This window comes from Streptomyces sp. NPDC058758 (assembly GCF_042746075.1).
Lineage (GTDB): Bacteria > Actinomycetota > Actinomycetes > Streptomycetales > Streptomycetaceae > Streptomyces.
The window spans coordinates 1-84,439 of the sequence record NZ_JBHYPS010000036.1 but is presented as its reverse complement, the minus strand read 5'-3'; the positions used below and the strand labels follow the sequence as shown (position 1 = coordinate 84,439).

The 84,439-nt window shown below is 72.8% G+C and carries 65 protein-coding genes and 2 tRNA genes; 43 read left to right on the top strand and 24 right to left on the bottom strand.

The genetic code is table 11. The features are described 5' to 3' along the window. Positions 1 to 117 precede the first annotated feature (117 nt). The 7 genes from ACFW6A_RS31220 to ACFW6A_RS31190 form a co-directional block, all read right to left on the bottom strand. Positions 118 to 1,098 (bottom strand): N-acetylglucosamine kinase, encoded by a 981-nt coding sequence (locus tag ACFW6A_RS31220; protein WP_386644562.1) that lies wholly within the window; start codon positions 1,096 to 1,098, stop codon positions 118 to 120. Further along, positions 1,089 to 2,354, bottom strand: a complete 1,266-nt coding sequence (locus ACFW6A_RS31215; protein ID WP_351842938.1) for a 6-phospho-beta-glucosidase — start codon at positions 2,352 to 2,354, stop codon at positions 1,089 to 1,091. Before ACFW6A_RS31215 ends, ACFW6A_RS31220 begins: the two co-directional genes overlap by 10 nt. Positions 2,355 to 2,361: 7 nt before the next feature. Continuing rightward, complete coding sequence (locus ACFW6A_RS31210) at positions 2,362 to 3,234, bottom strand: carbohydrate ABC transporter permease (protein ID WP_351842940.1); 873 nt, start codon at positions 3,232 to 3,234, stop codon at positions 2,362 to 2,364. Positions 3,235 to 3,237: 3 nt separating this feature from the next. Next, entirely contained in the window at positions 3,238 to 4,248 is a 1,011-nt protein-coding gene (locus ACFW6A_RS31205; protein ID WP_386483982.1) for a carbohydrate ABC transporter permease, read from the bottom strand. A 16-nt stretch (positions 4,249 to 4,264) separates the two neighbouring features. After that, the gene (locus ACFW6A_RS31200) at positions 4,265 to 5,611 is read right to left on the bottom strand and encodes an ABC transporter substrate-binding protein (RefSeq protein WP_351842942.1); all 1,347 of its coding nucleotides are present in this window, start codon (positions 5,609 to 5,611) and stop codon (positions 4,265 to 4,267) included. A gap of 61 nt (positions 5,612 to 5,672) precedes the next feature. Continuing rightward, positions 5,673 to 6,881, bottom strand: a complete 1,209-nt coding sequence (locus ACFW6A_RS31195) for an ROK family transcriptional regulator (RefSeq protein ID WP_351842944.1) — start codon at positions 6,879 to 6,881, stop codon at positions 5,673 to 5,675. 211 nt (positions 6,882 to 7,092) lie between these two features. After that, on the bottom strand, positions 7,093 to 8,175 hold the full coding sequence (locus ACFW6A_RS31190) for a mechanosensitive ion channel family protein (protein WP_386644558.1): 1,083 nt from the start codon (positions 8,173 to 8,175) through the stop codon (positions 7,093 to 7,095). Between the two features lie 240 nt (positions 8,176 to 8,415). Here ACFW6A_RS31190 and ACFW6A_RS31185 point away from each other — a divergent pair, with 240 nt between their 5' ends. Beyond that, positions 8,416 to 8,979, top strand: coding sequence for an HNH endonuclease (locus ACFW6A_RS31185; protein WP_043230089.1), 564 nt, complete (start codon positions 8,416 to 8,418; stop codon positions 8,977 to 8,979). A 60-nt stretch (positions 8,980 to 9,039) separates the two neighbouring features. On the opposite strand, the gene ACFW6A_RS31180 is transcribed toward ACFW6A_RS31185, so the two are convergent. Next, positions 9,040 to 12,276, bottom strand: a complete 3,237-nt coding sequence (locus tag ACFW6A_RS31180) for a beta-N-acetylglucosaminidase domain-containing protein (RefSeq protein ID WP_386644571.1) — start codon at positions 12,274 to 12,276, stop codon at positions 9,040 to 9,042. Positions 12,277 to 12,620: 344 nt separating this feature from the next. Between ACFW6A_RS31180 and ACFW6A_RS31175 the strand changes: the two genes are divergently transcribed. The 3 genes from ACFW6A_RS31175 to ACFW6A_RS31165 are packed head-to-tail and all read left to right on the top strand — an operon-like array spanning position 12,621 to position 15,200. Continuing rightward, on the top strand, positions 12,621 to 12,863 hold the full coding sequence (locus tag ACFW6A_RS31175) for a hypothetical protein (protein WP_386644568.1): 243 nt from the start codon (positions 12,621 to 12,623) through the stop codon (positions 12,861 to 12,863). 1 nt (position 12,864) lies between these two features. Further along, positions 12,865 to 14,952 carry a 4-alpha-glucanotransferase gene (gene malQ, locus ACFW6A_RS31170; protein ID WP_351842948.1) on the top strand — a complete coding sequence of 696 codons (2,088 nt, stop codon included), beginning with the start codon at positions 12,865 to 12,867 and terminating at the stop codon, positions 14,950 to 14,952. Between the two features lie 20 nt (positions 14,953 to 14,972). Beyond that, positions 14,973 to 15,200 (top strand): hypothetical protein, encoded by a 228-nt coding sequence (locus tag ACFW6A_RS31165; RefSeq protein WP_351842950.1) that lies wholly within the window; start codon positions 14,973 to 14,975, stop codon positions 15,198 to 15,200. A gap of 132 nt (positions 15,201 to 15,332) precedes the next feature. Here ACFW6A_RS31165 and ACFW6A_RS31160 read toward each other — a convergent pair whose 3' ends face one another. Continuing rightward, positions 15,333 to 15,839 (bottom strand): MarR family transcriptional regulator, encoded by a 507-nt coding sequence (locus ACFW6A_RS31160; RefSeq protein WP_351842952.1) that lies wholly within the window; start codon positions 15,837 to 15,839, stop codon positions 15,333 to 15,335. Positions 15,840 to 15,977: 138 nt separating this feature from the next. Between ACFW6A_RS31160 and ACFW6A_RS31155 the strand changes: the two genes are divergently transcribed. Genes ACFW6A_RS31155 through alc form a run of 4 tightly spaced genes read left to right on the top strand, consistent with a single transcriptional unit; the run spans position 15,978 to position 19,993 of the window. Next, the gene (locus ACFW6A_RS31155; RefSeq protein ID WP_351842954.1) at positions 15,978 to 16,925 is read left to right on the top strand and encodes an EamA family transporter; all 948 of its coding nucleotides are present in this window, start codon (positions 15,978 to 15,980) and stop codon (positions 16,923 to 16,925) included. 5 nt (positions 16,926 to 16,930) lie between these two features. Then, a complete protein-coding gene (locus ACFW6A_RS31150; protein WP_351842956.1) occupies positions 16,931 to 17,860 on the top strand; it encodes a DMT family transporter in 930 nt (309 codons plus the stop codon). Between the two features lie 23 nt (positions 17,861 to 17,883). Continuing rightward, positions 17,884 to 18,810: a LysR family transcriptional regulator gene (locus tag ACFW6A_RS31145; RefSeq protein WP_351842958.1), complete on the top strand. Its 927-nt coding sequence runs from the start codon at positions 17,884 to 17,886 to the stop codon at positions 18,808 to 18,810. 58 nt (positions 18,811 to 18,868) lie between these two features. After that, the gene (gene alc / locus ACFW6A_RS31140) at positions 18,869 to 19,993 is read left to right on the top strand and encodes an allantoicase (RefSeq protein WP_351842960.1); all 1,125 of its coding nucleotides are present in this window, start codon (positions 18,869 to 18,871) and stop codon (positions 19,991 to 19,993) included. An 87-nt stretch (positions 19,994 to 20,080) separates the two neighbouring features. Here the strand turns inward: alc and pepN (ACFW6A_RS31135) are convergent, their stop codons facing one another. Together pepN (ACFW6A_RS31135) and ACFW6A_RS31130 are read right to left on the bottom strand one after the other, a co-directional pair. Next, positions 20,081 to 22,657: an aminopeptidase N gene (gene pepN / locus ACFW6A_RS31135; protein WP_351842962.1), complete on the bottom strand. Its 2,577-nt coding sequence runs from the start codon at positions 22,655 to 22,657 to the stop codon at positions 20,081 to 20,083. 141 nt (positions 22,658 to 22,798) lie between these two features. Further along, positions 22,799 to 23,815, bottom strand: a complete 1,017-nt coding sequence (locus tag ACFW6A_RS31130) for an aspartate-semialdehyde dehydrogenase (protein ID WP_351842964.1) — start codon at positions 23,813 to 23,815, stop codon at positions 22,799 to 22,801. 174 nt (positions 23,816 to 23,989) lie between these two features. On the opposite strand from ACFW6A_RS31130, the gene ACFW6A_RS31125 reads away from it, so the two are divergent. After that, a complete protein-coding gene (locus tag ACFW6A_RS31125) occupies positions 23,990 to 24,463 on the top strand; it encodes a sigma-70 family RNA polymerase sigma factor (RefSeq protein WP_386476443.1) in 474 nt (157 codons plus the stop codon). Next, complete coding sequence (locus ACFW6A_RS31120) at positions 24,464 to 25,348, top strand: hypothetical protein (protein ID WP_386644552.1); 885 nt, start codon at positions 24,464 to 24,466, stop codon at positions 25,346 to 25,348. It abuts the gene before it with no gap. Between the two features lie 60 nt (positions 25,349 to 25,408). On the opposite strand, the gene ACFW6A_RS31115 is transcribed toward ACFW6A_RS31120, so the two are convergent. Together ACFW6A_RS31115 and ACFW6A_RS31110 are read right to left on the bottom strand one after the other, a co-directional pair. Continuing rightward, on the bottom strand, positions 25,409 to 28,726 hold the full coding sequence (locus ACFW6A_RS31115) for a S8 family serine peptidase (protein ID WP_351842968.1): 3,318 nt from the start codon (positions 28,724 to 28,726) through the stop codon (positions 25,409 to 25,411). Positions 28,727 to 28,921: 195 nt separating this feature from the next. After that, a complete protein-coding gene (locus ACFW6A_RS31110) occupies positions 28,922 to 29,464 on the bottom strand; it encodes a CGNR zinc finger domain-containing protein (RefSeq protein ID WP_386476417.1) in 543 nt (180 codons plus the stop codon). A 135-nt stretch (positions 29,465 to 29,599) separates the two neighbouring features. On the opposite strand from ACFW6A_RS31110, the gene ACFW6A_RS31105 reads away from it, so the two are divergent. The 5 genes from ACFW6A_RS31105 (at position 29,600) to ACFW6A_RS31085 (ending at position 33,391) form a co-directional block, all read left to right on the top strand. Next, entirely contained in the window at positions 29,600 to 30,055 is a 456-nt protein-coding gene (locus tag ACFW6A_RS31105; protein ID WP_351842972.1) for a VOC family protein, read from the top strand. Positions 30,056 to 30,108: 53 nt separating this feature from the next. Then, positions 30,109 to 30,993: a pyridoxamine 5'-phosphate oxidase family protein gene (locus tag ACFW6A_RS31100; RefSeq protein ID WP_351842974.1), complete on the top strand. Its 885-nt coding sequence runs from the start codon at positions 30,109 to 30,111 to the stop codon at positions 30,991 to 30,993. A 60-nt stretch (positions 30,994 to 31,053) separates the two neighbouring features. Beyond that, the gene (locus ACFW6A_RS31095; RefSeq protein ID WP_351842976.1) at positions 31,054 to 31,611 is read left to right on the top strand and encodes an HPP family protein; all 558 of its coding nucleotides are present in this window, start codon (positions 31,054 to 31,056) and stop codon (positions 31,609 to 31,611) included. Between the two features lie 44 nt (positions 31,612 to 31,655). Then, entirely contained in the window at positions 31,656 to 32,123 is a 468-nt protein-coding gene (locus tag ACFW6A_RS31090; RefSeq protein ID WP_351842978.1) for an NUDIX hydrolase, read from the top strand. A 107-nt stretch (positions 32,124 to 32,230) separates the two neighbouring features. After that, positions 32,231 to 33,391, top strand: coding sequence for a serine hydrolase domain-containing protein (locus tag ACFW6A_RS31085; protein ID WP_386644547.1), 1,161 nt, complete (start codon positions 32,231 to 32,233; stop codon positions 33,389 to 33,391). Between the two features lies 1 nt (position 33,392). Here the strand turns inward: ACFW6A_RS31085 and ACFW6A_RS31080 are convergent, their stop codons facing one another. Both ACFW6A_RS31080 and pepN (ACFW6A_RS31075) read right to left on the bottom strand, forming a co-directional pair. Then, complete coding sequence (locus tag ACFW6A_RS31080; RefSeq protein WP_386644544.1) at positions 33,393 to 34,400, bottom strand: hypothetical protein; 1,008 nt, start codon at positions 34,398 to 34,400, stop codon at positions 33,393 to 33,395. Positions 34,401 to 34,569: 169 nt separating this feature from the next. Next, entirely contained in the window at positions 34,570 to 37,116 is a 2,547-nt protein-coding gene (gene pepN, locus ACFW6A_RS31075) for an aminopeptidase N (protein ID WP_386644541.1), read from the bottom strand. Positions 37,117 to 37,258: 142 nt separating this feature from the next. Here pepN (ACFW6A_RS31075) and ACFW6A_RS31070 point away from each other — a divergent pair, with 142 nt between their 5' ends. Further along, positions 37,259 to 37,894, top strand: a complete 636-nt coding sequence (locus ACFW6A_RS31070; protein ID WP_351842986.1) for a DsbA family protein — start codon at positions 37,259 to 37,261, stop codon at positions 37,892 to 37,894. Positions 37,895 to 38,016: 122 nt separating this feature from the next. On the opposite strand, the gene ACFW6A_RS31065 is transcribed toward ACFW6A_RS31070, so the two are convergent. From ACFW6A_RS31065 to ACFW6A_RS31055, 3 genes are all read right to left on the bottom strand, one after another. Continuing rightward, entirely contained in the window at positions 38,017 to 38,664 is a 648-nt protein-coding gene (locus tag ACFW6A_RS31065) for a superoxide dismutase (RefSeq protein ID WP_043221589.1), read from the bottom strand. A 176-nt stretch (positions 38,665 to 38,840) separates the two neighbouring features. Further along, a complete protein-coding gene (locus ACFW6A_RS31060; protein WP_351842989.1) occupies positions 38,841 to 40,268 on the bottom strand; it encodes an amino acid permease in 1,428 nt (475 codons plus the stop codon). 116 nt (positions 40,269 to 40,384) lie between these two features. Beyond that, complete coding sequence (locus ACFW6A_RS31055) at positions 40,385 to 41,809, bottom strand: amino acid permease (protein ID WP_351842991.1); 1,425 nt, start codon at positions 41,807 to 41,809, stop codon at positions 40,385 to 40,387. A 273-nt stretch (positions 41,810 to 42,082) separates the two neighbouring features. On the opposite strand from ACFW6A_RS31055, the gene ACFW6A_RS31050 reads away from it, so the two are divergent. Continuing rightward, on the top strand, positions 42,083 to 42,676 hold the full coding sequence (locus ACFW6A_RS31050) for a biotin transporter BioY (RefSeq protein ID WP_351842993.1): 594 nt from the start codon (positions 42,083 to 42,085) through the stop codon (positions 42,674 to 42,676). 61 nt (positions 42,677 to 42,737) lie between these two features. Here the strand turns inward: ACFW6A_RS31050 and ACFW6A_RS31045 are convergent, their stop codons facing one another. Then, positions 42,738 to 44,177 carry an amino acid permease gene (locus tag ACFW6A_RS31045; protein ID WP_386476395.1) on the bottom strand — a complete coding sequence of 480 codons (1,440 nt, stop codon included), beginning with the start codon at positions 44,175 to 44,177 and terminating at the stop codon, positions 42,738 to 42,740. A gap of 218 nt (positions 44,178 to 44,395) precedes the next feature. Here ACFW6A_RS31045 and ACFW6A_RS31040 point away from each other — a divergent pair, with 218 nt between their 5' ends. Continuing rightward, entirely contained in the window at positions 44,396 to 44,890 is a 495-nt protein-coding gene (locus tag ACFW6A_RS31040) for a ribose-5-phosphate isomerase (RefSeq protein WP_351842997.1), read from the top strand. Further along, complete coding sequence (locus ACFW6A_RS31035; protein ID WP_386644536.1) at positions 44,890 to 45,696, top strand: Fpg/Nei family DNA glycosylase; 807 nt, start codon at positions 44,890 to 44,892, stop codon at positions 45,694 to 45,696. Before ACFW6A_RS31040 ends, ACFW6A_RS31035 begins: the two co-directional genes overlap by 1 nt. Positions 45,697 to 45,865: 169 nt before the next feature. Here the strand turns inward: ACFW6A_RS31035 and ACFW6A_RS31030 are convergent, their stop codons facing one another. After that, positions 45,866 to 47,095 (bottom strand): GNAT family N-acetyltransferase, encoded by a 1,230-nt coding sequence (locus ACFW6A_RS31030; protein ID WP_386644533.1) that lies wholly within the window; start codon positions 47,093 to 47,095, stop codon positions 45,866 to 45,868. Between the two features lie 106 nt (positions 47,096 to 47,201). On the opposite strand from ACFW6A_RS31030, the gene ACFW6A_RS31025 reads away from it, so the two are divergent. Together ACFW6A_RS31025 and ACFW6A_RS31020 are read left to right on the top strand one after the other, a co-directional pair. Then, complete coding sequence (locus ACFW6A_RS31025) at positions 47,202 to 48,344, top strand: PP2C family protein-serine/threonine phosphatase (RefSeq protein ID WP_351843003.1); 1,143 nt, start codon at positions 47,202 to 47,204, stop codon at positions 48,342 to 48,344. A 138-nt stretch (positions 48,345 to 48,482) separates the two neighbouring features. Then, positions 48,483 to 48,677 carry a hypothetical protein gene (locus ACFW6A_RS31020; protein ID WP_351107208.1) on the top strand — a complete coding sequence of 65 codons (195 nt, stop codon included), beginning with the start codon at positions 48,483 to 48,485 and terminating at the stop codon, positions 48,675 to 48,677. 80 nt (positions 48,678 to 48,757) lie between these two features. On the opposite strand, the gene ACFW6A_RS31015 is transcribed toward ACFW6A_RS31020, so the two are convergent. Next, positions 48,758 to 48,828, bottom strand: a tRNA-Gly gene (locus tag ACFW6A_RS31015). 132 nt (positions 48,829 to 48,960) lie between these two features. Between ACFW6A_RS31015 and ACFW6A_RS31010 the strand changes: the two genes are divergently transcribed. The 5 genes from ACFW6A_RS31010 to clpX all read left to right on the top strand — a co-directional run bounded on the left by ACFW6A_RS31010 (position 48,961) and on the right by clpX (position 53,657). Beyond that, positions 48,961 to 49,037, top strand: a tRNA-Pro gene (locus ACFW6A_RS31010). 185 nt (positions 49,038 to 49,222) lie between these two features. Further along, the gene (tig, locus tag ACFW6A_RS31005) at positions 49,223 to 50,608 is read left to right on the top strand and encodes a trigger factor (RefSeq protein ID WP_351843006.1); all 1,386 of its coding nucleotides are present in this window, start codon (positions 49,223 to 49,225) and stop codon (positions 50,606 to 50,608) included. Between the two features lie 263 nt (positions 50,609 to 50,871). Then, the gene (locus tag ACFW6A_RS31000) at positions 50,872 to 51,489 is read left to right on the top strand and encodes an ATP-dependent Clp protease proteolytic subunit (RefSeq protein WP_043221565.1); all 618 of its coding nucleotides are present in this window, start codon (positions 50,872 to 50,874) and stop codon (positions 51,487 to 51,489) included. Between the two features lie 65 nt (positions 51,490 to 51,554). Further along, positions 51,555 to 52,217, top strand: a complete 663-nt coding sequence (locus ACFW6A_RS30995) for an ATP-dependent Clp protease proteolytic subunit (protein WP_043221639.1) — start codon at positions 51,555 to 51,557, stop codon at positions 52,215 to 52,217. A gap of 156 nt (positions 52,218 to 52,373) precedes the next feature. After that, the gene (gene clpX / locus ACFW6A_RS30990) at positions 52,374 to 53,657 is read left to right on the top strand and encodes an ATP-dependent Clp protease ATP-binding subunit ClpX (RefSeq protein WP_030494070.1); all 1,284 of its coding nucleotides are present in this window, start codon (positions 52,374 to 52,376) and stop codon (positions 53,655 to 53,657) included. A gap of 71 nt (positions 53,658 to 53,728) precedes the next feature. On the opposite strand, the gene ACFW6A_RS30985 is transcribed toward clpX, so the two are convergent. Next, complete coding sequence (locus tag ACFW6A_RS30985) at positions 53,729 to 54,667, bottom strand: hypothetical protein (RefSeq protein WP_351843009.1); 939 nt, start codon at positions 54,665 to 54,667, stop codon at positions 53,729 to 53,731. A 138-nt stretch (positions 54,668 to 54,805) separates the two neighbouring features. On the opposite strand from ACFW6A_RS30985, the gene ACFW6A_RS30980 reads away from it, so the two are divergent. Beyond that, entirely contained in the window at positions 54,806 to 57,427 is a 2,622-nt protein-coding gene (locus tag ACFW6A_RS30980) for a valine--tRNA ligase (RefSeq protein ID WP_386476384.1), read from the top strand. 60 nt (positions 57,428 to 57,487) lie between these two features. Here ACFW6A_RS30980 and ACFW6A_RS30975 read toward each other — a convergent pair whose 3' ends face one another. Beyond that, positions 57,488 to 57,970, bottom strand: coding sequence for a nuclear transport factor 2 family protein (locus tag ACFW6A_RS30975; protein ID WP_351843013.1), 483 nt, complete (start codon positions 57,968 to 57,970; stop codon positions 57,488 to 57,490). Positions 57,971 to 58,211: 241 nt separating this feature from the next. Between ACFW6A_RS30975 and ACFW6A_RS30970 the strand changes: the two genes are divergently transcribed. After that, on the top strand, positions 58,212 to 59,330 hold the full coding sequence (locus ACFW6A_RS30970; RefSeq protein WP_386644565.1) for a sensor histidine kinase: 1,119 nt from the start codon (positions 58,212 to 58,214) through the stop codon (positions 59,328 to 59,330). A 49-nt stretch (positions 59,331 to 59,379) separates the two neighbouring features. Here ACFW6A_RS30970 and ACFW6A_RS30965 read toward each other — a convergent pair whose 3' ends face one another. Continuing rightward, positions 59,380 to 60,402: a rod shape-determining protein gene (locus tag ACFW6A_RS30965; protein ID WP_386476380.1), complete on the bottom strand. Its 1,023-nt coding sequence runs from the start codon at positions 60,400 to 60,402 to the stop codon at positions 59,380 to 59,382. A 65-nt stretch (positions 60,403 to 60,467) separates the two neighbouring features. On the opposite strand from ACFW6A_RS30965, the gene ACFW6A_RS30960 reads away from it, so the two are divergent. The 15 genes from ACFW6A_RS30960 (at position 60,468) to ACFW6A_RS30890 (ending at position 84,296) form a co-directional block, all read left to right on the top strand. Then, the gene (locus ACFW6A_RS30960; protein ID WP_351843017.1) at positions 60,468 to 62,036 is read left to right on the top strand and encodes a folylpolyglutamate synthase/dihydrofolate synthase family protein; all 1,569 of its coding nucleotides are present in this window, start codon (positions 60,468 to 60,470) and stop codon (positions 62,034 to 62,036) included. A gap of 6 nt (positions 62,037 to 62,042) precedes the next feature. Then, entirely contained in the window at positions 62,043 to 62,411 is a 369-nt protein-coding gene (locus tag ACFW6A_RS30955; protein WP_351843019.1) for a DUF4233 domain-containing protein, read from the top strand. A 64-nt stretch (positions 62,412 to 62,475) separates the two neighbouring features. Continuing rightward, positions 62,476 to 62,889 carry a nucleoside-diphosphate kinase gene (gene ndk / locus ACFW6A_RS30950; RefSeq protein WP_351107245.1) on the top strand — a complete coding sequence of 138 codons (414 nt, stop codon included), beginning with the start codon at positions 62,476 to 62,478 and terminating at the stop codon, positions 62,887 to 62,889. Between the two features lie 238 nt (positions 62,890 to 63,127). Beyond that, a complete protein-coding gene (locus tag ACFW6A_RS30945; RefSeq protein ID WP_019886273.1) occupies positions 63,128 to 64,147 on the top strand; it encodes a rod shape-determining protein in 1,020 nt (339 codons plus the stop codon). A gap of 76 nt (positions 64,148 to 64,223) precedes the next feature. Beyond that, positions 64,224 to 65,297 (top strand): rod shape-determining protein MreC, encoded by a 1,074-nt coding sequence (gene mreC / locus ACFW6A_RS30940; protein WP_351843022.1) that lies wholly within the window; start codon positions 64,224 to 64,226, stop codon positions 65,295 to 65,297. Continuing rightward, positions 65,294 to 65,962, top strand: a complete 669-nt coding sequence (mreD, locus tag ACFW6A_RS30935) for a rod shape-determining protein MreD (protein ID WP_351843024.1) — start codon at positions 65,294 to 65,296, stop codon at positions 65,960 to 65,962. The genes mreC and mreD overlap by 4 nt, the downstream gene beginning before the upstream one ends. A 19-nt stretch (positions 65,963 to 65,981) precedes the next feature. Then, a complete protein-coding gene (mrdA, locus tag ACFW6A_RS30930) occupies positions 65,982 to 68,168 on the top strand; it encodes a penicillin-binding protein 2 (protein WP_351843026.1) in 2,187 nt (728 codons plus the stop codon). A 4-nt stretch (positions 68,169 to 68,172) separates the two neighbouring features. Then, positions 68,173 to 69,372, top strand: coding sequence for a rod shape-determining protein RodA (rodA, locus tag ACFW6A_RS30925; RefSeq protein WP_351843028.1), 1,200 nt, complete (start codon positions 68,173 to 68,175; stop codon positions 69,370 to 69,372). Positions 69,373 to 69,415: 43 nt separating this feature from the next. Beyond that, the gene (locus tag ACFW6A_RS30920; protein WP_386644528.1) at positions 69,416 to 70,963 is read left to right on the top strand and encodes a CHAD domain-containing protein; all 1,548 of its coding nucleotides are present in this window, start codon (positions 69,416 to 69,418) and stop codon (positions 70,961 to 70,963) included. A 52-nt stretch (positions 70,964 to 71,015) separates the two neighbouring features. Then, positions 71,016 to 72,944 carry a TIGR03960 family B12-binding radical SAM protein gene (locus ACFW6A_RS30915; RefSeq protein WP_351843032.1) on the top strand — a complete coding sequence of 643 codons (1,929 nt, stop codon included), beginning with the start codon at positions 71,016 to 71,018 and terminating at the stop codon, positions 72,942 to 72,944. Positions 72,945 to 73,014: 70 nt separating this feature from the next. Beyond that, complete coding sequence (locus ACFW6A_RS30910; RefSeq protein ID WP_386644525.1) at positions 73,015 to 73,650, top strand: hypothetical protein; 636 nt, start codon at positions 73,015 to 73,017, stop codon at positions 73,648 to 73,650. 242 nt (positions 73,651 to 73,892) lie between these two features. Then, a complete protein-coding gene (locus ACFW6A_RS30905) occupies positions 73,893 to 74,684 on the top strand; it encodes a TIGR03936 family radical SAM-associated protein (protein ID WP_351843036.1) in 792 nt (263 codons plus the stop codon). 232 nt (positions 74,685 to 74,916) lie between these two features. Next, entirely contained in the window at positions 74,917 to 78,750 is a 3,834-nt protein-coding gene (locus ACFW6A_RS30900; RefSeq protein ID WP_386644522.1) for a ribonuclease E/G, read from the top strand. Positions 78,751 to 79,146: 396 nt separating this feature from the next. Further along, the gene (locus ACFW6A_RS30895; protein WP_386644519.1) at positions 79,147 to 80,706 is read left to right on the top strand and encodes an integrin alpha; all 1,560 of its coding nucleotides are present in this window, start codon (positions 79,147 to 79,149) and stop codon (positions 80,704 to 80,706) included. Further along, positions 80,706 to 84,296: a LamG domain-containing protein gene (locus ACFW6A_RS30890; protein ID WP_386644516.1), complete on the top strand. Its 3,591-nt coding sequence runs from the start codon at positions 80,706 to 80,708 to the stop codon at positions 84,294 to 84,296. The genes ACFW6A_RS30895 and ACFW6A_RS30890 overlap by 1 nt, the downstream gene beginning before the upstream one ends. The last annotated feature ends 143 nt before the right edge of the window (positions 84,297 to 84,439 follow it).

Below are 84,439 nucleotides of genomic sequence, written 5' to 3'. Positions count from 1 at the left end.
CGGCCTCCCCCCCTAATCCGCGGTACCCCGCGTTTGGGTTGGGTCGGGGGGATCTTTCTTCGGGGCTAATTGGGGGGGGGGGCCCCCCGGGGCGGGCGCCCCCCCACCGACGGGACGTCAGGCCGCGTAGTGCTCCCGCAGCCTCCGCGCCGCCTCCGCGTCCGCCCTCCGCTCGTCCAGGGCGAGCAGCCCCGCGCCCAGCACCGGGGGCGCCGTCACGAAGCGGACGTCCGCCTTCGGTGCCCGCTCGGCGAGGAGTGCGCGGATCCGGTCCTCCAACTGCGGGTGCCGGGCCGCCAGGACGCTGCCGCCGAGGACCACCGGCGCCTCCTCGTCGAGGAGTCCGAGCCGGCGCAGCGCCACCGTCGACAGCGCCACGACCTCCTCGGCCATCCGGTGCACCAGGGACAGCGCGACCGGGTCGCCCTCCGCCGCCACCCGGAACAGCACCGGCGTCAGCTCGTGCCGCCGGGCGTGCGGGATCCGGCCCAGGTGGACGGCCTCGATCAGCGCGTACATCGTGTCCAGGCCGAAGTGCGCGGGCAGCGCGCGGGCCAGCTCCGTCGGCTCGCCCCGGCCGTCCTCCGCGCGGGCCGCGAACCACATGGCCTCGTCGGAGAGGCCGCCGCCCCCGCCCCAGTCCCCGGAGATCTTCCCGATCGCCGGGAAGCGGGCGGTCCGCCCGTCCGGGGTCATGCCCACGCAGTTGACGCCCGCGCCGCAGACCACGGCCACCCCGCGCGGTTCGTCGATCCCGGCCCGCAGTATGGCGAAGGTGTCGTTGTGGACCCGTACCGAACGGCTCCACCCGCGCGCCAGGAGCTCCCGCTCCAGCTCCAGCTCCTCGACCGGCAGGTCGGCGTTGGCGAGGCAGGCGGTGACGTGGGCGAAGGCGGGGTCCCCCGGACCGCCCGCCGCCCGCCAGGCCCGGTCCACGATCTCCGCCAGCCCGTCGACGGCCGCGGCCACCCCCACCAGCGGCGGCTGGAAGCCGCCCCCGCGCGCCGTTCCCAGCACCGTGCCGTCCGGCGCGAGGACCGCCACGTCGGTCTTGCTGTTGCCCGCGTCGACCGCGAGCAGCCCCCCGTTCACGCCCACGCGAGGTGCTCCCGGTTGTGCGCGATCAGCCGGTCGGCGAGCTGCTCGGCGTAGGCGTACTGCCCGACCAGCGGGTGGGCGAGCAGCGCCTTGAAGACCCGCTCCCGGCCGCCGCGCAGGGCCGCGTCGAGCGCCAGGTCCTCGTAGGCCGTGACGTTCGCGATCAGCCCGGCGTACAGCGGGTCGACCGGTGCCACGGGCAGCGGCACCGCCCCGCCCGTGCCCACCGCCGCCTGCGTCTCGATGACGGCGTCGTCCGGCAGGAAGGGCAGCGTGCCGTTGTTGTACGTGTTGACCACCTGGTGCGGCGAGCCCCCGCCCGCCAGCAGCGAGGCCGCCAGGTCCACCGCCGCCTCCGAGTAGAAGGCGCCGCCGCGCTTCCCGAGCAGCGCGGGCTTCTCGTCGAGCGCCGGGTCGCCGTACATCTCCAGGAGTTCCTTCTCCATGGCGGCGACCTCGGCGGCCCGCGAGGGCTTGGTGCGCAGCTCCTCCACGACCTCGTCGTGCGCGTAGAAGTAGCGCAGGTAGTAGGAGGGGACGACGCCGAGCCGGTCCACCACCGGGCGCGGCAGGCGCAGGTCGGCGGCGATGGCGTCGCCGTGCTCGGCGAGCAGCCGCGGCAGCACGTCCTCGCCGTCCGGGCCGCCGAGCCGGACGCCGGTCTCCCAGGTGAGGTGGTTGAGGCCGACGTGGTCGAGGTGGACCTCGGCCGGGGTCACGTCGAGGAGCTTCGCGAACTTCCGCTGGAAGCCGATGGCGACGTTGCACAGGCCGACGGCCTTGTGCCCGGCGTTCAGCAGGGCGCGGGTGACGATGCCGACGGGGTTGGTGAAGTCGATGATCCAGGCGTCGGGGTTGGTGCGCCGGACCCGGTCGGCGATGTCGAGGACGACGGGGACCGTGCGCAGCGCCTTGGCGAGGCCGCCGGCGCCGGTGGTCTCCTGGCCGACGCAGCCGCACTCCAGCGGCCAGGTCTCGTCCTGGTTCCGGGCGGCCTGGCCGCCGACGCGGAGCTGGAGGAGGACGGCGTCGGCGCCCTCGACGGCGGCGTCGAGGTCGGTCGTGGTGGTGATCCGTCCGTCGTGCGCCTGCTTGGCGAAGATCCGGCGGGCGAGCCCGCCGACGAGGTCGAGGCGGTCGGCGGCCGGGTCGACGAGGACGAGTTCGGTGAGGGGCAGGGTGTCGCGCAGCCGCGCGAATCCGTCGATCAGTTCGGGGGTGTAGGTCGATCCGCCCCCCACGACAGCGAGCTTCATTCTCGTATCAGCCCTTCACTCCGGTCAGGGTGACTCCCTCGACGAACGCCTTCTGCGCGAAGAAGAACACGAGGATCACGGGGGCCATGACCAGTACGGTCGCGGCCATGGTCAGGTTCCAGTCGGTGTGGTGCGCGCCCTTGAAGGACTCCAGGCCGTAACTGAGCGTCCAGGCGGCCGGGTTCTCGGAGGCGTAGATCTGCGGCCCGAAGTAGTCGTTCCAGCAGTAGAAGAACTGGAAGAGGGCGACGGCGGCGACGGCCGGCTTCGCCATCGGCAGCACGACCCGCAGCAGGATGCGCAGTTCGCCGCAGCCGTCGATCCGGGCCGCCTCGACGTACTCGTCGGGGATGGTGAGGAGGAACTGCCGCAGCAGGAAGATCGCGAAGGCGTCGCCGAAGGCCATCGGGACGATCAGCGGCCACAGCGAGCCGGAGAGGTCCATCTGCTGGGCCCAGAACAGGTACATGGGGATGATCACGACCTGCGGCGGCAGCATCATCATCGAGATCACCAGCAGCAGCGACAGGTGCCGGCCGCGGAAGCGGAACTTGGCGAGCGCGTACGCGACGGGCAGCGACGACACCACGACGAGGACGGTGCCGAGCCCGGCGTACAGCAGGGAGTTCTTCCACCAGGTCAGGAAGCCCTCGGTCTCGAAGACCTTGAGGTAGTTCCCGAAGTGCCAGGAGTCCGGCGTGAGGTCGCGGGTCAGCGCCTGCTGGTCGCTCATCAGCGAGGTGAGGACGACGAAGACGAACGGCAGCACGAAGAAGAGGGCCGCGGCGATCCCGAGCGCGTGCACGGCGATCCAGTGCAGCAGGGCCGTCCGGCGGGCCCGCCTCGCGGCGGTGCCGGTCGCGGGGGCGGTGAGGGTCATGGTTCAGTCACCCGAGCCGATCAGGCCGCCGCGCCGGCGCATGAGCAGCGCGGTGAAGGCCATGGAGAAGGCGAAGAGCACGAGCGCCACCACACAGGCCGCGCCGTAGTTGAACTGGCTGAAGCCGAGGCTGTAGACGAGCTGCGGCAGGGTCAGCGTGGAGTCGTCCGGATAGCCGGGGACGAAGGTGACGCCGGAGCCGCCCATCACGCCGGAGGCGACCTTCGAGGCCACGATCGGCTGGGTGTAGTACTGCATCGCGCCGATGATCCCGGTGACCACCGCGAAGAGGATGATCGGCGAGATGTTCGGCAGCGTGATGTGCCGGAACCGCTGCCGCGCGTTCGCGCCGTCCAGCTCGGCGGCCTCGTACTGCTCCTTGGGCACGTCGAGCAGGGCGGCCATGAAGATGACCATGAGGTCGCCGATGCCCCACACGGCGAGGAGGGTCAGCGCCGGCTTGGCCCAGGCCGGGTCGGTGAACCAGGCGGGGGCGGGCAGGCCGATGGCCTCCAGGAGCGTGTTGACCGGCCCGGTGCCGGGGTTGAGCAGGAAGACGAAGGCGAGCGTCGCCGCCACCGGCGGGGCCAGGAAGGGCAGGTAGAAGAGGGTCCGGAAGATCCCGGCCCCCGTCTTGATCTTGGTGATGAGCATGCCGATGCCGAGTCCGAAGACGACCCGGCAGCTCACCATGACGACGCAGAGCCAGAGGGTGTTCCGCAGGGCGGGCCAGAACTGCGGGAAGGACGTGAGGACGTACTCCCAGTTGTCCAGGCCGCGCCACTCGGGCGCGTTGAGCCCGTCGTACTTCATCAGCGAGAAGTAGACGGTCGAGACCAGCGGGTAGACGAAGAAGAAGCCGAAGCCGATCAGCCAGGGCGACATGAAGGCCAGGGTCCGCAGGGCGTTGCTCCGGCGCCTCGACCGCAGGGTGTTGCGCCGGGCGGCGGAGGAGCCGGGGCCGGAGGCGGCCGGGGAGGCCGCCTCCTTCGCGGGCAGGGTGTCCGTGCTCATGGGCGGGGTCCGGCCGTCACTTCGCCGCGGCGATGTCGCGGTCGATCTGGGCGGCGGTGTCGGCGAGCCCCTTCTTCAGGTCGGTGACCTGGCCCTTCTCGTACTGCTGGGCGAACTTCTGGAGGGTGTCCTGGTACGCGGAGCCGTTCACCGCGCCGTCCGAGGTGGTGGACTTCGGGTGCCGGGCGATGTCGAGGAAGGTCGTGAAGCGGGCGTCGAACTTCAGGCCGGGGGACTTGAGGGCGTCGAGGGTGGAGGGGACGTTGCCGATGGCGTTGGCGAAGTCCACCACCGCCTCGGTGTCCGTGGTCATGTACTTGACCAGCTCCCAGGCGGCGTTCTGCTTCTTCGACTGCGGGGCGATGCCCATGATCGTGCCGGAGAGGTAGCCCTTGCCGTACTCGGCGACCTCGTCGTCGGCGACGGGCAGCGGCGCGACGCCGACCTCGAAGGGCACCTTGGCGTCCTTGATGAAGTTCAGCCGCCACTCGCCGTCCAGCTGCATGGCGACCTGGCCGGTGTGGAAGGGGTGCTTGGCGCCCCACTCGTCACCGAAGGTGGTGCGGTACTTGTCCAGCTTCTGGAAGCCGCCGAGCGCGTCCACCAGCGACTTCTGGTACGTCATCATCTCGGCGAACGCCGGGTCCGACGCGGCCGTCGACTTCCCGTCCTTGTCGAAGTAGCCGCCGTGGCTCCACTGCGACATGTAGTGCGAGACGACCGTCTCGTAGCCGAGGTAGTTCGGCATGAAGCCGAGCTGCTCGAAGGAGTCGCCCTTGGTCTTCGTCAGCGCCTTGGCGGCCTTCGTGAACTCGGACCAGGTCTTCGGCGGCGCCTCGGGGTCGAGCCCGGCCTTCCGGAAGGCGTCCTTGTTGTAGTAGAGCCCGTACGCGTCGGAGAGCAGCGGCAGCGTGCAGCGCTTGCCCTCGAACTGGGTGTAGTCCTGGAGGACCTTCGGGAAGATCTTGTCGAGGTCCAGCTTGTCCTTCTCGACGAAGGGCTTGAGGTCGGCGAGCGCGCCCGTGTGGCAGAACTTGCCGACGTTGGCCGTGGTGAAGGACGCCACCACGTCCGGGCCGTTGGAGCCGCCCGCGCGCAGCGCCTGGCCGAGCTTGTCGTCGTTGATGTTGCCGACGACCTTCACCTTGATGTTCGGGTGGGCCTTGGTGAAGCGGGCGACGTTGTCCTCGATCGCCTTGACCTCGGCCGGGGCCGACCAGCCGTGCCAGAAGGTGATCGTGGTCTCGGCCTTGGGGTCGTCGCTCGCCTTGTTGCCGGCGGAGCCGGTACAGGCGCCGGCGAGGAGGGCGAGGGAGGCGGTGGCGGCGAGCGCGGCGGCTGCTCTGCGCGGGCGTGCGGACATGGCGGGGTCTCCCTGGAGGGCGGAGGACGGAGGGGGAAGGAGGAAGGAGCCTGGTACGAGGTCAGCGCGAGGTGTCGAAGACCTCGTCGCGGGTGGTGGCGAGGGCGCTCTCCAGCGCCCCGCGCAGCACGGGACCGCGGGGGACGGCGGTCAGGACGAGCCGCGGCCGGGAGGCCGCGAGGTCGGCCAGCTCGGCCTGGACGCGGGCCCGCAGCGGTTCGCCGCCGGCGACGAGGACGTCTCCGGACAGCACGATCAGTTCGGGGTCGAGGACGGCGGTGAGGGAGGCGAGTCCGGTGGCGAGCCGCTCGGCGTACCGGTCGAGCAGCTCCGCGTGCGGCCCCTCGTCGGGGGTCTCGGCGGCCCGGGCGAGCAGCCCGGTCGCCACCGGCACGTAGGGGTGGTCGGGGGTGTCGATGCCGGCCTCGCGGGCGAGCCGGGGCACGGACTGGACGCCGGCGAGCTCCTGGAAGCCGCCGGAGTTGGCCTTGGCGACCTGGCGGACCAGCGGCGTGCCGGGGACCGGCAGGAAGCCGACCTCGCCGGCGCCGCCGGTGAAGCCCCGGTGCAGCCGGCCGCCGAGCACGAGGGCGGCGCCGAGGCCCTCCTCGTTCCACAGCAGGACGAAGTCCTCGTGGCCGCGGGCGGCGCCGACGGCCCGCTCGGCGACGGCCACCAGGTTGACGTCGTTCTCGTACTCGAAGGGCATGGGCAGGACCGCGGCCAGCTCCTCCAGGAGGGTGGGGGAGTGCCAGCCGGGCAGGTGGGAGGCGTACCGCAGCCGTCCGGTGGCCGGGTCGAAGGCGCCGGGGGTGCCGATGACGAGGCGCCGGACGCCGGCCCGGGTGAGCCCGGCGGCCTTGACCGCCCCGTCGAGGGCGTCGGTGACCTGACGGACCACGCCTTCGCCGGTGCGCCCTCCGGTGCGGAGCTCGTACGCGCCGACGACGGCGCCGGTGATGTCGGCGACGGCGGCGCGGATGCGGTGCTGGTTGACGTCGAGCCCGGCGGCGTGGCCGGCGTGCGGGTTCAGCGCGTACAGCTGGGCGCTGGGGCCGGGCCGGCCCTCGGTGGTGCCGGTGGCGCGGACCAGGCCGGCGGCTTCGAGACGGGCGAGGAGCTGGGAGGCGGTCGGCTTGGAGAGGCCGGTGAGCTTGCCGATCCGGGTCCGCGAAAGGGTGCCGTGCTCCAGGAGGAGGTCGAGCGCGGCGCGGTCGTTCATGGCCCGCAGGACGCGCGGGGTGCCAGGGGTTCCCTGGATGCCTGCCATGACGTGCGCACCTGCCCTTCGACGCTGGGAGGCCCCTTCTGACGCCCGGCGGCGCCCGCTCCCCCCACCACACTGTTAGGAAAGTTTCCTATCCGGTGGGAGGACGGTAGGACGCCCGCCACCGGGCCGTCAATACCCGTGAACGCGAGACGCCCCCGGCGGCAACCGAAGCGTTGCCGGCGGGGGCGTCGGGGCCCGGGGGAGGGACGGGTCAGGGCTTGGAGAGGTCCGTCCGCGGCAGCGGGGTGGCCGCCGCCGACTGGGGCGAGGCCGCGTTCGAGAAGACCGAGGGGGCGGCCATGCCCGCCGTGGGGTCGGCCGCCGCCTCCTCCGCCTGCGCGGGGAGCCCGCCGACGATCCGGATGCCGGCCTCGTCCAGGCCCCGCTTGATCCGCCAGCGCAGCTCGCGCTCCACGCCCAGCTTCTTGCCCGGCATCGTCTTCGCCGAGACCCGGACCGTCATCGAGTCGAGGAGCACCTCGGTCAGGCCGAGCACCTCCACCGGACCCCACAGCCGCTCGTTCCACGGCTCGGCCTCGGCCATCGACTCGCCCGCCGCCGCGATCACTGCCTGCACCTTGTCCAGGTCCTCCGTCGGCCGGACCGTCACGTCCACCGCCGCCGTAGCCCAGCCCTGGCTGAGGTTCCCTATCCGCTTGATCTCGCCGTTGCGGACGTACCAGATCTCGCCGTCGACCCCGCGCAGCTTCGTCACGCGCAGCCCCACCTCGACGACCTCGCCGGAGGCCACGCCCGCGTCGACCGAGTCGCCGACGCCGTACTGGTCCTCCAGGATCATGAAGACGCCGGAGAGGAAGTCCGTCACCAGGTTCCGCGCGCCGAAGCCGATCGCCACACCGGCCACACCGGCCGAGGCGAGCAGCGGCGCCAGATCGATGTCGAAGGCGCCCAGCACCATCAGCCCGGCGGTGCCCAGGATCAGGAACGACGCCACCGAGCGCAGCACCGAGCCGATCGCCTCGGACCGCTGCCGCCTGCGCTCCGCGTTGACGAGCAGCCCGCCGAGCGCCGTCCCCTCCACCGCCTGGGCGGAGCGGTTCATCCGCTCGATCAGCTTCGTCAGGGCGCGGCGGACGGCCCACCGCAGCATCAGGGCGACGATCACGATCAGCAGGATGCGCAGACCGGTGTTGAGCCAGGTGGACCAGTTCTCCTCCACCCAGCTCGCCGCGTTGGTGGCCTTCTCCGCCGCCTCGTCCAGAGACACCGGGATGGGCTCGGGTTCGGTGGCGGCCGCCAGGACGGACCAGGACACGGGACAACCTCCAGGCATCGCGTACGCAGGCCATCCACCCTAACGGGGCATCGGACGTGCACCCGTTGCCCTGTTCGAGGGAGAGACCGACCTCACCCGGGCACATACCCGGAAGACATGCCGGTGTGGTCGAGAACACGTCCGCCGCGTGTCCCGCGATCGCGGGAACGTGGTGGCGCTCCGGCCGGGCATGAGGAGAGACTGAGAGCAGTTCGTCCCGGCGCGAGCCACGCGCCGCCGGCGTCATAGGAGGCATCCGTGCCGCATGTCCTGGTCCTCAACGCGTCGTACGAGCCCCTGGGCGTCGTACCGCTCCGCCGCGCACTCGTCCTCGTTCTGGAGAACAAGGCCCTCTGCATCGAGGAGTCCGGCGCCTTCCTGCACAGCGAGCATCAGATCGTCCCCGCGCCCAGCGTGGTACGGCTGAAGCGCTTCGTGCGGGTCCCCTACCGGGGGCCCGTTCCCTTGACCCGCAGGGCCCTCTTCGCGCGCGACGGCGGGCGCTGCATGTACTGCGGGGGAGTGGCGACCAGCGTCGACCACGTCATCCCGCGCAGCCGGGGAGGGACGCACGCCTGGGAGAACGTGGTCGCGGCCTGCCGCCGCTGCAACCACCTCAAGGCCGACAAGCACCTGCGGGAGATCGGCTGGCGGCTGCGCCACCAACCCGCGCCGCCGACCGGCCTGGCCTGGCGGATCATCGGGACCGGACACCGGGACCCACGTTGGCTGCCCTACCTCACGCCGTACGGCGCCGAGGACGCGATGGCCCGGATCGACTCCGTCGCCGACACCCCCGCGGGGGCGTTGACGACCGGCTGAGACCCGGGCCTTCCGCGTTCCCGGGCCGGCCAGGGCGGGGTACGGAGGCGAGGGCGCCGCTCAGGGGGCGACGCCCTCCTCCGGCGCGTCCTCCTCCGGCGCCCCGGCCTCCGGCGCGACCGTCCCCGGCGCGACCGTCCCCGGCGTGCCGGAGACCGGCGCGTCCGCCCCCGGCGTGTCGGCCTTCGGCGCGTCCGTCCCCGGCCGCTCCGTCTCCGGCCGTTCCTTCTCCGGCCGGTCCCGGGGCACCACCGCGTACGTCTCCACCGACCAGAGCGAGTAGCCGTACGGGGTCGCCCGCTTCTCGCCCTGCACCCGCAGGAAGCGGGTGTCCGCCGCGTCCATCCGCACCGACTCCCTGCCGCCGCGCCCGTCCGGCACGGTCGCCGCGGTCCGCCAGTTCCGGCCGTCGGCCGAGACCTGCACCCGGTAGCGGGAGGCGTACGCGTCCTGCCAGTGCAGCACCACCTGCCCTATCCGGGCCGGTTCGGCAAGCTCCAGCTGGAACCAGGCCCCGTCCTCCGCCGGCGAGGACCAGCGGGTCGCCGGATCGCCGTCCACCGCCAGCGCGGCCGGGAAGTCCGCCGTCTCGTCGCCGGAGGAGGAGGCCGTCGCCGTCCGGGCCAGGTCCGGGCCGCCGGTGCGCGGGAAGACCCGCACCGTCAGCACCCGCTCCCCGCCCGCGAAGGACACCGGCACCCGGTACTCCCCGGACGGCGTGTCCGCCGCCGCCGACACCTCCATCGGCACCGTCGTCGTACCGCCGCGCTCCACCGCGGCCTCCTCCGGCAGCCGCACGGCGATCCCCTTCGGCGCCCGCGCCGTCAGCGGGCCCCGCACCTCGGCCGCCCGCCGCCCCGTCAGCTCCAGGTCCACCCGGCCCGCCGGGCCGCCGGCCTCCAGCTCCGCCGAGGTCCGGGACAGCTCCAGGCCGGCCTTCGGCCCGTCCGCGAACCACGGCACCAGCGACCGCACGTCGGGCGCCGGGCCCCCGCCGTCCCACACGATCCGCAGCGCCTCGGCGCGCAGCCCCTTCAGCTCGGTCTGCGTCCAGCCCGAGGAGTCCAGCGGCCCCAGAGGCCGCCAGCCCTCGCCCGCCACGTACGCCTCCACGCGCGCGTGCGCGGCCTTCCCGGCGGCGGCCTCCCCCGGGGCCTTCCCGGTCAGCACCGTCACCGACTCCACCGGCCGCGCGCGGTCCAGCTTCACCGTGTACGAGCCGGCGGCCCGGTCCACCGCGCGCTCCGGGTCCCGGTCGGTGCCCGTCCAGGCCGCCGCCTCCTTCGCCGCCCGGTCCAGGAACGGGTCGAGGACCCCGTCGCCGACCGTCGCCCCGCTCGCCGCGATCCGCGGCCGCAGCGGCTCCAGGCGCAGCTGCGCCTGCCAGGCCGCGGGCCCGTCCCCGCGCGCCTGCGCGAGGAGCATGTCGACGGCCGCCTCGCCCGCCGCCCCGTACCGCGCCAGCTGTTCCAGCCAGGGCCCGGCCTCGGCGCGCAGGGCGCCGTCCGCCGTGCCGGCCAGCCGCTCCGGCGCCTCCCGCATCACGGTGAAGGCGGCCCGCAGCTCGGCGCCCGCCTTCTCCCGCGCGGCCGCCGGGCCCGCGGCCCGGGCCGACCAGAAGGCGCTCATCAGCGGCTTCAGACCGGCCGATTCGGCGTCCGGGGCGAGGATCGAGGAGGCCGCGTTCCCCGCCAGGGCGCCCAGCGCCGCCCGCGCGGCCGGCTCGGGGCCCGCGAGGTCGGCGACGGCCGCCCGCCAGGACTCCCCGGGCCGGTAGCCGCGCGGGTTCCAGGCGAAGTCGGCGGTGGTGAAGAGCGGGATCCGGGAGGCGGCCGGTTGCTCCATCGCGTGCGCCAGATAGGCGGCGGAACCCGCCGCCACCGCCGGCTCCCTGCCCCGGGCGGGCCCCAGGAAGAGCCGGTCCTGCGCGTAGTCGTTCACCGGGTAGTTGTCCATGGTGACCAGCGGGCGCTGCCCCAGGGCCGCCCGCACCCCGGCCAGTTCGGTGCCGGTGATGGTGCGCGGCACCACCCCGACGCCCGTCCACGCCACCCGCACGCGCGGGTCCAGGGCCTGCGCGAGCGCCGAGCGGTACTCGCTGGTGCCCTCCTGGTAGTACTCCGTCGGCAGCACCGTCAGCGGCTCGGCGTCCGGCCGGCGCTCGGCCAGGTGCCGGGCGACCGTGTTCGCCACGCGCGCGTGCGCCCGGGCCGCGCCCGCCGCGTCCCGCCCGAAGGCGTCGGCGTCCTCGTCGCAGGTCCACTCGCCGTACCCGGCGTCGGGGAACTGGAGCTGGAAGGAGCGGAAGCCGAGCTCCGCCATCGCGTCCAGCTTCCGCGTCAGCGCCGCCACGTCCGCGTCCGAGGACAGGCACATCGACTGGGCGGGCGCCACCGCCCAGCCCAGCGTCACGTGCCGGGCCCGGGCCCGCTCGGCCAGCGCGCGGAACCCGGCCCGCTGCGCCTCCGGGTAGGGCTCGCGCCACTGCGCCGCCCGGTACGGGTCGTCACCCGGCGCGTACAGGTAGCGGTTCTGCTTGGTGCGGCCCAGGAAGTCGACCATCGCCAGGCGCTGCTCCGTCGTCCACGGCGTGCCGTAGAAGCCCTCCGCGAGCCCCCGCTCGGCGGTGCCCGGCCAGTCCCGGACGACGACGCCCGGCACCTCGCCGCCGACGCCGCCGGGACCCTCGCCGAGGAGCTGCCGGAGCGTCTGCACGGCGTGGAAGAGCCCGTCCTCGCCGACCCCGTCCAGCACCACGGTGTCCCGCCCGCCGAAGCGGCCGGTGGCCAGCCGGTAGCCGCCGCGCGGCAGATCGGCCCGCTCGGCCACCCCGAAGGACGCCAGCGCCTCCCGCGCCGCCTCCCCGGAGGGGCCCGAGACCCGGACCACGGGGCCGTCGCCCGGCAGCCCCTCGCGCACGCTCCGCACCCCGGCCTCGGCGAGCAGTTCCCGCAGCGCCGCGAGGGCGTACGGATCGGCGTCCCCGTCCGCGACCAGGGTGACCCGCTCGCCGAGCCGCACGGCCGGTCCGGCGGCCGTCAGCGACTGCGGCCGGGGCCACACGGAGGGCACCGGCGGGGCCACCCGCGGGGATCCGGTCCGGGGCGCGGGCACCGCCGGGCGCGCGGCGGGCCCGGCGGGGGCCTTCGCGGGCGCCGGGGGAGAGGCGGCCGGGCCGGACGCGGTCACGGGGAGCGGGACGGCGCCCGCCGAGCCGGGCACGGCCCCGCCCAGGAGTCCGCCGATGACGGCGGCGGCGACCGCGGTCGCCGTACGCGGTCCGCGTCCCGGACGCACGGGGGTCACGGGGTCTCCCTTCGCCGGGGCCGGGACCCGCCGATTCGTCAGGGACGGGCCCCGCCCGGCCGGTTGGTCACGAGCGGGTTACGAGCCCACCACCCGTCGCACGCAGGTGTCAATCCGCCGGGGCGAAGTGTCGGCTTTGCCCGGTGAACCACCGGCGAGCTGTCGCCCTTTCGTCACGTTCCCCCGGTAAAAGGGGCAAAGGGAGGTGTGGTGGGTAGGGCTACCACGCGTCGCACCCACGGCCGGGCGGCCACCCGCCGCCCGGCCGGCCACCACGTCGAGACGAGACCCGGGAGACCCCCGTGACCACGACCGCCCGCCACCTCTCCGGACGGATACGGATCCCACGTCAGGCCGCCCCCGGCGGCGCCCCGCCGGAGGCCGGACCGGCACCCGCCGACGCCGCGCCGCTCACCAGCGAGCCGCCGTGCGCCGACCTCGCGCCGCTGACCAGCGAGCCCCCGCTCGCCGGCGCCGCGCCCCTCACCAGCGAGCCGCCCCTCACCGGCGCCGCCCCCCTCACCAGCGAGCCCACCGCCCCCGGAAGCCGGTGCGGCACGGAGTCCCCCGGAGTGTGAAGTGACCCTGGCCCGCCTCGCCGCCCGTCACGGCGTCGCCACCGCGTTCAGCCCGTCCGAGGGCGTCACCGTGCCCGTGCCCGAGGCCACCGTGGTCGCGGTGCTCGGCGCCCTCGGGGTGGACGCGACCACCCCGGAGGCGGTCGCCGCCTCCCTCGGCGCGGCGGAGCGGGCCGACCGGGAGCGCCTGCTCCCGCCCACCCTGGTCCGGCACACCGGCGGCGACCCGGTGCGCCCGCCGGACGGGCTGCCCGGCGGGACCCTGCTCCGCGTCACCACCGAGACCGGCGAGGTCCGCACCGGCGACGACTGGGAGCGGCTGCCGCTCGGCGTGCACACCGTGGACGCCGAGGCGCCCGACGGCCGCACCGCCCGCGCCACCCTGATCGTCGCCCCCGCGCGCGTCCCGGCCCCGGACGCGCGCGCGTACGGCCTGCTCGTGCAGCTCTACTCGCTGCTCTCCGAACGCTCCTGGGGCATGGGCGACCTCGGCGACCTGCGGGAGCTCGTCTCCTGGGCGGGCCGCGCGCACGGCGCCGGCTTCGTCCAGGTCAACCCGCTGCACGCGGGCGTGCCCGGGGCGCCCTCCGACCCCTCGCCGTACCGCCCCTCCTCCCGGCGCTTCCCCGACCCCGTCCACCTGCGGATCGAGCGGATCCCCGAGTACGCCCACCTGGACCCCGGCCGGCGCGAGGAGCTGGACCGGATCCTCGCCTCCGCCGCCGAGCTCCGCGAGAGCGTCCTGGCCAAGGGCACCACGATCGACCGGGACGCCGTCTGGGCGCTCAAGCTCCGCGCCCTGGAGCTCCTCGCCGCGGTCGAGCCCGGCCCCGGCCGGCGCGCCGAGTACCACGACTTCCTCGCCGAGCGCGGACGCGCCCTGGAGGATCACGCCACCTACCAGGCGCTGGCCGAACTCCACGGCCCCCACTGGCGCTCCTGGCCCGCGCCGCTGCGCACCCCCGACGGCGCCGCGGCGGCCGTCCGCGCCGACGCGGCGCTGGCCGCCCGGGTCGACTTCCACTGCCGTCTCGCCTGGCTGACGGACCGGCAGCTCGGCGAGGCCGCAGAGGCGGCGCGGGAGGCCGGGATGGCGGTCGGGCTCGTCCACGACCTGGCCGTCGGCGTGCACCCCGAGGGCTCCGACGTCTGGGCCCGGCAGGGCGACTTCGCCGCCGGGATGTCGGTCGGCGCCCCGCCCGACGCCTTCAACTCCCGGGGCCAGGACTGGGGCCTGCCGCCGTGGCGCCCCGACGCCCTCGCCGCCGCCGGGTACGCCCCGTACCGCGGTCTGCTGCGCGAACTCCTGCGGCACGCGGGCGCGCTGCGCATCGACCACGTGATGGGCCTGTTCCGGCTCTGGTGGGTGCCGGAGGGCCGGGAGCCCACCGAGGGCACCTACGTCCGGTACGACGCCGAGGCGATGCTGGCCGTCCTCGTCCTGGAGGCGCACCGGGCCGGCGCCCTCGTCGTCGGCGAGGACCTGGGCACCGTCGAGCCGGGCGTCCGCGAGGCGCTCGCCGCGCGCGGGGTGTTCGGCACCTCCGTGCTCTGGTTCGAGCGGGACTGGGACGGCGGCGGCGCACCGCTGCCGCCCGAGGCGTGGCGGGCCGACTGCGTGGCCACCGTCACCACCCACGACCTGCCCCCCACCGCCGCCCGGCTCTCCGGCGACCACGTGGTGCTGCGGCACCGGCTGGGGCTGCTCGCCGGCGACCTGGCGCGCGAGCGGGCCGCCGACGCGGCGGAGACGGAGGAGTGGCGGGGCGTCCTCCAGCGGCTCGGGCTGCTCCCGGAGGGGCCGGGCGGCGAGGAGGCCGAGATCCGGGCCCTGCACCGCTTCCTGGCCCGCACGCCGGCCCGCATGGTGGGGGTCTGGCTGCCGGACCTGGTGGGGGACCGCCGGCCGCAGAACCTGCCGGGCACCTGGGACGAGTACCCCAACTGGCGGCTGCCGGTCGCGGGCCCCGACGGGCAGCCGCTCACCCTGGAGCGGATCGCCGCCTCGCCCCGCGCGCACGCCCTGCTGCGGACCGCCGCCGAGGGGGTCGGAGCCCGTACGGCACCCCCGGGCGCGCGGGCCGTTTAGGTGTTCGCTACTTTTGCACCGTGGACAAGAAGAACGCCCTGCGCGCCGGCGCCGTCGCGGCCGGTACGACGCTGATGATGCTGCTCATGTCGTCCCCCGCGCTCGCGCTGACCCGCGACGACGGCGACGACCCGGCCCCCAAGCTGGAGGTCATCGAGACCCTCGGCCTGTTCGTTGCCGCCCCGCTGGTGCTGTTCCTGGTCATCGCCGGTCTGGTGATGGTCCTCGACAAGTCCAAGAAGGCGTGACCCGCGGGAGGCCTCACCGCCTCCCGGAAGCGTAGTCCGAGGGCGCCGCCCGGCCACACCGGCCGTGCGGCGCCCTCGCGCGTCCGCGCGCGGACGCCCGGCGGGCCGGAGGGCGGGCCGCGCCCCCGCCCGTCACGCCGTGGTCGCGAGCAGCTTCCGCAGGAGCCCGGCCAGCTGCTTCGCCTCCTCCTCGGTCAGCGCCGACTCCAGGGCCTCGCGCTGCCGTTCCAGGCCCGCGCCGACCGCCTGGTCCACCAGCTCCCTGCCGCGCTCGGTGAGCGTGACGCGCAGTCCGCGCCGGTCGTTCGGGTCGGGGCTGCGGGTGAGCAGTCCGGCCTTCTCCAGCTTGTCCAGCCGGCCGGTCATCCCGCCGGTGGTGATCATCAGGGTGGCGGTCAGTTCGCGCGGCGAGAGCGTGTAGGGCGCCCCCGACCGGCGCAGGGTCCCCAGGACGTCGAACTCCCCGAGCGCCAGGCCGTGGGGCGCGTACGCCTTGTCCACCTTGCCGCGCATGGCGGCGGCCAGCCGGTAGATCCTCCCGAAGACCTCCATGGGGAGCGTCTCCAGATCGGGGCGTACCGCCGCCCACTGATCGATGATCGCGTCGACGGGGTCGTGTGCGGGGGGCTGCGTCTTCATGTGCCCAGTGTTCCGTCCCCGCCCACGCGATGGCAAAAAAGCCACTTGCAAGTAAGTAGCTTAGTGCTAAGTTAATTACCAGCAAGCCAGTCGTGCTCCGGGCCGCCGGAGCCGCACCACTCCCGGGGGAGTCCTGCCATGTCCCGCAAGGCCGCCGTCGTCGCGCTCACCGCCCTCGCCCCGATCTCCTGGGGCTCCACCTACTTCGTCACCACCGAGTTCCTGCCGCCCGACCGGCCCCTCTTCACCGGCCTCCTGCGGGCCCTGCCGGCCGGCCTGCTGCTCCTCGCGCTGACCCGCAAGCTCCCGAGCGGCGCCTGGTGGTGGAAGTCGGCCGCCCTCGGCGCCCTCAACATCGGGGCCTTCTTCCCGCTGCTCTTCCTCGCCGCCTACCGGCTCCCCGGCGGCGTCGCCGCCGTCGTCGGCTCCGTCGGACCGCTCTTCGTCGTCGGCCTGGCCGCCCTCCTCCTCGGCGAGAAGCCCGCCGCGCGGACCCTGCTCACCGCCGTCGCCGCCGCCTTCGGCGTCAGCCTCGTCGTCCTCCGGGCCGGGGCCGCCTTCGACGCGGTCGGCGTGGGCGCCGGGCTCCTCTCCGCCCTCTCGATGTCCGCCGGCGTCGTCCTCACCAAGCGCTGGGGCCGCCCCGAAGGCGTCGGCGCCCTCGCCCTCACCGGCTGGCAGCTCACCGCCGGCGGCCTGGTCATCCTCCCGATCGCCTTCCTCGTCGAGGGCGCCCCGCCCGCCCTCACCGGCACCCACCTCGCCGGCTACGCCTACCTCGCCCTCGGCAACACCGCGATCTCCTACTTCCTCTGGTTCCGCGGCATCGAGCGGCTGAGCGCCTCCTCGGTCACCCTCCTCGGCCCGCTCTCCCCGATCACCGCCGCCGTCATCGGCTGGGCCGCCCTCGGCCAGGCCCTCGGCCCGGTGCAGGTGCTCGGCATGGTGATCGCCTTCGGCGCCACCCTGGCGGGCCAGCTGGCCCCCGCGAAGCCCGCGCCCGCCACCACCGAACCGTTCGATTCCTCTGAAAAGAACGGTCAGGAAGTTTCGATGGACCTGGAGCTTTCCGGGGTGCGACGGTAGGCCGCATGCCCCTCACGAGGACCCGCCACGCGACCGCACCCGAAGAACCAGGCCGGAGACCGGCGCCCGCCAGGGGCACCGGTCCCGGTCTGCTCCTCGCCCTCCTCGCCACCGTCGTCTGGTCCGGCAGCTTCGTCGCCACCCGCGACATGGCCGACTCCGTCCCGCCCGTCCAGGCGGTCTTCTGGCGCTGGGTCATCGCCCTCCTCGCCGTCGCCCCCTTCGCCGTCCGCCCGCTCCTGCGGCAGCGCGCCCTCCTCCGCGCGCACCTCGGATTCACCGCCCTGGCCTCGCTGTTCGGCGTCGCCCTCTACAACACCCTGGTCCACCAGGCCGGCCTGACCACCTCCGCCACCAACATGGGCATGATCATGGCCGCCTCCCCCGTGATCATGGCGCTCTACGCCCGGCTCGGCGGCGAACGGCTCGGCGCCCGCCGCCTCCTCGGCACGGCGGTCGCCGTCCTCGGCGTCCTCCTCCTCGTCGGCAGGGGCTCCCTCACGATCGACCTCGCCGCCGGCGACCTGTGGATGTTCGCCGCCGCCCTCTCCTTCGCCTCCTACAGCGCCCTCCTCAAGCGCCGCCCGGCCGAGATCGACGGACTCGCCTTCCTCTGCGCCACCTTCGTGCTCGGCACGCTCATGCTCGCCCCCGCCTACGCCCTCTCCCTCGCCCTCCAGGGCGGCTTCCCCGCCACCCCCGCCACCGTCGGCCCGCTGCTCTACGTCGGCGTCCTCTCCTCCGCCGTCGCCTTCTTCTGCTGGAACAAGGCGATCTCCCTGATCGGAGCGGCCCGCGCCGGAGTCGTCTACTACCTCCAGCCGGTCTGCGTCGCCCTGCTGTCGTACGCCCTCCTCGGCGAGCGCCTCGGCCTCGCCGGCGGCGCCTGCATGGCCCTGATCCTCGGCGGAGTGGCACTGAGCTCCGCCCGCTGACGCGCGCCGGATAGGTTGCGCCCATGACCGAGTGGGACATCAAGAAGCTGCACATCCTGCGCACCCTGCGCGACCGGGGCACCGTCACCGCCACCGCCCAGGCCCTGCTCATGACCCCCTCGGCCGTCTCCCAGCAGCTCACCAACCTCGCCCGCCAGCTCGGCGTGCCGCTCCTGGAGGCCCACGGGCGGCGCGTCCGGCTCACCGACGCCGCCCACCTCGTCCTGCGCCACGCCGAGGCCGTCTTCGCCCAGCTGGAGCGCGCCGACGCCGAACTCGACGGCTATCTGCGCGGCGAGGCCGGCCAGGTCCGCGTCGCGGCCTTCTCGACCTCCGTCCCCGCCCTCCTCGTCCCCGCCGTACGGCGGCTCCGCACCGCCCACCCCGGGCTCGGCGTCCGCATCCGGGAGGCCGAGGCGGGGGAGGCGTACGAACTGCTCGGCGCCGGCGAGGTCGACCTCGCCCTCTCGCTCGCCGCCCACGCGCCCACCGCGCGCGACCCGCAGTTCAGCCGGCTGCCGCTGCTCGCCGACCCCCTCGACGTCGCCCTGCCCGCCGGCCACCCGCTCGCCGGCGCCCCCGGCCTGCGCCTCGCCGACCTCGCCGCCGAGCCCTGGATCTTCGGTGGCTCGGGGCCCTGGTCCGAGATCACCACCGCCGCCTGCGAGGCCGCCGGCTTCGTGCCCGAACAGGCCCACAGCGCCTCCGGCTGGACGGCGATCCTCGCCATGGTCGAGGCGGGCCTCGGCATCGCCCTCGTGCCCCGGATGGCCGCCGCGGACCGCAGGAGCGGCGCCGGCGTCGTCATGCGGGTCCTCTCCGCCGACCAGCCCCGCCGCCACGTCGTCGCGGCCGTCCGGCGCGGCGCCGAGGAGGCCCCGGCCCCGGCCCGGGTCCTCGCGGCGCTCCGGCAGGTCGCCGTGGAGCGCGAGAGCGTTCAGCGGAGCTGAAAAGACCTGTCGAAAACATTCGATGGACCGCCGGCTTCCGGCGCGGGACAGTCGGACCATGACCGCCATCGAGGACACCCAGGACCCGCACGCCAACGACGCCGCCCCGTACGCCGGGGGCGACCCGTACGCCGACTACCGCACCGGCGACTTCCCCTTCACCGAGCTGGTCGACCTCGCCGACCGCCGCCTCGGCGCCGGCGTCGTCGCGGCCAACGACGAGTTCTTCGCCGAGCGCGAGAACCTGCTCGTCCGCGAGCGGGCCGTCTTCGACCCGGAGCACTTCGGCCACAAGGGCAAGATCATGGACGGCTGGGAGACCCGCCGCCGCCGCGGCGCCGACGCCGACAACGTCTTCCCCGCCCCCGAGGACCACGACTGGGCGATCGTCCGCCTCGGCGCCCCCGGCGTCATCAGGGGCCTGATCGTCGACACCGCCCACTTCCGCGGCAACTACCCGCAGAAGGTCAGCGTCCAGGCCACCGCCGTCGAGGGCAGCCCGAGCCCCGAGGAGCTGCTCGACGCCACGTGGGAGGAGCTCGTCCCGCCCACCCCCGTCCGCGGCCACGCCGCCAACGGCTTCGCGATCGACAGCGACCGCCGCTGGACCCACGTCCGCCTCTGCCAGCACCCGGACGGCGGCGTCGCCCGCCTCCGCGTCCACGGCGAGGTGCTGCCCGACCCCGAGTGGCTGGACCTCCTCGGCACGATCGACCTGCTCTCCGTCCTCAACGGCGGGTCGTACGAGGACGCCTCCGACAAGTTCTACTCCTCGCCGACCCAGATCATCCTGCCCGGCACCTCCCGCAAGATGGACGACGGCTGGGAGAACCGCCGCCGCCGCGTCCGCGGCACCAACGACTGGGTCCGCTTCCGCCTCCCCGCCCAGGGCGCCGTCCGCGCCGTCGAGATCGACACCGCCTACCTCAAGGGCAACTCGGCCGGCTGGATCGCCCTCCAGGGCCGCAACGGCGAGTCCGGCGAGTGGTTCGAGATCGTCCCGCGCACCCGCCTCCAGCCCGACACCCTGCACCGCTTCAAGCTCCCCGCCCAGGCGGTCGTCACCCACGTGCGCCTCGACGCCTTCCCCGACGGCGGCGTCGCCCGCATGCGCCTGCACGGCTCCCTGACCGAGGAGGGCGCCGCCGACCTGCGCGCCCGCTTCGACCGCGCGAGCCGCTGACCCCCCCCGGCGGGGCCGGCCCCCGGGCACGGCGAAGGGGCGCCCCCACGGGGGAGGACGCCCCTTCGCCCTGCCTTCCGGCGGTGGTTACCCCGCCGCCGCGTCCGCCGCGCGGGCCCTCAGCGCCCGCTCGACACCGGCGCGCGACTCCGTGACCAGGCGCCGCAGCGCCGGCACCGGGTCGTTCGCCGCGATCCACGCGTCCGTCGCGTCCAGCGTCTCCTGCGAGACCTGGAGCGTCGGGTAGAGACCGACCACGATCTGCTGGATCATCTCGTGGCTGCGGGTCTCCGACACGCGCTTGATCGACGCGAAGTACTTCTCCGTGTACGGCGCGAGCAGCTCGCGCTGGTCGGCCTGGACGAAGCCGCCGATCACCGCCTCCTGCACCGCGTTGGCCAGCTTGTCGTCCTCGACGACCGAGGCCCAGGCCTCCGCCTTCGCGGCCTCGGTCGGGCGGGCCGCGCGGGCCGTGGCGGCGTGCCGCTCACCGGCGGCCGTACGGTCCCGCTCCAGCTCCGCGGCGATCTCCGGCTCGTCGAAGACGCCGGTCGCGGCGAGCCGCTGCACGAACGCCCAGCGCAGCTCGGCGTCGACGGCGAGGCCCTCGATCGTCTCGCGGCCCTCCAGGAGCGCGGCGAGCAGGTCGAGCTGCTGCGGCGTCCGGGCGGTGGCGGCGAAGGCCCGCGCCCACGCCAGCTGGTGGTCGCTCGCCGGCGCGGCCGCCTTGAGGTGGGTCAGCGCCGCCTCGGTCCAGCGGGTCAGGCCCGCGTCGCGCCACTCCGGCGCCGCGTACAGCTCCAGCGCCGCCTTCACCTGGCCCTGGAGGGACTGCACCACGCCGATGTCCGACTCCTTGGCGATGCCGGACAGCACCAGCTCCAGGTAGTCGCGGGTGGCCAGCTCGCCGTCCCGGGTCATGTCCCAGGCCGACGCCCAGCACAGCGCGCGCGGCAGCGACTCGGCGAAGTCGCCGAGGTGCGCGGTCACGTTCCGCAGCGACACCTCGTCGAGGCGGACCTTGGCGTACGACAGGTCGTCGTCGTTCAGCAGCACGACCGCCGGACGGGCCTTGCCGACCAGCGCCGGCACCTCGGTCAGCCCGGCCGCCTCGATGTCCAGCTCCAGGCGCTCGGTGCGGACCAGCTTGCCGGCCGCGTCGAGGTCGTAGAAGCCGATCGCGATGCGGTGCGGGCGGAGCACGGCCTCGCCCTTGGCGCCGGCGGGGAGCGCCGGGGCCTCCTGGCGCACCGCGAAGGCGGTGATCGAGCCGTTCTCGTCGGTCTCGATCTCCGGGCGCAGCACGTTGATGCCGGCCGTCTCCAGCCACGCCTTCGACCAGGTCTTCAGGTCGCGGCCGGAGGTCTCCTCCAGCGCGCCCAGCAGGTCGCTCAGACGGGTGTTGCCGAAGGCGTGGCGCTGGAAGTACGCCTGCACGCCCTTGAAGAACTCGTCCTGGCCGACGTAGGCGACGAGCTGCTTGAGGACCGAGGCGCCCTTGGCGTACGTGATGCCGTCGAAGTTGACGAGCACGTCCTCCAGGTCGTTGATCTCGGCCATGATCGGGTGCGTCGACGGCAGCTGGTCCTGGCGGTAGGCCCAGGTCTTCTCCGCGTTGGCGAAGGTGGTCCAGGCGTTCGGCCAGCGGGTGCCCGCCACGGACGCCTGGCAGGCGACCGAGGTGTAGGTGGCGAACGACTCGTTCAGCCACAGGTCGTTCCACCACTCCATGGTCACCAGGTCGCCGAACCACATGTGGGCCAGCTCGTGGAGGATGGTCTCGGCGCGGCGCTCGTAGGCCGCGTCCGTCACCTTCGAGCGGAAGACGTACTGGTCGCGGATGGTGACCGCGCCCGCGTTCTCCATCGCGCCCGCGTTGAACTCCGGCACGAACAGCTGGTCGTACTTGGCGAACGGGTAGGCGTAGGCGAACTTCTCCTGGAACCAGTCGAAGCCCTGCCGGGTCACGTCGAAGATGTGGTCCGCGTCCAGGAACTCGGCCAGCGAGGGGCGGCAGTAGATGCCCAGCGGCACGACCTGCCCGTCCGGGCCCTCGTACGACGAGTGCACCGCGTGGTACGGGCCGACGATCAGGGCCGTGATGTACGAGGAGATCCGCGGGGTCGGCTCGAAGGCCCACACCCCGTCCTTCGGCTCCGGGGTCGGCGAGTTGGAGATGACGCTCCAGCCCTCCGGCGCCTTCACCGTGAACCGGAAGGTCGCCTTGAGGTCCGGCTGCTCGAAGGAGGCGAAGACGCGGCGCGCGTCCGGCACCTCGAACTGCGTGTACAGGTAGGCCTGGCCGTCGACCGGGTCGACGAAGCGGTGCAGGCCCTCACCGGTGTTGGTGTACGCGCAGTCCGCGACCACGCGCAGTTCGTTGCGGCCCTGCTTCAGGTGCGGCAGGGCGATCCGCGAGTCGCGGAAGACGGCGGCCACGTCCAGCGCGTGGCCGTTGAGCACGGCCTCGTGGACGGCGGGGGCGACGAGGTCGATGAAGGTCTCGGCGCCCGCCTCGGCGGAATCGAAGCGGACGGTGGTGACGGACCGGTAGGTGCCGCCCTCCTGCGCACCCGTGAGGTCCAGTTCGACCTCGTACGCGTCCACGGTCAGCAGCGCCGCCCGCGCTTCCGCCTCTTCACGGGTCAGGTTCGTACCAGGCACCCGGTCAACTCCTCGGTTTCGTGACGTTTGGGCCATCCTTCCACGGGGTGAGTCGCGGGCGCATCGCGCATTTCCCAGGGCGAACACGCGAGGGGCGGCCACCCACCCGGGTGGCCGCCCCTCGGCGCGTACGGTCCGGCGTCAGCCCTTGAGCTCGGCCGCCACCAGCTCCGCGATCTGCACCGCGTTCAGCGCGGCGCCCTTGCGGAGGTTGTCGTTGGAGAGGAAGAGCGCCAGGCCGTTGTCCACCGTCTCGTCGACGCGGATGCGGCCCACGTACGAGGCGTCCTTGCCGGCCGCCTGGAGCGGGGTCGGGATCTCGGACAGCTCGACGCCCTCGGCGTCCTTCAGCAGCTCGTAGGCGCGCTCGACGCTGATCGGGCGGTCGAAGCGGACGTTCACCTGGAGCGAGTGGCCGGAGAAGACCGGGACGCGGACGCAGGTGCCCGAGACCTTCAGCTCCGGGATCTCCAGGATCTTGCGGGACTCGTGGCGGAGCTTCTGCTCCTCGTCGGTCTCGAAGGAGCCGTCGTCCACGATCGAGCCGGCCAGCGGGACCACGTTGAAGGCGATCGGACGCTTGTAGACGGCGGGCTCGGGGAACGCGACGGCCTCGCCGTCGAAGGCCAGCTGGTCGGCCTGCTCGGCGACGGCGCACGCCTGGGTGCGCAGCTCGGCGACGCCGGCCACGCCCGAGCCGGAGACGGCCTGGTAGGTGGTGGCGACCAGCGCGGTGAGGCCGGCCTCCTGGTGGAGCGGCTTGAGGACCGGCATGGCGGCCATCGTGGTGCAGTTCGGGTTGGCGATGATGCCCTTGGGGCGGTCCTTGACCGCGTGCGGGTTGACCTCGGAGACGACGAGGGGGACCTCGGGGTCGCGGCGCCAGGCGGAGGAGTTGTCGATCACGACGGCGCCCTGGGAGGCGACCTTCTCGGCGAGGGCCTTGGAGGTGGCGCCGCCGGCGGAGAAGAGCACGATGTCCAGGCCGGTGTAGTCGGCGGTCGAGGCGTCCTCGACGGTGACGCCGTCCACGACCGTGCCGGCGGACCGGGCGGAGGCGAAGAGCCGCAGCTCGTCGACCGGGAAGTTCCGCTCGGCCAGGATCTTGCGCATGACTGTGCCGACCTGACCGGTGGCTCCGACGATTCCGACCTTCACGGGGACTCCTCCGTACGTGTGTGCAGGTGCTGCCGCCCTCCATGATGCGTGCCGCCTGCCGCTTCTTGTCCAATCCATTGTCCGAGGGGCGGGATGTGCGACCGGGACGAACGTTCCGGGGCCCCGCCGCGTCGAAGGGGGGACCGGACGAGGAAAGGGGGCGGGGTGGAGCAGATGGACGCGGCGCTGGTGGACCGGGTGCGGGCGGTCCTCGCGCTGGGCGGGGTGCCGTACGCGGAGCTCCAGGACGGGGTACAGCAGGTGGGGCTCCGCCTCCTGGAGGCCCGCGCGAAGGGGGACCCGCCGCGCTCCCCGGCCGCCTGGTGCGCGGTGGTCGCCACCCGGGTGGCCGCCGACTGGCACCGGGCCCGGCGCCGGGAGGAGCGCCTCGGCGAGCGGCTGACCGCGCTGCCGGACCCGCCGGGCGGCGGCGGGGAGGAGGCCCGGGTCCTCGCGCTCGCCGTGGCCGACGGCCTGGAGGCGCTGCCGGAGAAGCAGCGGCGGGTCCTGGTGCTGCGCTTCTACGCGGACCTGCCGGTGGCCCGGATCGCCGAGGAGCTGGGAGTCCCCGAGGGGACCGTCAAGAGCAGGCTGCACGCCGCCGTCCGCGCGATGCGGGAGCGGCTCCACACGGACGAGGTGGTGTGAGTGGGCGAGGACACGAGGGATCCGCTGGCCCGGGCCCTGTTCCCGGAGGACGGACCGCCGGACGCCGGGGACGACCCCGAGGTCGCCCGGGCCCGCGCGGACCTGGACCTGCTCCGCGAGCAGCTGGGCGTCCTCGCGGCGGCGCTGACGGCGGAACCGCCACCGGCGCAGCCCGTGCGCCCGGAACCGGCGGAGCCCGTGAGCCCGGAGCCGGCGCAGCCCGTACCGGCCGGGCCCGTACCGGCGGAGCCCGTACGCCCGGAACCGACGCAGCCCGTATCGGCCGGGCCCGTACCCGCCGGGCCCGTATCCGCCGGCCCCGTGCCCGCCGGCCCCGGGCGCGAGCCGGTCGCCGTACGGCCCCGGCGGCGCGGGCGGGGCGCCGCCTGGGCGCTCGCCGCCTGCGTGGCGCTGGGCGCGCTCGGCACCGGCGGGGCGTGGCTGGCCGCCCGCCCGGGGGCGACCGGCGGCGGTCTGCTCGGCTCCGGCTCCGAGGCCAAGCGCACCCCGGGCGGGATCGTGGCCTGCGCCACGGACGTCGCCGAGGGCACGGTGGTGCGCGCCGAACCGCTCGCGCAGGACGAGGTCCGGGTGGTGCTGCGGGTGGAGCGCCGCTACCGGCCGACGGTGGCGGACGCCGGCGAGCTGGTCTTCCGGGGCCTGGCGGCGGAGCCGTCGTCGTACTACCGGCCCGGCACGCGGATGCTGGTGGTCGTCTCCCGCTTCCCCGACGAGGGGGTGCTCACCTACCGGCAGGACATGGAGCCGCCCGGCGAGCTCGGCGAGGACGTCGGCCCGGTCCGCGACGAGCTGGAGTACGGCCGGAAGTGGGTGGCGAAGGCCCTCGCCGAGCCGGGGGACGGCGAGTGCCCCGGGCGGGGCTGACCGGGGACGGCGAAGGGGCGGGCACCCCACGGGTGCCCGCCCCTCGTACCGCTCGGGGTGTTACGGGGTGACGCTGCCGATCAGGACGCTGCCGGTGCCCGCGACGGTGCCGCGGCCGTTGACCAGCCGGACCTCGCCGAAGAACTGGCGTCCCTCGGGGGCCGGACCGCCGACGACGACCTCGGCCGGGACCTCGGTGCTCGCGCCGTTGGCCAGCGGGTAGGTCTTCGCCTCGTCGACCTTCACGGTGCCGAGCGCCGAGGAGAAGTACACGTCCTTGTAGTCGTAGGTCGTGCCGCCCTCGGCGTGGACCGCGTAGCCGTCGATGACGACGGTGTACGTGCCGGCCTTCGGCTTGACGAGGGAGACGGCCTCCTCCGAGTCGCCGTCGGCCGACGAGGCGACCTTGACGCCGTTCAGGAGGACGGTCAGGTCGAGGTCGGCGGCCTTGTCGGAGGTGTTGCCGATCCCGATGTCGAGGCGCTCGACGCCCTCGCCGATGGTGACGGTCTTCGTCTGCGACTCGTGGTGCCGGATGGTCGGCGTCTCGACCTTGGCCGAGCCGAGCGAGCCGCCCTTGAGCTTGCCGTCGATGCCGGCGAACTTGTTGGTGACGGTCCACTCGACGGCGGCCGGCACGCCGACCTTCGCCTCGGCGACCGTCTGGACGGCCGGGTCGAAGGAGGCGCCGAGGACGGTGACGTCGAGCTTGTACGGGTTGTCCAGGTCCGGCGAGGTGCGGCGGGCCTCGACCTCGATCTCCCAGACGCCGGCCTGCGGGTTGGCGTAGGAGCGCTGGTCGGGGCGGCAGGTGTTCGCCGGGTTGTAGTGCGGGTAGCACATGGTGGTCGCGGTCGGGTCGACCGGGACGCCGTACGGGTGGATGGAGATGAACCGGGTCTGGCTCTTCTCCTTCAGGCCGCCGATCGCCACCTCCAGGGAGGTCGCGCCCTTCGGCACGGTCACGAAGTACGACTTGTGGCTGTTGCGCTGGACCGAGCCCTCGGCCTTGAAGCCGTAGCCGGGGGCGACCAGGTCGCTCGCGACGACCGAGGTGGCGAGGATCTGCTTGTCGACGCCCTCGGTGCGCTCGTCGTCGGCCTCCAGGATCACGCTGTGCACGCCGGCGGTGCGCGGGCGGGCCTCCAGCTTGACGGTGACCGGCTTGTTCAGCGGGAGGCGGACCTCGTCGTCGCCGAGGATCCGGAAGGTGCCGTCGTTGTACTTGAGGTCCAGCTCGTGCTCGATGGCGCGGTCCGGGCCGCTGGTGCGGGTGACGGTGACGTCGTAGACCTTCTTCTGGCCGACCTTGAGGCCGCCCTCGCGGTCGTACACGCCGGTGCCGGTGTGCGGGGCCGGGAAGATCACGGTGTCGACCGGGGCCTCGACCTTGTAGGAGTGGGCGGTGGCCCCGTCCTTGATCGACTCCCAGGCCTCGTTGATGTCGACGAGACCGGCGCCCTGCTCGTGGGCCGCGACGCCCGGGATCCGCTTCGCGGTCGAGGTGAGCGCGGTGCGCAGGGTCAGCGGGGAGAGCTCGATGCCGCGCTGCTTGGCGGCGGAGAGCAGCAGCGCGCTGGCGCCTGCGACCTGCGGGGACGACATCGAGGTGCCGTTGAGCATGCCGTAGCCGGCGGGGAGCGCGTAGCCCGCCTCGGCGACGCCGGCGCCGGCCTGCCAGGTCGGGATGGTGTTCACGGCCGAACCCGGGCCGGTGACCAGCGGGGTGGCGCCGCCGTCCTCGCGCGGACCGCGCGAGGAGAACGGGAACATGGCGTACTTCTTGTCGACGGCCGAGCCGTAGTTGGCGGCCCAGGTCGCCTGGGAGACCGCGGCGCCGACCGAGAGGACCTTGTCGGCCAGGCCGGGGTCGCCGATCGTGTTGGTGCCCGGGCCGGAGTTGCCGGCCGAGATCACCAGCTGCACGCCGTACTCGTCGATGAGACGGGTGTAGAGGCGGGCGCGGACGTTGTCGCCGTCGTTCAGCGCGGGCAGTCCGCCGATCGACATGTTGACGATGTCGACGCCGCGGTTGACGACGAGGTCGACCATGCCCTCGGTGAGGGCGACGTTGGTGCAGCCGCCGTCCCAGGTGCAGGCGCGCGAGGAGACGATCTTGGCGCCGGGGGCGGCGCCGTTCATCCTGCCGCCGAAGAGGCCCTTGGCGGCGGTGATGCCGGCGACGTGGGTGCCGTGCGAGGACTCGACGACGCCGATGTTGACGAAGTCGCGCTTCTGGCCGACCCAGGAGCCGCCCAGCGGGTCCATCGGGACGTCCTTGCGGATCTGCACGACGAAGGGGGTGCGCTCGACGACGTCGGTGGCCGGGTCGTCGGTGCCGAAGTAGTTGACCCCGTAGCCGTCCTTGAACGGCTTCATCGGCTCGTTGTCCGTGAAGTCGTTGTCCTGGTCGGTGTCGACGCGGACGGTGCCGGCGACCGGGTCGTACAGCAGGCCGAAGACGTCGGTGGTGTCGCCGTCGCGGTTGATGTCACCGGCCGGGTCGCCGCCCGCGGTCACCGACTCGCTGAAGCGGCTCCACTGGTAGGAGCCCGCGGGCGCCTTCCAGGACTGGGTGGCGGCGGTGAAGACCGGGCCCGCGACCGGGGTGATCTGCGCGCGCCAGGTGGCGTCGCCGTCGACCAGCGGGTCGGTGGCGGTCACCCAGTCGACGATCTTGCGCTCGCCGGTGGTGGTCTTCTGGAGGGCCGGGTGGGCCAGGTCGACGCCCGAGTCGAGGATGCCGATGGTCACGCCGCGGCCGTCGGCGCGCGGGTGGTCCTCGACGAACTCGACCGCGCCCGTCTCGTGGGACGGGTTGTACGGGTTCTTCGCCGGGGTGTACTTCGACGGCGCCGGGTAGGTCCGGTCGACCGTGGTGCCCTCGACGGCGCCGCCGAGGCCCGCGTCGGGGCGGGGGTCGTCCAGCTCGATCTCGGCCCGGAGGTCGACCGACTGGACGGAGGAGAGCTTCGTGGCGGCCTTGATCGCGGCGTCGGCCCGGTCGGTCGGCAGGGTGGCGCGGACGTAGCCGAGCTCGTCGTTGCGGTTGCCGACCGAGGCGCCGGGGACGGCGTCGAGCTGGCCGGCGACCTGCTCGGTCGCGCCGGGCGCGGTGGCGACCAGGATGGTCACGTGCGACTCGCCGGCGGCCTCGGCCTCGGAGAGGCGCTGGGCGTCGGTGGCGCCGAGCTTGTCGGCGGGCTCCGCGGCCTTGACCGGGGGAGTGGCCGCCGGGTCGTCGGCGGCGAGGACCGGGGCGGCACCGGCCGCGACGAGCGCGGTCACCAGGCCGGCGGCGGCGGCGATCCTGGCCGCTCGTCTGGTCCCGGCGGTCGAGCGCCCGGGTATGGAGCTCTGCGTTTCGGGGGTGGTCATTTACATCCCTGTTTGTGAAAGAAGGGGGTCCGGAATCCGGTACCGGATGACCGCTCAGCCTTTCGCAAATGACAGGGCTTTGTGGAGAGTTAGCGGAGGGCGGGTTGTGTCCGTGGCGTACATCCGCCACCGCGCCCCATGCGCCACGGCAGACGAATCGCCCTCAACGAGGGCGATTCGACCGGTGCCCGCGGCTCACTGCTCCTTGCTGCGGGCGTAATGCCGGGACGCCTTCGCGCGGTTGCCGCAGGTCGCCATCGAGTGCCAGCGCCGGGTGCCGTTCCGCGAGGTGTCGAGGAAGTGCAGGACGCACGCCTCGTGCGCACAGGCCCTGATCCGGTCCGGGGCGGTGCGCAGCAGGTCCAGGTAGTCGCGGGCGGCGGTCCAGGCCGGCCCCCATGCCGGGTCGGCGAACTCGGCCCGCTCGCCGGGGCCTTCGGTGGTGAGCACGGCGCGGATCCGGCCGTGCTCCAGGACGGCGTCGAGCCGCGCGGCCGCGTCCGGGTCGCCGGGCCGGTCGACCAGTGCCTTCAGCGCCTCGCGGGCGGTGCGGGTGTGGCGGAGGGTGGCCTCGTCGGCGGCGAAGCGCCCGTCGAGCCCGTTCGCGGCGAGCCAGACCGCGAGCCCCTCGGTGTCGACGAGGAGGTCCTGGAGCTCGCCCTCGCCCATCCAGCGGGTGTTGAGCAGGTCCAGGGAGAGGGGCTCGCCGGTCAGCGGCCGTGGATCGGTGGCGGTCATGCGGACATCCTCCTCGATCCCCGGGCTATCTAACCCCTCAAGTGTACGTAACCGGTTGCGCACGCTCGTATCTAACCCCTAAAGTCGAATTAAGCGGTTAGCCCGAGAGGGGCGACCGAAGACGAGGGGACCCCCATGTCCGCGATCGGCACGCTGAACACGGCGCACATCGGCATCAACGTCACCGACCTGGACCGCTCGCTCCGCTTCTACGGCGACGTGCTCGGCTTCGAGGTGATCGGCTCCGGCGACGCCGACGGCCGCCGCTACGCCTTCCTCGGCCGGGGCGGCGCGCTCGCCGTCGCCCTCTGGCAGCAGGCCGAGGGCGGCTACGACGCGCACCGCGCCGGCCTGCACCACCTGGCCTTCGAGGCCGAGTCCATCGAGAAGGTCCGCGAGGCCGAGGCGGTCCTCAGGGAGCAGGGCGTCACCTTCGCCTACGAGGGCGTCGTCGCCCACCGCGAGGGCGCGGCCTCCGGCGGCATCTTCTTCCACGACCCCGACGGCACCCGCCTGGAGATCTCCGTCCCCAAGGGCGCCGAGGGATCCCCCGCCCCCAGCGCCACCGCCCCGACCTGCGGCTTCTTCTAGACCGCCCGGGGCCCCGCCCTCCCACCGAACCCGCACCCGTCCGGAGGCCCGCCATGCCGACCGCCTACCACCACGGCTCCCTGGCCGTACAAGAGCGCCTCGGCGTCCAGCAGGCCGCCGCCCACATCGCCCCCAGCATCAACCCCGGCATCCGCCCGGTGGCCGCCGCCTTCCTGGAGGCCCAGCCCATGCTGGTCCTCGGCGCGGCGGCCCCGGACGGCCGGGTCTGGGCGAGCCTCCTCACCGGCGACCCCGGCTTCGCCCGGGCCACCGGCCCGCACACGGTCTCGGTGGCGGGCGGGCCCGCGCCGCACGACCCCCTGGCCGAGGCCCTGGCCGCCGCGACCCCGGTGGGCACGATCGCCCTCGACCCCCGCACCCGCCGCCGCATGCGCCTCAACGGCACCGCCCGCCCCGGCGCCCGGGGCCTCCTGATCGAGGCGGAGCAGGTCTTCGCCAACTGCCCGAAGTACCTCCAGAAGCGCGAGCTGTACGGCTCCGACCCCGCGGGCCCCGCCGCCCGGCCCGCCGTCCGCAGGGGCACGGCCCTCACCGGGCCCCAGCTGGCCGCCGTCCGCGCCGCGGACACCTTCTTCGTCGCCACCACGGGACCGGACGGCGCCGACGCCAGCCACCGCGGCGGCAACCCCGGCTTCGTCCGGGCCGAGGGGCCCCGCGACCTCCTCTGGCGGGACTACCCCGGCAATGCGATGTTCCTCACGCTCGGAAACCTGGAGACCGACGGCAGGGCGGGCCTCCTCTTCCTGGACTGGGAGACGGGGACCACCCTCCAGCTCAGCGGCCGGGCCAAAACGGTATACCGTTTGGAGGAGCGGTACGTCCGCTTCCGGGTCGACAGCGTCGTCGAGACCCCGGCCGCCAGCCCCCTGCGCTGGTCCGCGCCCGCGTACTCCCCGGCCAACCCGACCACCCCGTGACCCCCGCACCGCACCCCGCCGCCCGCACGCGGACTCCCGATCCACGATCCCGAGGAACCCGTGACCACTGCCCTCCAGGCTCCCGAGGCCACCGTGCCCGCGCCGCCCGCGCCCGCGACCGCCCCCGCCGCCCCCGTACGGCGTCCTGGCCCGCCGCCCCGCCCGCGCCCCCTGGCCGTCCTCGCCGCCACCGGCGCCAGCACCGCCGCCCTGCTCCTGCTGGTCGCCCTCGGCACCGTCCTGCACCACCCGCTGCTCATCCCGCCGCTCGCCGCGAGCATGGCGCTGGTCGCGGCCTCCCCGGAGCTGCCGCTCTCCCAGCCCCGCTCGGTGATCGGCGGACAGCTCCTCTCGGCCCTCACCGGCTTCGCGGTCCTCGCCGTGGCCGGGCCCGGCCTGTGGGGCGCCGCGGTCGCCGGCGGACTCGCCCTCGGCGCGATGATGCTCGCCCGCACCCCGCACTCCCCGGCCGCCGCCACCGCGGTGATCGTCGCCCTCGGCAGCCCGCCGTTCTGGACCTTCACCGCCCTGCTGCTCGCCTCCTGCACCCTCCTCGTCGCGGTCGGCCTCCTCTCCGCCCGCGCCACCCGCCGCACCTACCCCGTGTACTGGTTCTAGCCATCCGGGGCCCGTCCGCCCCGCGAGGCCCTAGCCTGCTCGGCATGAAGCAGGAGCTGCGGGTGGCGGCCTACGCCGTGGTCGTCCGGGACCGGGAGGTACTGCTCGCGCGCTGGGTCGCCAAGGACGGCACCAAGCGGTGGACGCTGCCCGGGGGCGGCATGGACCACGGGGAGGAACCCGTCCGGACCGTCGTCCGCGAGGTCGAGGAGGAGACCGGGTACGCCGTCGAGCCGACCGCGCTCCTCGGCGTCGACTCGATCATGCGCGGCTGGGTCGCCCGGATCGGGGCCCCCGGCTCCTTCCAGGGCCTGCGGATCGTCTACGAGGCCCGGGTCACCGGCGGCGAACTCCGCCACGAGACCGGCGGTTCCACCGACCTCGCGGCCTGGCACCCGCTGGACTCCGTACCCGGCCTGCCCCGGGTCGGACTGGTCGACATCGGGCTCGACCTGTGGCGCGAGCGGCCCCCCGTGGGCCGCTCCCGCCTCACCGATCCGGCGAACGGCTGAAAAGGGCTCAACCGGTACGCGACCGCTCAACCCGCCCCCGCCCCCCGTGGTCCTCCCCGCCGACCGCACCGGAACACCGGACCACCACGGAAACAGGGGAACTCCGCATGGCCACCGCCCGCACCGCCCGCACCGTCGTCGCCGCGGCCCTCGCCGCCGGCCTCACCGTCACCGCGCTCGCCGCCCCCGCCCTCGCGGCGGGCCCCGCGGCCCCCGCCGCCCCCGCGAAGAAGGACCACGCCGCCACCCGGGCGGCGCTCCAGGCCAACGTCGACGCCGGCGTCCCCGGCGCCGTCGCCCAGGCCCGCGTCGACGGCCGCGCCTGGACCGGCACCGCCGGCGAGCGCGGCGGCGACGACCGCTACCGCGTCGGCTCCATCACCAAGACCTTCACCGCCACCGTCCTCCTCCAGCTCCAGGCCGAGGGCCGGATCGACCTCGACGACCCGGTCGAGAAGTGGCTCCCCGGCCTCGTCCGCGGCAACGGCCACGACGGGCGGAAGATCACCGTCCGCCAGCTCCTCAACCACACCAGCGGCGTCTACGGCTACACCGAGGACCCGGAGTTCCAGCGGAAGGTCTTCGGCCCCGGCTTCCTGGAGCACCGCTACGACACCTGGAACCCGCGCGACCTCGTCGGCATCGCCATGAACCACGCCCCCGTCTTCGCCCCCGGCACCTCCTGGCGCTACTCCAACACCAACTTCGTCCTGGCCGGCCTGGTCATCGAGGAGGTCACCGGCCGCCCCTACGGCAAGGCCGTCGAGAACCGGATCATCAAGCCCCTCAAGCTCCGCGCCACCAGCGTCCCCGGCACCCGGGTGAACGTCCCGGGGCCCAGCAGCCGCGCCTACTCCACCCTCGCCCCCGAGAAGTCCGCCCCCGTCCACGACGTCACCGAGCTCAACCCCTCCCTCGCCCACGCCGCCGGCGAGATGATCTCCGACTCGGCCGACCTCCAGACCTTCTACCGCGCCCTCCTCAAGGGCCGGCTCCTGCCGAAGGCCGAGATGCGCGAACTCACCGCCACCGTGCCGGTCTCCGCCGAGTACCCCGAGTTCCGCTACGGCCTCGGCATCTCCTGGCAGAAGCTGAGCTGCGGCACCGAGATCTGGGGCCACGGCGGCGGCATCCACGGCTCGCTCTCGGAGGCGTACGCCACCCGCGACGGCCGGCACTCCCTCGCCGCCAACGTCAACGCCGACTGGACCGGCGACACCCAGGCGGTCGTCGAGGCCGAGTTCTGCGGCACCCTCCCGAAGAAGTAGCTCACCGGGGCAGGACGACGACGTAGGCGGCGGGCTGCCGGTCCGCCGCGGCCATCAGGGCCGTGCGGACCACGGCGGCCTGCTGGTCCACCGCCTCGCGCAGCTTGCGCGGGGTCAGGTGGACCACCGTGATGCCCAGCCGCTCCAGGTGCTCCCGCTTGCGGGTGTACTCCGACCACAGCGCGTCCTCGTCCTGCCGCGGCGCCCGGGTGTCCAGCTCCACCGCCACCGCCTGGTCCGGCCAGTAGGCGTCCACCCCGCCCAGGTGCGGGCCGCCCGGCAGCCGCAGGTCCACGTTCCACAGCGGGTCCGGCAGCCCGAAGTCCCGCACCATCTCGTACAGCCGCTCCTCCGACAGCGCCCGTCCCTCCACCAGGAGCGAGTCCACCGCGTCCACCACGTGCGGCCGGGTCAGCAGCCGGGACCGGCTCAACTCCCTTACCAGCACCGGGGGTTCGCAGTGGCCGCCGCGCACCGCCTCGGTCAGCAGCCGGCGGACGGCCTCGGCGTCGTGCAGCCCCGAGACGGCGTCGGCGAGCGCCCGGGCGACCGGCGCGACCGGCAGCCCGTCCAGCTCCACCGGCTCCGGCGACTCCGGCGCCCGCACCACCCGTACGAAACCGGTCGAGCGCAGCCGCCGGGTGCGGCCCACGAGGACGTCGATCCGCTCCAGGGCGGGCACCGGGGGAGCGGAGGAGAAGCCGTGCAGGGCGAGCGCGGCGAGCCCGGTGAGCATCGCGCCCGGGCCGTACGGCGGCGCCCCGCCGTCCCGGCGGGCGTAGAGCAGCGCGGCCCGCAGCCGGTCGTCGCCGGTCGGCGCGCCGGGGCGGAGCAGGAAGACGCCCGGCAGCAGCTGCTGCCAGTCGCCGCCGGCCGCGGACCGCCCGGCGACCTCGGCGGCGGGCACGCCCATGGCCCTCAACTGGCCGGTGGACGCGAGTCGTTGCGCGAGGCCCGCGGGGGAGGAGGCGGGTCGGGTGCGGGGGGTGATGGGGGTGTCGTGGTTCATGCCGGGGGTGTTCCGCACCCCGGCCCGGTCCTAACGGCCTGTTACAAGGCGGTGGCCGAACCCGGACAAGCCCGCACTAAAGTACGCGCGTTCGACTGCCGAGAGGGGCCGCGGTCCTCGTCCGGCCCCCGAGGGGCCCGCCGGACCGCGGGCCCCTCCCGGCACCGGCTCAGTCCTCCAGCGCGTCGCACTCCTGCGCCCGCAGCGCCCGGGCCAGGTCGTCGCGGGACTCCAGGACCAGGCGCCGCAGCGCCGGGGCGGCGTCCGCGTGCTCCGCCAGCCAGGCGTCGGTCGCCGCCAGGGTCTCGGGACGGTCCTGGTACGCCGGGAAGAGGCCCCGCACCACGTCCATGCCGATCTGGATCGACCGCTCGGCCCAGATCCGCTCGATCACCGCGAAGTACTTCTCCGCGTACGGGGCGGTCAGCTCGCGCTGCGAGGGCTGCGCGAAACCGGCGATGACCGCGCCGACCAGCGCGTTCGACAGGGTGTCCGACTCGACGACCTGCGCCCACGCCTGCGCCTTGACGGCCGCCGACGGCCGGGCGGCGAGCAGCCGCACCTGGTGGCGCTTGCCGCTCGCGGTGTCGTCCCGGGCCAGCTCCTCGCCGATCCGCGCCTCGTCGGCCCGGCCGGCCTCGGCGAGCGGGGAGAGCAGCGCCCAGCGCAGCTCCTGGTCCACGTCGAGGCCGTCGATCCGGGCGGTGCCGGCGAGCAGCCCCTCCAGGAGCTGGAGGTCGGCGTCGGAGGAGGCGGCCGCGGCGAAGAAGCGCGCCCAGGTCAGCTGGTGCTCGCTGCCCGGCTCGGCGGTGCGCAGCTCGCGCAGGCCGCCCTCGGCGAGCAGCCGGCCGCCCTCCTCGCGCCACCCGGGGGCGGCGTAGTGGGTGACGGCGGTCCGCGCCCAGGCGTGCACCATCTGGAGGACGCCGATGTCGGTCTCGCGGCCCGCGAAGGCGAGCACGGCGGCGACGAAGTCGCGGGCCGGCATGAGCCCGTCCCGGGTCAGGTTCCACAGCGCCGACCAGCACACCGCGCGGGCCAGCGGGTCGGTGACGTCCCCGAGGTGGTCGCGGAGGGTGTCGAGGGAGCCCTCGTCGAAGCGGACCTTGCAGTAGGTGAGGTCGTCGTCGTTGACGAGGATCAGGTCCGGCTTCTCGCCGCCGGCCACCCCGTCGACGACCGTCCGGGCCCCGGCGACGTCGGTCTCCACGCGCGCGTACCGGACGAGTTCGCCGTCGGTGAGCTGGTAGAGGCCCACGGCGATCCGGTGCGGGCGCGGCTCCCCGCCCTCCTGGAGGACGGCGAGTTCGGTGATCCGGCCTTCAGCGTCGTAGGTCACGTCGGGGGCGAGCACGTTGACGCCGGAGGTCTGGAGCCAGGACTTCGACCAGGCCTTCATGTCCCGGCCGGAGGTCTCCTCCAGGACGGCGAGCAGGTCGGCGAGGCGGGTGTTGCCGTAGGCGTGGCGCTTGAAGTAGCGGCGCGCGCCCTCCAGGAAGGCGTCCCGGCCCACGTAGGCGACGAGCTGCTTGAGGACGGAGGCGCCCTTGGCGTAGGTGATGCCGTCGAAGTTGAGCTTGGCGTCCTCCAGGTCGCGGATGTCGGCCGTGACCGGGTGGGTGGAGGGCAGCTGGTCGGCGCGGTAGGCCCAGGCCTTGCGGTTGTTGGCGAAGGTGACCCAGCTGTCGGTGAAGCGGGTGGCCTCGGCGAGCGAGAAGGAGCCCATGAAGTCGGCGAAGGACTCCTTCAGCCACAGGTCGTCCCACCACACCATGGTGACCAGGTCGCCGAACCACATGTGGGCCATCTCGTGCAGGATCGTGTTGGCGCGCCGCTCGTACGCCGCCCGCGTGACCTTGCCCCGGTAGATGTACTCCTCGGTGAAGGTGACCATGCCGGGGTTCTCCATGGCGCCGAGGTTGTACTCGGGCACGAAGGCCTGGTCGTACTTGCCGAAGGGGTACGGGAAGTCGAAGTTGTCGTGGAAGAAGTCGAAGCCCTGCTTGGTGACGAGGAAGACGTCGTCCGCGTCGAAGTGCTTCGCGAGCCCCTTGCGGCACATCGCGCCGAGCGGGATCTCGATGTCGCCGCGCCGGTAGGTGTCGGTGACGTAGTGGTACGGGCCGGCCACCACGCAGGTGATGTACGTGGAGATCGGCTTCGTCTCGGCGAACCGCCACACGCCGTCGGCGCCCCGCTCGCCGGCGCCGTTGCTCCACACCGTCCAGCCCTCGGGCGCGGTCACCTCGAAGCGGTAGGGCGCCTTGAGGTCGGGCTGCTCGAAGTCGGCGTGGACCCGGCGGGCGTCGGCCGGCTCGTACTGGGTGTACAGGTACACCTCGCCGTCCTCGGGGTCGACGAAGCGGTGCATGCCCTCGCCGGTGCGGCTGTACGCGCACTGGGCGTCGACGACCAGCACGTTCTCGTCGGCCAGGCCGTCCAGGGCGATCCGGGCCCCGTCGAAGACGGCCGCCGGGTCCAGTGCGCGGCCGTTGAGGGTGACGGAGGTGACCGACGGGGCGACGAGGTCCACGAAGGTCGTGTCGCCCTCGCCCGTGCGGCGGAAGCGGATCGTCGTCACCGAGCGGAAGGTGCGTACCGCCTCCGTGGACTCGCCGACCGCCGAGCGGAGGTCGAGGGCGACCTCGTAGCCGTCGACGGACAGCAGCGCGGCCCGCTCGCGGGCCTCGTCGCGGGACAGGTTCTCACCGGGCACGGTCACTCCTTCGTGGCGTGTTCGAAACAGCACCGATCCTCCCATGCGCACCTTTCACCGGGCGCACGGGAATGCCGACACGCGCCCTCGGCGTTGCGCCATGTCGGCGCACCCCGGCCGACCGAACGTCTTGAGGAGTCACATGTCCGAGAGCAGGACCACCGCAGAGTTCTTCTTCGACCCGCTGTGCCCCTGGGCCTGGATGACCTCCCGGTGGATGCTGGAGGTGGAACAGGTCCGTCCGGTGGACGTGCGCTGGAAGGTGATGAGCCTCGCGGTCCTGAACGAGAACCGGCTGGACGAGGTCCCCGCCGAGTACCGGGAGATGATGGAGACCAAGGCCTGGGGCCCGGTCCGGGTGGTCGTGGCGGCCCAGCAGCTGCACGGCGACGAGGTCGTCGGCAAGCTCTACACCGCGCTCGGCACCCGCTTCCACAACGAGGGCGAGGGTCCCACCCGCGAGGCGATCGCCGGCGCGCTGCGGGACGCCGGCCTCCCCGAGGACCTGGTGGAGTACGCCGACAAGGACACCTACGACGCCGAGCTGCGCGCCTCCCACGAGGAGGGCATCGGGAAGGTCGGCCAGGACGTCGGCACCCCGGTGATCGCGGTGCCCGGCCCGGACGGCGACGAGGTCGCCTTCTTCGGCCCGGTCGTCACCCCGACCCCGCGCGGCGAGGCCGCGGCCCGGCTGTGGGACGGCACCCTGCTGGTGGCGTCGACCCCGGGCTTCTACGAGATCAAGCGCACCCGGACGGCGGCGCCGAGCTTCGAGTGACCGCCCGGCCGTCCGAGCGGCCATGGAGGAACCCCCGTGATTCACGTCATCACGGGGGTTCCTCTTTCATCCGTCCGCAGGTGAAGGCTGAGAAGACGATCACGAGCAGGACGAGCGGGGGGTCAGAACGAGATCAGCGGAACGCTGGCCTTCGCGGCCTGGTAGCGCTTGTTTACGTCCTGCCAGTTGACGACCTGCCACATGGCCTCGATGAAGTCGACCTTCTGGTTCTTGTACTGGAGGTAGAAGGCGTGCTCCCAGGCGTCGAAGACGAGGACCGGGACCGAGCCCTGGCCGACGTTGCCCTGGTGGTCGTAGACCTGCTCGACGATGAGGCGGCCGCTGATCGGCTCGTAGGCGAGGACGCCCCAGCCGGAGCCCTGGGTGGTCGCCGACGCCTTGGTCAGCTGGGCCTTGAACTTGGCGAAGGAGCCGAAGGACTCGGTGATCGCGTCGGCGAGCTCGCCCACGCCGTCGGCCGCGAGCGGCTCGCCGCCGCCCTCGCCGGCCTTCGGGCTGGCCATGTTGTTCCAGTAGATGGAGTGCAGGATGTGGCCGGAGAGGTGGAAGGCCAGGTTCTTCTCCAGGCCGTTGATCGCCCCCCACTGGTCCTTGTCGCGCGCCTCCTCCAGCTGCTCCAGGGTGTCGTTCGCCCCCTTGACGTAGGCGGCGTGGTGCTTGTCGTGGTGCAGCTCGATGATCTGCGGATTGATCACCGGCTCCAGCGCCGCGTAGTCGTACGGCAGCTCCGGAAGTGTGTAGATCGCCATGTGTGCCGAGCCCTTCGACTGACTGCTGCTTATTGCAACCTATATGCAAGTGCAGGCTAACAGCACCTGCGGCAGAAGTTGATCAGTCCTTCGACCCGGTCCCGCCCCCGGACGCGCGAAGGCCCCGCCGGACCCGGGGGCCCGGCGGGGCCTTCGCGCATGCGGGACGCGGAGGGTCAGCCGGTCTCGGCGGGGGCCGCCTTCGCGCGCGCCTTCTGGAGCGCGAAGCCGACGGCGGCGAGGACGAGCGTCAGACCGCCCGTCGCGTACAGCTGGATCCGGGTGCCGTCCTCGCGGGCCATCAGGCAGAAGATCGCGGCCATGCCGGCCAGCGCCACCCACGTCAGCACCGGGAAGGCCCACATGCGCACGACCAGCTTCCCGGGCTCCTCGCGCTCGGTGCGGCGGCGCAGCACCAGCTGGGAGGCGGCGATGAAGAACCAGACGACGAGGATGATCGCGCCGATGGTGTTGAGCAGCCAGACGAAGGCCTTGTCCGGCGACCAGTAGCTCAGCAGGACGGCGCCGAAGCCGACGACCGAGGAGAGCAGGACGGCCGGGCGGGGCACGCCGCCGAAGGTGCGGCCGAGCGCCCGCGGGCCCTGGCCGCGGGCGATCAGCGAGCGGGCCATGCGGGAGGCGCCATAGATGTTGGCGTTCATCGCGGAGAGCAGGGCGACCAGCACGACCACGTTCATGATCTGGCCGGCCGCCGGGATGTCCAGGAAGTCCAGGGTGGCGACGTACGGGCCCTTCTCGACGACCGCCGGGTCGTCCCAGGGGACGAGGGTGACGATGACCGCCATGGAGCCGATGTAGAAGAGCGCGATGCGCCACATCGCGGTGCGGACCGCCTTGGCGACGCCCTGCACCGGGTGCTCGGACTCGGCCGCCGCGATGGTGACCGTCTCCAGGCCGCCGTAGGCGAAGACGGAGGCGAGCAGGCCGACGATCAGGCCCTCGGAGCCGTTCGGGAAGAAGCCGTGGTCGCCGATGAGGTTCGAGGTGCCGGGGATGTCGTCGGTCCCGGGCAGCAGGCCGGCGATGGCGAGCACGCCGATGCCGAGGAAGAGGACGATCGCGCCGACCTTCAGCGCCGCGAACCAGAACTCGAACTCGCCGAAGTTCTTCACCGCCGCCAGGTTGGTGCCGCAGAAGACCACCATGAAGAGCAGCACCCAGGCCCACTCCGGGGTGCCGGGGAACCAGCCCGTCATGATGTTCGCCGCGCCGATGCCCTCCAGGCCGACGGCCACGCAGAGCAGGAACCAGAAGGCCCAGCCCGCGGTGAAGCCGGCCCACGGGCCGAAGGCGCGCTCGGCGTGGACGGAGAAGGAGCCGGAGGCGGGGTTCGCCGCCGACATCTCGCCGAGCATCCGCATCACCAGCATGACGAGCACGCCGGAGATCGCGTACGCGACGACGATCGAGGGGCCGGCGGCGGCGATGCCGGCGCCGGAGCCGACGAAGAGGCCGGCGCCGATGACGCCGCCGAGCGCGATCATCGACAGGTGGCGCTGCTTGAGGCCGTGGGAGAGGCCCTCGGAGGGAGCGGCCTGGCCGTCCTCGCGGTCGGCCTGCGCGGGCGCGGTGGTCCGGGACATGGGCAACCCTGTTCATAGGCTGAGACGGGGAGGGGAGCCCACAGTCTGGGTGCCCGTACCGCTCAGAGGGAACGGGTGTCCGCTATACGGTCACCACCTTCACACAAGGTGAAGATTCAGTTCCGCTTCGTCGTGGACGTGCGGCCCTCCCCGGAAGCCGCCCGCGACGCGCGCACTTCCCGCAGCCACGCCACGAGCAGCACCGCGGCCGTCGCCCCGGCCGACCACAGCACCTGCGGCCGCGCCCCGTCGTCGGTCAGCATCAGGACCAGCACCGCGCCCATCGCCGCCAGCGCCGTCCACGTCAGCCAGGGGAAGCCCCACATCCGCAGGGTCAGCGTCTCCGGCGCCTCCCGCTCGATCCGCGGCCGCAGCCGCAGCTGCGACACCGCGATCAGCGCCCACACGAAGAGCAGCACCGCCCCGACCGCGTTGAGCATGTAGAGGAAGACGGAGTCCGGCCACTTCAGATTGAGCAGCACGGAGACGAAGCCGAAGGCCACCGAGGCGAGCACCGCCCGCCGCGGCACCCCGCCGTCCGACACCCGCAGCAGCCCCTTCGGCGCCTCGCCGCGCTCGGCCAGCGAGAAGACCATCCGGGAGGAGCCGTACAGGTTGGCGTTGAGCGCCGACAGCAGCGCCACGAACACCACCACGTTCATGATCTGCCCCGCGCCCGGCACCCCGATCGCGTCCAGCACCGCCACGTACGGCGACTCGCCCGGCACCATCGACGTCCACGGCAGCAGGGTCACGATCACCAGCATCGAGCCCACGTAGAAGAGGAGGATCCGCCACACGGCGCTGCGCACCGCCCGCGCCACGTTCCGCGCCGGGTCCTCCGACTCGGCGGCGGCGATGGTGACGACCTCCAGGCCGCCGAAGGCGAAGACCACGGCGAGCACCCCGGAGACCACCCCGGACCAGCCGTTCGGCAGGAAGCCGCCCTGCCCGGTCAGGTTCGCGAGCCCCACCGGATCCGTGTCGGGCAGCCAGCCCACGATCGCCAGCGTGCCGAGGACCAGGAAGAGCACGATCGCGCCGACCTTCAGCGCCGCGAACCAGAACTCGAACTCGCCGAAGTTCTTCACCGCCGCCAGGTTGGCGAGGGTGAACACGACCATGAAGAGCAGCACCCAGCCCCACTGCGGCACCCCGGGCACCCAGCCGTGCGCGATCCGCGCCGCGCCCGTCGCCTCCACGGCGAGGACGACGACGAGCAGGAACCAGTACAGCCAGCCCACCGAGAAGCCGGCCCAGCGGCCCAGCGCCCGCTCCGCGTGCACCGAGAACGCCCCGGACGCCGGCATCGCCGCCGACATCTCGCCCAGCATCCGCATCACCAGCATCGCGAGCGCGCCCGCGATCAGGTAAGAGAGCACGATGCCGGGCCCCGCGACCGCGATGCCCGCGCCCGAGCCGACGAAGAGCCCCGCGCCGATCACCCCGCCGAGCCCGAGCATCGTCAGATGACGCTGTTTCAGCCCGTGGGAGAGCGGCTCGGGTTCGGTGAGGGGGGCCGGCGGTGCTGCGTCGCGCATGGTGGGGGCTCGCGCTCTGGGAGAAGGGGTACGGGAGGAAGGGGTTTATGGAGACCCCACAGTCTCTCCGGTGACCGGCGCTCGACGCAAAAGGGACCAGACATCGCCTTCTCCCAGTGACAAGCGTCACGTGGCGCTCGGCGCCCTCGCCCTCCTTTGTCGGAAACCGATGAAGGCCCGGCCGGTGGCTTTGTCGGCGGCTGACGGTGATCGGGCGTTCACTCCTGGCATAGCGTCAACCTGTCCCGACACCCTCACCCCCGCGGAGTACCGATGAGCACCGCCGCCGCCCCCGTCCGCACCCTCCGTGCGGGCACCGTCCTGGCCGACCTCCTGCCGGCGAGCCGCGTCCGCGACGTCGCGCTCGTCGCCGGCGGCGCCGCCCTCACGGGTCTCGCCGCACAGCTCTCCGTCCCGGTCCCGGGCTCCCCGGTCCCGGTCTCCGGCCAGACCTTCGCCGCCCTGCTCGTCGGCACCGCCCTCGGCGCCCGCCGCGGCTTCCTCTCTCTCGCCCTCTACGCCGTCGTCGGCATGGCGGGCGTCCCGTGGTTCGCCCAGGGCTCCTCGGGCTACGCGATGCCGTCCTTCGGCTACATCCTCGGCATGCTGCTCGCCGCCACCGTCGTCGGCGCCCTGGCCCGCCGCGGTGCGGACCGCTCGGTCCTGCGCACCGCCGGCACCATGGTCCTCGGCTCCGCGGTCATCTACGCGGTCGGCGTCCCCTACCTCGCCCTCGCCACCGGCATGACCCTCGGCCAGGCGGTCGCCGCCGGCCTGACCCCCTTCCTCATCGGCGACGCCCTCAAGGCGGCCCTCGCCATGGGCGCCCTCCCGGCCGCCTGGAAGCTCGTCGGCCGCAAGGGCTGACGGCCACGCGAAAGGGCCCGCCGCTCCTCGCGGAGCGGCGGGCCCTTTCGCGCGCGCACCGCTAGTCGCGGGAGACGGCGGTCTTCCGGACCCGTTCGCGGACCAGCGCGACCGCCAGCACCAGCGCGGCCACGAGCAGCGAGAGCACGACCTGCTCCCGGGCGCCGCCGCCGTCGTAGATCATGTAGCCGAGGACGAAGACGATCATGCCGATCGTCGCCCACGTCAGGTACGGGAAGAGCCACATCCGCACGACCAGCTTCTCCGGCGACTCGCGCAGGATGATCCCGCGCATCCGCAGCTGGGTCACGCAGATGACCAGCCAGACGAAGAGCGCCACCGCGCCGGAGGAGTTCAGCAGGAAGGCGAAGACGGTGTCCGGCCACTGGTAGTTGAAGAAGACCGCGACGAAGCCGAAGACGACCGAGGAGAGGATCGCGGCCTTCGGCACGCCCCGCTTGTCGACCTGGGCGAAGCCCTTCGGCGCGTCACCGCGCCGCCCCAGCGAGAAGGCCATCCGGGAGGCCGTGTAGAGGCCCGAGTTGAGACAGGACAGGACGGCGGTCAGGACGATCACGTTCATGATCTGGCCGGCGGCGGGGATGCCGATGGAGTCGAGGGCGGCGACGTACGAGCCCTTCTCGACGATCGAGGGGTCGTTCCACGGCAGCAGGGTGAGGACCACGAAGATCGAGCCCAGGTAGAAGACGCCGATCCGCCAGATCACGCTGTTCGTCGCCTTGGTCACGGCCCGCTGCGGGTCCTCCGACTCGCCGGCCGCGAGGGTCACGATCTCGCTGCCCATGAAGGAGAAGACGACCATCAGGACACCGGTCAGGATCGCGCCCGCGCCCATCGGCAGGAACCCGCCCGCGTCGGTCAGGTGCGCGAAGCCCGCGCCCGGGTTGTCCGAGCCCGGCAGCACCCCGAAGACCGCGAGCAGGCCGATCACCACGAAGGCGCCGATGGCGACGACCTTGATCCCGGCGAACCAGAACTCGAACTCGCCGTACGAGGCCACCGAGGCCAGGTTCGTCGCGGTGAGCACCACCATCACGATCAGCGCCCACGCCCACTGCGGCACCGCCGGGACCCAACCCTCCAGGATGACCGCGCCGGCGGTCGCCTCGACGGCCAGCACGACGACCCAGAAGAACCAGTACAGCCAGCCGATGGTGAAGCCCGCCCAGCGGCCGAGCGCCTGGTCGGCGTAGGCGGAGAAGGAACCGGAGGAGGGCCGCGCGGCGGCCATCTCGCCGAGCATCCGCATCACGAAGACGACCATCGCGCCGACGAGCGCGTAGGAGAGGAGGATCGCGGGGCCGGCGGCGGCGATGCCGGAGCCGGAGCCGACGAAGAGGCCGGCGCCGATGACGCCGCCGATCGCGATCATCGACAGGTGGCGGTTCTTGAGTCCGGCCTTGAGGCCGTCGGACGGCGGGGTCTGACCGGTGGTGCCGGTGCTGCCGCCTTCCTTGGCGAGGGTCGGCTGCGTGTTCATGAACGCTTCCTTCGGGTGTGGGGGCGGCTCGGGTCGCGAGCCGGAGCCATGAAACCCGGCGACCGGCCGGTACGGAAGGTTTGATTCCGGATCGTGATTCAGGACATAGTCGGGCCAAAGGTCCGGACCAGGAGGGGCCGGAGGTCCGTGACCCGCCGGGACCAAGGTCCCGACCCCGCTGACGCCTGCCCCGTCCCGGCCGTGCCACACTCGGAACCATGCGCGTCTACATCGGTTCCGACCACGCCGGCTACGAACTCAAGACCCACCTCGTGGAGTGGCTGAAGGCCCACGGCCACGAGCCCGTCGACTGCGGCCCCCACATCTACGACGCCCTCGACGACTACCCGCCGTTCTGCCTGCGCGCCGCCGAGAGGACGGCCGCCGACCCGGAGGCCCTCGGCATCGTCATCGGCGGCTCCGGCAACGGCGAGCAGATCGCCGCGAACAAGGTCAAGGGCGTCCGTGCCGCCCTCGCCTGGAGCGAGCAGACCGCCGCCCTCGGCCGCGAGCACAACAACGCCAACGTCGTCGCCGTCGGCGCCCGCATGCACACCGAGGAGGAGGCGACCAAGTTCGTCGAGGTCTTCCTCTCCACCCCGTACTCCGGCGACGAGCGCCACACCCGCCGCATCGAGATGCTGAGCACGTACGAGACCACCGGCGAGCTCCCCCCGATCCCGGCCCACCACCCGCAGGAGCCCACCGCCTGATGCCCGAAGGGCACACCATCCACCGGCTGGCCGCCGACCACCGTGAACGGTTCGGCGGCCGGCCCGTGCGCGTCTCCAGCCCCCAGGGCAAGTTCTCCGACTCCGCCGCCCTCCTCGACGGCTCCGTCCTGGAGACCACCGAGGCCCACGGCAAGCACCTCTTCCTCGGCTTCCCGCGCGACGAGTGGATCCACATCCACCTCGGCCTCTTCGGCAAGGTGAACTTCGGCGACGCCCCCGCGCCGCCGCCCGCCGACACGGTCCGGCTGCGCCTCGCGAACCCGGAGTCGTACGTCGACCTCCGCGGCCCCACCGCCTGCGCGCTGATCACCGACGCCGAGAAGCGGGCGATACACGACCGGCTCGGCCCGGACCCGCTCCGCGCCGCCGACGACCCCGACGAGGCCTGGCGCCGGATCTCGAGGTCCCGCACGACGATCGCCGCCCTGCTCATGGACCAGAAGGTCATCGCCGGCGTCGGCAACGTCTACCGCGCCGAGGTCCTCTTCCGCCACGGCATCGACCCCTACCGCGCGGGCAGGGACCTCGCGCCGGGGGAGTGGACCGCGATCTGGACCGACCTCCGGGCCCTCATGCGCGAGGGCGTCCGGCTCAACCGCATCGACACGGTCCGCCCCGAGCACACCCCCGAGGCCATGGGCCGCCCCCCGCGCGTCGACGACCACGGCGGCGAGGTCTACGTCTACCGCCGCGCGAACCTCCCGTGCCACCTCTGCGGCACCGAGATCCGCACGGCGGAACTGGCGGCGAGGAACCTCTTCTGGTGCCCCGCCTGCCAGGCCTAGGCCGTTTCTTTCGGATCAGGCCGGGTCAGGGAGCGGCGTCTGGTGCGTGCGATCGCAAGGCGGAGGAGGGAGACCATGCGGAGCATCGGCGACCGACGACAACGCGGCGAGCGTGCGTGCCAGGCGTCGCGAGCCCGGCAAGATCCGAAAGAGATGGCCTAGGCCCCGCCTAGAACCCGTGCGGCAGCCAGGGCGCCACCGGTGACCCGAACGCGAGCGACGCCTCCGCGAGCGCGCCCTCCCGCAGTTCGGTGACCCGCCCCGCCGAGGCCAGCGCCGCCAGCGACGTACCGCCCAGGTAGGCGGCCCCCAGCTCCCTTGCGGAGAGCGCGAGATCGGCCGTGTCGGAGGTCCGCGCGCACACGGCGCCCTTCGCGTCGCCGGACAGCCGCCACCGCCCCGCGTTCCACGGGCAGAACGCGTCCTCCACCTCGAACACCACGTCCACCGGCGCCTGGTACGTCCGCGCCTCCAGCGCCGCGCCCACGTCCACGAGCCGCGCGAACAGCGCCTCCCGCTCCGTCGGTTCGCACCGCCGCACGTCCGAGACCAGGTGCTGCCACGCCGCGTCCACCGGCGCGCTGTCCACCCGCACCTTCGACGTCAGGTCGACCGAGCACAGGAACCGCCACAGCGCCGCCTCCGCGGCCGGATCGAGCCCGTACAGCTCGTGCACGGTCACCGAGCCGTCCGCGCCGGCCCAGCTCCAGTCCGACTTGATCGAGTAGTAGGCGTGGCCCACTGCCTCGCCGTCCCGCTCCGCCAGCACGCACAGCTTCGGCGAGGCGCCCTGCCGGGACCCCGGCGGATCCAGCAGCGGCAGCCGCTCCCAGCCCGGCCGCCGGGCCAGCATCCCGGGCCGGCGCGGCACCATCCGCGCGTACACCGCCTCCGTCGCCGCCGAGGACTCCGCGAGCGGCACCATCCGCAGCGCCACCGCGTCCGTCCCGGCCGGTACGTCGAGCCGCACCCGGGTCGTGTCGATCACCGCCCGCTGCGTCCGGCTCGCCGCCCCGTAACCGAAGCGCCCGTAGATGACCGCCTCCGAGGCCGTCAGCACCGCCAGCGGTTCGCCCAGCGCCCGCACGTCGTCGAGCTGCCGCCGCATCATCGAGGTCAGGACCCCCCGCCGGCGATGCGTTCCGGCCACGCTCACCATCGTGACGCCGGCGGCCGGCACCGAGGCCCCGCCCGGCACGGTCAGCCGGAAGGAGAACGCCCCCGCCGTCGCCACCGCCCGCCCGCCGTCCCAGACCCCCAGGGACCGCCCGCACTCGGTCAGGTCCCTCCACAGCGCCCGCTCCTCGGGCTCCTCCGGAACGCCTCCGAAGGCCAGCTCCAGCGCCGCGAACCAGCGCTCCCACTCCGAGGGGTCCAGCACCCGCGATTCCATCGTCATGTGCCATCGATATCAGCGCATCCCGCCCGGGGCGACCCGATTTCACGCACCTTGTCACCGGGGTACCCCTGCACGGGGGCGGCCCGGATGGATAGGGTCCAGGCCAATGGCCCACCACGGAGTGAACACGTACGCGGCCCGGCTGCGCAGGCGCGCACACCGGGCCCGCGTCGCGCTGCGCCGGACCGGCGTCGACTACTTCCGCGGCGGCGCCTCCGACCGCCTCGCCCTCGCCGGACTCCTCCTCACCGTCCCCGCCATCGTCTGCGGCACCGTCCTCGACCCGGTCTGGTGCTCGCCCGCCGCCCTCGTCCTGCCGATCGTGGCCGGCGGACTGCTGCTGCGGCCCGCCAGCCTCCTCGGCCTGTACGCGGCGGCCGCCGGCGGCCTGATCGTCGAGTCCGCGATCCTCGGCCCCTACGGCGAGGGGCCCGCCCGCGTCACCCCCGGCACCGTCCTGGTGGTCGCCGCCTGCGGCCTCTTCGGCCTGCTCATCGCCCAGTTCCGGGCCCGGGTCGGGGTGCCCTGGCGGCGCGGCGGCACCATGCTCTTCGACCTGCGCGAACGGCTCCGGGTGCAGAGCGCCCTGCCCCGGCTGCCGCGCGGCTGGCACCGCGAGATGGCGCTCCGCCCGGCCGGCGGCCAGTCCTTCTCCGGCGACTTCGTCGTCGCCGCCCGCACCCACGGCGGCCGCACCCTGGAGGTCGTCCTCACCGACGTCTCCGGCAAGGGCATGGACGCGGCCTCCCGCTCCCTGCTGCTCTCCGGCGCCTTCGGCGGCCTCCTCGGCTCGCTCCCGCCGCACGGCTTCCTGCCCGCCGCCAACGGCTACCTGCTCCGGCAGAACTGGGACGAGGGCTTCGCCACCTCCATCCACCTCGTGCTCGACCTGGACTCCGGCGACTACGAGCTCTTCTCCGCCGGCCACCTGCCCGCGCTCCAGCTCCACTCCGGCACCGGTCGCTGGGAGGAGAAGGACGGCGACGGCCCCCTCCTCGGCGTCTACGACGGCGCCGAGTTCCACCCGGTCAAGGGCAGCCTGCGCCCCGGCGACGTCCTGATGCTCTTCACCGACGGCCTGGTCGAGGCCGCCGACCGCGACCTCGCCGAGGGCATCGACCGCCTCACCGGCGAGGCCGACCGCTGCGTCGCCGCCGGCTTCGAGGGCGTCGCCTGGCACCTCATCGAGGCGGTCGCCAAGGACGTCAACGACGACCGCGCCCTCCTCCTCATCTCCCGCCCGGCCTGAACCCTCCGCGCCCGTGGCGCGTCCCACGATTCGTCACCCCCCGCCGGGGGAACCGGGGTTGGTGGCACGATAGAACCGCGGGGGTGGCCGGATGTGCCCCCCGGGGCCAGGTGGGACCGACCGAGGGTGTGAGCAGTCGTGGCGATTTCTTTTTCCGCGGTGTTGTTGTTGGGGATCGTCCTCGTGGTGCTGATCAGGGGAGGCAGCCTCAAGGCCGGCCCCGCCGTCGTCGCCGTCCTCTTCGGCTTCTTCCTCGCCTTCACGGGCATGGCGGACGACATCCAGCGCTTCCTGAACTCGATATCCCAGACGATCAGCGCCATAAGGTTCTGACCGGCCCGGGCCGGAGAGGGCCGGAAACGGCTCCGGGCCCGAGTCCCTCGACGAGGAACCGGGCCCGGAGCCGTACACAGAGCGGGCGACGGGAATCGAACCCGCGTAGCTAGTTTGGAAGACTAGGGCTCTACCATTGAGCTACGCCCGCACGGAACGCGCCGCAGGTTGGAACCAGCGCGGCACGGACAGCATGGTAGCCGGTCCGGAGCGGTCCGTGCACACCTCGGGAAACAGGGGGCGTCACAGCGTCTCCGTGCATGTACCCTACGTGTCGCACCGACGGGGTGTGGCGCAGCTTGGTAGCGCGTCCGCTTTGGGAGCGGAAGGCCGTGGGTTCAAATCCCGCCACCCCGACCAGCATGATCCTCACGATCCCCCGCGGCTTCGACCTGGCGGGTTCTTGATCACGTTGTGGGCCTGATCCCACGTGCGGTTACTATGCAAGCTGCGTGCCCGTGTGTCTTTCTGACCGGGCCCATCGGCCGGAACCGCCCCGCGCGGCTCCGCCGGAATCCAGGAATCAGCCACAAGGAGACCGAACCGTGAAGAGCGCCGTGGAGACCCTGAACCCGACCCGGGTTCGGCTCACTGTCGAGGTGCCCTTCGAGGAGCTCAAGGACAGCCTCGACGCGGCGTACAAGAAGATCAACCAGCAGGTCACGGTCAAGGGCTTCCGCAAGGGCAAGATCCCGGCTCGTGTGATCGACCAGCGGTTCGGCCGCGGCGCCGTGCTGGAGGAGGCCGTCAACGACGCGCTCCCGAAGTTCTACACCGAGGCCGTGAACGAGGCCGAGGTCAACCCGCTGGGCCAGCCCGAGGTCGACATCACGGAGCTGAAGGACGGCGAGCTGCTCTCCTTCACCGCCGAGGTCGACGTCCGCCCGACCATCGAGATCCCGGACTACTCCGGCATCGAGGTCGAGGTCGACGCCATCGAGGTCACCGACGAGGACGTCGAGAAGTCCGTGGAGCAGCTCCGCGAGCGCTTCGCGTCGACCAACCCGGTCGAGCGCGCCGCCGCCGAGGGCGACGTCGTCACCGTCGACCTGACCGCCAAGGTCGACGGCGAGGTGCTGCCCGACGGCATCGCCGACGGCGTCTCGTACACCATCGGCTCCGGCGAGCTGCTCGACGGCATCGACGCCGCCGTCACCGGCCTGGAGGCCGGCGGCGAGGCCACCTTCACCTCCGAGCTGAAGGGCGGCTCGGCCGCGGGCAAGGAGGCCGAGGTCACCGTCAAGGTCACCGCCGTCGCCGCCCGCGAGCTCCCCGAGCTGGACGACGAGTTCGCGCAGATGGCGTCGGAGTTCGACACCCTCGACGAGCTCAAGGCCGACAGCCGCAAGCGCCTCGAGAACATGAAGCAGTTCGACCAGGCCACCCAGGCCCAGGAGCGCGTCCTGGAGAAGTTCCTGGAGCTGGCGGAGATCCCCGTCCCCGAGAAGCTGCTCGAGGACGAGGTCAACACCCGCAAGCACAACCTGGAGCACCACCAGCTCGGCCAGATGGGCCTGAGCCTGGAGAAGTACCTGGAGCTCCAGGGCAAGACGGTCGAGGAGTTCGAGACCGAGACCAAGGAGCAGGCGGTCAAGGGCATCAAGACCCAGTTCCTCCTCGACGAGCTGGTCTCCAAGGAGAAGCTGAACGTCGAGCAGGAGGAGCTCACCGAGCACCTGTTCCGCCGCGCCGCCTCCTCCGGCATGTCCCCCGACCAGTTCGCCCAGGCCGTCGTCCAGGGCGGCCAGGTGCCGATGCTGGTCGGCGAGGTCGCCCGCGGCAAGGCCCTCGCGGTCGTCGTCGAGGCCGCCAAGGTCGTCGACACCAACGGAGAGGTCGTCGACCTCTCCGACGACGAGGACGAGGTCGAGGCCGCCGCCGAGACGGTCGAGGCCGTCACCGGCGAGGCCGAGGTCGCCGAGGAGAAGTAGGCCCCACCAGGCCGACGCCGGGGCCCGCGCCCCGCGCGCTCCCCATCGCGCCACGGGCCCGGACGCACAGCAGTGCGGCCGGGCCCGCGGACGTACGCGGACCTTTTATGCGCCGCCAACTACCTTGCGCTCCCAGCGAACAGTTCGGGAACCGGGATGGCGTTGTCCCACCTGCGCGTTAGGGTCCATGGATACGGGGGCACTGCCCTCTGAACGAGACGCTGAGACGGCCCGGGGGCCGTCGGAGACGAGCAGGTGGATACGTGACGAATCTGAAGCCTTACGCCGCGGGTGAGCCGTCCATCGGTGGCGGCCTCGGCGACCATGTCTACAACCGGCTGCTCGGCGAGCGCATCATCTTCCTCGGCCAGCAGGTCGACGACGAGATCGCCAACAAGATCACCGCCCAGATGCTCCTCCTGGCCGCCGACCCGGAGAAGGACATCTTCCTCTACATCAACAGCCCCGGTGGCTCCGTGACGGCCGGCATGGCCGTCTACGACACCATGCAGTACATCCCCAACGACGTCGTGACCATCGGCATGGGCATGGCGGCCTCGATGGGCCAGTTCCTGCTCACCGGCGGCACCCCCGGCAAGCGCTTCGCGCTGCCGAACACCGACATCCTGATGCACCAGGGCTCCGCCGGCATCGGCGGCACGGCCTCCGACATCAAGATCCAGGCCGAGTACCTCCTGCGCACGAAGAAGCGCATGGCCGAGATCACCGCGCACCACTCCGGCCAGACCGTCGAGGCGATCATCCGCGACGGCGACCGCGACCGCTGGTTCACCGCGGAGGAGGCCAAGGACTACGGCCTCATCGACGACATCATCACGCACGCCGCGGGCGTTCCGGGCGGCGGCGGCACGGGCGCCTGAGGCGCCGGCAGCCCCCGAAGAGCCCCAGCCCCCCGCCGAACGCCACCAGGACGGTGAACACCCAGATGCAGAACAACCTCTCCCCGAGCGGCCTCTACACCGGCGCGCCGATGGACAACCGGTACGTCGTCCCGCGCTTCGTCGAGCGCACCTCGCAGGGCATCCGCGAGTACGACCCGTACGCGAAGCTCTTCGAGGAGCGCGTGATCTTCCTCGGCGTGCAGATCGACGACGCGTCCGCCAACGACGTCATGGCGCAGCTGCTGTGCCTGGAGTCGATGGACCCGGACCGCGACATCTCCATCTACATCAACAGCCCCGGCGGCTCCTTCACCGCGCTCACGGCCATCTACGACACGATGCAGTTCGTGAAGCCGGACATCCAGACGGTCTGCATGGGCCAGGCGGCCTCCGCCGCGGCCGTGCTGCTCGCCGCCGGCACCCCCGGCAAGCGGATGGCCCTGCCGAACGCCCGCGTGCTGATCCACCAGCCCTCCGGCGGCACCGGCCGTGAGCAGCTCTCCGACCTGGAGATCGCGGCCAAGGAGATCCTGCGGATGCGCGACCAGCTGGAGACCATGCTGGCCAAGCACTCCACCACGCCGATCGAGAAGATCCGCGAGGACATCGAGCGCGACAAGATCCTCACGGCCGAGGACGCCCTGGCGTACGGCCTGGTCGACCAGATCGTCTCGACCCGCAAGAGCACGGCCGCCGCGGCACACTGACGCCCGACCTTCCCCTGGCACGGACCGCGTGGCCGAATCGCGACCATGTGAACCGTGCCAAGGGGGGCCCGAACGGGGGGCCCGGCAAGGTACCGTCGAATATGAGGCACCAGGAGTCGCTGAACCAAGCGCTCCCAGGCGAAGGGGAAGCACCTCGTGGCACGCATCGGTGATGGCGGCGACCTGCTCAAGTGCTCGTTCTGCGGAAAGAGCCAGAAGCAGGTGAAGAAGCTCATCGCGGGACCCGGTGTGTACATCTGCGACGAGTGCATCGACCTCTGCAACGAGATCATCGAAGAGGAACTCGCGGAGACGAGCGAGGTGCGCTGGGAGGAACTCCCCAAGCCCCGCGAGATCTACGAGTTCCTGGAGGGGTACGTCGTCGGCCAGGAGCCGGCGAAGAAGGCCCTCTCCGTCGCGGTGTACAACCACTACAAGCGCGTCCAGGCCGGCGAGAACGGCGGCGCGCAGGGCCGGGACGACGCCATCGAACTGGCCAAGTCCAACATCCTGCTGCTGGGCCCCACGGGCTCCGGCAAGACGCTCCTGGCGCAGACCCTGGCCCGGATGCTCAACGTCCCCTTCGCCATCGCCGACGCGACGGCGCTGACGGAGGCCGGCTACGTCGGCGAGGACGTCGAGAACATCCTGCTCAAGCTGATCCAGGCCGCGGACTACGACGTCAAGAAGGCCGAGACCGGCATCATCTACATCGACGAGATCGACAAGGTCGCCCGTAAGAGCGAAAACCCGTCGATCACGCGAGACGTCTCCGGCGAGGGCGTGCAGCAGGCCCTCCTGAAGATCCTGGAGGGCACCACGGCCTCCGTCCCGCCGCAGGGCGGCCGGAAGCACCCGCACCAGGAGTTCATCCAGATCGACACGACGAACGTGCTCTTCATCGTGGGCGGCGCCTTCGCAGGCCTGGAGAAGATCATCGAGTCGCGGGCGGGCGCCAAGGGCATCGGCTTCGGGGCGACCATCCGCTCCAAGCGCGAGATCGAGGCGAGCGACCAGTTCCAGGAGGTCATGCCGGAGGACCTGGTGAAGTTCGGGATGATCCCCGAGTTCATCGGCCGTCTCCCCGTCATCACCTCGGTCCACAACCTGGACCGCGAGGCCCTCCTCAAGATCCTCGTCGAGCCGCGCAACGCGCTGGTGAAGCAGTACCAGCGCCTCTTCGAACTCGACGGCGTCGAGCTGGACTTCGACCGCCCGGCCCTGGAGGCCATCGCCGACCAGGCCATCCTCCGCGGCACCGGCGCGCGCGGCCTGCGCGCCATCATGGAGGAGGTCCTCCAGTCGGTGATGTACGAGGTCCCCTCCCGCAAGGACGTGGCCCGCGTCGTCATCACCGCGGACGTCGTCCGCAACAACGTGAACCCGACCCTCGTCCCCCGGATCGTCAAGAACGACGGCCGCCACGAGAAGTCGGCGTAACCGGAAGAACCACGCGAAGGGGCGCCCCACCGGAATCCGGCGGGGCGCCCCTTCGCGTGGCGCCCGGTGCGTCAGATCTTGACGCGGACCTCCTTGCGGAGCTTGGCGGCGATCGCGGCGACGTCGTTCAGGGTGCCGCCCTTGCCGGTCATCATGTCGGCGATGTTGATGTGCATCACGTAGCCGATGGTGCTGTGGTCGCCCCACACGCAGACCGGCATGGTCATCTCCTTGGGGCCGAGGCCCCCGGACTCCGCGCCGGGCTTCGACTTGATCTCCTGGCACTTCATCACGGCGCCGTCGAGACCCTCGGGAGTGACCGTCTTGGGGTCGCCGACGAGCTGCGCCTCCGAGTCCTTCTCCTTCTCGGCCTCGGTCTTCATGTTGGCGAAGATGGCGTCGACGGTCTTCTCGGGGTCCTCGATCTCGCCCCACACGCCGCCGAACTGCAGGAGCTTGCCGCTCAGCGGGTTGCTCTCGTCCTTGACCTCCCACTGCGCGTTGGCACGCTGCGGGTTCTTGACGCCGAACTTCGCGGCGTCCTTGATGAAGTCGTCGTCCTCGCTCTGGGCCTTGTCGCTGTTGGCCGACTTCTTGTACTCGCCCAGCACCGTCTCCGGCGTGACCAGCTTGTGGGCGCCGTCGTTCGCGACGGACGCGCCGCCACCGCCGCCGATCAGGAAGTACGCGCCGACCGCGATCGCCGCGACGACGGCGACCGCGCCGATGATGACCGGGGCCTTGGACTTCTTCGGGGCCGGCGGGTGCGGGACGTAGCCGCCGGGGCCCTGGGGGGCGCCGTACTGCGGCTGCTGGCCGTACGGGTTCGGCTGCTGCTGCGGGTAGCCGTACGGCGGCTGCTGCGGCGGCACGCCCTGGGGGGCCTGCTGGGGGTAGCCGTAGCCGGGCTGCGGGGCCTGCGGCTGTCCGTACGGTCCGGGCTGCTGGCCGTACGGCCCGGGCTGCTGAGGCTGCTGGCCCCCGTACGGACCCGGCTGGTTGTAGCTCATCGACTGCTTCCCCTCACAGGACGTTTATGCGTAGCGAACATCCTGGCGGAAGGCGCGCGGCGATGGGGCGGCGGGGGTCACACCGTTACCGAACAATCGCGTTTCAGGACACGACCGTCACCCCCCTAAACTGGGCCCGTGACCGAGAACACTCAGCAGCAGACAGCAGCCACCACCGAATTGCCGACCCAGTACACGCCGGCCGAGGTAGAGGGCCCGCTGTACGAGCGCTGGGTGGAGCGCGGGTACTTCGAGGCGGACGCGAAGAGCGAGAAGCCGGCGTACACCATCGTCATCCCGCCGCCGAACGTCACCGGCTCGCTCCACCTGGGCCACGCCTTCGAGCACACGCTGATCGACGCCCTCACCCGCCGCAAGCGCATGCAGGGCTTCGAGACGCTGTGGCAGCCGGGCATGGACCACGCCGGCATCGCCACCCAGAACGTCGTCGAGCGCGAGCTGGCCAAGGAGGGCAAGTCCCGGCACGACCTGGGCCGCGAGGCGTTCGTCGAGCGCGTCTGGGAGTGGAAGGCCGAGTCCGGCGGTCAGATCGCCGGCCAGATGCGGCGCCTCGGCGAGGGCCTGGCCTGGAGCCGGGACCGGTTCACCATGGACGAGGGCCTGTCCCGGGCCGTCCAGACCGTCTTCAAGAAGATGTTCGACGACGGCCTGATCTACCGCGCCGAGCGCATCATCAACTGGTGCCCGCGCTGTCTGACGGCCATCTCCGACATCGAGGTCGACTACCAGGACGACGACGGCGAGCTCGTCTCCATGAAGTACGGCGAGGGCGACGACACCATCGTCGTCGCCACCACCCGCGCCGAGACGATGCTCGGCGACACCGCCGTCGCCGTCCACCCGGACGACGAGCGGTACGCCCACCTGATCGGCAAGCAGATCAAGCTGCCGCTGACCGACCGCACGATCCCCGTCGTCGCCGACACGCACGTCGACCCGGAGTTCGGCACCGGCGCCGTCAAGGTGACCCCGGCGCACGACCCGAACGACTTCGCCATCGGCCAGCGCCACGACCTCGAGTCCATCGAGGTCCTCGACGAGCGCGGCGTGATCACCACCCACGGCCCCTTCCAGGGCCTGGACCGCTTCGAGGCCCGCTCCGCCATCGTCGCCGCCCTGCGCGCCGAGGGCCGGATCGTCGCCGAGAAGCGCCCGTACGTCCACTCCGTGGGCCACTGCTCGCGCTGCAAGACGACGCTGGAGCCGCGTCTGTCCCTGCAGTGGTGGGTCAAGGTCGAGACGCTGGCCAAGGCCGCCGGCGACGCGGTCCGCGACGGCCGGGTCAACATCCACCCGGCCGACATGTCGCAGCGCTACTTCGACTGGGTCGACAACCTCAACGACTGGTGCATCTCGCGCCAGCTGTGGTGGGGCCACCGCATCCCCGTCTGGCACGGCCCGAACGGCGAGCTGGTCTGCGTCGGCCCCGACGACGAGGCGCCCACGGGCGAGGGCTGGACGCAGGACACCGACGTCCTCGACACGTGGTTCTCGTCCGGCCTGTGGCCGTTCTCCACCCTCGGCTGGCCGGAGCGGACGCCCGACCTGGAGAAGTTCTACCCGAACTCCGTCCTCGTCACCGGCTACGACCTCATGTTCTTCTGGGTCGCCCGGATGATGATGTTCGGCCTGTACGCGATGGACGGCCAGCCGCCGTTCCACACGATCGCCTTCCACGGCATGGTCCGCGACGAGTTCGGCAAGAAGATGTCGAAGTCGTTCGGGAACACGGTCAACCCGCTCGACTGGATGGACAAGTACGGCTCCGACGCCCTGCGCTTCACCCTGGCCAAGGGCGCCAACCCGGGCGTCGACGTCCCGATCGGCGAGGACTGGGTCCAGGCGTCCCGGAACTTCGCCAACAAGATCTGGAACGCGACCCGCTTCGCGATGATGAACGGCGCGACGGTCGAGGGCCCGCTGCCGGACGCCTCCGAGATGTCGGCGACCGACCGCTGGATCCTGTCCCGCCTGAACAAGGTCGTCGCCGAGGCGGACGCCTACTACGACGACTACCAGTTCGCGAAGCTCGCCGACGCCCTGTACCACTTCGCGTGGGACGAGGTCTTCGACTGGTACGTCGAGCTGTCGAAGACGACGTTCTTCGCGGGCGGCGAGCAGGCCAAGGTCTCGGCCCGCGTCCTGGGCGAGGTCCTCGACGTCACCCTGCGGCTGCTCCACCCGATCGTCCCGTTCGTCACGGACACCCTGTGGACCACGCTGACGGGCCGCGAGTCGGTCGTCATCGCCGAGTGGCCGACCGACTCCGGCTTCCGCGACGAGGCCGCCGAGAAGGAGATCGAGCTGGTCCAGCGGGTCGTCACCGAGGTCCGCCGCTTCCGCTCGGACCAGGGCCTTCAGCCCGGCCAGAAGGTTCCGGCCCGCCTCGACGTGACCGGCACCGCGCTCGCCCCGCACGAGGCCGCCATCCGTCAGATCCTGCGCCTCCAGCCGGAGGGCGAGGGCTTCGAGGCCACCGCCTCCCTGCCGGTCGCGGGCGCCACGGTCGCGCTGGACCTCTCGGGGACCATCGACGTGGCCGCCGAGCGCAAGCGCCTCGCGAAGGACCTGGCCGCCGCCGAGAAGGAGAAGGCCCAGGCCGAGGCCAAGCTCGGCAACGAGGCCTTCCTGGCGAAGGCCCCGGACAACGTGGTGGACAAGATCAAGGGCCGCCTCGCCAAGGCGGACGAGGACATCACCCGCATCCAGTCCCAGCTGGACAAGCTCCCGCCGCAGTAAGCGCGCCCCGACACGCCCCGAGGGGGCCCGGACCGCCCGGTCCGGGCCCCCTCGGGGTTCTCACGCCTCCGGGGCGGCGGCTCGCGCCCCGATCCGCTCGGTCGGCCCGGCGAAGGCCAGGTGCAGGGACCGGGAGGCGAGGAGCCAGCGGTCCCCCTCCTTGAGGAACGTGTCCTCGTAGTGCCCCACCTGCGTGGGGGGACGCGGGGACGCGAAGCCGCCGGCGTGTCCGTCGACGCGGTACGTCGTGAAGTAGGTGGTCGCGGTGGCCGTCGACTCCGACACGACGGTGACCAGGATGTTCGTGCAGATCCGGCGCGAGAGCCGGTCCGCGGGCCGGCCGGCGAAGTACGACCGGAGCGCGTCACGGCCCTCGATCCGCCGGTCGCCCTCCGGCCACTCCCAGACCCCGGCCTCCGTGAAGAGGTCGGCCACGTCACCCGGGTCACCGAGGTCGAGCCGGTGGACGAACTCGACGACAAGGCGTTCGCACGCCCGCTCGGCCAGCAGGCGCTCCACGGGACTCGGCGTTTCACTGTTCATCGCCCTGTCGTACCAGGAGGATCAGGCGCCCGCGTCACCGCCCCCGGGCCGTGACGGCCACCCGGGAGACGAGGACCCGTGCCGCCAGCTGGTATGGCGACAAGTCGCCATACTTGAAGTGACCCACTCGCCCAGACCGGCCCGGAGTCGTCTTTTGGACACCCCCGCACATCGCCGACTCCTTCGGCGGGGCTCCCGCGACAGCGGGGGAGGCGCGTCCCGCCTCCCCGTCGTCCCCGCGCTGCGGCGCCGTGCGGAGCGGTGGGCCGGGTCGCCGCGGGCGCTGGACGTCGTCGCCGCGCTCAGCGCCTTCGGGCTGATGATCCTGGACGTGCCCGGGCTCGCCCGGGAGGACAACTCGCTCACCGGCGTCACCGCCACCCTGGTCCTCGCCGCCGGCGCCGCGACCCTGGTGCTGCGGCGGCGGGCGCCCTGGGTGCCGTACGTGGTGGCGCTCGGGCTGATGGGCTGGCTCCACGAAGTCACGATGATCCAGTTCGCGCTGTACTCGATCGGCCGCTTCCGGGGCCGCCGGGCCGCGGTCGTCGCGACCCTGCTCTACGTCGGGGTGGCGTACGCCTACTTCCAGACGCCCGGCTGGCCCGCCGCGCACCACGGCGACACCCTCAGCGACTTCCTCAGCGTGATCGTCCCGATCGGCGTGCTCGCGGCGGGCGTCGGCATCGCCGCCTACCGCCAGGACCTGGTGCGCGCCCTGGAGGTCGAGCGCCGCGGGGCCGCCGCCCGGCAGGCCGTCCAGGAGGAGCGCATCCAGGTGGGGCGGGACGTCCACGACCTGGTCGGGCGCGAGCTGACCGTGCTCGCCGTGCGGGCCGAGGTGCTCGCCGTGCGGGCCCGGGGGGACGCCCACCAGAAGGACTTCGAGGAGCTGGCGGACACCGCCCGGCGCGCCCACCTCATGCTGAACGAGACGCTCGTGCGGCGCGCCGACCGGGAGGGCGCCACGCCCGGCCTTGAGGGCCTCGCGGACCTGGCCGCCGAGAGCGGGCGGATGGGCAGCCCGGTGGAGCTGGCCGTGGCCGAGGAGGCGAAGGCGCTCTCGCCGCTGCGGCAGACCGCGGTCCACCGCGTGGTCCAGGAGTGCCTGACGAACGCGGCGAAGCACGCGCCGGGCCTGCCGGTGCGGGTCGCGATCGGCGTCGACGGGCCCCACCTGTGGATCGAGGTCCGCAACCCGCTGCCGCGCACCCCGCCGGACCGCGCCCCCGTCTCCACCGGCACCGGCCTCGTCTCGATGGACGAGCGCGTCGCCAGCATGGGCGGCACCCTCACGGCGGGGGAGAAGGACGAGGCGTACGTGGTCAGGGCGACGCTGCCGTCCGGCCTGCCGCGCCGCTGAACCGGAGGCGTACCGCCCGGGCCGCCGCGGCCCCGCCCGCCCGCACGGCCTAACGGCCCCGCTCCGCCTTGCCCAGGACCCGCTGGAGGCCCTCGAAGTCCTCCACGCAGCGGCCCGAGCCGAGGACCGCGCAGTCCAGCGGGGCGTCGGCCACGAAGACCGGGATGCCCGTCGCCGAGGCCAGCCTGAGGTCCAGGCCCGGCAGCAGAGCGCCCCCGCCGGTCAGGACGATGCCGTGCTCCATCACGTCGCCCGACAGCTCCGGCGGGCACTCCTCCAGCGTCGCCCGCACCGCCGCGACGACCGCCTCCACCGGCTCGTCCAGGGCCCGGCGGACCTCCGGGACGGACAGCTCCACCGTGCGCGGCAGGCCGCCGACCCGCTCCCGGCCGCGCGCGGTGAAGACGCTCCGCTCGAACTCCTCGCCGCCCGGCACCGGCCACGCCGAGCCGATCGCGACCTTCACGTCCTCCGCCGTCCGCTCGCCGATCAGCAGCGAGTGCTCCTTGCGGACGTGGTCGGTGATCGCCGTGTCGAAGCGGTCGCCGCCGACCCGCAGGGACCGCGCGGTGACGATCCCTCCCAGGGAGATCACGGCCACCTCGGTCGTCCCGCCGCCGATGTCGACGACCATCGAGCCGCGCGGGTCGGAGACCGGCAGGCCCGCCCCGATCGCCGCCGCCATCGGCTCCTCGATGAGGTGGACGGCCCGCGCGCCCGCCGAGAGCGAGGCGTGCACGATGGCCCGCCGCTCCACCGGGGTGACCCCGCTCGGGACGCACACGACCATCCGGGTGCGGGGGAGCCCGCGCCCCGGAACCGCCTTGCGGACGAAGTGCCGGATCATCTCCTCGGCGGCCTCGTAGTCGCTGATCACGCCGTCCCGCAGGGGCCGGACCGCGGTGATCGACCCGGGCGTCCGGCCGATCGTCCGCTTCGCCTCCGCGCCCACCGCGAGCGCGTGCCGGGAGCCCTCCTGGACCGCCACCACGGACGGCTCGTCGAGCACGATGCCCTGCCCGCGTGCGTAGAGGAGGGTGTTGGCCGTGCCGAGATCGATGCCTATGTCCATGATCGTCAAGTTTGCCGGGCGGCCGCCGCGGACGGCGGGCCGAAGGTCCGGAACGGGGTGGGCCGATGGTCCTGTCGGCGGGCCTCCGTAGACTTGGCCCCGTGAGTGACCCGAGCGACCCGCGCGACCACGCCGCCGACGAGCACGCCGACGACTTCGACGGCTTCGACGACATCGTCGAAGAAGAGACGAACCGCGACCCCGACCTGGCGGTGATCGAGGCCGGCAGCCGCACCCTGCGCGCCCAGGCCGGGCCCCCGCAGGGCGACCCCGTGCCGACCCGCCCCGAGGATCCGGAGCTGGACAAGGCGCTGCGCGAGGTCGAGACCGAGCTCTCGACCCGCTGGGGCGAGACCAAGCTGGAGCCGTCGGTCAAGCGGATCGCGGCCCTGATGGACGTGCTGGGCGAGCCGCAGCGCGCGTACCCCTCGATCCACATCACGGGCACCAACGGCAAGACGTCGACGGCCCGCATGATCGAGTCCCTGCTCGGCGCCTTCGAGCTGCGCACCGGCCGCTACACCTCGCCGCACGTGCAGACCGTCACCGAGCGGATCAGCCTGGACGGCGCCCCGATCTCCGCCGAGCGGTTCATCGAGACGTACCAGGACGTGAAGCCGTACGTGGAGCTGGTCGACGCCCGGGAGGAGTACCGCCTCTCCTTCTTCGAGGTCCTCACCGGCATGGCCTACGCGGCCTTCGCGGACGCCCCGGTCGACGCGGCCGTCGTCGAGGTCGGCATGGGCGGCACCTGGGACGCGACCAACGTGATCGACGGCTCCGTCGCCGTCGTCACCCCGATCGACCTGGACCACACCGACCGGCTCGGCGAGACCACCGGCGAGATCGCCGGAGAGAAGTCCGGCATCATCAAGCAGGGCGCGACCGTCATCCTGGCCCAGCAGCCGGTGGACGCCGCCCAGGTGCTCCTGAAGAAGGCCGTCGACGTCGACGCGACCGTGGCCCGCGAGGGCATGGAGTTCGGCGTCGTCTCCCGCGAGGTGGCCGTCGGCGGGCAGCTGCTGACCCTGCGCGGCCTCGGCGGCGAGTACGACGGGATCTTCCTGCCGCTGTACGGCGCCCACCAGGCGCACAACGCGGCCGTGGCGCTCGCCGCCGTCGAGGCCTTCTTCGGCATCGGCGCCGAGCACGCCCGCACCCTCGACGTCGAGACCGTCCGGCGCGCCTTCGCCCAGACGTCCTCGCCCGGGCGCCTCGAAGTCGTCCGCTCCTCCCCGACGGTCATCCTCGACGCCGCGCACAACCCCCACGGGGCCCGCGCGACCGCCGAGGCCGTCTCCGAGTCCTTCGGCTTCTCCCGGCTCATCGGCGTCGTCTCCACCAGCGGGGACAAGGACGCCCGGGGGCTCCTGGAGGCCTTCGAGCCGATCTTCGCCGAGATCGTGATCACCCAGAACTCCACCTCCCGCGCCACCGACGCCGACGCGCTCGCCGCGGTCGCCGTCGAGGTCTTCGGCGAGGACCGGGTCGTCGTGGAGCCGCGGCTGCCCGACGCCCTGGAGGCGGCGATCACCCTCGCCGAGGAGGAGGCCGAGTACGGCGGCGCCGGCGTGCTGGTGACCGGTTCGATCTTCACGGTCGGCGACGCCCGGCTGCTGCTCAAGAGGGGCTGACCCGGCATGCGCACGCTCTGCTCCTCCACGCTCATCGGCGAGTTCTTCGTCATCGGCTTCGCCGGCCTCGTCGCCATGAAGGACGACGGCCTCAGCACCTCCACCGTCTGGTGGGTGTGCGGGGTGGCGATGGTCCTCTCCGTGCTCCTCTGCGGGATGATCACCCGTCCCGGTGGCGTCCAGCTCGGCTGGGCGCTCCAGATCGGGCTGGTCCTCAGCGGCTTCTTCGTCCCCGTCATGTACTTCCTCGGGGCGGTCTTCGCCGTCCTGTGGTGGTGCTCGGTGCACTACGGGCGCAAGGTGGACGAGATCAAGGCCCGCTGGGCCGCCTCGAACGCCACGGCCCAGGGCTCCGCAGGGCCTGACGCTGCGTGACGGGGGGCGGTGCGGGCCCTGTAGATTCATAGGCCCGCACACCCCTCCCGAAGGAGTTCCCCCCGTGAGCCAGCGCACGCTCGTCCTGCTCAAGCCCGACGCGGTCCGCCGCGGTCTGATCGGCGAGATCATCGGCCGCATCGAGCGCAAGGCCGGCTGGACCCTCGCGGCCCTGGAGCTGCGCGAGCTGGACCAGGAGACGCTGGAGCAGCACTACGGCGAGCACAAGGGCAAGCCCTTCTACGAGCCGCTGATGGGCTTCATGTCCTCCGGTCCGGTCGTCGCGCTCGTCGTCGAGGGCGAGCGGGTCATCGAGGGCGTCCGTCAGCTGGCGGGCCCGACCGACCCGATCGCCGCCGCCCCGGGGTCGATCCGCGGCGACTTCGGCACCATCGTCCGCGAGAACCTCATCCACGCCTCGGACTCCGAGGAGTCCGCCGCGCGCGAGCTGAAGATCTTCTTCCCCGGTCTCGCGTGACACCGGGCCCCGCGTGACGTTCGGCTGACCCGCCGTCAGCCGAACGGCAGTACCTGGTGGGGCGACCGAAGGAATTCGGCCGCCCCCAGGCATATGAACGCCAATCCCGGGAACGGATCGCCGCGTCCTACCGTCACCTAGTACAGAGGTGGACCAGCGCGCGCCATCCGCGTGAGCGGCACTACGATGAAAACTCTTCGCCGCACCACCCTCAGCCATGGGAAACAAGGGGAACTTCATGTCGTTCATCGGCCGTGACATGGCTGTCGACCTCGGGACCGCCAACACGCTGGTGTACGTCAGGGGTCGAGGCATCGTCCTCAACGAGCCGTCCGTCGTCGCGATCAACACCAACACCGGCGGAATCCTCGCGGTGGGTGCCGAGGCGAAGAAGATGATCGGCCGGACCCCCGGCAACATCGTCGCCGTGCGTCCGCTCAAGGACGGCGTCATCGCCGACTTCGAGATCACCGAGCGGATGCTCCGCTACTTCATCCTGAAGATCCACAAGCGGCGCTACCTCGCCCGCCCCCGCGTCGTGGTCTGCGTGCCCTCCGGCATCACCGGCGTCGAGCGCCGCGCCGTCATCGAGGCCTCCACCCAGGCCGGCGCCCGCCAGGTGCACATCATCGAGGAGCCCATGGCCGCGGCCATCGGCTCCGGCCTCCCCGTCCACGAGGCCACTGGCAACATGGTCGTCGACATCGGCGGCGGCACCACCGAGGTCGCGGTGATCTCCCTCGGAGGAATCGTCACGGCACAGTCCATCCGGGTCGCCGGCGACGAGCTGGACAACGCGATCATCCAGCACATCAAGAAGGAGTACTCCCTCCTCCTGGGTGAGCGCACCGCCGAACAGATCAAGATCACCATCGGTTCGGCCTACGACCTGGAGCAGGACGAGCACACCGAGATCCGCGGCCGCGACCTCGTCTCGGGCCTCCCCAAGACCGTCGTCATCTCGGCCGCCGAGGTCCGCAAGGCCATCGAGGAGCCGGTCAACGCGATCGTCGACGCGGTGAAGACCACCCTGGACAAGTGCCCGCCGGAACTCTCCGGTGACGTGATGGACCGCGGCATCGTTCTCACGGGTGGCGGCGCCCTGCTGCGCGGCCTCGACGAGCGGCTCCGCCGCGAGACCGGCATGCCGATCCACATCGCCGAGGACCCGCTGGACTCGGTGGCCCTCGGATCCGGCAAGTGCGTCGAGGAGTTCGAGGCCCTCCAGCAGGTCCTGGACGCCCAGCCGCGCCGCTGACCCGCCGGCAGGGCGGAAGCCCGTACGGTACGAACACCTGCACAACGAACCACGAGGAAGGGCACGGCCGCCGCACGTGAGGGACACACGAGAGAGCCGGCTGCTCCTGGTGCTGCTGGTCGCCGTCGCGTTCGCGCTGATCACGGTGGACATCCGCGGCGGCCAGGAGTCGCCGGTCGACGGCGCCCGGCAGGCCGCCGCCGCCGTCTTCGGCCCGGTCGAGAACGGAGTCGCGGCGGCGGTCGACCCCATCGGCAACGCCATAGGCGCCGTCCGCGACTCCGGCGAACGGCACACCCGGATCGCCGCCCTGGAGAAGGAGAACGCCGAGCTGAAGGCGGAGCTCGGCAGCGACGACCGCAACCGCAACCGGCTGCGCGCACTCGACTCCATGCTCAAGACCGCCGGCGCCGGCCAGTACGGCATCAAGGGCGCCCAGGTCATCGCCATAGGAGCGGCCCAGGGCTTCTCCTGGACGGTCACCATCGACGTCGGCGCCCGCGACGGCATCCAGCGCGACATGACCGTCCTCAACGGCGCCGGACTCGTCGGCCGGGTCACCACCGTCGGCCCGTCGACCTCCACGGTCCTCCTCGCCAACGACCCCGACTTCACCGTCGGCACCCGCATGGAGAAGACCGACGAACTCGGCTTCGCCACCGGTCAGGGCGACCGGCCGCTGCTCGTCCAGCTGCTCAACGGCAAGGCCAAGGTGAAGGCGGGCGACCGCCTCGTCACCTTCGGCTCGCGCGCCGACAAGCCCTTCGTGCCCGGCGTCCCGGTCGGCGAGGTCGTCCGCGTCGACCCCTCGGGCGGCGGCCTGACCCGCAACGTCTACGTCCGCCCGTACGTCGGCTTCACCAAGCTCGACATCGTCGGCGTCGTCGTCCAGGCCCCCCGCTCCGACCCGCGCGACGCGGTGCTCCCGCAGAAGCCGAAGCCCGCGCCGACCGTCACGGTCACGGTCACCGCGAAGCCGCCCGCCGACGGCGAGCAGCCGCAGGGGGAGAAGGCCGACCGGCCGCTCCAGGAGCAGCAGCCCCAGGGCCGGGCGCAGAAGCCCGCGCAGAACCAGGACCAGGCACAGGACCAGGCACAGGACCAGGCCCCGGCACAGAACCCGGACGACCAGGGGGACGCGACACCGTGAAGTTCAACCGCATCCTCCTCTCCGCGACCCTGATCGTCGTCGCGCTCGTCGTCCAGGTCTCCGTCCTCGCCCGGCTCCAGCTCCCCGGCGCCGTCCCCGACCTCGTCCTCCTCACCGTCGTCGCCCTCGCCCTCGTCCACGGACCGGTCACCGGCTCGCTCGTCGGCTTCTCCGCCGGCCTCCTCGCCGACCTGGCCCCGCCCGCCGACCACGCCGCCGGCCGCTACGCCCTCGTGCTCTGCGTCGTCGGCTACCTCGTCGGCCTGGTCCGGCCCGAGAACGGCCGCTTCACCTCCGCCGTCGGCCCGATGGCCGCCGTCGTCGGCGCGGCCGTCGGTTCCACCCTGCTCTACGCGGGCGTCGGCGCCCTCGTCGGCGACACCGCCGCCCGCCACGTCGGCCTCACCTCCCTGCTCTTCACCGCCGTGGTCTACGACCTGCTGCTGGCGCCCTTCACGGTGCCGCTCGTCATGGCGCTGGCCCGCCGCGCGGAGAACGACCCGGTCGCCGACGCCACCGGCACCGGCGGCGCCGACGTCTCCTCCGGCTGGCTCTCCTCCGGCACCGGCCTGAGGATCGGCACCCAGCGCGGCGGACTGCGCGTCAAGTCCGCCCGCAGCCGCGCGACGCGCGCCGGACGCATCAAGGGAGTCAAGCGACTGTGACCGAGGGGGCACCGGCAGCATGACCAACATCCCCGAGACCGGGAGGACCCCCCGGGTCCAGACCAGGCTCGTCGTCATCCAGATCCTCGTCTTCTCGCTGCTGCTCACCCTGGGGGGCCGGCTCTGGTACCTCCAGATCCGCAACGGCAAGGAGTACACCGACGAGGCGAAGAACAACCACGTCCAGCAGGTCGTCCAGCCCGCCGTCCGCGGCTCCATCCTCGACGCCCGGGGCGTCCCGCTCGCCGACAACGAGACCCGCCTCGTGGTCTCCGCCTCGCGCACCGAGCTGATGAAGATGAAGGACGACGGCAAGGCCGTCCTCACCCGGCTCGCCGGCGTCCTCGACATGAAGCCCGAGGACGTCATCAACAAGATCAGGCTCTGCGACTCCAAGACGCCCAAGCCCTGCTGGAACGGCTCGCCCTACCAGCCGATCCCGGTCACCGACGAGGCCACCACCCAGCAGGCCCTCCAGATCCGCGAGCGCGCCGAGGACTTCCCCGGCATCACCGCCGAGCCGACCGCCGTCCGCCGCTACCCGGCCCCCGGCAAGTCCCGCACCTCGCAGGTCCTCGGCTACCTCTCGCCGGTCACCGACGAGGAGATCGAGAAGGCCAAGGACACCGACTCGCCGTTCCTCCGCTCCGACCAGGTCGGCCGCTCCGGCCTGGAGCGCACCTACGACAAGGAGCTGCGCGGCAAGGCCGGCGTCACCCGCTACGAGGTCGACAACCTCGGCCGCGTCATCGGCCAGGCCAAGTCCGACCCCGCCGTCCCCGGCTCGAACGTCGTCACCTCCATCGACGCCCGCGTGCAGGCGGTCGCCGAGTGGGAGCTGTACAACGCGATGCTGGAGGCCCGGAAGACGTACGACAAGAACACCAGCGAGAACTACAAGGCCGACGCCGGCGCCGTCGTCGTCATGGAGACGAAGACCGGCCGGATCGTCGCCATGGCCTCGCAGCCCGACTACGACCCCAACGCCTGGGTCGGCGGCATCTCCGCCAAGGACTACGCGGCCCTCACCGGCAAGAACTCCAACTTCCCGCTGCTCAACCGCGCCATCCAGGGCCAGGCCGCCCCCGGCTCCATCTTCAAGGTCATCCCGACCACGGCCGCGGTCAACGCCGGATACGACTTCAACGGCCGCTACCCGTGCCCGTCCTCGTACTCCATCGGCAACCAGGTCTTCAAGAACTTCGAGTCCCAGGGCCACGGCAACATCACGCTGGGCGGGGCCCTGGAGGTCTCCTGCGACACCGTCTACTACGCGCTGGCCCACCAGCAGTGGCAGAAGGACGGCGGCATGAAGCCCAAGCCCGACGCCAAGGACTGGTTCTACAAGACGGCCCACCAGTTCGGCCTCGGCGCCGTCACCGGCATCGACCTGCCCAACGAGGTCACCGGCCGCGTCCCCGACCGGAAGTGGAAGCAGAGCTTCTGGGAGGCCAACAAGGACTACTGGTGCAAGATCGGCAAGCGCGGCGGCAGCTACGTCGAGCAGCTCTCCTACGAGAACTGCCTCGAAGGCAACCTGATGCGCGCCGGTGACTCGGTCAACTACTCCATCGGCCAGGGCGACACCCTCGTCACCCCCATCCAGATGGCCACCATCTACGCCGCCATCGCCAACGGCGGCACGCTGTGGAACCCGACCGTCGGCAAGGCGATCGTCAGCCCCGACGGCAAGAAGGTCACCGAGATCAAGCCCAAGTCCCACGGCAAGCTGCCCATGGACGCCAAGACGCAGGACTTGATAGAGGAGGCCCTCGCGGGTGTCGCCACCCGCGGCACGGCCGCCTGGCGGTTCGGCGGCTGGCCGCAGGACAAGATCCCGATGCACGCCAAGACGGGTACCGCCGAGGTCTACGGCAAGCAGACGACCTCCTGGTTCGCCACGTACACCAAGGACTACTCGATCGTCATGACGATCGCCCAGGGCGGTACGGGCTCCGGAGCGTCGGGCCCCGCCGTGCGCAACATCTACGACGCCCTCTACGGCCTCGACGACGCCGGCAACCAGGACCTCAAGCGGGCCCTGCTGCCCACGCCGCAGGCCGCCCTGCCGAAGATCGACGCCGACGGCTCCATCGACGCCCCGAAGATCAAGCCGTACGACCCCGAGGCACAGAAGGTCGACCCCGCCAAGGACGGCACGGCCGCCCTCGCCGGACCGCCGGCCACCTCGGCACGGAGGGACTGAACCGATGTCCGCACCGCACGGTTTCTCCGTCTCCCGGTACGCGCCCGAGCGCGGCACCCTCGCCAGGCTCACCGCCCGCGACTCGGTGCTCCGCCGGCTCGACTGGCCGATCCTGCTCTCGGCGCTCGCCCTCTCCTTCCTCGGCTCGCTCCTGGTGTGGTCGGCCACCCGCGGCCGCACCGAGCTGAACCAGGGCGACCCGTACTACTTCCTCTTCCGGCACGTGCTCAACACCGGCATCGGCGTGGCGCTGATGATCGGCACGATCTGGCTCGGCCACCGCACCCTGCGCGGTGCGGTGCCGTTCCTCTACGGCCTGTCGATCGTGCTGATCCTCGCCGTCCTCACCCCGCTCGGCGCCACCATCAACGGCGCCCACGCGTGGATCGTGGTCGGCGGCGGCTTCTCGCTCCAGCCCAGCGAGTTCGTGAAGATCACCATCATCCTGGTGATGGCGATGCTGCTGGCGTCGAAGGTGGACGCGGGCGACCAGCTCCACCCGGACCACGGCACCGTCGCCAAGGCCCTGGTGCTCGCCGCCCTCCCGATGGGCATCGTGATGCTCATGCCCGACCTCGGCTCGGTCATGGTGATGATCGTGATCGTGCTCGGCGTCCTGCTCGCCTCCGGCGCCTCCAACCGCTGGGTCCTCGGCCTGATCGGCGCGGGCATCGGCGGCGCGGTCCTCGTCACCGCCCTCGGCATGCTCGACGAGTACCAGATCAACCGCTTCGCGGCCTTCGCCAACCCCGACCTCGACCCGGCCGGCGTCGGCTACAACACCAACCAGGCCCGCATCGCGATCGGTTCCGGCGGCCTCCTCGGCTCCGGCCTCTTCAAGGGCTCGCAGACCACCGGCCAGTTCGTCCCCGAGCAGCAGACCGACTTCGTCTTCACCGTGGCGGGGGAGGAGCTGGGCTTCCTCGGCGCCGGCTTCATCCTCTTCCTGCTCGGCGTCATCCTCTGGCGCGCCTGCCGGATCGCCCGCGAGACGACCGAGCTGTACGGCACGATCGTCGCCGCCGGCATCATCGCCTGGTTCGCCTTCCAGTCCTTCGAGAACATCGGCATGACGCTCGGCATCATGCCGGTCGCCGGCCTCCCGCTGCCCTTCGTCTCCTACGGCGGTTCCTCGATGTTCGCCGTCTGGGTCGCGATCGGACTGCTCCAGTCGATCCGGGTGCAGCGGCCGATGACGGCCTGACGCGCCGAGGCATGCCGGGCCGCCCGGCGGTTAGATTCGAAGCATGGTGGAGACCAAGCGCGAGATCGAGCGGAAGTACGAAGCCACCGCGGAGACCCGGCTGCCGGACCTCACCCGAGCGGACGGCGTCGCGTCCGTGACGGACGAGGGCGTCACCGAGCTGGACGCGGTCTACTACGACACGCCCGGGCTGCGGCTCGCGGCCGACTCCCTCACGCTCCGGCGCCGCACCGGCGGCCGGGACGAGGGCTGGCACCTCAAGTTCCCGGTCGCCGCGGGCGTCCGCGACGAGATCGGCGCCCCGCTCTCGGACACGCTCCCGCACTCCCTGGCGGGGCTCCTGCGGTCCCGCGTCCGGCACGACGAGGTCGTCCCCGTCGTCCGCCTCCGCTCCTCGCGCGACGTGAAGCACCTGAGGGGCGAGGACGGCACGATCCTGGCCGAACTCTCCGTCGACACCGTCCACGCCGACCGCCTCCTGGACGCGCCCGGCGCACCGGCGGCACCGGACGGCTCCGGCGCGGCCGCCGCCTGGACCGAGATCGAGGTCGAGCTCGCCGACGGCGCCGACCCCGCCGTCCTCGACGCCGTCGAGAAGCGGCTCAGGAAGGCCGGCATCCACCCCTCCGACGCCCCCTCCAAACTCGCCCGCGCCCTCCACGGGACCGGCCTGGAGCCGCCGGCCCCGAAGGAGTCGGACGCCGACGGCTCGGCGGGCGCCGCCGTCCTCGCGTACGCCCGGGAGCAGGTCGACGCCCTCGTCCGGTTCGACCCCGCCGTCCGCCGCGACCTGCCCGACGCCGTCCACCGGATGCGGGTCGCCTGCCGCCGCCTGCGCAGCGCCTTCAAGACCTACCGCAAGGTCCTCGACCGGGACGTCACCGACCCGGTCGGCGCCGAGCTGAAGTGGCTCGCCGGTGAACTCGGTCACGCCCGGGACCAGGAGGTCCTGGAGGCCCGGCTGAGCGACGCGCTCGGCGCGCTGCCCCGCGAACTGCGCCACGGCCCCGCCCGCGGCCGGCTCCGCACCTGGGACAACGCCCGCTCCCGCGAGGCCCGCCGCCGCGCCCTCGACGCCCTCGACTCGCCCCGCCACCTCGCGCTCCTCGACGCCCTCGACGGCCTGCTCGCCGACCCGCCGCTGCGCCCCGGAGCACGTAAGAAGGCCGCGAAGGCGCTGCCGAAGGCGATCCGGCGCGACCACGGCCGGCTCGCCGACCGGATCCGTCCCGCCCTCGACCTCGCCCCCGGCCACGACCGGGACGTCGCCCTCCACGAGGCCCGCAAGGCCGCCAAGCGGGCCCGGTACGCCGCCGACGCCGCCGTCCCGACCCTCGGCAAGCCCGCGAAACGGTTCTCCAAGAGGGTGAAGGCCGTCCAGAGCCTCCTCGGCGACCACCAGGACGCCGTCGTCGCCCGCGGCGCCCTGCGGGACCTCGCCACCGAGGCCGAGAACGCCGGCGAACCCTCCTTCACCTGGGGCGTTCTCCACGCCCGTCAGGAGGCGGCGGCCGCGGCGGCCGAGCGCGAGCTGCCGGAGGTGTGGAAGCGGGCCGAGGCCCCGGGAATCCGGGCGGCGCTGAGCCGCTGAGCACCGGGGTACGCTTGAGAGTCGCCCCCCTGCCAGCTCACGAAGGTTCGAGATGTCTGCTGCCGAGTCTGTCTTCCCGCAGCTCGAAGCTCTGCTCCCGCACGTGCAGAAGCCGATTCAGTACGTCGGTGGAGAGCTGAACTCCACGGTCAAGCCGTGGGAGTCCGCCGACGTCCGCTGGGCGCTGATGTACCCGGACGCGTACGAGGTCGGCCTGCCCAACCAGGGCGTCATGATCCTCTACGAGGTGCTGAACGAGCGCGAGGGCGTCCTCGCCGAGCGCACCTACAGCGTGTGGCCGGACCTCGAGAAGCTGATGCGCGAGCACGAGGTGCCGCAGTTCACGGTCGACAGCCACCGCCCGGTCGGCGCGTTCGACGTGTTCGGCCTGTCCTTCTCCACCGAGCTGGGCTACACCAACATGCTCACCGCCCTCGACCTGGCGGGCATCCCGCTGGAGTCGAAGGACCGCACCGTCGACCACCCCATCGTGCTCGCCGGAGGCCACGCCGCCTTCAACCCCGAGCCGATCGCGGACTTCATCGACGCGGCGATCATCGGCGACGGCGAGCAGGCCGTCCTCGACATGACCGAGATCATCCGGGCCTGGAAGGCCGAGGGGCGTCCCGGCGGCCGCGAGGAGGTCCTCCTCCGCCTCGCCAAGACCGGCAGCGTCTACATCCCGGCGTTCTACGACGTCGAGTACCTGCCGGACGGCCGCATCGGCCGCGTCGTCCCCAACCGCTCGGGCGTGCCGTGGCGCGTGTCCAAGCACACCGTCATGGACCTCGACGAGTGGCCGTACCCCAAGCAGCCCCTCGTGCCGCTCGCGGAGACCGTCCACGAGCGCATGTCCGTCGAGATCTTCCGCGGCTGCACCCGCGGCTGCCGCTTCTGCCAGGCCGGCATGATCACGCGCCCCGTGCGGGAGCGAAGCATCACCGGCATCGGCGAGATGGTGGACCGCGGCCTCAAGGCCACGGGCTTCGAGGAGGTCGGCCTCCTCTCCCTCTCCTCCGCGGACCACTCCGAGATCGGCGACATCGCCAAGGGCCTCGCCGACCGGTACACCGAGGACAAGGTGGGCCTGTCCCTCCCCTCGACCCGCGTCGACGCCTTCAACGTCGACCTGGCCAACGAGCTGACCCGCAACGGCCGCCGCTCGGGCCTCACCTTCGCCCCCGAGGGCGGCTCCGAGCGCATGCGCAAGGTCATCAACAAGATGGTCTCGGAGGAGGACCTGATCCGGACCGTCTCCACCGCCTACGGCAACGGCTGGCGCCAGGTGAAGCTGTACTTCATGTGCGGCCTGCCGACGGAGACCGACGAGGACGTCCTCCAGATCGCCGACATGGCGATGAACGTGATCGCCGAGGGCCGCAAGGTCTCCGGGCAGAACGACATCCGCTGCACCGTCTCCATCGGCGGCTTCGTGCCCAAGCCGCACACCCCCTTCCAGTGGGCCCCGCAGCTGTCGGCCGAGGAGACGGACGCCCGCCTGCTCAAGCTCCGGGACAAGATCCGCGGCGACAAGAAGTACGGCCGCTCGATCGGCTTCCGCTACCACGACGGCAAGCCCGGCATCGTCGAGGGCCTGCTCTCCCGCGGCGACCGCCGCATCGGCGCCGTCATCCGCGCGGTCTACGAGGACGGCGGCCGCTTCGACGGCTGGCGCGAGCACTTCAGTTACGACCGCTGGATGGAGTGCGCGGAGAAGACCCTGCCCGAGTACGGCGTGGACGTCGCCTGGTACACCACCCGCGAGCGCTCCTACGAGGAGGTCCTGCCCTGGGACCACCTGGACTCCGGCCTCGACAAGGACTGGCTCTGGGAGGACTGGCAGGACGCCCTCGACGAGACCGAGGTCGAGGACTGCCGCTGGACCCCGTGCTTCGACTGCGGCGTCTGCCCGCAGATGGACACCCACATCCAGATCGGCCCCACCGGCAAGAAGCTGCTGCCGCTGACCGTGGTGAAGTAGCCCGGTAACGCCTTGGTGACGGCCCGGCGAAGGGGAAACCCCTCGCCGGGCCGTCGTCGTCGTTCCGGGCATGAACACGGAAAACCCGGGCTGCCTCACGGGAGTGGCCCGCGCCGTCGCCCTCGTGGTCGTCCTGCCCTTCCGGCTGCTCTGGGACGCCCTCGTCTGGGGCGGCCGGCAGCTCTGGCGACGGGTCCTCGCCCCCGTCGGCCGCGCCCTCGGACGGCTGATCCACCTCCTCCTCGTCATCCCCTTGCGGTGGCTGTGGGAGTGGGTGCTCCTGCCGGTCCTCAAGGCCCTGTGGCGGGTGGTCGACCTGCTGCTCGTCACCCCGCTGCGGTGGCTGTGGGAGTGGGTGCTCGTCCCGGTCGGCAAGGCCCTGTGGCGGGTGGCCGACCTGCTGCTCCTGACCCCGCTGCGGTGGCTGTGGCGGTACGTGCTCGGCCCCGTCCTCCGGGTCGTCGGCGCCGCCCTCGCCCGGGCCTGGCGGATCGCCGGGGAGATCTCGCGGGCCGTCGGCCGCGCGCTGCGCCGGGTGCTGTGGAACGCGATCGGACGGCCGCTCGCCTGGGCGTACCGGGCAGTCCTCGCCCCCGTCGGCCGCCGGCTGCGCCGGTACGCGTGGGAGCCGGCCGCCGCCGCCGCCCGGGCCGTGCGCGCCGCCGCCCGCGAGGTCCGCACGGCGCTCTTCGGCGGCCCCCGCTGACGCACCGCGGGGCCCGGCGGGGAACCCGAGGTGGCCCGGGCGCGTACTCTGGGTAGTACAACGAACGTACCCGGCGCGGCGCCCGCCCCCGAGATCTCCCCGCTTCGGGCGGGGGTGATCCGGGCGGGAGCCCACGGGACGTCCCCAGACTTCCGGGCGGAGCGCCACCCGCGCCCGCCCCGCACCGAGGAGAAGAACCACTGGGCAAGCGACAGCCCGAAGGCCCGCCGCCCGCACCGGCGGTGCAGCGCATCCGTCTGCGCTACACCAAGCGCGGCCGCCTCCGGTTCACCAGCCACCGCGACTTCCAGCGCGCCTTCGAGCGCGCCCTGCGCCGCGCCGAGGTGCCCATGGCGTACTCGGCCGGCTTCACCCCGCACCCGAAGGTGTCGTACGCCAACGCCGCCCCCACGGGTACCGGCTCCGAGGCCGAGTTCCTGGAGATCGCCCTCACCGAGCGCCGCGACCCGGAGACCCTGCGGGCCCTGCTCGACGAGTCCCTCCCGGCCGGCCTCGACATCACCGACGCCGTGGAGGCCCGCACCTCCGGCCTCGCCGACCGGCTCACCGCCTCCGTGTGGGAGCTCCGGCTCGACGGCGTCCCCCTCGAAGACGCCCGCAAGGCCGTCGAGGCCTTCCTCGCGGCCGAGACCGTCGAGGTGCAGCGCACGACCAAGAACGGCGTCCGCACCTTCGACACCCGCTCCGCCGTCGCCGAGCTCGTCGCGGACCGTCCCCAGGGCGATCCCCGGGGTGATGGGCCCGCGGGCGACGCCTGTGCGATACTGCGGCTGGTTGTTCGGCACGTGACACCTGCCGTGCGACCCGACGACGTCCTGTCCGGTCTCCGCGCCGTGGCCGACCTGGCGCCGCCGGTCCCCGCAGCGGTGACCAGGCTGGCGCAGGGGCTCTTCGACGAGGAGTCCGGCGCGGTGACCGACCCGCTCGCGCCCGACCGCGAGGCAGTCACGGCCGCCCCTTCCACGGCCGCCGCGACCGCTCCGGCGGCGGCGCCGGAGGCAGGCCCCGCGTAGGGGACGGAGTCGAGCGCAGCCCTGGCACTCGGGAGCCACCTGGGTCGGGCGGCGCACAGACCAGAAGACTTTCGCCAGGCCGTACGCATCGGGCGTGCGGAACCGGCGAGCCAGACATTCAGCTCCCGTGCGGCGCCCGCGCCCCGGACGGCGGCACCGCGCTCGACGCGCGTCCGTGCCGCCCACCGGAATCCGACGCGGCGCCCGGGAGCGTGACGGGAGAACCGCCCGCATGCTCGAAGAGACCAACGACAACAACGACAGCAACGCCCCCGGTGACAAGCTGCCGCCGCGCCGCAGGCGCCGCGCCGCTTCCCGGCCCGCCGGTCCGCCGGTGACGGCCGCCGGCGAGACCGCCGAGGCCACCGAGGTCGTCGAGACCGCCCCGGCGCCGGCCGCTGAGACCCCGGCCGCCGAGCCGGAGGCCGCCCCGGCCCGTACCCGCCGCCGTGCGACCCGCAAGACGGCCGCCCCGGCGCCGGCCGCGGAGGCCGAGGCCCCTGCCGAGCCGGTCGCCGAGGAGCCCGCCGCCGTGACCGAGGAGCCGGCCGAGCCGGTCGCCGAGGCCGCTCCGGCCCGCACCCGCCGCCGTGCCACCCGCAAGGCCACCGCGCCGGTCACCGCCCCGGCCGCCGCCGAGGACGTGGAGGCCGTGGAGGCCGCCCCGGCCCCCGCCGCCGAGGAGCAGGCCGAGCCCGAGGCCGCCCCGGCGCGCCCGCGCCGCCGCGCCACCCGCCGGGCCAGCGCTCCGGTCACCTCCCCGGCGCCGGCCGCGGAGGCCGAGGCCCCCGCCGAGCCGGTCGCCGAGGAGCCCGCCGCCGTGGCCGAGGAGCCGGCCGTCGAGGCCGCTCCGGCCCGGACCCGCCGCCGTGCCACCCGCAAGGCCACCGCGCCGGTCACCGCCCCCGAGGCAGCCCCGGACGCCGCGGCCGAGCTCGCCGCCCCGGCCGCCGGCGAGGCCCTGCCCGAGGACACCGTCGAGGCCATCGCCTCGCACGGTGCCGAGGTCGCCGCCGCCGAGACCGCCGCCACCCGTGGCCGCGGCCGCCGCCGCGTCAGCACCCCGCAGTTCACCTCCGAGCCCCCCGCCGCCGAGGACGCCCCGCGCCGTCGGCGCGTCGAGCGCCCGGCCGTCGCCGTCTTCCAGGCCCCGGTCTTCGCCGAGCCGATGTTCCAGACGCCGGAGACCGCCGCGTTCGCCGCCGCCGCCGCTGCCGAGGCCGAGGAGGAGGAGACCGAGGAGACGGAGGAGACCGTCGCCGGGACGGTCGAGGCCGTCGAGCCCGCCGAGACCGGTTCGCGCCGCCGTCGCCGCCGCCGCGGCGAGCCCGTCGCCGTCGAGCCCGTCCCGTCGACCGTCGCCGACGAGCCCGAGGTCGAGCACGTCGCCGACGAGGCCGAGGAGGAGACCGAGGAGGCGGAGGACGCCGACGAGTACGGCGACCGTCCCTCCCGTCGCCGTCGCCGGGGCGGCCGTCGCCGCCGCCGGGGCGAGTCCGCCGAGGCGGAGGAGTCCGAGGAGACCGACGAGTTCCACGCCGAGGACGCCGAGGAGGAGACGGAGGCGGAGGAGTCCGAGGACGCCGAGGACTCCGGCCTGTCCGGCAGCAGCAGCTCCCGCCGCCGTCGCCGCCGTCGCCGCCGCAGCGGTGACGCCGCCGGCGAGGGCGACACGGCCGACGAGGACGGCGTCCGCACGGTCGTCAAGGTCCGCGAGCCCCGCCCGGCCCGCGAGAAGGCCGAAGCCGGCACCGGCGCGGACGAGGTGCAGTCCATCAAGGGCTCCACCCGTCTGGAGGCCAAGAAGCAGCGCCGCCGCGAGGGCCGCGAGCAGGGCCGCCGCCGCGTCCCGATCATCACCGAGGCCGAGTTCCTCGCCCGCCGCGAGGCCGTCGAGCGCGTCATGGTCGTCCGCCAGAACGGCGAGCGCACCCAGATCGGCGTCCTGGAAGACAACGTGCTCGTCGAGCACTACGTCAACAAGGAGCAGGCCACCTCGTACGTCGGCAACGTCTACCTGGGCAAGGTCCAGAACGTGCTGCCGTCGATGGAGGCCGCCTTCGTCGACATCGGCAAGGGCCGCAACGCCGTCCTGTACGCCGGCGAGGTCAACTTCGAGGCGCTCGGCATGGGCCACGGCCCGCGCCGCATCGAGTCCGCCCTCAAGTCCGGCCAGTCGGTCCTGGTGCAGGTCACCAAGGACCCGATCGGCCACAAGGGTGCCCGCCTCACCAGCCAGGTCTCCCTCCCGGGCCGTTACCTCGTGTACGTCCCCGAGGGCTCGATGACCGGCATCAGCCGCAAGCTCCCGGACACCGAGCGCGCCCGGCTGAAGACCATCCTCAAGAAGATCGTCCCCGAGGACGCGGGCGTCATCGTGCGCACCGCCGCCGAGGGCGCGAGCGAGGACGAGCTGCGCCGCGACGTCGAGCGCCTCCAGGCGCAGTGGGCCGACATCCAGAAGAAGGCGAGCCAGATCTCGACGTCCGCGCCGAGCCTGCTCTACGGCGAGCCGGACATGACCGTCCGGGTCGTCCGCGACATCTTCAACGAGGACTTCTCCAAGGTCATCGTGAGCGGTGACGACGCCTGGGACACCATCCACGGCTACGTCTCGCACGTCGCGCCCGACCTGGCCGACCGCCTCACGCGGTGGACCAGCGAGGTCGACGTCTTCGCCACCTACCGGATCGACGAGCAGCTGATGAAGGCGCTCGACCGGAAGGTCTGGCTGCCGTCCGGCGGCTCGCTGGTGATCGACAAGACCGAGGCGATGATCGTCGTCGACGTCAACACCGGCAAGTTCACCGGCCAGGGCGGCAACCTGGAGGAGACCGTCACCAGGAACAACCTGGAGGCGGCCGAGGAGATCGTGCGCCAGCTGCGCCTGCGCGACCTCGGCGGCATCGTCGTCATCGACTTCATCGACATGGTCCTGGAGTCCAACCGCGACCTGGTGCTCCGCCGCCTCCTGGAGTGCCTGGGCCGCGACCGGACCAAGCACCAGGTGGCCGAGGTCACCTCGCTCGGCCTGGTGCAGATGACCCGCAAGCGGGTCGGCCAGGGCCTCCTGGAGTCCTTCTCCGAGACCTGCGTGCACTGCAACGGCCGCGGCGTCATCGTCCACATGGAGCAGCCGGCCACCCACGGTGGTGGTGGCGGCGGCAAGCGCGCGAAGAAGCGCGGCCGCGGCGGCGACGAGCACGTGCACGAGCACGCCCACGCCCCGGAGACGCACGAGGCCGAGACCGCGGTGGAGACCGAGGCCGAGGTCGCGGCCGAGCTGGCCGCCCCGGTGGCCGTGCCGGTGCCGATCGCCCCGGACGAGGAGCTGTACGGCTCCGTCGCCGAGGCCGAGGCCGCCGCGACCCGCGGCCGCGGCCGCCGCCGCGCGACCCGCAGGGCGACCGCGCCGGTGACCCCGGCCGCCGCCCCGGCGCCGACCCCGATCGCGGAGCCGGAGCCGGTCGTGGAGGCCGCGCCCGAGCCGGTGGCCGAGCCCGTCGTCGAGGAGGCCCCCGTGGCCCCCGCGCCGCGTGCCCGCCGTCGTGCCACCCGTCGCGCGACCTCCCCGGTCGTCGCGACCGGTGAGCAGGCCGCCGAGGCCGAGGTCGTCGTCGCCGCACCGGAGCCGGAGGCCGTACCGGCGCCGGAGCCGGTCGTGGAGGCCGCGCCCGAGCCGGTCGTCGCTCCCGTCGCCGAGCCCGCCGTCGAGGAGGCCCCCGTGGCCGCCGCGCCGCGTGCCCGTCGCCGGGTGGTCCGCAAGGCCACGGCCCCGGCCGGCGCCCCCGCCGGCGCCGAGGCCGCCGAGATCGTGGTCCCCGCGGCCGCCCCGGCCGCCCCGGTCGAGGAGCCCGCGGCGGACGCCGAGCCGGCCGCCGAGGAGTCCGAGGCCGCCCCGGCGGCCAAGAAGACCGCCCGGAAGACCGCGAAGAAGGCCACCGCCAAGAAGGCCGCCACGAAGAAGACGGCGGCCGCGAAGAAGACGGCGGCGAAGAAGACGACCGCCAAGAAGGCCCCGGCCAAGAAGGCGGCCGAGAAGACCGCGGCCCCGGCCCAGGACTGACGCTCCGGCTGGTCCACCGAAGTCCCGCCCCCACCGATCTCACGGTGTGGGCGGGACTTTGTCATGTCGCGAAGGCATTGTTCGGGCGAGAATGATCAATTTCGGACATGATCCATTGCTTCTCATTCACAGGAAGTGCACAGTGACTCCGCTGCTTTGGCGGTTGTCGTGGGTGGGGATTCCGACATCGGGGGAATGGGGGGCTGAGGCCTGCGTGCGTGAGAGCACCAGGCCTGATCTGTGCTGCCTTGTTCGTTTTCCGTCGCATCCTGCGGGCCGACCGCTGTCCGGCAGCGATGGTCACATGACGGAGATGAGCACATTCACGTGAGAAGAAAGACCAGTTCCACGCCAAGAGGCGTGACCGGGCGGAACACCGCCCGAGGGGTCGTGGCCGTGTCGGCCGCGGTCCTCGCCTTCACCTTGTCGGCCGGTCCGGAGCCCTTGGGCGTGCCGGCCGCGGCCGCCACGGCCTGCGCCGGAGTCGACTCGGACTTCAACGGCGACGGCATACGGGACACGGCCATCGCCGATCCCGAGGCCACGGCCAACGGAGTCGCCAAGGCCGGGGTCGTGCACGTCGTGTACGGAGCCGGGGTGGGCGCGCTCACCCTGACGCAGGAGGCCGCCCAGGCGGGTCCGTCCGAGGAGGACGACCGTTTCGGCCACGCGCTGGCCGTCTACGACGCCAACCTCGACGGCTGCGCCGACCTGGCCATCGGTTCGCCGTACGAGGACGTCGGCACGACGGGCGTCGACTCCGGCCGCGTCGTGGTCGTCTACGGGTCGACCGCCGGGCTGGGCGCCGGGAAGGCGACCGTCGAGTACGTCCAGCAGACGGGCCTGCTGACGGCGATCGCCGCCGAGGCGGAGGACTGGTTCGGCTATGCCCTGGAGGCCGGCAAGACGCGGGCGGGCGTGCCGTTCCTCATCGCGAGCATGCCGGGCGAGGACATCGGCACGGGGATCGACGCGGGCGCGCTGGTGTACTTCTCCGGCTCCACCACGGTCACGGCCGGCGTCGTCAACCAGGACCAGAGCACGACGGCCGGAGCGGTGCCGGACGCCGTGGAGGCGTACGACCGCTTCGGCGAGTCGATCACCGCCACACCGGACTACTTCGCGGTCGGTTCCCCCGGCGAGGGCACCGGGACCGCCGAGCAGGCGGGAGCGGTGACGCTCTTCAACCACGCGCTCACCTCCAACATCCCCAAGGCGCTGAGCGCGATCACCCAGGACAGCCCGAACGTGAACGGCGGCTGTGAGACCGGCGACGGCTTCGGAACGGCGGTCGCGGCGGTCGACTCCACGGGCAACATCGCCCTGGGGCACAAGATGCTCCTCGCGGTCGGCACCCCCGGTGAGGACCTCGCGACCGTGGACGGCGGCTCCGTCCAGCTCTTCTCGGTCGACAGCGCGGGCGCGTTCACGGAGAGCGCCTGGATCGACCAGGACGGCGCGAACATCGACGACAAGGTCGAGGCGGGCGACTACTTCGGACAGCGCCTCGCCGCCTACCGGCCGAAGGGCATCTCTCCGGCCTACCTCGCGATCGGTGTCCCCGGCCAGGACAGCGACGGCTTCGCCGACCGGGGCGCCGTGCACACCTTCATGATGTTCGAGCCCACGGGCGCGACCGACCGCCTCCTGAAGCCGGGCATGCCCATCGAGCCCGAGGAGACGGACGGTGGCTTCCCGTCACCGCTGCCGCCCCCGGACAACGTGATCCCGGCCGTCGCCGGCGAGCGCCTGTACGCGGGTCTGAGCCTGAGCGCCAACGAGGACGGACTCTATGTCGGCCTTCCCTATGGGCCGCCGGACGGCAGTGCCGTGTACCTCTTCGGATGGGAGCGCAGGGACAACACCGCCGCCGCAGGCCCTCCGCGCCGGACCTTCAAGCCCGGCCTGAACGGCCTGCCCGCCGAGCACAACACCTTCGGGGCGGTGGCCCGCTGATGAGCCGACACCACACGACACGGGCCGGTACGGAGCGTTCCCCGCTCCGCCGCGCCTCCCTGATCGCCCTCCTCACCGGAGCCCTGGCGGTCACCACCGTCCTTCCCGCGTCCGGAACCGGAGCCGAAGCGAGCGGACCGGCACAGTCCGGGGCCGTTCAGGACGCCCCGGCCGAGGCGCTGACGGAAGCGCAGGCACTGGCCTCGGCCCGTGCCCACGACAAGCAGGTCGAAGTCCTCGGCCTGCGCACCGAGCAGCGAGAGGTCTTCGCGGCGCCGGACGGCACGTACACGGCACGGGAGTACACCGAGCCCGTCCACACGGTGAAGAACGGCAAGTGGGTCGACGTCGACCGGACGCTGGTCAAGCGCCCGGACGGCACGGTCGGACCGAAGGCCGTCACCGTGGGCCTGACGTTCTCGGGCGGCGAGGCGGGCAAGCCGTTCGTCACCATGAGCAGCGGCAGCCGGGAGATGTCACTGACCTGGCCCTACGGCAAGCTCCCCGCCCCGGTCCTCGACGGCGACTCCGCCACCTACCCCGACGCGCTCCCCGGCGTCGACCTGAAGGTCCGGGCCGAGGCGAACGGTTTCGCCCACCTCCTGGTCGTGAAGACCCCCGAGGCGGCCGCCGACGCGCGCCTGTCGAGGCTCGACCTCGGTCTCAAGACCAAGGGGCTCACCTACAAGAAGGGCGCGAACGGCGCGCTCACCGCCGAGGACAGCGCGGTCGGCGGCACGGTCTTCGAGTCCGGCGCCCCGAGCATGTGGGACTCCGCGGGTTCGCAGGAGGCGGCCGCCCGCACCCAGGGGCCGACGGCGTCCGGTGAGGCACCGGCCGCCCGGGCCGCCGCCGGGACTCCGGCTCCCGCCCTGGAGGGGCCGGGCGGCGGGGGCAAGGCCGCTCCGCTCGGCATCGAGCTCGCGCAGGACCGGATGACGCTGGTCCCCGACCAGAAGATGCTGCGGGAGAAGTCCACGGTCTTCCCGGTCGTCATCGACCCCATCCAGAAGACCACCGACCGCTCCGGCTGGACCGCCGTCATGAACGGCAAGCCGACCATCGGCGAGTGGCAGTACGCCGGCAGCGCGGGCGTCGGCAAGTGCCCGACCGACTACAACCCCGTGTCGTGCAACGGCGTCGGCGTGCGCCGCGTGATGTTCCAGTTCCCGCTCTCCTTCTACGCGAACAAGCAGATCCTGAGCGCGAACTTCGCGGCGCGCGTCCAGCACGTGTACTGGGCCGACGCCCGGGCCGAACCCGTCCAGCTGTACCGGGTCGCCGGCGAGACCGCGCGGATCGACGCGGGCAGCAACTGGAACAACACGCAGAACGTCACCCTCACCACGCTGGAGACCCTGGACCAGAAGATCCAGCCCACCAGCTGTGAGTCCCAGGCGAACCTGAACATCAAGTCCGCGGCGACCGGCGGGCTCAGCAACAGCATCCGGACCGCCGCCACCGAGGGCTGGTCCTCGATCGTGCTCGGTCTGCGCGCGCAGGACGAGACCACGTTCGGCGGCTGGAAGCGGGTCTGCGGGAACGCCTACCTGTCGATCAGCTACAACACGCTGCCGGGCCTGATCGGGCCGGGCGCCATGTCGTCGAACCCCGGTGGCGCCTGCGTCACGGGCGCCGACCGCCCGTACACCGACGTGCTGCCGACGCTCAAGGCCTACGCCAACGACAAGGACGACAACGACCAGGTCAAGGTCCGTTTCAAGGTCGAGTGGCGGGACGGTTCGAACGTGCTCCGCTCCTACACCTACGACACGCCGACCAAGGCGCCCACTCCCACGACCCAGTTCACCCACGTGGTCCAGGGGACGATCCCCGAGAACACCGTCGTCTCCTGGTCGGTGGTCGCCCACGACGGCGACGGCTGGGGACCGTGGAGCGGCAAGTGCGAGTTCATCTACGACAAGACCTTCCCGGGCGCGCCCACGGTGACCAGCTCGCGCTACCCGGAGGACACGATCTACCACGACGGTGTGGGAGCGGTCGGAAGCTTCGCCTTCAAGCCCAACACCACCGACTCCATCCCCGACACGGACGTGGTCAAGTACAGCTACTCCTTCGACGGAGAGCCCTACAAGGACGTGGCCAACACGACCGGAGGCGGGTCCGCCACCGTGAACTGGACCCCCACGCGTCCGGGACCGCACTGGGTCGACGTGAAGGCGGTCGACAAGGCGGCGCACCCCAGCGCCATCAACCGGCACAGCTTCTACGTGTCCTCGGGTCTCGCCACGGCCGCGCAGTGGAACCTGGCGGACGACGTGACCAGCAAGGTCGCCGCCGACGAACAGGGCGGCAACACGGGGGCGGTCGGCCCCGGCGTCACCTTCGGTGTCTCCGGACCGGGCGGCATCGTCGACTACGCGGCGCGCTTCAACGGAACCGAGGACAGCTGGGTCGACGCCGACCACTCGGTGATCGACACGTCCAAGGGATTCAGCGTCAGCCTGTGGGCCCGGCCCGCCGACCTGAGCCGTGACATGACGGTCGTCAGCCAGGACGGCGCCGGCGAGCCGGGCTTCGTCCTCGGCTACGACGCCGCCGCCAAGAACTGGAAGTTCTCCGTCCCGTCCACCGACGTGGAGAGCCTCGGCGAATGGAAGGCCGTCGGCGGCGCGGGTGGCCCGGTCGTGGACGAGTGGGTGCTGCTCACCGCCGTCTACGACCCCGCCACCCGCAAGCTCCAGCTGTACGCGAACAAGACGCTCATCGGCGAGACGGTGCGCCGCACCACGTGGAGGTCCTTCGGGGCGTTCCAGATCGGCCGCCACCTCACCAAGTCGGGCTACGAGGACCACTACAAGGGAGACCTCGCGGAGGTCCGGGTCTTCAGCCGGCCGCTCGTGGCGGCGCAGATCGACGGCCTCGCCCTGGCACGCCCGGCCCGCAAGGGCTACTGGCAGATGAACGCCAAGACCTCGGGGACCGTGGCGGAGTTCGGAGGCGGCCAGCCGATGACGCTCGCCGGTGGCGCGGACCTGTACGTCGTGCCCCCGAACGACGACTTCGCCGACAGCGCGCTGGTGGGGACCGGACACCTGGTCCTGGACGCGGCGGGCGAGTACGCCTCGACCGCGACCCCTCCCGTGACGGGTGCGTCGAGCTTCACGCTCTCGGCCCGGGTCCGGCTGAGCGCGCTCGACCCCACCGTGTCGCAGACGGTGTTCTCGCTGCCCGGCAAGAACACCAACCGGGTCCAGGTCCGCTACCAGGCCGCGACCAAGCGGTGGCAGCTGGCCGTCGGCACGGCCGACACGGCCGGCGCCGCCGTCACCACGTGGACCGACGACGAGGTCCGGCCGAGCAACACGGTCAGCCAGCACCTGGCCGTGGTGTACGACGCCTACGCGGGACAGATCCGTCTCTACGTGAACGGTCAGCTCGCGGCCAAGGCCACGGGTGACGACCTCACCACCTGGGCCGCCACCGGTGGCCTCCAGGTGGGCCGCTCGTCGCTCGGCGCGGCGGAGTACTTCGCCGGGGCCATCGACGAGGTCCGCGCCTACGGCGGCGCGCTCGACCGGACGGCCATCGTGCAGCTCGCCGGCACCGGAGAGCTGACCGACCGCTAGGCCGGCCCGGAACCGACGGAACCACGAGGTGGGGGGGGGGGGGGCCCCCGGGCCCCCCCCCCCCCCCCCCCCCAACCACCCCGCCCGAAACCAGGGGCGTTGAAAGAAGTGGCATATCACGGCGGATGTTACAAATACCAAAC

What these genes read in the sequence shown, in the direction of transcription:
- ACFW6A_RS31215 (WP_351842938.1), bottom strand. Translation starts at nt 2,354, where the DNA reads ATGAAGCTCGCTGTCGTGGGGGGCGGATCGACCTACACCCCCGAACTG.
- ACFW6A_RS31210 (WP_351842940.1), bottom strand. Translation starts at nt 3,234, where the DNA reads ATGACCCTCACCGCCCCCGCGACCGGCACCGCCGCGAGGCGGGCCCGC.
- ACFW6A_RS31205 (WP_386483982.1), bottom strand. Translation starts at nt 4,248, where the DNA reads ATGAGCACGGACACCCTGCCCGCGAAGGAGGCGGCCTCCCCGGCCGCC.
- ACFW6A_RS31200 (WP_351842942.1), bottom strand. Translation starts at nt 5,611, where the DNA reads ATGTCCGCACGCCCGCGCAGAGCAGCCGCCGCGCTCGCCGCCACCGCC.
- ACFW6A_RS31195 (WP_351842944.1), bottom strand. Translation starts at nt 6,881, where the DNA reads ATGGCAGGCATCCAGGGAACCCCTGGCACCCCGCGCGTCCTGCGGGCC.
- ACFW6A_RS31190 (WP_386644558.1), bottom strand. Translation starts at nt 8,175, where the DNA reads ATGCCTGGAGGTTGTCCCGTGTCCTGGTCCGTCCTGGCGGCCGCCACC.
- ACFW6A_RS31160 (WP_351842952.1), bottom strand. Translation starts at nt 15,839, where the DNA reads ATGAAGACGCAGCCCCCCGCACACGACCCCGTCGACGCGATCATCGAT.
- ACFW6A_RS31155 (WP_351842954.1), top strand. Translation starts at nt 15,978, where the DNA reads ATGTCCCGCAAGGCCGCCGTCGTCGCGCTCACCGCCCTCGCCCCGATC.
- ACFW6A_RS31150 (WP_351842956.1), top strand. Translation starts at nt 16,931, where the DNA reads ATGCCCCTCACGAGGACCCGCCACGCGACCGCACCCGAAGAACCAGGC.
- ACFW6A_RS31145 (WP_351842958.1), top strand. Translation starts at nt 17,884, where the DNA reads ATGACCGAGTGGGACATCAAGAAGCTGCACATCCTGCGCACCCTGCGC.
- alc (WP_351842960.1), top strand. Translation starts at nt 18,869, where the DNA reads ATGACCGCCATCGAGGACACCCAGGACCCGCACGCCAACGACGCCGCC.
- ACFW6A_RS31125 (WP_386476443.1), top strand. Translation starts at nt 23,990, where the DNA reads ATGGACGCGGCGCTGGTGGACCGGGTGCGGGCGGTCCTCGCGCTGGGC.
- ACFW6A_RS31115 (WP_351842968.1), bottom strand. Translation starts at nt 28,726, where the DNA reads ATGACCACCCCCGAAACGCAGAGCTCCATACCCGGGCGCTCGACCGCC.
- ACFW6A_RS31110 (WP_386476417.1), bottom strand. Translation starts at nt 29,464, where the DNA reads ATGACCGCCACCGATCCACGGCCGCTGACCGGCGAGCCCCTCTCCCTG.
- ACFW6A_RS31105 (WP_351842972.1), top strand. Translation starts at nt 29,600, where the DNA reads ATGTCCGCGATCGGCACGCTGAACACGGCGCACATCGGCATCAACGTC.
- ACFW6A_RS31100 (WP_351842974.1), top strand. Translation starts at nt 30,109, where the DNA reads ATGCCGACCGCCTACCACCACGGCTCCCTGGCCGTACAAGAGCGCCTC.
- ACFW6A_RS31090 (WP_351842978.1), top strand. Translation starts at nt 31,656, where the DNA reads ATGAAGCAGGAGCTGCGGGTGGCGGCCTACGCCGTGGTCGTCCGGGAC.
- ACFW6A_RS31085 (WP_386644547.1), top strand. Translation starts at nt 32,231, where the DNA reads ATGGCCACCGCCCGCACCGCCCGCACCGTCGTCGCCGCGGCCCTCGCC.
- ACFW6A_RS31080 (WP_386644544.1), bottom strand. Translation starts at nt 34,400, where the DNA reads ATGAACCACGACACCCCCATCACCCCCCGCACCCGACCCGCCTCCTCC.
- ACFW6A_RS31070 (WP_351842986.1), top strand. Translation starts at nt 37,259, where the DNA reads ATGTCCGAGAGCAGGACCACCGCAGAGTTCTTCTTCGACCCGCTGTGC.
- ACFW6A_RS31065 (WP_043221589.1), bottom strand. Translation starts at nt 38,664, where the DNA reads ATGGCGATCTACACACTTCCGGAGCTGCCGTACGACTACGCGGCGCTG.
- ACFW6A_RS31060 (WP_351842989.1), bottom strand. Translation starts at nt 40,268, where the DNA reads ATGTCCCGGACCACCGCGCCCGCGCAGGCCGACCGCGAGGACGGCCAG.
- ACFW6A_RS31055 (WP_351842991.1), bottom strand. Translation starts at nt 41,809, where the DNA reads ATGCGCGACGCAGCACCGCCGGCCCCCCTCACCGAACCCGAGCCGCTC.
- ACFW6A_RS31050 (WP_351842993.1), top strand. Translation starts at nt 42,083, where the DNA reads ATGAGCACCGCCGCCGCCCCCGTCCGCACCCTCCGTGCGGGCACCGTC.
- ACFW6A_RS31045 (WP_386476395.1), bottom strand. Translation starts at nt 44,177, where the DNA reads ATGAACACGCAGCCGACCCTCGCCAAGGAAGGCGGCAGCACCGGCACC.
- ACFW6A_RS31040 (WP_351842997.1), top strand. Translation starts at nt 44,396, where the DNA reads ATGCGCGTCTACATCGGTTCCGACCACGCCGGCTACGAACTCAAGACC.
- ACFW6A_RS31035 (WP_386644536.1), top strand. Translation starts at nt 44,890, where the DNA reads ATGCCCGAAGGGCACACCATCCACCGGCTGGCCGCCGACCACCGTGAA.
- ACFW6A_RS31030 (WP_386644533.1), bottom strand. Translation starts at nt 47,095, where the DNA reads ATGACGATGGAATCGCGGGTGCTGGACCCCTCGGAGTGGGAGCGCTGG.
- ACFW6A_RS31025 (WP_351843003.1), top strand. Translation starts at nt 47,202, where the DNA reads ATGGCCCACCACGGAGTGAACACGTACGCGGCCCGGCTGCGCAGGCGC.
- ACFW6A_RS30995 (WP_043221639.1), top strand. Translation starts at nt 51,555, where the DNA reads ATGCAGAACAACCTCTCCCCGAGCGGCCTCTACACCGGCGCGCCGATG.
- ACFW6A_RS30985 (WP_351843009.1), bottom strand. Translation starts at nt 54,667, where the DNA reads ATGAGCTACAACCAGCCGGGTCCGTACGGGGGCCAGCAGCCTCAGCAG.
- ACFW6A_RS30975 (WP_351843013.1), bottom strand. Translation starts at nt 57,970, where the DNA reads ATGAACAGTGAAACGCCGAGTCCCGTGGAGCGCCTGCTGGCCGAGCGG.
- ACFW6A_RS30965 (WP_386476380.1), bottom strand. Translation starts at nt 60,402, where the DNA reads ATGGACATAGGCATCGATCTCGGCACGGCCAACACCCTCCTCTACGCA.
- ACFW6A_RS30960 (WP_351843017.1), top strand. Translation starts at nt 60,468, where the DNA reads ATGGTCCTGTCGGCGGGCCTCCGTAGACTTGGCCCCGTGAGTGACCCG.
- ACFW6A_RS30955 (WP_351843019.1), top strand. Translation starts at nt 62,043, where the DNA reads ATGCGCACGCTCTGCTCCTCCACGCTCATCGGCGAGTTCTTCGTCATC.
- ACFW6A_RS30945 (WP_019886273.1), top strand. Translation starts at nt 63,128, where the DNA reads ATGTCGTTCATCGGCCGTGACATGGCTGTCGACCTCGGGACCGCCAAC.
- mrdA (WP_351843026.1), top strand. Translation starts at nt 65,982, where the DNA reads ATGACCAACATCCCCGAGACCGGGAGGACCCCCCGGGTCCAGACCAGG.
- rodA (WP_351843028.1), top strand. Translation starts at nt 68,173, where the DNA reads ATGTCCGCACCGCACGGTTTCTCCGTCTCCCGGTACGCGCCCGAGCGC.
- ACFW6A_RS30920 (WP_386644528.1), top strand. Translation starts at nt 69,416, where the DNA reads ATGGTGGAGACCAAGCGCGAGATCGAGCGGAAGTACGAAGCCACCGCG.
- ACFW6A_RS30915 (WP_351843032.1), top strand. Translation starts at nt 71,016, where the DNA reads ATGTCTGCTGCCGAGTCTGTCTTCCCGCAGCTCGAAGCTCTGCTCCCG.
- ACFW6A_RS30910 (WP_386644525.1), top strand. Translation starts at nt 73,015, where the DNA reads ATGAACACGGAAAACCCGGGCTGCCTCACGGGAGTGGCCCGCGCCGTC.
- ACFW6A_RS30900 (WP_386644522.1), top strand. Translation starts at nt 74,917, where the DNA reads ATGCTCGAAGAGACCAACGACAACAACGACAGCAACGCCCCCGGTGAC.
- ACFW6A_RS30890 (WP_386644516.1), top strand. Translation starts at nt 80,706, where the DNA reads ATGAGCCGACACCACACGACACGGGCCGGTACGGAGCGTTCCCCGCTC.